This window comes from Paraburkholderia ultramafica (assembly GCF_902859915.1).
Classification (GTDB): domain Bacteria; phylum Pseudomonadota; class Gammaproteobacteria; order Burkholderiales; family Burkholderiaceae; genus Paraburkholderia; species Paraburkholderia ultramafica.
Genome location: NZ_CADIKK010000008.1, coordinates 115,343 through 221,040, shown reverse-complemented (window position 1 = coordinate 221,040; position 105,698 = coordinate 115,343). Strand labels below are relative to the sequence as shown.

Below are 105,698 nucleotides of genomic sequence, written 5' to 3'. Positions count from 1 at the left end.
GCTAGCGGAGCGGTTTCGCTCAAAGAATTTTTAGCGAAGCGGGCGCGGATTTCGTGCCGTGCCTGCGATCACCCCGGTGCGCCGCTTCCGCTTCGCTAAAAATCCTCTGCCTTATCACACATAAAAATCGGATCCATCCCTAGATCCCTATCAATGCAAGAAATCTAATAAATAACTTTCATGCAAGAAATCTATTTGATTTTTTGCATCGATGGTCCACAATTCACTCACGCCAACAACGACCACCAATGTTGGCTACGACCAGCGCGCCGCAATGCGCCATCCTTAATCGGCGTCAGATGACGCCATCTGCCTGGAGAAAAACAAATGAGCTTCCTGAATTCGCTGGAAAACATCGCCAAGGGCGCCGCCGCGGGTGTGTTGGTGGTGACCGCATTACCCATCTTCGGCCCGGTGGGCACGATTACGGCGCTCGGTGTGGCAGTTGCCTCGTCGCTCGGTGCGACGGCCGCGCTGGCCGACGAGATGAACAAGGACGAATGACGTGGCCGACCAGTAAGCAGCCGGTATCCTGCCGGCTGCCTGGCAACAGACCGGCTCAAGACTCGCTGCAAACGGAGAGACAAGACTATGTATGACGAGCTCTCAACGATCCGACGAATCATCGACGGGTTGACCATTAACACGGACACGGCGCACCGCTTCCACATCGACGCGAAGGTGGTAAGCGAGCTGGTCGACGGTAATGTGGTCCATCGGCGCATGTGCCAAGGCTTGTACCAGGTGCTACCAGATGGTCCCTACTTCCTTGCGTTCTGGAACAAGCCTTATTGGGATGACGCTGCGCTGCGGTTTACCTACTCCGATGATCTGTGCGTAATCGATGCCGAGCAGGCCAAGCAGTGGATGCGGACGTATTGCCCTGCGCAATTTGACACGTTCGTGAGCAACATGGGGCAGCCGGATAAGGCGCCCAGCGTGGTCGCGATCAACTTGCGCATACCTGTCGAGTTGCGTGCGCATTTGACGACGTCCGCGGAACTGACGAACACCTCCTTCAACAAAATTTGCCTCAATCTGATCTATGCGGGCATGTCGTCTTTGGCGGCGAGACCGAGACTTGGCGCACCCGCGTCTTATGTCACCTTGCGGCTGCCGGATGGAGATCCTGCCGTGGACCAGTTTGAGCGAGCGATGACGTTTAAGGACGAGAGAGATCAGGAGCTGGCAGGTTGCGCAGAGCAGCTCTACTGGCTTGCCAGGAACGACGAGCCGAAGTTTCTAGAGTTTGTGCTTTGGACGCTGTACCGGCTCTTCCATGTCGAACGCGACGAGAAGCGCGCGACATGCTTTGCCCTGTGGCTGACGCATTTCCGTCGTGCGGGACCCGAGGTCGGCGAGGAGTTTCGCCGGCGCCGTCCCGGGCCTATGGAATACGGTGAATGGCGCTGGGTGAAGACCGGCGAGGAGACGGATCTGGCTTCACGGTTTTCATACAAAATGCGCGATCAGTGAGCCGCAGGTATGGCGGCTGCCGTTCTCGCGGTGAATACGGGGGTGCATGCTAATTCAACAACCGCACGGCGTCCAAGGGGCCTAACTTGCGCTGCGCATCTCCTCAATTTTTTGCAATCAAAAGCCGTTATTACGGCGGGCTCCAGATCGTCAGGAGCCAGCGCTATATGTATTTTTTATCTGAACGACCAGCCGGACGGAATCGGATGACGAGCGCGACTTGCCGCGAGCATGCCCATCATCAGCCGGCACGTACCCGCTTGCTGTCGCGCGCCCCATGAGCATTGACTTTACCGACCAGAAAAATGAAAAAGCTTGAAGCAATCAATCGCGTTACCCAACCGGCATGGGCCATCGACAACCCGTACCTACACATACTTAAAGGCCGTTTTTTCAGTCACGCCAATCAAGCCGACTGGAGTGAACTGCCACAGAGAGTCCAACGCCTGTTCCTGGGCGTGGAACGTCTTCATGCACCTGAGGCTGAGGCACAAAGAACCTCGACGCAAATATTGGCGCTCGTTCAGGATGGCGCCTTCCTGCCCAATAGCCCGGTCATGATGAACAGCGAACGGGAAGACCAGGTCAACCTGTTCGCTTGCCATGTTCTAGCTCCGCCAGTGGGAATCGATGAACTGGAAGTCGCAAAAATCATCCACGACGGTTGCGGCGGTATTGGATACGATCTGACCGCTTTGCCAGACCCGGTCGCATTGACGCAAACGATCGAACAGCAAACTGCCTTGCTCAATCCAACCCGCAAGCGCAAAGCCCATAGCGCTGTTACCTTGAGTGCCGATCACCCACAGTTCAAATCTTTCATTGAGCTGGGCGACCGGTTATCTATCACTCACACCAATGTGGAACTGGACGAGTCATTCTTTCAGAAGCTTGAAGCCAGCGACCCGCATACTATCGAGCGCTGGGACTTGATCTGCCACTCCATCACCGAGACTGGGAAGCCAGCGATTGCCTTTGGCGAACATAAGGCCAGACGCTCACCCAATGGAGAGAGGCTCATTCTGAACGTCTGCGGGGAATCCCTACTCCGCGAGAACGAGTCTTCCCTAATTGGTTCCCTCAATCTTTCCCGGTTCGTCAGCGCCAAGACCTTCGACACGGGTCGATTCGTCACTGCAGTGCACCTCGGCGTCCGCTGCCTGGATAACTTTCACGACCTGCAGCGCCATGCATCGCCCCTCGTAGCCAAGCGGTGTGCCCAAAGCAGGAAAATCGGCTTAGGTGTCATGGGCTATGCCGATGCGTTGCTGCTCCTGGGCCTGCGTTATGGTTCACCAGAAGCCTTGGCGTTCGCTCGGACTGTCATGACGCTGCTCAGCGAAAACGCGCGTGCGGCGAGTGAAGGGCTGGCGGCTGAGCGAGGCACCTGTGATCCGCAGCTGCAACCTCGTGATGGCAGTCGACCCCGTCGCAATGCGTCGCTGATGGCCGTCGCCGCGAATGGCACTCTAAGCCTGCTAGCCAATGCGACGGGGGGAATAGAGCCGGTGTTCAGTTACCTTATTCGCCAGGAGGTGGAAGGGGTGGTGGTACATCAACTACAACCTACCTTGCGGCGTCTGCTATGTGAACAAGGTTTTGACGAGACGGCCTTGGCCGAGGTGGTAGAAGCGCTTTTGCATGGCGCGCAGGCTCACAGCCTGGACGTCATTCCTCGGCACATTCGGGGCACCCTAGTGCGTGCTCACGATTTGACTACGGCTGAGCATATTCAGACGCAGGCTACCTTTCAGGCCTTTATCGATGGTGGGATTTCTAAGACCATCAATCTGCCCTCCAGCAGTACGCGGCGCGATGTCGCAAACGCCATCCTGAAGGCTCGCGCCAGCGGCTGTGTCGGTGTTTCCCTTTACCGTGACGGAAGCATCGCGGGACAACCTTCCCAGCGGCCGCAGATGCTGCCCGCCAAGGCAGCGATGGCATGATCGAACAAGAAATCCGTGTCGGACAGCCGTTGTTCATCAGTTTCGACGGCCCTAAAGGTACCGGCAAGACTACGATCCTTGAGGGCGTGAGGGACGAGTTAAGGGCATTGGGACGAGAAGTTGTGGCGCTGTGCGAGAAGGAGTTGGATCCTTACCGTGCGGACACCATCGTGTTGCTTGAACAATTATCGACAGCATCAAGCCCGGCCCTTGAGACCCGTATCTGCCAACAATTGGCTGCGGGGAGAGCGTGGATTACGACGCATATTTTAGAAGCACTCGATTCAGGAAAAATCGCGCTCATCGACCGGTGGTACCCCTCAGATGCGGCGTTTCGACGCTCCATCCCGTTCGAACAAGTGTTGGACATCAACAGGACGAGCGCCGTACGCGATCCGGACATCGCGGTGGCAGTTACGTGCGCGGCGCCGCTGTCTTGGGATCGAGCGTGGAGCCGCTCTCGTGGATTAAACAGCCATGTTATTCAATCATTCGAACAGCATAAGAAATGCACGGAAGTTTTCAACGATGCCGTCGAGAAGTATGGTTGGTATGCGTGTATCAATGATCGAACGGTATCGGCGGCGGTAGCCGCGGTGGTGTCGCGCGTACAGGCTGAGCGCGGCTGACCAGCCTTCCGCCTAGATCCCAAGCAGACGAACCGCGCCGTCGTCGCTGGGTTGCAGTGTTGTGCGGGGTCTTTGCCGCCTTAGACGCTTGAAAAAGATGCCACATCGAAAGGCCACTTTTGACATAACACCTGATGTGCACAACAAAATGCAGTACTCGGATACGACGAGCGCGCGAGGCGAAAAAAAAGTCACCGCTCCCCGTTCTATGGCTTGGCTAGGTGCTGATCGTAGGTCAGGACCAGTCGCTTTATGCATTGATTAATTCACGGTTGCGACACATTGAAAGATTGACGGGAAAACTTGCACGAAGGTCATCAATCCACACTCTCTTGGAACGTAAATTTCTATCTGTTCATAAATCGACCCTCAAGTTGACGCTCGGCGGGCCGTTATTTTGCGGATATGCGGGATTCGCTTACTTATGGATCCGAGCGCAACTCTGCGACTAGACTGGACATACAAAGGATGGCGAGGGGGCAAACGATGGACAGCAAGAAGCTCGAACAATATTTCCATGACGCAGGCTGGACAGTGGTGCACCGGGATCATCGGAAAGCAAGGGATGGTGTGTTTTATCCATTCGATGACTTGGGGCTCGAGGCACCGTCGCTTGCCGCATTGCGTGGCTTCCATCGCGGTATCTACCGACATCAGCGAGAGGCGATCGAGCGCTACCTCGAAGGACACAACTTGGCCGTAACCACGCCGACGGCCTCAGGCAAGACGATGATCTTCAACGTGTGCGCACTGGAGGAACTGTCTGTCGATCCCAAGGCGCGCATCGCTGCCGTGTATCCGCTCAAAGCGCTCGCGGCAGAGCAGACCGAGCGCTGGCAGAAGCTTGTCGCGGACAGTGGCATCAATGTCAAGGTCGGCCGAATCGACGGCGGTGTGCAGTCTCACGAACGGCTTAGCGTTCTGAAAGAAAGCCGGGTTGTCGTGATGACGCCCGACATCATTCACGCTTGGCTACTCTCGTCGATTGATATGCCCGCGGTGCGGGAATTCCTTGCGAATCTCACGCTGCTCATTGCGGACGAAGCGCATACCTATTCGGGTGTGTTCGGCAGCAACTCGGCTTTCCTGTTCAGGCGTTTGCTCCATGCAACGCGCAAGCTCGGCGGCGATTTCAATTTTATAGCATCGTCCGCAACAATGGAGGACCCACAGGCGCACCTTCACAAACTGACGGGAGAGCATTTTGACGTAATCGGCGCGGATATGGACAGTTCCGCGCGCTCAGAGTCGCAGCTTCTAATGGTGAATCCACCCCGGGCGAAGGATCTGCTGTCCTCCGTGTCCGATCTGATTACCTTTGCCGCGACGCAGACATCGCACCAGTCGATTACCTTCGTCGACAGCAGGAAACAGACTGAATACCTTGCGTCCATCGTCGAGCGCCGGGTGAGCGAGGAGGCAGAGAGCGACGAGGTCAACCTCGGGAAACTGGAGGAACTTCAGGTCTATCCGTATCGCTCTGGCTATGAAGAAGACGACCGGACCCGAATCCAGAAAAAGCTCGCATTGGGCTCGCTGAAGGGTGTGGTCAGTACGAGTGCGCTGGAGATGGGCATCGATTTACCTTATCTCACACTCGGCATTCTCTTCGGCATTCCACGATCAGCGACAAGTCTGTTTCAGCGCATAGGGCGCGTGGGGCGCAAGCAGCCGGGTGTAGTCATCATTGTCAACAACGGGTCGGTCGTTTCCGAGAGCGTATTTCGCGATCCCGCACGACTGGAGAGCCTGCCGTTGTTGCGCAGCGCGCTGTATCTTCACAACCAGCGCATCCAGTACATCCATGCCATGTGCCTAGCGCAACAGGGCGGTGAGGACCAGGCGGTTTCAGGTAACAAGACTGAAAACGACGGGAAATTCACTTCGCCGCTTCCGTTGCCCGACGACTTCGCGATGCTGTGCGAAGCCGAAAGGGTAGGTGAAGTCTCCACCGAGCTGCAGTCAATGAAAGCGCAGGCGGGAGACGACCCGCATCATACTTTCCCGCTTCGCAATCTCGACGCGCAATTCAAGGTACAGCATCAGCAGGGCCCGAATGTGTTCAACCTGGGTTCGCTGTCGATGTCGCAACTGCTTCGGGAAGCCTACCCGGGAGCAGTCTACTACTACCAGACGAAACCATACAGGATCGTACGCATCCGCAAGCAGCAGAGGATCGTAGAGGCACGTCCGGAAAAGCGCTATTTCACCGCGCCCCTCATGCTTCAGCCCCTGATCCTGCCAAATCTTAGCGGCGATAACGTGCATCAGGGGCATCGCTATGGAAGCTTGCTAGTCATTGAGTGTGCATTGCAAGTTCGCGAGGCGGTGTGCGGATTCACGGAGCGCAGGGGCAACAACCAGCTTGAATTCAAGTATCCGCTAGATCCTGCGCATGGCCTGTTCCAAGATGCGGCGACGTTCCCGAATTACTCCTTTACATCCGGGGTAATCTTCACGCATCCCGCACTGAGCAGGGAGGGCGTCAGGCGAAGCGTCCTCGCGGAGATCATCCAAGAAGCATTTCTGATGTCGCTGCCTTTCGAGCGGCAGGACATCAGTGCGGGCGCGGACAAACATCGCGCCACGCGGGATCCCGTAACGGAAGGCGACAAATTTATCTGCGTCTACGACCAGACGTATGGAAGCCTGAGGCTCACGAGTCATCTTATGAAAAAGGAGGTGTTGCGTGATGTCTTCACTCGAGCACGCGATATCGCCCTGAATGATGCGAACCTCGAACTTAACGAGGAAACCGTGCGCGTCATCACGGAGCTCGCCGAATGCGTCGAACAGGAGCCGTCGGAGCTCGGCGACGCCGCAACGTCCGGGAATCAGGCGGAGCAATTCGTACCCATTGTGTCGCCGGGATCGATCGGCATAAATGTGCATCGGGACAACGAGGAGTTCGAGGTCGACGGCGTGTTCTTCAGTCCGCAGATGCAGGGTCTAGCCTATCGCGGTAGGCCCGTAAGCGGAAGGATGAAGGTAGAGGCCGCAAATCGCCGCCACTCGGCGACGACGATCCAAGTCCCTATCGATCACATCCGCCCGCTCAATGGCGAGAGCAAGATCGGCTACTACAGCATGGAAACCGGCGAGATGTTCGATCAGATTCCGTTCGACGGAGAGTTTTGATGTTAGTCACATCGTCGGAAGAACAGGTTTTGCATGTTAAGCGGCTTGACCTGCACGGTGCGATCGACACCGCACGTGGACTGGAAGCCTTGCCGGAAGCACCGGTCTACGTGATCGACTTCAGCGCGCTCGAATGGACAGAACCGTTTGGGCTGCTTTTCTTCGCACGCAAGCTCAGAAAGTTTGCCGACAGCCGAAAACCAAGCCGATGCCGCGCCATCAACTACCAAGAGCATGGGTACGCGGCGCACATGGGCTTTTTCCAATCGTTCGGTCTCGGCTTCGGCAAGGATCCCGGCGAGGCGCTCGGAAGTACGCGCTATGTGCCAATCACGAGCATGCGCATCGAAGACCTCGAACGCGAAGCGGCGAGTGACTATGTTGACGTTCGGGACACGATCGAGGCGCGCTGCGCCTCTCTCGCGACGGTGCTCACTCATAGCGAAGGCGGCGATCTGCAGCACACGCTCGGCTACTCGCTGCGCGAGATCTTCCGTAACGTGCTCGAACACAGTCAGGCCGATACCATCTGGTATGCAGCACAGTACTGGCCGACCAAGGGACTCGTCGAGCTGTCGATTCTGGATGAAGGCATCGGCGTCCGCCAATCGCTGTCACGCAATCCTCATTTGAACATTCACGATGATGAAGATGCGTTGCGCTACGCGCTATTGCCGGGCGTCTCGGGCGTAGCATTTCGTGGCGGGCCGCGTCAACGGCGCGACGAATGGGCCAACTCGGGATACGGCTTATTCATGACGAGTCAGATATGCGCTCGCGGTGGGAATTTCGTGATCTGTAGTGGCACGAGCGGCATCATGCTCGAAAACGGCGAGCAGAAAAGCCTTGCGGTCGATATCGCGGGAACGGCGCTCCGATTGCAGATTCACGTACCTGAAATTCGTGCGCTCAATGAAGCACTCGAAGATTTGCGCAAGCGCGGCACGTCCATCGCAGGCGAATTAAGGCATACCGTGAATCTCACGGCCTCGATGTCGTCGCGCATGCTTTCGAAGGATTTCTCGCAAAAAGGGTGATCGCGCGATTGCTGAATCGGGCGCTGCTGTTGGCATGCTGCAGTGAACCGGTTAGAGGCCGCCCAAGTGGCGCCTATATAACTTCACGCGAATATTTTCTTGAAATCGCTAAAGCAACAATCCGGGAAATAACGATGTCGATTACAGTTGCCGAGCAAATTAAGCGCAGTGCTTGGGCCAAATTCCGTCGCCAGACCGCAAGCTTCTTTGCTGGCTTCATTTCAGCAGTGGCTCTGCTGTGTCTGGCTGTGAGTAGCGTTCCGAAATGGTCGCAGGCATTGGGGGGGCCATTTGTTGTAATGAGCGCGTCGGATCGTGATTCATTGAAGACCGAAGTTCAGCGACTGCAAGTGCGTTCCGACAGCCTTCAGAAAGATCGGGACGACCTATTCACAAAACGGGGGGTGTCCGGAATTTTGTGTAAACGGGTTGAGGTTTAACCCGGCACCAGCCGCTCTTCGAACTGGATCGTGAAGCGGTTCAGTGCGGCCTTCCAGTCGCGGATCGGCATCGTCCACTTCTTGCTGATGTTGTTCAGGGCCAGGTAAAACAGCTTGGTGACGGCCTCATCGGTCGGGAACGAGCTGCGGGTCTTGATCACCTTGCGCAGGCTCATGTTGATCGATTCTATGGCATTCGTGGTGTAAATCACCTTCCTGATCTCCGGTGGGTAATCGAAGAACGGAATCACGCGTGCCCAGTTGCGTCGCCAGCTCTGCCCGATGGACGGATAGTCCTTGTTCCACCTGGCCTCGAAGGCGCCCAGCATCTGTTCGGCCATCTCGACGGTCGATGAAGTGTAAATCGTCTTCAGGTCGGCGGCGACTTCCCGCTGCATTTTCCACGGCACGAAGTTCAGGCTGTTGCGCACCATATGCACGATGCACAGTTGCACGGCCGCTTTTGGGTAGACCGCTTCAATGGCTTCAGGGAAGCCTTTAAGCCCGTCGACACAGGCGATAAAGATGTCCTGCACGCCGCGCGTCTTCAGCTCAGTGACCACCTGCAGCCAGAACTTGGCCCCCTCGGTCTGGGCGATCCACAGTCCCAGGACTTCCTTGTGGCCGGCCATGTTCACGCCGATGGCCAGGTACACCGCCTTGGTCCGCACCGCGCCGCTGTCGCGCACTTTGACGTGAATGCAGTCGAGATAGACAATCGGATAAAGCGCGTCGAGCGCACGGGCCTGCCAGACCTTCACCTCATCACTGACGGCGTCGGTGACCGCCGAGATCAGCGTCGGCGAGACTTCCGTGCCGTACATTTCTTCCAGGTGCCCCTGGATCTCGCGCACGCTCAGGCCACGCGCATACAGCGAAATGATCCTGTCGTCGAAGCCCGTCCAGCGCGTCTGATGGCGCTCCACCAGCTTCGGCTCGAACTTCCCCTGACGGTCGCGCGGGATATTGAGCGGCAACTCGCCAAACTCCCCCTGCAGCGTCTTGGCACTATGACCATTACGGGTGTTGCCCGTGGCATTGGTCACCGTTTCGCTCTTGCCATGGCCCAGGTGTTCGGACATCTCCGTCTCTAACGCACGCTCCACCAGCATCTTGGTAAGCTGCTTGAGCAGGCCGTTCTCGCCTATCAGGTCTTCCGGCTTCTGGTAATTCGCCAGCAGGCTGTCTGCCAGCTTGACGAGTTCAGGATCGGGTTTCTCTTTTTTATTGCGTCTCGCTACGGTCATCTATGCTCCTGTTGCTGGCAGTCTCCTGCCAAATGACCGTTTACACAAAACTTTTTACACCCTCAAAAAACTCGGCGCTCGCAGCGCAACTTGGTGGTCGCGAAGAGCAGCAAAAAATCTGTCTGCAGCTGCGCCAAGATCTTTCGAGTAAAGAGTCGCATCTGACCGCGCTGGGGAAACAGCGCGAGCAAGCACTCATTTACTCAGCGCCAATTCAAGCCTTTCCAAATCAGCGGGAGCCAGTGCAAGTCGCACAGAGCCCCGAAGTGGAGCGCGATGACGCCGAGATCAAAGCCCTCGAAACCTCGCTCCAAACGTTGCGTCAGCAAGTTCTAACAAGCTGCGACTTCCGACCATCGGCTGCCCAATCAGCCGAGTGAGAAGATCTCTTCTGAGAGGAGAGGTTTCAGCCACTGCCAGCGTGCAGCGACCAGCCCTTGTAACATAACACCTGATGCGCAGCAGGCCAGTACTCGCATACGACGAACCAATGGTGAAAAAACGTCCCGCACTCCGTTGCAATGCCGCTTGAATAGCAGCAACGAGGTGGCGGATTTATGCCTTCCGCATGACACGCGCGCCGACGACGCTTATCTCAGACACTCTTCGAGCCGGGCTGCGCTTTCCGTAGCTTGCGATCCAAACGCCTCACCTGATTCTCTTGTGCTTCGATCTCAGCAAGATACGGCCGCAGCGCATCCATAATACGAGCCTCCCGCTCCTGTAGTTGCTTGACCGCGAACGCGCATTCCCGTTCGTACCTCTGCCTCGCAACCCGCGTATCGGACCACGCACGGTTAAGCGGTTCGCTTTCTTTTCGGAGCTTGCGCAATTCGCGTATGGCGCTCTTTAGCCGCGCCTCGTCAGCTAATTCGGCTGCCAGTTCGGAATTCATCACAGGACTTTCGCGCTCACGGGCTGGTTACTTGGATGAAGGGAAGCCGAACCCTTGGCCTCCGTGTTGCGACGCAGCGCTCTCCAAACAAGCGATCCACTCAATTATTGACCTTTCCACAAATCGTGGCATCACCACAACGCGACCGGAAATTTGCACACCGCACGTCTCGAGTGCAGTCCCACCGCTTTCGGCCGATATGGTTAGCCGGGGAGCCGTACACTGTCGAAGCACTTCAGCTCATTTTCGGGAAGGCCGCCGATCGCCTCCTTTTCGTCGGTACCGCGCCTCAGTAGCATCATGGAACCGGGAAAAATCGAGGACAGTAGGCATCGTGTGCGTACGAACTGAAGTTCGGTCATACACTACAGGATGACTCCGGGCCAAGCCCTGACCCCGCTGCACGCGTGCACCACACAAACGGAGGCTTACCGGGAAAATGACGAAAGCCGTTCAGTGTGAACTCCCGCCGCCCCTCTTATCCCACAAGCGCGACCTGATAAGCCTGTGTTGCGCCTGCCGACGACGATGTATCCGGTGTCAAGAAATAGCAGCAGGGCTATCGAAACGCGAAGGCATTCGCGCGGGCATCATGCAGCGCGTGGTGTTCTCCACCGTGCTCTTCGATGTACTCAGTGAGACGTCGTGCGTCGATCCTCTGAGCCACGTTTTCATTCTTCCATCCACGCGGCAGCGCCCGGTCAAGCAGATGGCCGAGAAGTTCGAAGTCGCCTTGAAAGTCGTAGCACAGCACAGGCTTGGGCTTGACTGGCACGGCCAACAGCCACGCCTGCAGTTCGTCGCGCAGTTGTGCGGACGGCATCGCTCGACCCGGAAACTGGCCGAGCTGGGGCAGCACGATCTCACGTACAAAGTCACTGCACAGCGGGCGTTCAAAGTCTAGGGATTCGCCGTAGAACTCGCGCCCGTCCTCGCCCACAATCGCCACGCTGATAAGCTGGAAGGCATTGAAGTCAGTGAACTCAGTATCAAGGAAATAGCGGGTTTTCCACGGACTACGTGGTCCTCTGCTCCTAACCATTGCCGGTACAGTCATCGATTTTGTCCAAGTGCGTTCAGTATGCAGATACCCTTCAGCTCGCCCAGATCTCCCAGTTGCTCGCATAGTAGCGTCGGTTACACTCCGCGCAGAGCCGTTTGACCTCGCCGGTCAGGTTCACCCTGATTGCCGGCATCGCCCCGCACTGCTCGCAGGGCATCACTACGTCTCCCGGTTTCCGGGCTGCATCAAACAGCCCATTCACGTGGTCATCGGTCAGTCTAGGCGGCAATGTCATATAGAACTCCTAATTTTTTTAGGCCAAAAATCAACTCCCTTTCTTTGCGAAAGAAGAGCTAGAAAAGTGCCGGTTGCCGCTCCGATGCAACCGGCACGACATTCAGTTCGGCGAGCCGTCTGCGCGCTTGCGCAAGGTCATGCAGCAGTTGCCGCTGAAGCCAAGTTTCTGCACCGCCACCGAATGCTAGATCGAGCCGTAGTGCCATTTCAGGTGAAATGCCAGCCTTGCCGGTGATCAAGTTCGTCAGCGCCTGCCGGCTGACACCCAGCACGCGTGCGCCATCGGTAACGCTCAGCTCGAAGCGCTGCAGACACTGCTGGCGAACCAGTTCGCCAGGATGAGAAAAATCGGGATCGGCCATCAGCAAACAATAATATTAACCGTCTCTTCTGGCAAGTGACAAGCGACACTTACTCCAATCGTGCGTCGCGGGTCATGCGGACTTCTCGGGGCAGCTGAAGTATTTGAATTCAGGTCATCGCCTCCTTATCCAAGTTGCTTGAATGATGCGGTAGATCGGCCATCTGAAAAGGCGATCCGGATCGTACGAGGCACGTGGCCTGACCTATAAGACTTTTCCGACATTTCCAGCCGCATCTCTCTGAGCGGTCTCAAACACAACTCAAAGTCGCAAAAGCCCACAAGCCGTCGATTGATGGTGCCAGAAACGGCTCGCGCGCTTTTCGTGCCCCCGCGCCTCTGACGAACCTGCAAGGGCTCCGTCGGGTATATCCGATGATTACCCTCGACGCCCTCGTCCTTTTTGGACAGTTTTGATCGGTGTCGCTCCGGACAATGCCGCCGGGCCAGTTTCGACGGGGGCAGATCCCGGACCCACGACCAGGGTTTGCAGGTCGGCCGGTGCGAACCCGACCACTTCGCCCCCCCCAGAAGCCGCGTTGCGCATGACAGGCTTTTTTCCGTTCCGCGCCTGCAGGGCGATGTAACGGGCCTGCACCGGCTGCAGCTCAGGGTTCCGAACGGTCATGCCAGCACTGACGGCCGCCTTGACCATGCGCTCCGCGAAAATTGCATCGCCTCCCGTCAACACAATCGAGCTTCCCCACTTCTCGCGCGCATGCAGCATCGTCAACGCCAGATCCTGGTCGGTGACTGCCTGGCGATCGAACGTTAGCCTTGTGCCTTTATCGACAAATACGGGCTCCCCCGTGGCGCGGCGATATTCGATATTGCCGTTATTCGTCACCCGCCACGTCAACCCACGGATCCGGTGCAGCAGCGCATCGGCTTGCTCTACGCGTGTGCGTTCAGATTGAGCCGACCGGATCGACGCTTCTTCCTTTTCGTGCGCAAGCAAACTCGCCAGAACCGCATTGACGTCTCCCCCCTCTTGCAAGGAAATGATGGCGTTCAAGTCTACGTACGACCCGACCCGCGTCTGTTTGCGGCTCTTGCGTCCCACGTCATAAACAAGGCCCCGCAGCGCTTTGAGCGCGGCGGGATCGCCCGCTTGTGCTTCTGCCTCAAGCCACGTTCTCCACGCAATCGGAGCCGGACGTGATGCGCGTATGGACTCGCATCGTGCCTCGGCCTCCGCCTTGACAATTAATCGGTCTAAACGGGCCTCAATGGTCAAATCCCTGCGGCGGAGTTTTCGTTCGTGCGAGTCCGGCTCGCCCTGGAACAGCGCTTCTTTTGCGACAGCCGTTTGCACACGAAGCGCATCAATCTTCGCCTTGCACCATACAGACACCTCCGCTAACTGCTCATCGGTGGCGAACCGGGCGGACTTTGCTACCTCCTGCGCTGCCCGGTAACGTTCGATCAACGCAGAACGTTCCGCGGCCCGCTCCAGCCGCCTCGCCTCGCGTTTAAACGGATCGCGTTTCGGCGGAGTTTTGCCTTCCGGGCGGCTCTCGTCTGACATCGATTGTTTCACGACCGCCGTGAGCGCCGTGCGATCTGGTGTAAAGGGGCCGATCACATGCTCAGCCTCCCCCAGTTTGACGCCCCGCAGCGCCTGGCTGATGGGCAAGCGGATCGTGCCGCCGGCATCGTTGATAGCCTCAAGCTGAAAGGCTCCTCCCCCCGTTTTGTGGACACGCATGCCGTGTTCCCTGAGCAATTGATGCACGGCGTCCCATCCGGTCGCAGAGTCGAGCAGACGCGCCAACCCGTCTCTGACTGTCTCCCGGCAATATTCGACCAGACTTGGCTTGTCCGACCAGGCCGCCATACGCTGCGCCTTCTCTCCGCGAAGCGCACGGTCGATGTCCGGCGTGTCCCGATAGGAAGTGTTGGGAACCACGACTTTTCGCCCATCCGGCAAGGTCCGCACGACAAACAGACCGTCATCATGAAACCACCCGTTTTTTATCTCGATCTCGCGCGCGGCCCGATGCAGCGTCCGATGCATCCACGGCAGATGCTGCGATTTATAGGTGTCGGGATGGACGCGGCTGACCTCGATATGACAATGAAGATTGTCGGTGTCGTTGTGGATCGCCATCAGCGACTGGTGCTCATGCAGGTTCAGCGCTTTCAGCACATCGCGGCCGGCGGCAAGGATCGCGTCGTACAACGGCCGTTCATGCTCGGGCCAGCTCACGATGAGGTGTACCACCGGATTTTCCACATTGGGATTACGCATCGCAACGCTGTGAAACTGCGCTGCGGCGGTCGCAACCGAACGGATCCGGTGTAACGACACGGCCACGCATTTGTCCTGCCCCGCCTGACCGTGAGCCTGTGCAACGTATTCCGTGAGCGGCCCAAACCCGGGACGCTCGCGCACCGCCCGCGCATGTTCGTCGGCACTGATTCCGCCCGTGATATACCGCGCGAGTTCTCCGAAATCGGATTTTCCGTAATGTCGATTTGGAACCTGTTTGACAATCATCGTCAAATGGCCCGCTGCATCGTTTCGATGCATTCGTTGACAAACGCCCTGAAAACCTCGTCTTTCAACGCCGCGCCCGGATTTTCCTGAATCAGCTCTCGCAATGCATCAACACTGTCGGCAATACGCGTTAGCTCCAGAATGACATCGGCGTCGTATTGAACATCAATACGACGCCCGAGCGCGCAGCGGCGAACATATTCTGAAAACGTTAATCCTGACTTCGATGCCCGGTCTTCGATTCTTGCTGAATCTACTGGTGTAACCCGGAATTTTTTTGTAATGGTCGCGTTATCGGCAGCGAGGGTTGAGGTCGGCCTGGTTTTCATCTGTGATCGGCGCAATATGCGCTAGTTTGTTTTGAGGTGCGGGTCTCGGGGCGCAGCCCTGAGGATCCCCGAGAGGGACGGTGGCGACGGGCGCGCAGCGATCTAGTCATCGGGCCGGTGAGGCCGCAAATGAAATTTGTGGCCACGCCCGGCATCCTGTCCTGTGTTTCAGCTTTCCGATTGTAGATTAAATGAAGGCGAAATGAAGATGGGTTTTAGATTAAAAAAAGGCGGAACGGTGATGAGTTCGCCATAGTATCTCAATTTCTTTTTTGGCCAATTGGATATCGATACGCGACTCAACTCAGACAAGGCGATAGACAATTGCAGGTTATTTATGCATCGATTATGAATTAACAAACGTTGTTTATGCACATCTTATTCACTAGCAATTCACAGGTAGCCTTTAACAACAGATCGACCTTATCGAGCTACACACCACTTGCGACAGGCTCGACGCAGGAAGACCATGCAGGCAAGTGCGACACCAATCTACTCCAGGGGACACCACGACAGCACTCAACACCCCGGCCAACAAATCGCCCTGATCGACAAACACGCGATCGGCATGAGCCTGGAAGTGGCGGCGGTGGCCGTTGAGCCTGACGAGTACAGCTATCGAACAGTGTTCAGGGAAACGATGCCCAAACTGTATTTCATGCGGCAGCGGGGCATGGGCAGAACAAGCGGTGACTTTGTTGCACTCGACACAACGATCATTGGACGACGACGCAAGACCCCGCCGAGACGTCATCCGTGGCAAGCAAAGGTGATGGTTGCGGGCCGGCCAACGACTCATCGGAGCGTGGGCGATACGCCCATTCAGACAGTCTGGCGCAATATCGCGGCGCTTGCCTTCCAGTACAGCGGCTACCGCCGCGCGCTGTGAACACGGTATTGGCCGCCCGCACTTCCAGCGGTGCAGGTCTGGGCAACGTTAAAGTAGGCTGCCCTGAACCGTTCGTTTTCGTCCTCAGTCGGGGCCTCGTCAGGGTTTGCCCAAATCCAGCAACAATTCCTCCAGACAGCGTGAGTTTCGGAAAAGTTGAAAGTCGCCGGGGGCCGGGCGCTCCGCGCCCGGCAAACCAATCCGTCGGGTAGTATTCCGTCGTGAGGCAACACGGACGTAGTCATTGTCGCCGCCCAAGTCGGCTCGATTTTCACCAGTGAAAATCGAAGCGTCATGATCATCGATGCCGACCGGTTTATTTTCACCAGTGAAAATCTGAGGCATCGCGAGACGGGATGTCGTCGGGTGCCAGAGAAAGTAAAAACCGCGCCAAGTAAGTGAAAAATCGCTGCCACAGATAGTGAAGAAATCTGGCTGTTCATGATGGAAACAAACACCCGGCATGACCGGGCGTTACCTGAGATTCGGCCGCTCTACGGCGCTGGGACACGCTCAGTCGACGGCTTAGTCGGGTGGCTAGCAACCCTGAGCGGTCCGTCGGCGAAGCCGGCTGAATGTCTGGTATTCGGTGGAGTTTGCGAACAGGCCGCATTCCCTCACCGTACCAGCCTTCAACCACTACTATTTATCGGATGGCCAAATAACGGGTCACAGCAGCAGCTCGCTCCGCGCCGCATATCTCGTCAATCGCCTGCCGGGCTTGTGGATCGAAGATCGAGCAGACATGCTGAAGAGAATCAACCCGTTCTTTCGAATGAACGAACACAGTTCCATCGTGGTGAACAATCGGGTACGTCAGGCGTCGGCTATCTTTGTCGGAGACTTCAATGAGCGACTCATTCTGGGAGCCCAACTTCTCCCTCAAACGACTGATCGCCGAATGGAACTCTGCTAACTCCAACGAGTGTACCGTTGATACACGAGCACCCGGGCCTAGAGACATGTACTGGTAAATGCTCCAGCGCCAGGGCGCGAGATCACGCACGTGCATGGCCAGTTCCGCGAGCGAGTCGACGTTGCGCCGAGAAACTACCGTATTGATCTTGAATTGGGCACCGATGCTGTTGAGCCAACGGAGGCGCCTCATCACGATGTCGAAATGCCCAGACGAGCTCCTCATGTCGTCGTGCACATTCGAGTTAGGGCCGTCGAGTGGCAGGCCGATCAGATCGATGGTCTTGCTGACTAGCTGTCTGTTTGCCAGCGACTGCGTCAGTGATTTACCGTGGGTGTCGATATGAACGATCAGCCCTGCTGCCTTTGCCCGTTCAGCCAGGTCTCTGATGTATGGATACTGGAAGGGGTCGCCGCCACCGAACGTAATTGTTTGGAATCGCAGCGATGCAATCCGATCTACGATCCCTGTGACCACGTGCCGCTGAGCTCGGGTGGTTTCGAATGGCACGTAGCACCATTCGCAATTGAGCGCGCAGCGATGAGAGAAGTTCAGTACGACCCGAGTCGCACGTGCGTTGAAATCAGCCGTCACAAGAGATCAACCTAGACCGTGTACTGGCGGGGCTTAAGCGCAGGTATGTTCTCCGGAAGTAGCTTCAGTTTCCTTGACTCCTCAACCCACTCTTCGAAGGATGCTCCGGATCGCCAAAGGGTATCCAGATGACCTTTAAACAGACGATATAGCCCCACCCCTTCGGCAGGGGTTGCGGGCTTGACCTGTAAGCAAATGCTTCGGTTTTCGATGCGGTTGTCGACGACGCCTACGTGATATGGGTCGATGAACATGGTCGCCGCAGTAGCGAAGACTGTGGCGTGCATGCCGTAGCGAACAAACCGTACATCAAGCGTTGGATAAGTGTTGTACAGCTTGATCAGCCCTGGCACGTTCAATTTGGAATCGAACCGCTCGCCGTCGACATTGAGCCTATTTCGAAAACCCTTCTCAGCCGAGAATGGATCAAGAAGCACGACACGAAATTCCACGCCGTCCTTGAGACGCCGTTCCACCCCCGGCCAATGCCGATAGACGCCCGGGTCGAGATAGGATGCTCCCGAGTTCGCGCACAACCACATACCAGTGGCGGCAGCAACCTCATTTTGGGTCGTGCGGTTACGGCGATCCTGGTCGGCTGACTTCTGCATATCAAAGTAATCAACTACACCCTGTGGGATGGCCGATGCCGCGATCTTGGCTGCAAGATCTTCGCGCAATAAAATTTCCATCAATGCGGGGCGAGCTCCGAGCAGCTTTATGCCCGCAAAAAGCACGAAGGCGAGAGCCGAGAGCGTAAAGAACATCGGCCACTGGCTGTTCTGACTCAGATAGGCGGTCCCCACCGCGATGATGAAAATGATAAGTTCGCAAGCAACAAGGGTGCGGTGAAGAAATACTCGATTGGAATGCGCCATGGATGTTGGGGATGGGGCCGTGTCCGCCCTTGCTCATATCTGTAATGGCGCAGAGGGTACACCAACGCCAAGCCGCTAGGTACTCTCCGCGTCATTTCAATGTCTCACAGAAACCGTGGAACAATAGCGCGTGTGCCCCGCGACGGCGCAGATGCACGCTTCGTCGGAGTCGGTTCGATTTTCACCAGTGAAAATCGAAGTGTCACAACCTTCGGTGCCGACCGATTCATTTTCACCAGTGAAAATCCGAGGCATCGCCAAGCAGGATGTTGTTGGACGTCACAGAAAGTGAATACCGTGCCGAGTAAGTGAAAAATTGCTGCCACAGGTCATGAAGCTGCTGGAAATCAAACGCTAGGGACACCCGGGCATTGTCTTTTGAAAGCAGTTTGGAGGCGCCTCCACCCTTCGCACAACGCCTTCGGTATTCAGATTACCTCGAACCGCTTTCTCCTGCCGGGATACATAACCTTGCGCACTCGCGGCAAACGCTTCGGCTCGCCTCCATCTTCACTGGGAGGCAGTACAGGAGATTGCACAGCAAGCACCACCGTCTTCTTTCCTTCGATTGCCGCCTTGAGATAAGGCACAATCAGATCAGTTTGCATGCACGTGGTACCGATCCATCCACGCCCGACCATGTCGATAAAATGGGTCGGCGTAAAGTAGCGACGCTGGAACGTCTCAGGGTATACGACGGTGCCTCTGTTCCTCCCTTTTGCTGCCGGCGACTTGATTAGTCGCTTCCAGAAACTAAGGGGCACATACATGCCAGGCACATGACCTGAGTCCTGGTGCGTGAGAAGCTTTTTGCAAAACTTCATGAAAAACGGGTCCGAGCCGAATCGGTAACCGTCGCACGACTCATCATGCCCTGCCGTGGCGAGGCTCGCGGCAAGCGCGTCCATCCGATCGATCTCACGGGCCAGGTTCTTCTCGGGGCGATACCCATCCTCCCCGTCTACGCCTCGAAACATCTTGTACTGAACGAACACGGCCGCCTTGAGTGTCTCATTCACGTAAATAAGGTCAACGCCGAGTTGATGCTCAATCGGCATCTTGTTCGCAAGAATTACTGTCAACTTGGTCTCGTTGTAGACGAAGAGCTTCGCCGGGTAACGTTGACGCTTGATGTATTCCCAACCCTCGCCACCTGCATCAAGATCCTGGAGAATCGCGAGGTCCTCGATAGTGGTCATTTGTTCTTCGCTGTCGAAGATTGAGCGCACACCTTCAACTGAGTCATCCGTGACTTGAGGCGCAATGTGCAGGTGGTTTTTTGGAATACCAGCGATTTCGAGAGACGTCACTACGGCGTCGCGCTGATATGCCCAGTTCATCCTGCCCGACGTCAGGGTGGGATCGGGTGAGCCCGTTGTGCGATCAACCAGGCTATTGGCAACTGCAAAAGCATTTTGGTCTATATCGCGCAATGCGTTCATGACGGCTTCGAAGGCGGACGCAGAGATGTGCCCACCGTCGAGCGCCTTGCGTGCACGCCATGCCTGTTTCCCCTTGAGTCTTTTCTTGATGGCCGAGATCGAAACTGGCTCAGGAAGGGCTTCTAGATTCCAGATATCAAGCCTGTCTTTTCCAGATTCGGAAGAGTAACGTACAACGCTACGCGCTACGTATGCAATCTGACCGCGCCGCGTGCAAATGAAACACAGCATCCCCTTGCGGAGCAAAGCACGGGGAATCTCCCGGATGCCTTGACTACAGCCTCCAGTTGGAAATCGATCATTCTCAAGCTCCTCAAATCGCTCGGGTGTGACTGTCAGCACATATCCGTGCTCGGGAATCCACGGTTCTCGGCCGCCAAAGTAATCATCGCTCACGTTAATCAAGTCTCCCAAGTCATACCGTATTATCGCCAGTCACACCCCGCAGGCATTTCGTTGCAGTCCCTTTTCGCCCCGTGCCGGACGCACGCCCTCTAGCTGGACCGGACCGTCGCCGCATCCTGATCTTGTCCCGAGCCATACCGTCTTTTCCGGACTCATGCATCCTAAAAACCTAATGAAGTTTGCGGATCAGCAGGCAGAGAAAGGCCGTGATCTGCTAACTGGGCATGTCAGTACGTGTCCATAGCTTCCAGGCAACGTTTGACGGCGCGCCTACCGTCTGGCAAACGCCAGCGTGCGCTGGGCGAAGTTGACGAGCGCCTGGTCATTGATGACTTGCGTTGCCCATGCCGGGTTGCTGTCGTGGTGGAACAGGTTGGCATAGTCCAGCAGCGCCCGAAGCTCCGCGATGTCGGTCTGTCCCAAGATCTGATCCGGCGTGTTTACCCGTTGCTCGCAGATGCCGATGAAGGGTCCAAGCAGGCCGCCTGGCTGGAATGTGGTGGGATATGCAACGCGCGCAAACGCCTCGAGGATCGGGCGCAAGGCAGCAGCTACCTGGCGTTCGACAGCCGGATCGGCGGCTTGCAGATAGTCAGTCACGAGCTCGTGACGCCGATCATGCTCCGTGATGCAGTCTTGACGGACATCCCAAGGGGCGAATGTCGAGCCCGCTGCCGCGCGAACAAGCCTGATGGCAGTGCGGTCGGCTATGCTCGCGCCCTCCCACAGGTTGCATAGAAAGGGCTTCGAATGCGAAAGCACGATCACTTGTGCAACGCGCGGAAGCAGCCGACGCAACTCCTGCACGGTGGTCAACGAACGATGCTCATCGAGGCTTGTCATGGGGTCATCGATGACAACGATCTTCCGCGCGAGCTGCTGGTCCTGCTCTAGTGAAGCGAAGAAGAACGCAAGCGCAAGTGCATTACGATCCCCGGCGCTGAGCGTGTTGCGAAACGAAGGACCCGCATCGGCCGTCTGGGGCACCGCTGCGTTGTTGATCAAGACGCTGTACGAGCAGGCCGAACCCCCGCGTGTATTTACTGAGTCGACTTGGTCAAGGCGAAACCCGGCATTGAAGCGACCAAGGTACTGGTTGATCACCCCCTGGTAAGCCGGAAAGATGTTCCGTCGGTAATTGTTGAGCGCGTCGCGCGCCTGCTCTCTCAGACCTTCGGTTTGGGTCTTCGCCCCCTTCTCTGCAAGGTACGCCGCGCAGTGCGGCGCCACAGCCGCTGAATGACGCGCTCGGGTGCTTCTAAGCCTCGTCAGATCGGAGATCAGTGCTGCCACGTTGGCCGTGGCCGCGCGCTCTTTGACGAGTGCGATCTGGGCATTGCAGGCCAACAGGGAGTCCGAGCAAACGGTGATGTCCACCTTGGCCGCCTCATAGGCCGCGATGGCGGCCAGCGCGACTTCGGGCAGCATGCTGACTTCCAGAGGCGCGGCTTGCTTTGCAGTGAGCGCATCTGCGACCGCGTCGCGTGCCTCAGCCCAAGCACTTGTCAGCACTGCGGTGTCGACAATGATCTCCGGCGCCTGCAGGAAGGCGCCCCAAAAGGTGCGGCGCTGCTCCGCTTCACGCACAGACCGTTCAAAGGTGAGAGCTGCAAGTCCACCATGAGTGTTGTTCAACGTCTCGATCTGCTGCGCTACATTGCGCTTCAACCCGTCGTAGGCCGCACTGAAATACGCTTGGTAGTGGCGCAATAGCGGCGAGCCGGCCAGGTCCTGAGCGCAGAACGGGCAGATCTCGTGGTCTAGGCCGGCGGAAACGCCAGAGACGCTCCGAACGCCATCACTGACCCACGTGGCGCCTTCTTGACCGAGCTTAGTCAGATGGGCATGGACGCCGGCGGCGGCGGCGGCCTCAAGATCAGGCAGCGTGCGGGCGAGAAGTGCGTCGATACTCTGGGTGTCGAAGGCAGGCAAACTGAACGCGCTAAACGTCTCGGCCTGCCGCACGGCATCGGCCGACTGGGCCGCTGCCAAGTTGCGCTCCGCCTCCTGGATCTCGCCGTCGATGTCGGCCCGTGCGGCTAAAGCGCAAAACGCATCCACTGTCATGGCGCCACGCGCTTCCGCCGGAATCGCATCGCTGAGCGCGCGCAAAGTCCGGTTGTGCTCCTCGATACGAGCCACGTGGACTTGTAAGGCGGCGTTCAACGCAACGCCCTGCGCGCCCAGAATCAGCTCATGCAGGTTCTGCCGGTGTGAGGTTCCGATCTCGACTCCTGCGCAGACGTTCTGCGCGACAAAGTGATCATCGAAGACTGCGATATCGGGCAGCGTGGTTGACCATGCACCGTTCTGGAAGACGAGCGGCGGGCCCGCCCGAGGAGCCAGGACCAGGTGCGGAGGACGCTGCGCCCCAAGACGATGGCGCTCGGTTATAAGCTGAGCGTTGCCTGTGCCTGCCGATCGCAGGATGGAGGCGAGGGTTGTCTTTCCACGGCCGTTTTCGGCGTAGATCAGCGCCAAGCGAGTGAGCGGGAGTTGAGCCCCCTCATTCACCGAGTCGAATTGCCCGACGTTCCGAAGCAGCTGGATGCGATCGAGGCTCATGCACGGCCCCCCGAGCGCCGAATCTTGTAGGTCATTTCTGGTTCCCTCGCTTTTTGTTGTGCTTTCCATCATTGACGATTTTGCTCGTGGCCTATGCCGAGCGCATCTTCGATTCGCCGGTGCGCTACTGACTGCTTTCGGCATCAGCAACGACCGACTGCTTATGGCCGCTCGCGTACTCGCAATTCTTCGGCAGCCCTTCGGGATATCGTCTCGCTCTCACATACCCAAGGGCGGTCGTGCGAAGTCGAAATTTGCTTGCTTCGCGGGGGCAGCACCGATCGTCGTCAAGCGTCGGTATGCGTAGGATTATATGGGCCTGTTGCGCCGCATGCGCCTCCCTCTGGCTTTCGCGCTCGCGAAAACGACACAACTCCGCGGGTGTTGCCCCCGCACCGCATCGGGCACGCTCGGGGGCATTGAAAAAAACCTACTTCCTACAGCTACGCTGCAAGGCTGAACCACCCTTCCAGAATAAAGAATTCGCCCCTCTTGGCCTGTGTCCTCGCTACGTTGCGGGCAGCGCCAGCGAAACGGGCCGCTGCGCGCCCTTGACCGGTCATCCGCTCACAACAGCGCGCCAATGCCGTAGGTGGTCAGCAGGGAGGTCCGTATGCAGGTCCTTGTGTTGTTCTTCTCGGTCCGATTAGAAAGAGATTAAAGACAGATTAGAGCAAGCTGGGTTCGGCCAAAAATCTTCAAAATTTCAATGGGTTGTGACGATTTCTCCTGTGGATAGTTCGGGGTCCATGCCCCCTTTCCGCGTGGTCTATACCCCGTGTTCTCGGGTTCTGTACTCCCGGCGTCGGACTCTATACCCCCCCGCCTTCGGGTTCTGTACCTCTCGGCGCCACGGATCAAAACAGAGCTTTAATCGCTGTATTGGGAAGCTCTATTGCGCCGCCGCGGCCAGATACGATCTCGCTTCGCCGTTCTGGGTAGGCGTCTGGCTGCCACGGCCGCAAAGGTCTTCCGGGAATCTCACAAGAGTCCGCGGCTGATCGACGAACAGCTGAAGCGACAGGCACCCGCGCTGCTGTGGCACGGTTGCCTCGTCTTCATTCACCTCGAGCGTTTCCGGTCCCACGCCCGCTATTCGGTGGCGGTGCGGTGAACAATTGACTGCCGCTTATCCGTCGCCGTCAGGGAAGTCGGATTTAGATCGCCATTGAAAGCACCTAAGATACGCATCGCGGAGCCGCGTCTCAGCGCCGTTTGGTTCGATGCGCTCGAGAACTAACATATCCGGTCCACCTTTCTTTGTCGGCCGGCAGCCTTTGAGCGCACGTGCTTAAGTTGAGATGCCGATGGGGTCCGGCTCACGAACACCAGACCATCGCCGCTAATCTCCCATGAAAACGGCTGCCCAGCCTCATCGCTGCGGTGCTTCAGTGCGCTAAAGGCTGGAACGAGGCTATCGCCCATCCAATCAAGCAAGGCTTTGTGCCGCTCCGCACTGGTTTGTGCGTTCTTTCCCGCCTCGCTTCCGCACAGGAAATGCAATGTCTCCGCTTTGTATGGCACCGGCACGGCGTGTGTCGAGTAGAACCCGTGCAGCCATTGTGCGAGCGGATGCCCAATTAACGCGTGGCGAATATTCCAGTCGACGCTTGTCCAGCCTCCGTGGTTGAAGATCACTTTGATGCGCGGGTTCAGGATCAACACATAGCGACCGTTAGAACTGTCGCGGAAATACTCATCGATCAATGACCCGCAGTAGGTGTAGGGCCCCTGAGTGATTTCGATGGCGGTCGCTGTCAATCTCGCAAGCACCTTTCTCAGCCATACGCGATTACTTTTGCCGATGTTGTGGCCGTTTGATCCCCCCCTCCCTATAAGGCGAAGAAACCCCTTCTCCGTAAACTCAACGCGGTTGCCAAGCTTAACCGAGCGCGCCAAGTGCAGCGCGCCCTCCCATACATCAAGATCGGATTGGTCGAGCCGTGGGCCGGTGTAAGTGACGGACACACCCTTGACGGAAGCGATGGGTTCGCGCTCCATATACCGGCGCTTACCGCGCTTGATCGCCCCAAACAATGCCGTGCGGAGAACGCCGTTGGGTACGCCTCGCATCAGCTCCGGCCAAGGCGGCAAATGCGCGTCGGCCAGCGCGCATTCGATATGTCGGCGATGAATCTTCGCAAGCAGGTCAGTGGATGCCGAGGTCTGGCACGGCTCTGCCACGTCCAATGCCAATGTTGGTGCCCCCATCGCTCAAGCCTCGCTGGATGCATCAACATGACTCGCGCCTGTTTCTCGGGAGCGCTGGCGTTGCCGTGCAATCTGCTCGGCCTTGGTGGGCCTTCCGCGCTTCGGCATGGCGTCACTGTCACTCGACGGAACTGGTGCCGCCGCAGAGTCGCCGTAGACGTGTCGGGCAATCCAAACTTCGACGTCCTCGATGCGCCAGAGAAGCCGTTTCGTTCCTGGCAGCCGACAAATCGGTGGCAGCGAAGACGGGTTACGCGTGGCATCGCTTCGGATGCTGGCGACAGACTTGTGGAGATATGTGGAGAGTTCTTCTACCGTGAGCAGAGCTTTCATGGGGCGTGAGTCGTCCGTGCCAGCCCGGTAAAAACCGAACAGGCCCGGATGAGTCCGCGGCAGCCATGGGGTTTCGATATTTCACCGGCTCTGCCAAGCGGTGAAAGACCCAGCATGACGGGGTTGTGCCCCTAAGTGGTTGTCACTCTCCCCGGAGCGCGGCACATTGGACCCGGCCTCATCCTGACCGGTGGCTCGCTCGCAAAGGCAATTGCCTATCGGCATCCTTTCTCGCACTCAGCTACATCCGCTTTTGCTTCGTGGTTACTGGACGGTGCGCGCCCTCGGCTATGGTGGTCTAATCCGGTTGCCACCGAACTTGGCCGTTTATTATGGTGCCGAGGATCTTCTTACGTTTCCCCAGTGTGATTGCCCGCAAGGATACACGCAAAAAGCTGCATTGTGGCGCAGATGCCGGCTATTATCGCCGCCACACTCGCCACAAATTTGCCACACACAGTGTGCAAAAGTCTGCGCCAGAATGCAAAACAACGCACTACATCGCAAGACGTAGTGCGTTGTTTTTATTGAGATTTTTGGTGGAGAGGAGGAGGATCGAACTCCCGACCTTCGCATTGCGAACGCGACGCTCTCCCAGCTGAGCTACCCCCCCCAACGTCCAATCAATTCTAGCACACGCATTTTCCCTTTTGCCAAGCCCCGAGGGGTGGCAAAACATCACTTCGACGGCGCGCCCGCCAGCACCCAATCCACCACTGCGCGGATGTCCGCATCGCTCATCGATTGATGGGCTGGCATGGGAATCATGCCCCACACGCCGGAGCCGCCCTCCTTCACCTTGCGCGCCAAATTCACTGGCGCTTGCGCATCGCCCTTGTACTTCGCGGCGATCTGCTGAAACGATGGGCCAACCAGTTTGCGGTCCACCGCATGACATCCCATACACGCATTCGCATTGGCGACCATCCGGCCGCGCGGCGCGTCGGCGGCGCCCGCCGCCGTCGCAAAACCACCCGCCACCGCACCGAGCATCAGCGCAGTGACAACGACAGCAACGCCACGCTTCATGGCGTCGCCTTCGGATTACCCGGACGCACCGAGCTCGAATTGCTGACCGGCGCGGGCGCCTGCTGTTCCAGCGGCCGCGCGCTCACCGACGAGTCGGGAATCGCGCCGACCGTCGGCTCGCCAGCCTGCGGCTGCGAAGCGGCGACCGGCGCCGTGGCCGCTGCGGTGGCTGCCGCCGGGGCTTCCTGCGGCTGAATGTACTGGAATACCTTTACGACCTGCGTCACGCCCGGCACGCGGCTCGCGACGTCGGCGCCGCGATTGCCTTCGTCCATCGTGACGAGGCCCATCAGATACACCGAGCCCCGCTCGGCCACCACCTTGAAGTTGTTCGCCGAAATGTTCTTCTCGGCGATCAGCGCGGTCTTCACGCGCGTTTCAAGATAGGTGTCGTTGGTGCGCGACGAGAACGAGCTGGCCGGCATGATCGTCAGTTCGTTGACGATCGTATTGACGTTGTTCAAGCCACGCACGATGCTCTCGGCGCGCTGCCTCGACGCCTCCCCCGCCACCTCGCCGGTCAGCAATACGCGGCGGTTGAACACCGCCACGTTGACGTGCGCGGAGTCCGGCAGATTCTGGCTGATCTGCGACAGCGCCTTCACCTGCAACTCGCGATCTTCGGTCTGTGCGCCGAGCGTGCGCCGGTCGGTCGCCACCAGCGCGCCGCCGCCCGCCGCGCCGGCGACAGCGAGAAAGCATCCCTGCAACGTTGCGGACAGCCCCGCCGCGAACCCAACCACCAGCACGGTTCTCACCAGTGTCGTCTTGATGCGGAATACGCTCATCAACTAGCTCTCCTTCGGAATCAGTCTCAGTCTTCGCCCAGCAACATGGCATCGATGCCGTCGCATAGACAATGGATAGTCAGCAAATGCACTTCCTGGATACGCGCAGTGCGGTCCGACGGCACGCACACGTGAATGTCGGTATCGCTCAACATTTCCTGCATGCGTCCGCCGCCCTTGCCGCTCAGCGCGACCACGATCATTTCGCGCTCGTGCGCGGCGTCGATCGCGGCAAGCACATTGGCGGAGTTGCCGGACGTGGTGATCGCCAGCAGCACGTCGCCCGGCTGGCCGAGCGCCCATACCTGCTTCGAGTAAATCTGCTCGAACGAATAGTCGTTGGCGATGGCGGTGAGCACGGACGTGTCGGTACTCAGCGCGATGGCCGGCAAGCCAGGCCGCTCGCGTTCGAAGCGGCCGATCAGTTCGGCGGCGAAATGTTGCGCGTCGGCCGCCGAGCCGCCGTTGCCGCACGCGAGAATGCGATTGCCGTTGGCCAGCGCGGTGAACATCGTGTCGATCGCAGCGGCGATCGGCATCGACAGGGTTTCGAGGGCTTCGAGTTTGACCGCCGCGCTGTCGCGGAAGTGTTGTTGAATGCGTTCGACTGACATCGAGTCTCTATCTTCTACCGCGAATGGACCGCACTGCGCGGCCGTGTTGTGAAGTCGTATTGCGAAGTCGCGCCACGCCGATGAACGCCACCCGCAACACAGTGCGTCAGCGCAAAACCATCGCGAAATGCGCTGATTACTGTGTTGTCGGCGTTGCCCCACGGCCCGCACGCGAGCGCAAGTTTATCGCACTCACACGCGTTCTCCGCGCATGGCGTCAGACTTCGTCGGCGCGAAACGCATCGCGCAACCAGACGAGCTTGCCGCCGTCGAAGGCAATCACGTCGAAACGGCACGCGGGCTGATCCCGCGAACCGTGGCTGCGAGTTGCCAGGTAGTACTGCGCCGCACGCACGATGCGCTGCTTCTTTTGCCAGCCGATGCTCGCCGCCGCGCCGCCGTAGTGACGCTGCGCACGTGCGCGGACTTCAACGAACACCAGCGCGCCGTCACGATCGCGCATGACGAGATCGATCTCGCCGCCCCGGCACGACACATTGTGCGCGACGAATCGCAATCGCTGGCGCTGCAAAAATTCACGCGCACGCGCCTCGAACGCCGCGCCGACGAGTTTGGACCCGCCGGGCCCGGAAAAGTTGTGCGGCGCTGCGTGGCACAATGGCGGCCTCATTCCGTCTGTTTGCGTCTTCTGTCTCATGACTCCTCTCTCCGAACTCGCGCAAGGGCAGCAGTACCCCACCGCCGCGCTGTATGTGGTGGCCACGCCGATCGGCAACATCGCCGACGTCACGCTGCGCGCGCTGCATGTGCTCGGACTGGCGGACCGCATCGCTGCCGAAGACACTCGCAACACGGGTCAATTGCTTGCGCGCTATGGCATCTCGAAACCGCTCGTCGCCGTCCATCAACACAACGAGCGAGCCGCAGCGCTACGCCTGATCGAGCATCTGCAAGCGGGCGAACGCGTAGCCTACGTGTCCGATGCGGGCACGCCCGGCATCTCGGACCCCGGCGCGAAACTCGTTGACGCCGTCCGCGACGCTGGCTTTCCGGTCATCCCGTTACCCGGCGCAAGCGCGCTCGCGACCGCGTTGAGCGCGGCCGGCGACTGGGTCGCGACGTTCTCGTTCCTCGGCTTCCTGCCGCCGAAGGCAAAGGCCCGCGCCGCGACGTTGCAGTCGCTCGCGCAACATCCGCACGCGATGGTGTTCTACGAAGCGCCGCACCGGATCGTCGAAACGGTGCAGGCACTGGCCGACGCGTTCGGCGGCGAGCGCAAACTGCTGATTGCGCGGGAACTGACGAAGTTACATGAAGCGCTGCATCGCGGCACCCTGGCCGAAGGGCCAACGTGGCTCGCCGCCGATCCAAACCGGCAACGCGGTGAATTCGTGCTGGTGGTGCAAGGCGCGGCGCCGGAAGCCGCCGGCGAACACGACCACGACGCGTTGCTGGGCATCCTGCTGGAGGAGTTGCCGGTAAGCAGCGCGGCGAAAGTAGCCGCGGCCATCACCGGCGTATCGCGCAACGCGCTGTACGCGCGCGCGTTGGCGCTGAAGGCGGACGATGCGTAGAACAGAGGGATAAAAGCAAAAAGGGCCGCGCAGTTCAAACTGCCGCGGCCCTTCGTTTTTCTGCGGACCCGGCGCGCATGGCCGCCGTAGTGCGCAGCGCCACGAGCGCGCCTGATGCGCACTCGCCGCCGTTACATCACTTGTCGGCGCTCGAACCCGAGTTCGACGCCAGCGTTTCGTTCATCTCGGCGCGTGCTTGCTGCTGCGTCAAACCGTCGATCTGGACCCGCGCCGTCCCGAGATGGCGCATGTCGAGCGCAGATGCGGCCGCCGCCGACAGATCGATCACGCGACCGCGTGCGTACGGACCACGGTCGTTGATACGCACGACGACCGAGCGCGAGGTGGCCGGATTGGTCACGCGCACATACGAGCCGAGCGGCAACGTACGATGCGCGGCCGTCAGCGCATGCATGTCATAACGTTCGCCATTAGCGGTACGGCGGCCATGAAAGAAGCGGCCGTACCACGATGCGCGACCCGTCTGATGAAAGTCAGACACATCCGCGCCGTCGTCCGTCAGAGGCTTGGCGTCGGCCAGCGGAGTGCCTTGGGTGGTCGGGCCGGTGGACGGCGCGCTACCGAAGGATTGCGGTCCGAAAGCCTTTGTTTGCGCACTTTTCGTGCTGCGCGGCACGTCGTTCGCGGACGTGTCGCTGGCGCCCGGCGGCGTGGCACAGCCGGCCAGCACAAAAAAGGCAAAAAGAGTCCCCAGACCACGGGTTAACCGAGTTTTCATAAGACGTAGCAAATTGTCGAGCCGCATCACGCGAAAGTTGAGCGTGTTGCCTGCGACTCCGGCGGCAATGGACGACAACGCGCCGCGCAGACGAGCGCAGAACGTCAAAGCCCGGATGCGGCTCAATCAGCCGCTACCGCACGGTTAATTTTCACGTCTGGCGCAACCTGTCCCCGGCAGCCTGACCAGACCCCACATGCCGCCATCGAACGTGGCAAACACGTTCTTGCGCGCGCAACTCAGCGCACAGGAACGGCGGCGTAGGCCCCACCCAGCGTCACGGCAGTTAAGTCCGTTGCAGGCGCGTGGCGCCTGGCTGGGCAAGACGTGTGCATCGAACGCATCGACACTTGATGGCCGTCGACAAACGCGACAGCCCATACTTGAATAGCAATCCGCGTTCCCATTTTTGATGGGGACGCATCGCCGTGTGGCATGCACAGTTCCCTGTGCATGGAGCGCATTATACCCAAAAGAAAATTTCGAGATGACAAGCGCCTGAAAACCTTGACGAATTTTCACGTTTGCCGCAAAAGTGAGCACCCAAAAGCCTGCTGCAGCGGGGCTTCAGCGCCCTCGGCGAGCTCGGGCGAGACGCCGGTACAATCAATGTTTTTCTAGCGGCGCCGTCATCCATGAAAGTCACCTTGATCCCCGTCACGCCGTTCCAGCAGAACAGCTCGCTGCTCGTTTGCGAGGCGACCGGACGCGCGGCCGTCGTCGATCCGGGCGGCGATCTCGATATCATCCAGGGCGAAATCGCGCGTCAGAACGTGACGGTTGAGAAGGTTTTCCTGACCCACGGCCACATCGATCATTGCGCCGGCGCGAAGACGCTGGCCACGCATTACGGCGTGCCGATCGAAGGCCCGCATCCCGACGAGCGTTTCTGGCTCGACACGTTGCCGGGTCAAAGCACGCGCTTCGGCTTTCCGGCCGCCGAGGCATTCGAACCGGACCGCTGGCTGCAAAACGGCGACACCGTGCAGTTCGGCGACGAAATACTCGAGGTCTATCACTGCCCGGGGCATACGCCCGGCCATGTGGTGTTTTTCAGCCGCGCGCATCGGCTCGCGCTGGTGGGCGACGTGCTGTTCGCCGGTTCGATCGGCCGCACGGATTTTCCGCGCGGCAATCACGCGGACCTGGTGCGCTCGATCCGCGAAAGACTCTGGCCGCTCGGCGACGACGTCACCTTCGTGCCCGGCCACGGTCCCACCTCGACGTTCGGCGCGGAACGCCGCACCAACCCGTACGTTGCCGACGGGGTGGAAGCATGAGCGGCGAAATCTATGTCAGCACCGATGTGGAAGCGGACGGCCCGATTCCCGGCCCGCATTCCATGCTCAGTTTCGCGTCCGCCGCGTACACGGAGGACAAGCGCCTGATCGCCACCTTCTCGGCGAATCTCGAATTGCTCGAAGGGGCCAAGCCGCATCCCGTGCAGGAAGCGTGGTGGAAGACCCAGCCGGACGCCTGGGCAGCCTGCCGCAAGGACTTGCAGACTCCCGAAGCCGCGCTGACAGCCTATGTCGAGTGGGTAGAGGCGCTGCCCGGCAAGCCGGTGTTCGTCGCGATGCCGGCCGGCTTCGATTTCACCTATATGTTCTGGTACATGATGCGGTTTGTCGGCCGCTGCCCGTTTTCCTGGTCGGCGCTCGACATCAAGACGCTGGCCTTCGCGATGACCGGCCTGCCGTACCGCAGGAACATCAAGCCACGCTTTCCGAAACACTGGTTCGACGATCATCCGCATACGCATGTCGCGCTGGACGACGCGATCGAACAAGGCGCGCTTTTCTGCAACATGCTGAAGGAGCTGCGCGCGAGCCAGGCGGCCCTGCTCGCGGCCGCTAAAGATAGGGACGACTCAGGACAAAACGCCGCTGAGGAACCAGCAAATTAGGCAATCTCCCTCGCCCAAGCCGTTTTACATTGCGTTTCGTTTTCGCGCCCTCTACCATGCGTTGATACGGCGACGCAAACGGAGGCGCAGTTGACACTCGATACGTTCTCACAAAAAATCCTGCGCCTGCTGCAGCTCGACGCGCGCCGCTCCGTGCAAGAGATTTCCGACCAGGTCGGCCTGTCGAGCACGCCATGCTGGCGGCGCATCAAGGACATGGAACAATCGGGGGTCATACAGCGCTACACGGCGCTGCTCGATCGGGAAAAGCTCGGACTGCACGTATGCGCGCTCGCGCATATTCACCTGACGCGCCACACCGAGGGTGGCGTCGAACAGTTCGAGCGGGAAATCGCCACCTGCCCCGAAGTCACCGAGTGCTACAGCACGACTGGCGAATCCGATTACATCCTCAAGATCGTTGCGCCCGACATCAAGGCGTACGATAGTTTTCTGCACGAACGTATCTTCAAGATTCCGGCGGTCGCGCAAGTGCGCACGAGCGTCGTGCTGCGCGAGATCAAATTCGATACGCAATTGCCGCTGTGACAGGTTGATGCGGTGAAGCTGCAGCTCAAGTGGGCGGCGTGGTTCCTGTTTTATCGATGCAGCAATCAGGCGGTGCCGTATGGTTCCGCGGCTTTGACCTGATCGACCGCCGCGCCGGTTCTTGCCTCCGTTATCGCACCGGTTTCGGCCGGAGACGCATCCAATTCCTGCAGCACATCGACCTTGCGCGCGCCCAGGCGGCGCTTGAGCGCTCCCAGATCGACACGGCCCAACGCCGACGCACCGCGCTCGCTGCCCAAAGTACGGGAAAACACGGCCGGCAACACCACCTCCACGTCAAGCCCCGCGCTCAGGTAGTGAATGTTGACCGCCGCTGCCTTCATACCGCCTGCCGCCAACGACGCGTTGACCTCCGCGACGACCCGCTCCCGGGCAGGCAGATCGACGGGCGGATGCGCCACCGCATCGTTCTCCGGATCGACATGGATCAGCGCGTCGATCACGCGGTTGTCGCTCAATACGCGCAGGCGCGCCGATTCGGCGATGTAATGCCCCTCCGACACCGAGATCAGCGGATCGACCAGGATATGCGCATCGACGAGCGCGAAGTCGCCCATCTTGCGCGTGCGCATTTCGTGCACATCCCGCACGCCGGGTGTCGCAAGCAGCAGCGCGCGCACATCGGCGGAGGCGGCTTCGTCGAGCGCGCGGTCGGACAGATCTTGCAGCGCGTCCCAGCCGAACATCCAGCCCATGCGCGCCACCATAAAGCCGACGATCGCCGCAGCGATCGGATCCAGCAGGCGCACACCGGCGAGACTGCCGACAATGCCGATCGCGACCACCAATGACGACGCCGCATCAGACCGCGCGTGCCACGCGTTCGCAATCAACATGGCTGAGCGCACGCGCTGCGCTTCGCGCAGCATGTAGCGAAACAGACTCTCTTTGGAAATCAGTACCAGCACCGCGATTACGAGCGCACTCGCATGGACGGCGGGAATGCTCTGCAAATCGGCGAGGCGCGTCCCGGCGCGCCACAACATGCCTACGCCGACCGCAATCAGCAATGCTCCCAAAAATAGTGAAGCCACCGTTTCATAACGGCTATGCCCGTAATTGTGATCCGCATCGGGCTTCACGCCGCTGTGCCGATTGGCAATCAGCACGACAAAATCGGAAATCAGATCGGCAAGGGAATGGATACCGTCGGCGACCAGTGCCTGCGAATGGGCAAACACCCCGACGACGATTTGCAGTGTCATCAACACCGTATTGAGCGCAATACTCACAAACGTACTTTTGCGCGCAACACGATGTTTCTCTGCGGATTGGGCAGCGGCGGCGGAAGGCATCTTAGAAACGGGGTGAAAAGTTCAATCCCCACATTCTACCCGCGCACTTCAAAGCGCGCTGAAAAAGGCTTAAAAAATCCTTTTAAATCAGCCGCTTATCTAAACGAAAAGCATTCGCGTTTCAAGTGCGCGAAGTGCGTGCGACAAACAATCACACTTATGCGCGGCGCAACAAAAAACCGCGCCCTGAACGGTACGCGGTTTTCGTTGGCTACGACAGCGCGCCCTAAGCGCAGCTGATTGAAGCAATTCGTATTACCTGCGGCCAGAAGCATCGCTTCCTGCCCGCCTGCATTACTTCTGGATCAGAAATTTCTCGCGATCCAGCCCTGCGATCCAACGCGGCGGCTTGCCACGGCCCGACCACGTGCTGCCGCTGTCCGGGTCGCGATACTTCGGCGCGACGCCTGCGCGCGGACGGGCGGCTTTCACGCCCTTGGCTGCGCGGCCACCGCCGAGTTCGGTCAGCGAAATGCCGTAGTCGGCCATTTTCTGCTTGATTTCATTCAATACTTCTGCGTATTCGCGCGACTTCGCTTCTTCGATCTGTTGTTCAAGCTTCTCGCGTTGGGCGAGTAGTTCCTTGTAGGAAGACATAGGTTCCCTTGTGGTTTGGATAAATGACTGCCAGTCTTAAGCCGGCTTGCCCTTTGAAGGTGTTCATGCCTCGGAATTTGATGGCGAGATTAACACAGAATAGAAAAACCTCAAAAGCGCTCGCAAAAAATTAATTCAAATTCGTTTCAAAAAATTTCGGCGCGGCACTGCATTGCACCACACCCTTTCAAATACCTGATTTCGCACTTCGCTGAAAACCGCAGTTGGCCCGCGCATTTACGAGATTAATTCTCAAAAAATGAAATTTGAGATACTGATTTAGCATAAACATTTCATGCCATGAGAGCTTTAGCATGAACGGCCAGCGCATATTGTGATGGGTGCGCCGCGCTGCTTTTGGCCAATGAGTGTTTTCCCCGAAATGACGATAAAGCTAATTAGCATGGCGTTGGATGCAATCTTTGAGCGCCGCGTGCAAGGTTTCGGTATTGAGCTTGGCGTCGTCGAAGGCGAACCGGCTGCGCATACCCGCCAGTTTCAGATCCGCGCCATATCGATCGATGCCGAGCAATTGAAATCCGCGGCCGCCGCTGCTCCCCGAAAAGCGGCTGAATTCTTCGATCAGCGCATTCTCTTCATCGAAGCCGAGTGGCGGCAATGGATCGAGTTCGGCGCCGCCCAGCCAGCCCATCGCGCCAAAGCCGCCGATATACCGCAACCGCTCGAGCCTCATTGCCCAGAAAGTGAAGTCGCCAAGCACGAGGTAGCGTTCCGCGTCCGGGTGATAGCGCAAATAGCGCTGCACGACTTCGGGCGTCGAGTCGACCGGTTCAAAGGTGCCCAGCAGCGTGACACGCTGGCCGCTCAGCACGTCACCCTCGGGGGCGTCGACTACCAGAAAGCCGGCGCGCGGGTCGGCGTGCAGGTTGTGGGTATGTTCGGCAAGCCGGCTCACCAGGATCGTCGGGCGATGCTGCGAGTCCGGCGCGAACGGCAGCACCGACGGATAGGGAAAGCCTTCTGGCTGGCGCGCGTGCGTCGCGAGCGTGCCGACCGCGGTCGTGTGCAGCAGATGCAGTGGAGCATGAGCTGGAATGTTCAAGAGCGTGTACCTCGGTAGATGGACGGCGAACGGCAAAAAGACGAACACGAATGGCGAACTGCCCGCTGCCTGTCACGTTCAGGCCGAACAATCGCCAGTATCCGGCGTCTGCCTTCCAAGCATAAGACAGCACGCTTCGATAGAATCGAAAATCCGCTTTGAATGCGCTTTCTCACGCGGTATTCCTCCACGAGACCTCAGTGCCCGACAACCAAACCTCCGAGTTCGCCGTCCTTCCCGCCGCTTACCGCGACCTGTCCGACACCGCGCGGCAACGGGCCCGTTTCGCCACGATGGCGGTGTTTTTCATCGCGGGCATGATGTACGCGTCGTGGGGAGTACACGTGCCGACGGTGCGCGACCGCTTCCATCTGAATGCCGCGATGCTCTCCTTCGCGCTGCTGGCCGTGGCCGGCGGCTCGATCGGCGCGATGGTGACGAATGCTTCGTGGATCGCGCGGGTCGGCACGCGTCGCGCCTGCCTGACGGGCGGCCTCGTGATGGCGGTGTGCGCGGCACTGATTCTGGTCGTGCCGGCGTACTGGATGTTGCTGGTCGTGCTGGCCATCTTCGGCGCGGGCATGGCCACGCTCGATGTCGCGATGAATGCCGAAGCCAGCGCCGTCGAGAAGGCGCTGGGCAAGCCGATCATGTCGTCGTTGCACGGCATGTTCAGTGTCGGCGGGATGTTCGGCGCGGCGGCCGGTGGCGCGTTGCTGTCGCGTGGCATGGCGCCGGCGCTGCATCTTGCGCTAGCCGCGACGGTCAGCGCGCTGGTCCTTGTCATATCCTGCCCGTCCGTCTTGCCGCACGTGCCGCACGCCGAGCATCCGGACTCCGCCACGCCGCGCGCGAGCCGCTGGCGTTCGCCGGCCTTGTGGGCACTCGGCGCAATGGCGCTGGTCGCGCTCATCGCGGAAGGTGCGATGTACGACTGGGCCACCGTCTATATGCGCGACGTCGTGCTGGCCACGCCCGCGCTCGCCAGCGCGGCTTACGCGGCCTTTTCGGGCGGCATGGCGGCGGCGCGCTTTGCCGGCGACGCGGTGCGCGCCCGCTTCGGCGCGCCGCAACTGGTGATGTTGAGCGCCACGCTCGCCTGCGCGGGCATGGTCGACGCGTTGCTGCTGCCTAATTCGGTCGCGGCGCTCATCGGCTTCGCGCTGATCGGTCTTGGCCTCGCGAACATGATGCCGGTGCTGTTCGCGGCGGCTGCGAACGTGAAGGGCGTCCATGCGGCCGAAGGGCTCGCGCACGTCGCAGGGCTCGCGTACTTCGGGCTGCTGCTCGGGCCGGTCATCATCGGTGCGGTGACGCAGTTGACCAATCTGACGATCGGGTTGTCGGTCGTCGCCGTCTGTTCCGCCTTGATCGCCATCGCCGGTCCGAAGGTTCTGCGGCGTTTGAAGATCTAATACTGGAGCGCGCGGCAGGATTGCCGAAAATCTGTTGCTCGATGCTGCCTTGCCTTTTTTTAACGACGCTTCCACCGCGGCTCGCCATAACGAGCGAATGCTTAAACAACCCCGCCTTCACTACGCGTCATAGTTCGTGATACGTATCGTAGTGACGCGAAAAATCGTTACTCCGCAGAAAATTGGTGAACGTCATCGTCACCGAGGCGTCGAGTCCTTCCACGTAATGCCACCAGCCAATCGGCAAAAACAGCAACTCGCCGGGCGCGAGCGTGCATTCGATCAGATGCGCATGACGCATCGACGGGAAGCGTTCATAGTCGATCGCGCTGCCGTCCACTTGCGAATAGCAATGCAGATGGTTAGCCATATACGGCGTATCGGACAACGGCACCAGTTTGATCCGTTTGCGGCCAATCACCTGCGCCATGAAGTTATTGGTCAGATCATGGTGAAACGGCGTTTTGGTTCCCGCCGGCCCCATCCAGAAAAAACCCGTATCGGGCGATTCACCGTCGAGATATTCGCCGATTACCGGCACATCCGCCCATAACGCCGCGAGCGCCGCGCGATTATGCGACGTGTTATTCGCGGTCATGTAGAAATCGTTAGTCGGACCGCTGCGCTCGACGAGATCGACATAATCGGCGAAGCGCATCATCCGCTTGAGCTTCGGCTGATTGACCTCGTAATCGGCATCCGAGTCGCGGCCGAACTGCACTTCGACTTCGCAATCGCCGCAACGCTCGCGCAAGTAATCGAAATTCCATTGCGTGCGCGCGGGCCAGCAATCGAACGCGCCCGTGATAATGACAGGGCGGTTCTGAAAGTAGTACTGCTCAAAGAACTCATCGCGCGACAAACGCTCGCGCCGCCCTATCACTCCGCTTGCCGCGCGCATCCGCTCGAGCGCGCCATATACCGACAAAATCCACTCGCGTTTGCGCAAACGATTGCGCAAACGCGCGGCCCCGTGAAAATAAGGACTCGCGAGCGCTGCGTCGATTTCCCGCGCGGCGTCGTCCGGCGCGAAACCATGGTCGACCAGCGCGTCATGCAGCGCGGACGGCGCCGCGTCGAGCAGCAGATTTTCGGCAATCCAGCGGCGCCAGTCGTCGTCGATTGAACGGGTCACGATGGTCACGGCATTTCCTCATACGGTGTGCTTGACCGACAGTCTCTTATGCCGACGCCCAAAAGAAAAGGCACGCGAGCCTTGCGGCGTGCGTGCCTTCTAACCAGTTGATCGAAGACAGACAACTAGCTGTCTTCGATCGCGCGGATTTACATCTTCACTACGTCGAGCAGCGTCTTCTTGCCCGACTTGTAGTTGTACAGCGAGATCACGCCGTGCTGAAGGTCGCCCTTCGAGTCGAACGTGGTTTCACCGATCACACCCTTGTAGTCGGTGGCCGGCATCGCTGCGAGGATCTTCGCCGGATCGGTCGAGTTCGCACGCTTCATTGCGTCGACGACGATGTACACAGCGTCATACGTGAACGGAGCATAGATCTGGATCGGCTGACCGAAACGCTTCTGATACTTGGCGAGGAACGCTGCGCCGCCCGACATCTTTTCGAGTGCCATGCCGGCTTCCGAGCAGACGATGTTGTCGGTTGCGTCGCCGGCCAGATCCGACAGCTTGTCGGTACAGACGCCGTCACCTGCCAGCACCTTCGCGCGCAGGCCGAGCTGCTTGGCTTGCTTGGCGAACGGGCCGCCGGTGGCGTCCATGCCGCCGTACATGATCGCATCCGGGTTTTCACCCTTGATCTTCGTCAGAATCGCGCGGAAGTCGACAGCCTTGTCGTTGGTCGCGTCGTGCGACATCACGTTCAGGCCCAGCGACTTGGCGGTCTTTTCGAATTCGTTTGCCAGACCCTGGCCGTAAGCGGTCGAGTCGTCGACGATCGCGACGCTCTTCACTTTCATGTCCTTGGCAGCGTAGTTAGCCAGCGCCGGACCTTGTTGCGCATCGGTCGCGACGACGCGGTACGTCGTCTTGAAACCTTGTTGCGTGTAGGCCGGGTTGGTGGCCGACGGCGAGATCTGCACGATGCCCGCATCGCTATAGATCTTCGAAGCCGGAATCGACGTGCCCGAGTTCAAGTGCCCAACCACTGCGACGACCTTATCGTCGACCAGTTTCTGCGCGACTTGAGTTGCGGTACGCGGGTCGGCTGCGTCGTCTTGTGCGTCGAGTTGCAGCGTGATTTTCTGGCCACCGATCGTCAGGCCCTTGGCGTTGATTTCCTCAACTGCCAGGCGCGCGCCGTTTTCGTTGTCTTTCCCCAGGTGAGCGATACCGCCAGTCAAAGGCGCGACGTGACCGATCTTGACGACCGTCTCGGCCGCGGCCGATGTTGCCAACGTTGCGAACAGCATCGCCGCAGCGCTGATCGGCAACAGCTTTTGAATCTTGATGTTCATGTAAGTCTCCAGTTTCGGTCCCAAAAACAACGTAATCGCCCTGTGCCCCCGCTTCCCCAACACGTGTCGCTCAGTCCCGTGGACGATCACGCCGGTTGCATCGTTCATGCACTTGGCCAGTAGGCTTCCCGGACTGTTTGTGGCAGGCGGCAAACCGTACTTGCGCGCAAGTGTAGGCGATCAAATTAATTTGTGGGGCTTTTTTGAGAAAGTGGGATGAACACCAATAGCGTTTATCCCACGTGGGCCGGTCCCGGCTGGACTGACTGGCTGGAAAGCGCCGACCGATGCGGGTTTCCGCTAGGTGAGGTTTTCTTCTAAACAGCGCGGTTCGACACTTTCGCGGGTTAAACCGTGAGTGATCCGAACCGGCTTCGTGCCGAAAAAAGAGGCGCGTCGCGAGGCGTTGCGACGCGCGCGTGGGTCATCCCGAATCAGCGCTCGAGCGCGGCGATCCGTGCCGTTGCGGCACGCCATTCCTGCTCGAGTTGCGCCATCAGTTCGGCGGCGCCGAGACCTTCACGACGCGCACGGCCCAAGGGTGCACCTTGGCCTGACCACAGGGAAAGATAGTCGCCGTTCTGCGCGCGGCCCGCGCTCTGACGCAGTTCCTGCGTCAGAGCATTTTGCACGGGGTACGGCGCGATCCTGTCCATCGTTTCGCTCAAGCGCTGCATCAACGGATTGCGTATGCCGCGCGCATGGCGGCCGGTGATGGCGCGCGTGACCGACGTCGACGTGTCGGACGCGGTGCGTACGCGGGTTTTCCATGCCTGCGGTATCGCGCTTTCATGACAGGTGAGAAACGCGCTGCCCATCATCGCGGCTTGCGCGCCGAGCGCGAGTGCGGCGACGATGCCGCGTCCGTCCATGATGCCGCCGGCGGCCAGCACCGGCAGTCCGGTCGCGTCGACGAGTTGCGGCACGAGCGCCATGGTGCCGATCAGCGCGTCTTCGAATGCGCCGGTGAAGGTGCCGCGATGACCGCCCGCCTCCGCGCCTTGCGCGGCGATTGCGTCGGCGCCGGCGTCGCGCCAGGCCACGCCTTCGGCAACGTGTGTCGCAGTGCCTATTACATATAGGCCATTCGCATGCAGTCGGGCGACGTCGTCGGCCGGAAGCAGTCCGAATGTGAAACTCGCCACCGGCACGCGCAATTCGATCAGCGTGTCCAGTTGCACGCGGAAATCCGGCGCATAGCGTTCGAGCGGCTGGCCCGGCGGCAAACCGAGATCGGCGCGCAACGGGTCGATCGCTTCGAGCGCGCGACGCACGACGGCATGGTCCGGCGCGGCCGGTTCGAGCACGAACAGATTCACACCGAACGGACGGTCCGTCAGCGCGCGAATCGCCGCAACTTCACTCGCGAGTTTCTCCGGCGACAACGCGGCGCCCGCCAGAAAACCGAGTCCGCCCGCATTCGACGCGGCCGCCACCATCGCAGGCGTGGTCGCGCCGCCGGCCATCGGCGCCTGCACCACCGGCACCCGCATTTCAAAACGCTGCGCAAACGGCGTCACAAAACTGCCTTCACTCATGATCGATTCCTTTTCCGGCAATGCGCTCGCGACAGGGGCGAGCCGATACGCCTAGCCGATACGCCTGACTGTACCGACGCGGGCCCGCGCAGAAAAATGAATTATCGAGAATGTTTCAATCGCCTTACGAGAACGGCAGCCGCGCGGCGCACCTCGCCAACCCGCTTCCAGCCTCGCTGCAAGGCGGTTCTTTTGATGGCAAACTAACCGCCGCTTCAGCCATTCCGGCCTCTGGCATTTCGTTAAGACCGACCTCGCGCGGCATCGCGCGGGTCAATGGAGAACCCCATGAGCACGACTTCCCGATGGATCGACATCCCCGCCGGCAACGACAGTTTCGGCGGCTACCTGGCATTGCCCAAAGGCGGCAAGGGTCCGGCCGTCATCATCATTCAGGAAATCTTCGGCGTGAACGGCCACATCCGCTCGGTCGCGGATCAGTACGCGCAAGACGGCTACGTCGCGCTCGCACCGGACGTGTTCTGGCGCGTGCAGCCGCGCGTCGAATTGACGTATGACGGCGCGGATCGCGAAAAGGGCATCGAACTGATGCAGAAAACCAACCTCGATCAGGCGGTGGCCGATATCGGCGCGGCCGCAGCGGCGTTGCGCGCGATGCCCGAAGTCACCGGCAAGATTGCGGCCATCGGCTACTGCTTCGGCGGCCGGCTCGCGTATCTGGCCGCGGCGCAGGGCTCGCTCGACGGCGCGGTCGCTTATTACGGCGGCGGCATCCAGAACCAGCTCGATCAGGCCGCGAAGATCAAGGTGCCGATGCAGTTCCACTACGGCGAACTCGACGCGCACATCCCGGTGTCGGACGTCGGTCAGATTCAGGAACGCTTCGCCGGCCGCACCGACGTCGAGTTCAATATTTACCCGAACGCCGATCACGGCTTCAACTGCTCGGAGCGCGCGTCGTATAACCAGCGCGCAGCCGCGTTGGCGCATGGCCGCACGCTGACCTTCCTCGGCGAGCGTCTGTGACTCACGCCTGTGACGCGCGCTTGTGACTCATGTCTGCAACGCGCGTTTTCAATTCGCGCGTTTAATTTGCGCTTTCGAATCCGCGTGAGCAACGCTCGCGTGTAACTCGGTTACTCTCTCAAAGACGGCGTGTCGGCGACACGCCGTCTTTTTCCGTGCGCGACGATCAACCCCGGCGACGGGAAGCCCAGCAGAGCGGGTTCCTTGCACGCATAGGCAACCGGCAGAACCCACACTCGATAGCGAGGACCCATCCGCCGTGCAATCAGACTATCTCGCCCATGACGCCATCGGCCTCGCCGAGCTTGTGCGCACCCGCCAGGCCAGCGCGCGCGAATTGCTCGACGTCGCGATCTCGCGCACCGAGGCCGTCAATCCCGCGATCAATGCGATTGTCCTGAAGGACTACGATGCAGCCCGGCAACGCGCGTCGCGCGACGACGCGAACCGGACCAAGGGCGCAGGCAGTTCAGATGGCACGAGCGCGCAAGCAGCACTGGCTGGGGTGCCCTATCTGATCAAGGACCTCGGCGCCCCGGTCGCCGGATTGCGCATGGCGATGGGCAGCCGCCACTACCGCCACTTCATTCCTGAGCAGGATGCGCCGGTGGTCGCGCTCGCGAAAGCGGCCGGTCTCAACATCTTCGCGAAGACCAGCACCTCCGAACTCGGCCAGATGCCTTATACGGAGCCCGAACTATTCGGCGCGTGCCGCAATCCATGGAATCTCGACCACACGCCGGGTGGTTCGAGCGGCGGTGCGGCCGCAGCCGTCGCCGCGGGCATCGTGCCGCTCGCGCACGCGTCGGACGGCGGCGGCTCGATCCGCATTCCGGCTTCGTGCTGCGGACTGTTCGGCCTCAAACCTTCGCGCGGACGCGTGCCGCGCGCGGCGTCCCCCAGCGCCGGTGAACTCGGCATCGATCACGCGGTATCGCGCAGCGTGCGCGACAGTGCGTTGCTGCTCGATCTGCTGGCGGGCAATGCGGACCGGCCGCTCGGTGCGCCAGGCACGTTTCTGGGCGCGAGCCGCGAGCCGTGCAAGCCGTTGAACATCGCCTATGTCACCGAACCGATGCTGGCGCCGACGCTTTCCCCTGACTCACGTGCCGCACTCGAAGACGCCGCGCAACTCGCCAATTCGCTCGGCCATAACATCGAACCGGTTTCGCTCGGCATCGATTTCGCGGCGGTCCGCCATGCGTTTCTCACGTTGTGGTCCGTGACCGCGGAAGACATGGTGCTGAACGCCGAGCGCATCAGCGGGCACAAGCCTCAGCGCGCCGAGTTCGAAATTTCGACGTGGGCCATGGCGCATGTCGGCCGCAAACTCGGTGAACGCGGCCTGCCTGCCGCGCTCGACGAGCAGCGCCGCATCACCGGGCGTCTCACCGATTTGCTGCATCGCTACGACGCGATCCTGTGCGCGACGCTGGCCGCGGCGCCGATCAAGATCGGCGAGATGCGGCCCACCTCGGCGGAACGCATGCAGATGCGCGCCGTCACCGCGATGCCGCTCGAACCGCTGATGAAAAAGCTGCTGCTCGAAGCATCGAACAAAGCGTTCGCATGGGCGGGATGCACGGAGCTGTTCAATCTGAGCGGCCAGCCGGCGATGTCGGTGCCGCTTTACTGGAATGCGCGCGGGCTGCCGGTCGGTGTGCAATTCGCTGCGCGTGCCGGCGGCGAAGCGACGCTGCTGCGACTGGCGGCTCAACTCGAAGCGGCGCGGCCGTGGTTCGGCAGGCGACCGCCGTTGATCAAGGCGCGGAGTTAGATAGAGCGGCAACGGGGCGCCGGAAATGGTTTCGATGCGCGGGGTGCGTGGTAATCGGTCGGCAAGATGGCGGCGGATATCAAAGCCGATTGGCCCGACGAGGCGTCTGCCGCGCATGGCGGAAGACGCCTCGATGATCGAACCTCGCTCGCGCGCCGCCATGCTGCGGCGCATCTCGCGCGACACTGAAGACGCGCCGCGCTAAAAGCGTAGTTATGCCTTCTTGTTATAAGCGCTGCACCAACCCTTGACCGACACCTGCTTGCCCGCGAACATCGGGCAGGGGGCATAGGCGTCGGTGGCCTTGCCCTGGTAGAAGCTGCAGTTGCCGCAGTCCTGGCCCGCCGCGTATTTGGCGAACTTCGCCTTGTCGACTTTGCTCGCGTCCTCCTTATAGCCAAGCGCTTGCGCGGTCGGATCGGATTCGGTGACCTTCGGGGCATCGGCGAAAGCCTGGCGCGACAAAGCGAACGTGGATGCCACACCGATGCTGGTGATCAAAAACGTACGACGGGAAGATTTCATGGGGAATCACTCCGTTTATATTGAACTGAGCGCCGTTCTAGTGACAGCGGTCCCCAAGCATAGCAATGAAGCCGTCGCGCGTAACGGCCCAAATGATAGAGATAACCGAATTGGTACGACTCCGCGCTCGACAGCCGGCCACGGAGTAAGGAGTACCGGTGCATCGCGCAAGCCCAGGCGGCATACGCGCCGCAACGCGTGACGGCGTTACGCGCGCCCGCTCAACTCGCAAACCCGCTGCGCGATCGCAAGCGACGCCGTCAAGCCCGGCGACTCGATACCGAACAGATTGACGAGCCCGCGCACGCCATGCGCGGCCGGCCCCTGAATCACGAAGTCCGCGGCGGGTTCGCCCGGACCCGAAAGCTTCGGACGAATGCCCGCATATGCGGGCTGCAACGCGTCGTCGGGAAGCGCGGGCCAGTACGCGCGAATCGCCGCATAAAACGATTCCGCGCGGCGTGGATCGACGTCGTAATTGATTGCATCGACCCATTCGACGTCGGGACCGAAGCGCGTCTGGCCGCCGAGATCGATCGTCAGATGCACGCCGAGGCCAGCCTCGTTCGGCATCGGATAAATCAGCCGGCTGAACGGTGCGCGCCCCGAGATGCTGAAGTAATTGCCGCGCGCCAGATAGAGCGGCGGCACGTGACGCGCGTCGAGTCCGCGGATCTTGCGGGCCAGCGTGTTCGCATGCAGGCCGGCGCTGTTGATCACGCAGGCGGCGCTGATCGTGGTCGGCGCATCGCCGCCCGCCGTGATGACGAAGCGTCCATTGTTCGCTTCGATTGCCGTCACCGGCGCATGAAACGCGCACACCGCACCGTCGCGTTCGGCGTCGCCCTGCAGCGCCAGCATCAACTGATGACTATCGACGATACCCGTCTGCGGCGAGAACACCGCCTCGACACATTCGAGCGCGGGTTCGAGCGCTTGCGCCTGGTCGCCGGTGATACGCAGCAGATCGAGCACGCCGTTGTCGCGCCCCTTGGCCATGATGCTTTCAAGCTGGGGAATCTGGTTGCGCGAGGTGGCGACCAGCAGCTTGCCGCAGCGCGAATGCGGGACGTTGCGCTCGACGCAGTAGTCGTAGAGCATCTCGCGGCCGCGCACGCAGAGCGTGGCTTTCAGCGAACCGCGCGGATAGTAGATGCCCGCGTGAATCACTTCGCTGTTGCGCGAACTGGTGCCCACGCCGATCGCTTCGGCCGCTTCCAGCACGATCACCTCGCGCCCGCGCGCCGCCAGAGCGCGCGCCACCGCAAGACCGATCACGCCTGCGCCGATCACTACACATTCAATTTGGTCCATGTCCCTTGACGCGGCCAACTTCGCCGCGCGCTGCCTCGTTCACCCGATAGAGAGGAAGACAGGATGCGGTTATCGCGTACCGCACACCGCTCGCTGTCGAACGCACTGCCCTTTCGCAACCGCCACGCAAAATTGTACGACGCCGTACAGACAGAAATGCCCGCAAGTCAGAGCGATTGCGGGCATTGGGTCTTGAGCGCGTTTCAAACGTAGCGGCCGGACTGATTCAGTGTACGCCGTCGAAGCTCATAACGCTCGCTTCTTCGCGCATCCGCTGAACTCGACGGACGTGCTGGGCGGGTTCGGGCCAACCGGAAACCGGACCGACGCCAGAGCTCAGTCCTGCGTGCTCATCGCGCGATGCGATGCCTCCACCAACTCGGTCTTCACTTGCGCGCGGGTCTGATCGCCCGGTTGCGTGTGCGTTGCGACTTCCGGACGATACGACGTCGCCGGACCATAGCCGCTGGCGAAAGCCGGTGCGGCAATAGCGGCGGAGAAGAGCAATGCGGAGGAGGCGGTTCTCATGATGGTTTCCATAGTGTTTGATATCGGGTTTTATGCTTTGCGCAGTGACGCCTGGCTTCGTCGCGCAGCAGTCACCTCGTTGGATCTCAGTGTAATACCCAGCTATCAAAAAACTAGATCGATTGAAATCAACTTAGCATCTCGAAAATAGCAACAATTGCTACGGCATTCACTGCGTTTCCTGTATGGATTCCCGGTTTTCGGCCGAAAAAAAGCCGCCCGGAGGCGGCTTTCGTACGAAAAAAGTGCAAATATGCTCAAAAACCGATCGGTTTTCGCCGATTTCCATAGTCGAGGCGAATATCGGCGGCTTCGATCCGATCGCGTCCGTCGATCCGCGCCGCGCCGAAGCCATTCAGAATCGCGCGGCGCATTTCACGCGGCGATGCCGGCTTCAGCGCGTCGAGCGCGGCATCGCCGAGCACTTCGGGAAAACGCAGCCCCCAGTTATGCGCCGAGCGGATCTCGTCGTAGATCGACTGCGCGATGCGCCGCGCACCGTCGCGATCCGGCGGCGGAATCTCATACACGTTCATCCGGTTCAGGATCGGCTCGGGAATCGAGCGCTCGTCGTTCGCCGTCGCGATCCAGATCACGTTGCCCGCATTGATCGGAATCTCGGCGAATTCGTCGATGAAGCTCTGCGCGGTGTCGTGTTCGAGCAGCGCGTACAGCGCCCCGAGCGGATCGTATTGCGAATCGCCGGTGGCCTTGTCGATTTCGTCGACGGCGATCACCGGGTTCGCGTAGCTGCCGTTGACGAGCGCATCGAACACCTTGCCGGGCTTCGCGTTTTTCCATTGCGACGACGCGCCCGACAGAATCCACCCCGCCGTCAGCGAACTCATCGCCACGTATTGGTAAGCGGTGCCGAGCAGGCGCGCCAACTGCTTCGCAAAGTGCGTCTTGCCGATGCCGGGGTCGCCGAGCAGCAGCATCGGCATCAACTCGAGCCGGTCTTCGGTTTCGAGACACAGCGCGACCTGCTTGCGGATGTCGTCGAGCGGCACCGAGAAATTGGGCAGCGCGTCGATCAGATCGTCGATTGACGGCATCCGGTTCGGCTTGACGCAGAAGCGCAGATTGCCGGTCTTCAACATCTTTTCGTACGTTGCGCGCAGCGCCTCGCTCGCGCCTTCGCCGAGATCGTTCAGCGCGGTCTCGACCTGATCGAGGTCGTACACCCGACTGAAAGACGCCACGGCGATTTCCTGTTTGACCATTGCTGTCGTCATCGCACACCCCGTCTGGCTGGTCCTGCTCTGGCGGCGCCTGGTGAGCGCCGTTTCAAGTCCAGTGTAACGACGACAGATTCGCGTGCAAGCCAGCAGTCGTGCGGCTCTGCTGCTAACAACGGAGCGCTTTCGACAAGGCCTTGATGGCAGTCCTCTTGGGGCATTGACCGCCTTATCCGCAATGTATTGTTGCTGAACCCGGCCCCGTTCGAAGTGTCAGAAAACGTTGCAGCCATCAGGGGTAAGATGGCCCTCTGACTACACGCGCCGACGCAGTGACCGGAGATTCCTGCTATGTGGAAAACCAGTATCGTGGCCGTGCTGCTTGGCACTTCGTTGCTTGCGAACGCACAACAACGGCCGGCGCAGCAGGTCGTGCAATGGCAGTTGCAGGTGATGCGCGACGGCCAGCAGATCGACGCGTTCGACGGCACCACCACGGTTGGCCAGGCGCGCACCGATACGCATCACCAGACGGTGCAGCATAACGTCGGCTGTAAGGACCAGCCCGCCGGCAGCCTCGATCTGTCGCGCACGCTGACCGTCTCGCCGCTGCGGGCGGATGCGCACGAGATCATGCTGTCGATCGACGCGCAGGAAACGCTCGAGGACGACACCGCGCGGCAAACCGACATCGGCTGCAAGCTGCCGCCGCAGCCGCGCCAGGTGAACGCGAGCCATCCGGGCCTGATGGTGACGCCCGGTCAATGGGCCAGCTGGACGATCGTCGACAAGAATCCGAACCTGGTCTACCGCGTGCGTGCGAGTCTCGCGGATGGCGCCAGCAATGCGAATTGATGCAAGCGACGCACGACGCACAGGCGAACAACGCGCGCACAACCTAAGCCTTCAAACAGAACACGTGGATAACGCGGCATGCGAAACCCAGAAGAATTGATCCGCGAGAGCTTCGCGCCGAACGATTTCGTCGCGGTGAGCTGGAACCTGCACAAAGGCCGCACACCGCTCGGCTTTCAGGCCTGGCAGGCAATGCAGCGCTGGGTCCAGTCGACTCACGCGGACGCCTATTTTTTGCAGGAAGCGATGGCGCGGCGCATGCCGTCGCCGGTGCTGGCGAGCAGTTTCGGCGCGCCTCTCGGCGATCCGCTGAACGATGTCTGGCACTGCCAGGCTACTGAAATCGCCCGCGCGCTGGAACTCGAAGTGGCGCTCGGGCCGAACGTGTTCAAGCCGTCGTGGCGGCACGGCAATGCGATTTTGTCGCCGCATCCGCTCGATCTCGGCGGACGCTGGGACATCTCCGCGCATCGCTTCGAAAAGCGTGGCTTGCTGGTCGCGCGGGCGACTTTCGGCGGTCACTCGGTCACGCTGTTGTGCGCGCACCTTGCGCTCACACGCCCGGCGCGCTTGCGGCAGATGAACTGGATCGCGCACTGGATCGAGAAGGAAGCGCCCGACGGTCCGCTGGTGCTGGCCGGCGATTTCAACGACTGGCGCAACGACTCGGTGCCGCTGTTTCGCGAGCACGGTCTGCATGAAGTGGCGACGCTGCTCGGCGAAGCGGGCCGCACGTTCCCGGCCTTCTCGCCGGCGCTGGCGCTCGACAAGATGTTCGTGCGCGGCATGCAGCCGATCGAATGGATCCAGCCAACGCAGGAAACCGCGTGGCTCTCGGATCACTTGCCGTATATGGCTCGCTTGCGGGTTGGATGAGTGAGGGGCGAGCTGGTGGTTGCCGACGCAATTACCCGCGTTGCGGCGTCCACTTCAGCGTTGCAGCGATCTCCTCGCCCGGCTGCAACACGCAGCCGCCCACCCGCTCACGCATGCCGACCGCGTTGAAGCAGTCGGTGGTGTTCGTCACCGGTTCCACGCACAGTTGAGCGTCGTTGGCCGGCGCGAACACCACCATGTGATCGAACGGCGCGTCGGCGGTCATCGTCAAGCGGCGGTGTTCGTCGGGCCAGGCGATGGTCGCCTCGCGCGTCCAGTTCGCGAAGTTGTTGTCAAGATCGAACGCATCGGGCGACATGCCTTCACGCAACGCTTCGACTGCGGGATGCGAACCGAGATGCGTCGGCAACACGTCGGCGTCGGCGTGCCACATCGGCATACACGCGGGTTTGCGCGGTGCGTGGATAGTACGGGTGATGCCCCATGCCGAACGGCATCGGCCGCCCGGACAGGTTTTGCGCGGACAGCGCGATGCACAGCGCACCGCCGCGCAACTCGATGCGCTGTTGTGCCCGATAGCGAAACGGCCAGTCGCCGGGCACCCGCGCATCGGGCTCATGTTCGAAGTGCAGTTCCACTGAGTTCCCGGTACGCGCCCCCACCTGCCATGGATGCCGCCACGCATTACCATGCAGCGCGTGCTCGAAGCGGACGTCATTGCCGAAGAGGTCGATGGTGCCGCCGTCGAACTCGAAACGCGCGTCGCGAATCCGGTTGCAGTACGGAAACAGCGGGAAACTCGCCATCCGCAGCGGATCGCGTTGCTCGAACGCTGCTTGCGCAGCCGGCCGCAGCCAGTGCAGCGGACCATCGGGCGTGACTTCGTAAAAAGCCGCGAGCGCGCCGCCCACGTCGGGCGCAATCACCGCCCGCAGCGCGCCGGCCGTCAGCGTGACGAGCGTGGCTGCTAGCGCGGGATCGTCGAGCCACGCGAGTTCCGTGGTGAGCGGTCGGATCGGATTCAAGGAAACGTCGCGCATGGTCAGAAGAGGCGAGGCTAGGCGGCACGCTGCTCACCGGCGGCGAAGGTTCGGTGGTGATGACGATTGCCGGCGTGCTGCTGCTCGGCCTGGTGTTCAACCTGCTGAACTTCGAAAACGGGCTGGGTTTTATCAGCTTGTCGGCGTACTGGCAGTCGGTGATTCGCGGCGTGTTCCTGCTGCTGGTGATCGTGTTGCAGGCGAGAGTGCTGAAGCAGCGCGGGAAAAAGCGGGTGGCGGCGCCGGCGTAATCGGCTCGATGAGTGGGCGAGTTCGCCGCGTTTGCCAGTTTTATCAGCAGGGTCAATGCTGCAGCGCACGCCGCGTTTCGGTATGATCCTGACCATGTTGCCCGCGCGACGCGCCTATGCGGCGTATGCCAGACAGCAGATGGCAGCCGCCCTGCGCGGTTTTCGCCCGTCGCCGTACCCTTGCTGAAGCGCGGCCGCATCCACCGCCAATGCAGTTCGCGGCGCCCGATTGTCTCGACAGCCGGCGCCGCCGCTTCCAGGTCCGGCAACCCGCTTCACCACGCTCAACCGCCGCGCCGCCGCCCTCTGGCGGCGGGCGCGGTAAAATAGCGGATTGCGCGTGACTCCCGACCACGGGTTAGCGCAGCATCGCCCTTGCCGTGCCGGCCGGCTCAAACGACTGGCCGCCTTTGTTTTCGCACTATCCAAGAAGCCATGAGCAACCTGAATTCACAAACCGTCCTGAGCGTCCATCACTGGACCGATACGCTTTTCAGCTTCACCTGCACGCGCGATCCGTCGTTCCGTTTCGAAAACGGCCAGTTCACGATGGTGGGCCTCGAAGTCGAAGGCAAGCCGCTGATCCGCGCATATAGCCTCGCGAGTGCAAACTACGAGGAACACCTCGAATTCCTGAGCATCAAGGTGCAGGACGGTCCGCTCACGTCGCGTTTGCAGCATCTGAAAGTCGGCGACGAAGTCCTGATCGGCAAAAAGCCGGTCGGCACGCTGATGGCCGACAACCTGCTGCCGGGCAAGACGCTGTGGCTGCTGTCCACCGGCACGGGCCTCGCGCCGTTCATGTCGATCATCAAAGATCCGGACATTTACGACCGTTACGAGCGCGTCGTGCTCACGCACACCTGCCGTTTCGTCGACGAACTGGCGTACAAGGAATACATCACCGATCACCTGCCGGCGCACGAACACCTGGGCGAACTGGTGCAGGAAAAGCTGCTGTACTACCCGACCGTCACACGCGAAGCGTTCCAGAACCGCGGCCGTATCACCGAGTTGATCGAAACCGAAAAACTGTTCGCCGACCTCGGCGTGCCGGGCTTCTCGCTCGAAGACGACCGCGTGATGCTGTGCGGCAGCCCGCACATGCTGCGCGACACGCGCAAGCTGCTGGACGACCTGGGCTTCCAGGAAGGCAGCAACAACGCGCCGGGTCACTACGTGGTCGAGAAGGCGTTCGTCGGCTAAGCCGCGTTCGTTTTTTGCGGCCCAGGCCGCGGATTCAGCGAAAAGGAGCCTTCGGGCTCCTTTTTTGTTGCCGGTTACAACTCGACGCCGTACGTTTGACATTTGGCGTCGGTATTCTTCCTACATAGCGCCGGCCCTCAAACATCAACCATTGCATGAGGTGTAGACGCTAACCCTTGGTATGACTGCATTTTTTCTTTTTTTGAGATATGATCGCGCCGCACGATCAGTCGATTGAGAAGCTTTTCGCGGCCCCGCTCAATTGTTACTGAATGTAAATGTCGTTACTTCGCACCATAGCGTTTTGCCCGTTTCGCGCGACGCGTGACGGCTATACCTGGAGGCTAGAGACTCGCATGCGTTCTTTTGTCTTCGCGCCGTCGATGCGCACCCGTTTCGCTGTCCACATGGCTTCCTGAGAGGGAAACGCATGGAAACGTCGACTGTGGTCCCGTTCAACGCCCAGCTTCCTTCGTCAGTGGCCCGTGACGGATTCGACACGCCGTCAGCGTCCGCCGAGCGCGAACTTGCACAACTGCGCGCGCGGGTGCGCGAACTGTCGGCCGAACTCGTTCAGGCGCAGGAAACCGCCTGCCGCCATGTGGCGCGCGAACTGCACGACGGCGTCGGCGCCGAACTGACCGCCACGCGCTTCGCGCTGGCCAGCGTCGAAACCTGGCTGCCCGCCGATGCGCCGCCGCAGTGCGCCGCCGCGCTTGCTGTCGCGAACCGTTCGCTCGACGCCGTGTGCGCGGCGAGCCGCCAGGCCGTCGCGGAACTGCACGCGCCGTCGCTCGAGGCGGGCATCGTCGGCGCACTGGCGCACTGGACCAGCGACTTCGCCACCCGCACGCAACTGCGCACGAGTTTCGTCTGCGCCGCCGACGTCCGTCTCACGCGCCTGCCCACCGACGCGGCGCTAGCCGTGTTCCGCGTCGCGCAGGAAGCGCTGAACAACATCGTCAAGCACGCGCGGGCCGAATCGGCCGACGTGCGGATCGAAACCAGCCGGCGTCACCTCACGCTGCTCGTCAGCGACGACGGCATCGGGCTCACGCGCAACGCCCGTGACCGCCGCGGCCACTTCGGCCTGAGCGGTATGCAGGCGCGCTGCGCCGCGTTCGACGGCACGCTGCGCATCAGCGCCCGGCGCGCCATCGGTTCGCAGCGCGACGCCAGCGGCAACGCGTCGCGCGGAACGCTGCTGCAGGCACGCTTCGCATGGGACGCGATGCTCGCGCACGCGCCTCGCGCCGAGCGGCGCGCGCTGCAATCGTGAGCGCACCGTCATGAGCCTGCGCATCCTGATCGCCGAAGACCACGCCGTGGTTCGCCAGGGCGTCCGCCAATTGCTGCTCGACCGCGGCGTGGCGCGCGAAGTCACCGAGGCGCAAAGCGGCGCCGAAGCCCTCAACGCCGTCGGTCTGCAGAGCTACGACGTCGTGCTGCTCGACATTTCGCTGCCCGACATGAACGGCGTCGAAGTGCTCAAACGTTTGAAGCGCAAGGCGCCGCGCGTGGCCGTGCTGATGTTCTCGATGTACCGCGAGGACCAGTACGCGGTGCGCGCGTTGAAGGCGGGAGCCGCCGGCTACCTGTCGAAAACGGTCGATGCCGCGCAGATGATCGGCGCGATCCAGCAGGTCGCGGCGGGCCGCAAATACGTGAGCCCGGCGATGGCCGAAGCGCTGGCCGACTATGTGTCGTTCGACGGCGAACAGTTGCCGCACGAGAAGCTCTCCGATCGCGAATATCAAACGCTCTGCATGCTCGCGTCGGGCAAACGGCTGACGGATATCGCCGCCACGCTGTCGCTATCGGTGAAAACGGTCAGCGTGTACCGCACGCGGCTGCTCGAGAAAATGAAGCTGCGCAATAACGCCGAACTGACGTTCTATGTGATGAGCAACCGCCTCGTCGATCTGAATCCGGCGATGGCGGGCTGACGCGCCCCGGGCTGATGCGCCCCGGGCTGACGCGCCCGCTTTGCCGTCGCTGCCCCCACGTCTAATGAATAGCTCGCCGTCGCCCCGGCGCGTTTGCAAGAGAGAGATTCCCTCCCCAATATTCGCGCATCGAGCGAAAGCTTTGCTGCCGGCATGCTTCCGGCGCACGAACGCAATGCCCGAAGCCCCTCCAGCCGGGAGTTTCCGCCCGCCCCGTATGCGGTAAACACTCCATCCGAAAATAGTGCGGCGGCGCGCATCCGTTAAAATTGAGGGTTTCCCCCGACATTCGGCGCGCAACACGCGTGCACTACTGGAGACCCACGCCAATGTCCCTGTTTCGCAAAAAGAGCGTCGAGCACATGATCGCGGCAAGCGCTCAGAACGCCGGCCTGAAAAAAGCGCTCGGTGCGCTTGATCTGACTTTCCTCGGTGTCGGCGCCATTATCGGCACCGGCATTTTCGTCCTGACCGGCACGGGTGCCGTCCAGGCCGGCCCGGCCCTGATGGTCTCGTTCCTGATCGCGGCGGTCGCATGCGGTTTTGCTGCGCTCGCCTACGCCGAATTCGCGTCGACGATTCCGGTCGCGGGTTCCATCTACACGTATTCGTATGCGACGCTCGGCGAGCTGGCCGCGTGGATCATCGGCTGGGATCTGATGCTCGAATATGGGCTGGCGACGTCGGCGGTATCGGTGGGCTGGTCGGGCTATCTGCAGTCTTTGCTGTCGGGCTTCGGCGTGTCGTTGCCGGTCGCGCTGACGGCGGCCCCGGGTGCGTTGCCCGGGCATGACACGCTGTTCAACCTGCCCGCGTTCCTCGTGATGATGGCGATCACCACGTTGTTGTCGGTCGGTGTGCGTGAATCCGCGCGGATCAACAACGTCATGGTGGCGATCAAGGTGACCGTGGTGCTGCTGGTGATCGCCGTGGGCGTCTTCCACGTGACGCCGGCCAACTGGCATCCGTTCATGCCGAACGGCTGGAACGGCGTATTCGGCGCGGCGGCGGTGATGTTCTTCGCGTTCATCGGATTCGATTCGGTGTCGTCCGCGGCGGAAGAGGTGAAGAACCCGAAGCGCGATCTGCCGATCGGCATCATTGCGTCGCTGGGCGTGTGTGCGGTGCTGTATGTGGCGGTGGCGGCGGTGGTCACGGGCATCGTGCCGTCGGCGACGTTCGCGAATATTTCGCACCCGGTGTCGTATGCGTTGCAGGAAGCGGGGCAGACGTGGGTCGCGGGCTTTATCGACCTCGGCGCCGTGCTCGGCATGCTGACCGTGATTCTGGTGATGGCTTATGGTCAGACCCGGGTGATCTTCGCCATGTCGCGCGATGGCCTGTTGCCGGCGCGGCTTTCGGGGCTGCATCCGCGCTTTGCGACGCCGTTCTTCACGACGTGGCTCGTGGGGATTTTCTTTGGCTTGATTGGTGCGCTGGTGCCGTTGAACGTGTTGGCTGAGCTGATCAATATCGGCACGTTGGCCGCGTTTTCGATGGTGTCGATTGCGGTGCTGGTTTTGCGCAAGACGCATCCTGAATTGCCGCGTGCGTTCCGGTGCCCGGGTGTGCCAGTCGTGCCGGTTCTTGCTGTGGCGTCCTGTCTGTTCCTGATGCTCAATCTTCAGGGGGTGACGTGGGCGGCGTTTGTGATCTGGCTGCTGATTGGCATGGTCATTTATTTTGGGTATTCGCGGCGGAATTCGAAGCTGGCGAAGTAGGTTTTTTTTGCCTGCGCGGCGCTTGGTTGGCTGTGTTCCTCGGGTGTTGGCCTTTCCTTGTTTTCATGGTGGTCTATTAGCGTTGCCCCTGTGCGGGGCGGCACCTACTTTCTTTGCATGCCGCAAAGAAAGTAGGCAAAGAAAGCGGCTTTAAACCGCTAATACTTAAGCGGGTCCCCTGGCTTGGAGGGGGCAGTGGTGCATCTGGAATCCGTGCATTCGCACATTCCACCTCCGTGACAAGGCAGTCATTCTTCCGGCGGCGCTTCGCGCGCCGACGCGGTACTTCATCAAACCGCCAGCCAATTCTCAGGCAAAAAGCGCCGCCTGGGCCATCAGCGATTTGGCGCCTCGCCGAGCGAAGCCGATCGCATTTCGTTGCGCAGAAATTCCCCCCGGTTTCCCTTGCATACCCATCCGCGACGCACGAAGTGCGGAGTGGGAGCGGATGACGGCTTTGTCACTAGCGCGGAATGTGCGAGCGCACAGATTCCAGATGCACCACTACCCCCTCCAAGCCTGGGGACCCACTTATGAGCTGGCGGTGTGAGCCCGCTTTCTTTGCTTACTTTCTTTGCGGCGGCAAAGAAAGTGAGTGCCGCCCCGCACAGGGGCAACGCTAATAGACCACCATGAAAACAAGGAAAGGCCAACACCCGAGGAACACAGCCAACCAAGCGCTCGCACACTTCCCCCCATAGCGCACCCGCCCGATTTGTGCTTTACTTTTCGGCAGCCTCATAAGAACCGAAGCACCCGTATCGGACCCCACGAACAGGCAGCTGAAGGCAAGAAAACCCAAGGTCCGGTCTCACCCACGAGCAACCACGTTGCATGGGACCAGAGTAAGCGCTAAAGCGCCAACTCTGGCCGACACAGGAGACACTTCATGGCGATCAGCATTAGTCTGACGGTGAACGGCGCGCCCATCAGCGCCTCAATCGACCCCGGCACCCTGCTTGTCCAGTTCCTACGCGATCAACTCCGCCTCACCGGCACGCACATCGGCTGCGATACAGCCCAATGCGGCGCATGCACGGTCCACCTGAACGGCCGCGCGATCAAATCCTGCAACATCCTCGCGGTGCAAGCCGAAGGCGCGGACATCACCACCATCGAAGGGCTCGCGCAGAACGGCGCGCTGCATCCGATGCAGGCCGCCTTCAAACACTGCCATGGTCTGCAGTGCGGCTTCTGCACGCCCGGCATGGTGATGTGCGCCGTCTCGCTCGTGCAGAGTCAGCCCGATCTCACCGGCGACGACGTGCGCGCCCAGCTCGACGGCAACCTGTGCCGCTGTACGGGCTATCACAACATCGTCAAAGCAGTGCTCGAAGGCGCCGAAGGCATGAAGTCCTCCGGCACGGCCAACGCCAATGCAAACGCAGCGGCCACCGCGCCCGCCACCGCCTGAGGAGCCGACGATGAACGCACCCGAAACCCACAGCCTCATCGGCACTTCCGTCGAACGTAAGGAAGACTACCGGTTTCTGACCGGCAACGGCCAGTACACCGACGACATCGTGCTGCCCCAGCAAACCTATGCAGTGTTCCTGCGCTCGCCGTACGCGCACGCGAAGATCACCAGCATCGACACCGCCGCGGCGAAACAATCGCCGGGCGTAGTCGCGATCTTCACCGGCGCGGACATGGCGGCGGACAACGTCGGCGGCCTGCCGTGCGGCTGGCTGATCCACAGCACCGACGGCAAGCCGATGAACGAGCCGCCGCATCCGATCATCGCGCATACGAAAGCGCGTCACGTCGGCGATCAGGTCGCGCTCGTGATCGCCGATTCGATCAAGGCCGCGAAAGACGCCGCCGAATTGATCGAGGTCGACTACGACGTGCTGCCCGCCGTGGTCGACACCGCGCATGCGGCCGACCCGGGCCAGCCCGCCGTTCACGACGAAGTGCCGGACAACGTCTGCTACAACTGGGGCCACGGCGACAAAGCCGCGACCGACGCCGCGTTCGCCAAAGCCGCGCACGTCACCACGCTCGACATCGTCAACAACCGGCTGATCCCGAACGCGATCGAACCGCGCGCGGTCAACGCGAGCTACTCGGTGCAGGACGACAGCTACACGCTCTATGTCGCGAATCAGAATCCGCACGTGGAGCGTCTGCTGATGGCCGCGTTCGTGCTGTCGCTGCCGGAGTCGAAGCTGCGCGTGATTGCGCCGGACGTCGGCGGCGGCTTCGGTTCGAAGATCTTCCTGTACGCCGAAGACGTCGCGCTGACGTGGGCTTCGAAGAAGATTCGCCGCCCGGTCAAATGGACCGCCGAGCGCTCGGAAGCGTTCGTCTCCGACGCGCATGGCCGCGATCACGTGACCAAGGCCGAACTCGCGATGGACGCGGACGGCAAGTTCCTCGCGATGCGCATCCACACGATCGCCAACATGGGCGCGTATCTGTCGACCTTTGCGTCGAGCGTGCCGACCATCCTGTACGCGACGCTGCTCGCCGGGCAGTACGCGACGCCCGCGATCTATGCCGAGGTGAAAGCCGTCTTCACCAACACCGTCCCCGTCGACGCTTATCGCGGCGCGGGCCGCCCCGAAGCGACGTATGTCGTCGAGCGTCTGGTTGAAACCGCGGCGCGCGAGATGAAGCTTGATCCGGCGGAAATCCGCCGCCGCAATTTCATCCGCCAGTTTCCGTACGCAACGCCGGTCGGCCTCACCTACGACATCGGCGACTACGACACGATCCTCGCGCGCTCGCTCGAACTCGCGGACGTCAAAGGCTTCGCCGCGCGTAGACAGGAATCCGAACAGAACGGCAAGCTGCGTGGTCTCGGCTACTCGTGCTACATCGAAGCCTGCGGCCTCGCGCCGTCGAACATCGCGGGCGCGTTGGGCGCGCGCGCCGGCCTCTTCGAAGTCGGCCAGATTCGCGTGCATCCGACCGGTTCGGTCACCGTGTTCACGGGCTCGCACAGCCATGGCCAGGGGCACGAGACAACCTTCGCGCAAGTGGTCGCCGACCGGCTCGGCATTGCGCTGGAAAGCGTCGAGATCGTCCACGGCGACACCGGCCGGATTGCGTTCGGCATGGGCACGTATGGCTCGCGCTCGATCGCGGTCGGCGGCTCGGCAATCATGAAGGCGCTCGACAAGATCGAAGCCAAGGCGAAGAGAATCGCCGCGCACCTGCTCGAAGCCGCAGTGGAAGACATCGAGTTCAAGGACGGCGTCTTCCGCGTCGCGGGCACCGATCGCACCAAGGCGTTCGCCGACATCTCGCTCGCCGCTTACGTGCCGCACAACTATCCGCTCGACGTGCTCGAACCGGGCCTCGAAGAAAGCGCGTTCTACGATCCGTCGAACTTCACCTACCCGGCCGGCGCGTACATCTGCGAGATCGAGGTGGATCCGGAGACCGGCGAGTGTCGTATTCAGCAGTTCACCGCGGTCGACGATTTCGGCAACGTGATCAATCCGATGATCGTCGAAGGCCAGGTGCATGGCGGCCTGGCTCAAGGCATCGGCCAGGCGATGCTGGAGCGCTGCGTGTACGACAACGACAGCGGCCAGTTGCTGTCCGGCTCGTACATGGACTACGCGATGCCGCATGCGTCCGATCTGCCGGACTTCACCGTCGAAACCGCGAAGGGCACGCCGTGCACGCATAATCCGCTCGGCGTCAAAGGCTGCGGCGAAGCGGGCGCGATCGGCTCACCGCCGGCGGTGATCAACGCGATCATCGACGCGCTCACGCCGCTCGGCGTGACCGACCTGCAAATGCCGGCCACGCCGCATCGCGTGTGGTCCGCGATTCAAGCGGCCAAGCAACCCCACTGAGATCCTGAGCGGAGCATTCGACATGTATTCATTCGAGTATCAACGCGCGACGGATCCGCAAGCGGCCGCCGCCATCCTCACCGCCGACAGTGAAGCGAAGTTTCTGGCCGGCGGCCAAAGCCTGCTGCCCACCATGCGGCTGCGTCTCGCGCAGCCGTCACAACTGGTCGACGTGACGCGCATTCCCGCGCTCAGGTCGATCACCGTCGACGCGAAAACGGTGACGATCGGCGCGGCCGTCTGTCATGCCGACGTCGCGGATCACGCAGAGCTGCGGCGCGTGTCGCCGGCGCTCGCGGATCTCGCTGCGCACATCGGCGATCGCCAGGTGCGCGCGCTCGGCACGATCGGCGGCTCGCTCGCCAACAACGACCCGGCCGCCTGCTATCCGGCGGCGGCCATGGCGTTGGACGCGACCATCGTCACCGACCGGCGGCGCATTACGTCGAGCGATTTCTTCGTCGGCATGTACGAGACCGCGTTGGCGCCCGATGAGCTGATCGTCGCCGTCGAGTTTCCGGTGCCCGAGCGTGCGGCTTACGAGAAGTTCAACCATCCGGCGTCGCACTTCGCGCTGGTCGGCGTGTTTGTCGCGAAGTTCGCGAGCGGCGTGCGCGTCGCGGTGACAGGCGCGGCGGCTTCGGTCTTTCGCGTGCCGGAACTGGAAAGCGCGCTGTCGGCGAATTTCACGCCGGAAGCTGCACGCGCGGTCAGCGTGCCGGCTGCCGATTTGAATACCGACATGCACGCGAGCGCCGAGTACCGGGCGCATTTGATCCCGGTGCTGGCCGCACGCGCGGTGACGAGGGCGAACGGTTAGCGATCCTCTCTATGGGCGGCTGACGTGTTGTGGCTTTTGCTTGAGCACGTCGGCCCCGTTCATTAATGCGCGCGGCGCAACACGCGCAGGCAAGTTGCGCGCTTTCCGCTTCACTGGCGTCGCGTTTCACCGAGCAGACAGCGCGCAGATTCAGGACCTCCATGCAGCCAGCTTCAATCGACGACACCCTCGCGCAACTCGCCGCTCAACGCTATTTCGCCAGCCGCGAGCTGGCGACCGCGCTGTATCTCGCGTTGCGGATGGAGCGGCCGTTGTTCGTCGAAGGCGAGCCGGGCGTCGGCAAGACCGAGCTCGCCAAAGCCGCCGCCGGCATGCTCGGCACCACGATGTTGCGGCTGCAATGCTACGAAGGCCTCGACACGGCCAGTGCGCTCTACGAATGGGACTATCCACGGCAGATCATGGCGCTGCGTCTGGCCGAAGCCGCTGGCGAGCGCCCTGACAACGACACCTTGTATCGCGGGGAATTCCTGCTGAAGCGGCCGTTGCTGCAAGCGCTGATGCCGGACGAACATCACCCCGCCGCGCAGCGCGTGCTGCTGATCGACGAGATCGACCGCGCCGATGAGCCGTTCGAAGCGTTCCTGCTGGAACTGCTTTCGGACTTCCAGGTATCGATTCCCGAATACGGCACCGTACGCGCGGCGCAGCCGCCGCTCGTCGTGATGACGTCGAACCGCACACGCGAAGTGCACGACGCGTTGAAGCGCCGCTGCCTGTATCAATGGATCGGCTATCCCGAGCGCGATCGCGAGCTGGAGATCGTCGCCGCGCGCGCGCCGCAAACGTCGGCGGAGTTGCAGCGGCGGGCGGTCGATTTCGTGCATCGGCTGCGCGGCATGGATCTGTTCAAGGCGCCCGGCATCGCCGAGACAATCGACTGGTGCCGCGCATTGGAAGCGCTGGCCGTGACGGAACTCGATCCGCAATCGGTGCAGAACACGCTGGGCGTGCTGCTCAAGTATCAGGACGATCTGGCGCGCGTGGACGCCACGCAAATCGCGCAGTGTCTAGCCGCACCGGGATAGTGAGCATGACGAACCGAACTGAAACAGGTGGTAGCGACGCCTCCGACTCATACCCGCAAGTGGGTTTGCCGGGCGCGCGAACAGTGAACGCGACCTCAAACGAGCCGATCACGCCGCTCGACGACACCCCCACGCTCGCTCGCAATGTCGTCCATTTCGTGCGCGTGCTGCGCGGCGCCGGCATGCCGATGTCGCCCGCGCAAGCCGTCGACGCACTCGCCGCCTTGCACTGGATCGATCTCGGCCGCCGCGACGACGTACGCGCCGCACTCGCCGCGCTGCTGGTCTCCGCACCCGACGAACGCGATCTGTTCAACGCCGCCTTCGAATTGTTCTGGCGCGACCCGGATTGGGAAGGCAAGCTGCGCGCGCTGCTGCTGCCGAAAGTCCGCGACGGGCTGCCGCCGCCCAAACGCAACAACCGTCTCGCCGATGCGCTGGCGGTACGCACGCCGCCAGCGCCGCACCGCAAAGCGCCGCTGGAAACCGAACAGCACGAACTGCACGCGCACGTCACTTTCAGCCCGGAAGAGCGGCTGCGTCATCGCGATTTCGACACGCTTTCCGCCGACGAATGGCGCACCTTGCGTCATCTGATCCGCGGCCAGCGTCTGCCGCTCGCCACCGAGCCGACACGCCGGCTGAAGGCCGCGTCGCATGGCACGCATGCGGACTTGCGCGCGAGCGCGCGGCACGCGGTGCGCGCGGGCGGCGACTGGACCGTGTGGAAGTATCGCGCGGTGGTCCAGCGCAAGCCGCCGCTCGTGTTGCTGCTCGACATCTCCGGCTCGATGAGCAATTATTCGCGCGCGGTGCTGTATTTCTGCCACGCGCTTTTGCAGTCGCGCGAACGCTTGCAGGTGTTCCTGTTCGGCACGCGGCTCACCAACGCGACGCGCGCGCTGCGCGAGCGCGATCCCGACGTGGCGATCGCGACGCTCACCGATCAGGTGGTCGACTGGTCGGGCGGCACGCGGATCGGCGCGGCGCTCGCTGAATTCAACCGCCGCTGGGCACGCCGCGTGCTGACCGGCAGAGCCACGGTGCTGCTCGTCACCGACGGCCTCGATCACGAAGCAATCGACGTGCTCGATACCGAGATGGCGCGCCTGCACCGCTTCGCACACCGTATCGTCTGGCTCAATCCGCTGCTGCGTTTCAGCGGCTTTTCTCCGAAGGCGCGCGGCGTGCAGGCGATCCTGCCGTATGTCGACGCGCATCGTCCGGTTCATAATCTAGACAGTCTGGCAGCGTTCGGCCGCGACTTTGCGCAACTCACGCGTGCGCCTCGTCCGAGCATCGCGGCCACAACCATCGCGGGAGCAACGTCATGGAATTGACCGAAACCCACACACTGCCGGTTGCGCAGCAGCGTACGTGGGACGCGCTGAACGACACCGGGATTCTGCGCGCCTGCATCCCCGGTTGCGAGAGTATCGACCCGGATGGTGAGAATGCGTATCTGGTGACGCTGAGCGCCGCCGTCGGTCCGGTCAAGGCGCGCTTCAAGGGACGCATGCAGCTCACCGACATCGACGCGCCGAACGCGTACAACATCGTGTTCGAAGGCCAGGGCGGCGCGGCGGGTTTCGCCAAGGGCAGCACGCATGTCACGCTCGAGCCCGATGGCGACGCCGCGACGAAGCTGACGTACACGGCGAGCGCGCAGGTCGGCGGCAAGCTCGCGCAGATCGGCTCGCGGCTGATCGACGGCGCAGCGCGTAAAATCGCTGGCGAGTTCTTCAAGCGCCTGGGTGCGCAGGTAGCGGGAGACGCTGACGGCGCAACGGCTGCGGACGGCGATGAAGCGGGATCCGCTGCAACCGCGCAGCAAGATACGGAATCGAACGGCGCCGCGGACACCGAGCCCGGCGCCGGCGCAACGAAGAGGAAGAAATCATGGACAGCGTGGATCTCGAAGTCCTGAAGTCCAGCGCACGCTGGCTGGGAGAGGGACATCGCGCACTACTGGTGACGGTGGTGAAGACGTGGGGCTCGTCGCCACGTCCCGAAGGCGCGATGCTCACGGTGCGCGACGACGGACTCGTGGTGGGTTCGGTATCGGGCGGCTGCATTGAAGACGATCTGATCGACCGCGTGCGGCAAAGCGGCATCGAGCAGACGCATCCGGAAGCGGTGAAGTACGGCATCACGGCGGAGGAAGCGCATCGCTTCGGCCTGCCTTGCGGCGGGACGATCCAGTTGGTGCTCGAGCCGTTGACGCCGCAAAGCGGCATCGCCGAACTGTGCAGCGCGGTGGAGAACGGCCGCCTCGTCGCGCGCGAAGTCGACATGACGACCGGTGTGGTGCGGCTCGGCGATGCGCAGGCGACAGACGGCGTGCACTTCGACGGCGAGCGTCTGTTGACCATACACGGCCCGCGTTACCGGATGCTCGTGATCGGCGCGGGGCAGTTGTCGCGCTATCTGTGTCACATCGCGGTGGGGCTCGATTATCAGGTGACGGTGTGCGATCCGCGCGAAGAGTACACAGAAGAGTGGAACATTCCCGGCACGAAGATCGTGCGAACGATGCCGGACGACACCGTGATCGACATGAAGCTCGACGAGCGCTGCGCGGTGATCGCGCTGACGCACGATCCGAAGCTCGACGATCTCGCGCTGATGGAAGCGCTGAAAACACCGGCGTTTTATGTCGGCGCGTTGGGTTCGAGAAGGAATAACCAGGCGCGGCGCGAGCGGCTCAAGGAGTTCGATCTGAACGAGACCGAGTTGGCCCGATTGCATGGGCCGGTCGGGATTTATATCGGCAGCCGGACGCCGCCTGAGATCGCCGTTTCGATTCTTGCCGAGGTGACGGCGGCCAAGAACGGCGTCTCGCTGCCGACGCTGCTTCAGGTTGAAGGCGCGAAAGCGGCACGGGAGATTGCAGCTTCCGGCGGCACGGCATGTAGCGTTTAGCCCAGGTTTTGCAGGCGCAGCGCGGTTGGCGCTTCGCGCGCCGCGCCCGCCTGCGCGGCGTGCAGAACGCAACGCAAAACGATCGCTTACATCAATCCGCACACCACAGCCGCGATCACCGACCCGCCGATCAACATAACCCCCACCACGCGGCGTTTATTCAGCTCGGTCCACAGCAGCACGCCGGTCAGCGACAGCAGGATGATGCTGCCGGCAATCGTGTCGATCAACAACACCCAGCCGACGCTCAAGCCCACACCTTTGTGCAGATTGTTCATCGTCGCGAGAAACGAGTTCTGTGTGCGCTTCACCGCAACGAAGCCATTGCCGACCCAATACTCGGCCTGCACGCTTTGCGTCGGCCCCATGATGCCGACCTGCCAGAACTCCGGCTGCATCGTGCTGCGATCGCCCCACGCCACCGGATGCGCAGGCTCGCGCTTGGTGCGCCCCGGCTTGCCGTCGATCTTCAACTCGCTCTTGAGCCACTTCGCCATGTCCATCGGCGAACGCAGCGGCTTTTGCGGCACGGGAATCTGCATTTCCTCGACCTGCGGCTCACCGGTCGGCACCTTCAGCAGGCCGCCCTGATGGTTCAGCAGAAAGCCGGTCGCGCCGAACATCAATCCGAGCACCGCGCCCCACAAGCCGACCCAGCCATGCACCTTGCGCAGCCACTTGATGAACGTCGCCCGCCGCGAACGTAGGCGCCGCGCCGCCTGCTCGGCGTCGTCCATCAGATGATGGCCGCGCTCCGGCGTGTGAGCGGTGCATTGCGTGCCGCCACCAGCAGCAGGCTTCATTTCGATCGAATCAGGCGCGTTCACATCCAGGCTCCGGGCGCAGCGGGTGAATCCGTCGCCGGCGCGCGGCGACGAAACGCGCGCTCACCCAGCTGCGGTTAAAAAAGTATTCAAGGGAAGGGCCGAACGATCCGGCTTGCGGTCCAGGCCGTCCGGCTGAGAGGCTGGCTGGCAGTCACAGAGGAGGAGGAAAGTGACAAATAGCTGGCGATGCCTTTCAATTGAGAATGGCTATCATTACATAATTAAGCGGTTTGCTCAATCTCAACGCGCGGCGGTGGAATCGCCGAGCGTGGTGTCGCAAGCGCCTTGAGGCGCCTGCTCGAACGCGGCAGACCCGCTAGCCGCACTCGCTGCCGCATCGCGCGGCAAGGCCATCGCTCAGACCGGCCAGAGCGGCCCTTCCTGCATCGCGCCGATCTGCTCGCGCATTTCGAGAATGCGATCTTCCCAATAGCGCTGCGTGTTGAACCACGGAAACGCCGCCGGAAACGCCGGGTCGTCCCAGCGACGCGCGAGCCACGCCTGATAGTGGATCAGCCGCAGCGTGCGCAACGCTTCGACCAGATACAGTTCGCGCGGCTCGAACTCGCAGAAGTCCTCGTAACCGGCGAGCAGATCCGCCAGCGCACGCGATGCCTCGATGCGCTCGCCCGGCAGCAACAGCCACAAATCCTGCACGGCCGGGCCCATGCGGCTGTCGTCGAAGTCGACGAAATGCGGGCCTGCGTCGGTCCACAACACATTGCTTGGATGGCAGTCGCCGTGCATTCGCAGCATGCGGATGTCACCAGCACGCTCGAACGCGCGCTCGACACCTTCGAGCGCGAGGTTCACCACGGTTTCCCACGCGGTGCGCACGTCGTCGGGCACAAAACGCTGAGCGAGCAGGAAGTCGCGCGGCTCATAGCCGAAGGTGTGGATGTCGAGCATGGGACGCTCCGCATAGTCCTGCGTCTGCCCGACCGCATGAATGCGGCCGATAAAACGCCCCAGCCATTCGAGTGTGTCGCGCCGGTCCAGGTCCGGCGCGCGGCCGCCACGGCGCTCGAAGATCGAGAAGCGGAAGCCGTCGAAGGTATGCAGCGTTCGGCCCTCCAACGCGCGCGCGGGCACCGCCGGAATCTCGCGCGCGGCGAGATCGGCGACGAACGCATGTTCTTCGAGGATGGCCGCGTCGCTCCAGCGCTCGGGGCGATAGAACTTCGCGACCACGGGCGGCCCGTCTTCGACGCCCACCTGGTACACGCGGTTCTCATAGCTGTTGAGCGGCAGCATGCGCCCGTCAGTACGCACACCGACCGTGCTGAGCACGCTGTCGATTGCGTCGAGCACGATTTCCGGCTTCAGCCGGGCGAAAGGCACGGCGCCGTTCGCGCCGTCCTGTGGATCGAGATTGTCGTCGTTCATGCCCGCATTGTGCGCCGTGCCGCCGTCAAAGACGAGGGCGCTGGTTCACGATACGGATCAAATCGCGGATTACAACGCGACTACAACCTGCATACGCGTTGAAATCAAAACACCTTCAATGCATCTGCGCGCTCGACGGGCGCACCTGCTCGCCCGTGTCGATCAGGTCTTCGAGGAAAAAGGGTTCAGTATTGAGGTGCGGCGATGCGCCGGGCTCACCGGCATACCACGCCACCATGGCCATGTCGCCGAGAATGCGCATGACGATCCCGCGTGCGCCTTGCGGCACGGCGATATGCACCGACCGGACAATGGAACCGATTTGCATGATGTTTCCCCGTTTCTCCCGTAGCCGGCTTGGTGATTTCATGCCGGTCAAGGTGATGATAAAAGCGTCGCTTCGCCGCTAACGTTGCGTACGCACCCAATCTGCTGCGCGTGATACGCGTGAGAGGTTCGAGTCATTGTTCCCGTTTTGCGGGGCTTTGGAAAGCGCGAATTAAAGGCTCTTCAACCGTCGTTTCGCCCTATTCCAATTACGGTGCGCGCGACCGATGATCTGGGCGTAAGACGTCGTAACGGGACCATCATAAACCCTGCTTGGGGTGAGAGACAAAAACGTGCACTGTCAGGACGATCCGCCCAATATGTGCGCCGCGCCCGCCCGCCGCCGCCCGCCGCCCGCACCATGCCCGCGACGTGCGCCACGTCCGCCCCGCGCGCGGCGTCGCGGTCTGCGGCTTTCAGCGCCTGCGCTAGTCATGTGGATCGTGCATCACGCGCCTGCGCAAACACGCAATCCGTTCATGCGCGTGCACTACGCTTTCGAACGCGGCTTTGCGCGCACGCGCGAGCGCTACCGCGTGTTTCTCGAAGCGCGCGTCGCGCGGCCGGGTCTGTTCGTGACGCTGTTTCTGCTCTGCTGTGGCGCGTCGATGCTGTTGATGCCGTTCCTTGGCCGCGACTTTTTCCCGGCTGTCGACGCGGGCACGATCGCGCTGCATCTGCGCGCGAAAACCGGAATGCGGGTCGAGGAAACCGCGGTGGTGACCGATCGCGTCGACACGCGGATTCGTCAACTGATACCGGCGGGCGAGCTGCATTCGATCATCGACAACATCGGCTTGCCGGTGTCGGGCATCAACCTCTCGTATAGCAACACCGGCACGATCGGCACCTCGGATGCCGACGTGCTGATCACGCTGACTCCCGATCATCACCCGAGCGCCGCATACGTGCGCAAGTTGCGGCGCACGCTCACCGACGAATTCCCCGGCGTGCAGTTCGCGTTCCTGAGTGATCGGATTCAGTCAGCGCTTTCAGTCAGCAGTTTTACTGCGACGAAAATGCGGCGCCGCGCGTGCTGCGCGCTCGCATGAGCGGCGGCACTGCGCTTGCGCGGACGCGAACGCGAACGCGCCAGCGCGTAATCCACGCGCCTATGACGCGCGACCCAGCGCGCATCGAATAGTGCCAACAAGAAAGGCCAGCGTAAGCAAACACTTCATTTTTTTCGCTCGGTTTGCTGCGCCGCGCCAATCGTCGCGAGCCTTGCAGCGCTGGGTTCAGCGCCTTGCGAAAAACCGCTGCGGCGCCGTGAAGCATTGCTACGTTGATCTAACCGTCTCCTATACTCGAATCGAGCGTGGGCGGTGCATGACTGAGCGATTCGAGCCGTCCCTTCGCCGGCAAATACTTGGCAACCGTGTTGCATGGGATCGGAGTATGCGCTAAAGCGCTAACTCCGATCGACAAAGGAGACGAATATGACGACCTACTTCACGATCGGCGATTTCATCCTGGTCATTCCGATGGCGCTGGCCGGCGCGCTGTTTGTCGGGGCGGTTCCCTGCAAGACGGAACTACGGCACAACGCACTGCGCGTGCTTGGCGCACTGCTTGGCGTGGTATTCGCGGTCGTGCTGGTCGAAGGTTTGCCGGCGCTGGTATAGCGAAAAAAAGCCGCCTCACAGGCGGCTTTTTCGCATCTTCTACTTCCGCGGGGTGCGGGTCACGGCGATCAGATCGCCTGATCCGTCGACGGCTTTTCCCACAGATTGATCCCACCTTCGGTCGCGTAGCGATCGATCTCGGCGAGTTCATCCTTCGAGAACGCGAGGTTCTTCAGCGCGCCGACGTTCTCGCGTACCTGCTCCGCGCGGCTCGCGCCGATCAACACGGAAGTCACGCGCGAATCGCGCAACGCCCACGCGAGCGCCATTTGCGCAAGACTCTGTCCGCGACGCTGCGCGATGTCGTTCAGCTTGCGCACGTGCTCGATGTTTTGCGGGCTCAAATGCTCCTGCTTCAACGAACCGCCGCCCGGCTTGTTGACGCGCGCATCGTCCGGCACACCGTTCAGGTACTTGCCGGTGAGCAGGCCTTGAGCGAGCGGCGTGAACGCGATCGTGCCCGCGCCGACCTTCTCCAGCGTATCCAGCAGTTCGTGCTCGATCCAGCGGTTGAGCATGTTGTACGCGGGCTGATGGATCAGCAGCGGCACCTTGTATTCGGCGAGCAGCTTCGTCATTTCGAGTGTCTTGGCCGCCGAGTACGACGAAATCCCGATGTACAGCGCCTTGCCTTGCTGCACGGCGCTCGCCAATGCACCGGCGGTTTCTTCGAGCGGCGTGTCCACATCGAAACGATGCGAATAGAAGATGTCGACGTAGTCGAGGCCCATGCGTTGCAGACTCTGATCGAGACTGGCGAGCACGTACTTGCGCGAGCCGCCGCCCTGGCCGTACGGACCCGGCCACATGTCCCAGCCGGCCTTCGACGAAATCAACAACTCGTCGCGATACGGTTTGAAATCGTCCTTGAACAGACGGCCGAAGTTCGTCTCCGCGCTGCCGTACGGCGGCCCGTAGTTGTTCGCGAGGTCGAAGTGCGTGATACCGAGATCGAAAGCCGCGCGCAGAATCTCGCGCTGCGTGGAGATCGGCGTGGTGTCGCCGAAGTTATGCCACAAGCCGAGCGACAGCGCCGGCAGTTTGAGACCCGACTTGCCGCAGACGCGGTACTGCATATCCGAATAGCGTTCTGAAGCTGCTTCGTAAGCCATTGCTAGTGTCCTTGTTGGTGAAGTCGCCCGGTCATTGCGGGCGTGAGGCGATCACACGTTGCGGGAGGCATGCCGCTTTTATTGGTTTAGGTCGATGTGCGGCTAGACCGCTATGGTAGCCAATCGACGCAATGCGTGCAGGCGCCCAGTATGCAGGATGGACGATGGCTTGCCGCTCCCCTACACTTTGGCCGGTCAAAGCTTATGGGAGGACTGCATGACGAAGGCTATTTCAATTGCGCTGATTGTCGGCGGTATCGTGTTGCTGTATTTCGGCGGGCAGGCGTTCAATTCGGTTAGCAGCGACGTCGCGCGCGTCTTCACCGGTTCGCCGAGCAACAAGGCGATCATGCTGATCGTGGCTGGCGTGGTGGCCACGATCGCCGGGCTGACGGGGGTCGCGTTGTCCGGGCGGAAACGGTAACCGCTCGCTAACTGCTGGTGTGCCGTTGCGGCGCTTTGCGTTCGTATTGTGTGTCCGCGTCTTGCATCGGTCACATGAACGCGGATAAGCGCCGCCGCCCGAGATGAAAATCTAGAAGGCCACTTCCGGCTTCGCGGCCGAACGGGTTCCCGGCAAAGGCACGTTGCTCGCGCCGTGATAGGTGTACACCAGAGAGAACTTCACCTGATCGCTGAGGTTCTTGCCGGCCGAATGCAGCGTATTGCAGTGGAAGAACACCACGTCCCCGGCATTCAGTTCGGGCGACACCGCGGTGCGGATCCAGGCCTGGTTCTCTTCCAGGTCGGAGCGGAAAAACTTGGCTTCGTCGAAGCGCTCGGACGTGAACGCTGCGCTGTGCGACTTCGGCACCAACCACAGCGCGCCGTTATCGACGGTTTCCGGGCCGACCGCGAGCCACACCGACACCAGATCGTCACGCTCGAACGACCAGTAGCGCACGTCGCGATGCCAGCCGGTCAAGCTGCCGTACGCGGGATGCTTGGTCATCATGCAGTTGTGATGGGCGCGCGACAGGCGCGGCTCCTCACCGAAATACAACTCCATCCAGCCGCGAATTTCCGGCGCGGTCGCCCACTGCGCGAAAGCCGGATGACGCGCATACGCATCCAGCAGCCGTCGCACCGTATGCCCGCCCGGCGCATGCCTGGACGACGGCGCGCCGGGGTACTGCAAATCCGCTTCGAACTCGATCGGCGCCGCCACTTCCTGCAACTGATGCTCCGCGATCTGCTTCAGTTCAGCGCAACGCTCGGGCGACACCAATCCCGGCACCACGACAAAGCCCTGCTCCCGCAACGTGCAAATCTGTTCTTTCTTCGAATGGAGTGACATGGTGTTCCGTTACTGTCGACTAGCTGGTGTTCGATTGTAAAACGGGCGCGATCGCGCTGCGCGTTGTTTCGCCTGTCGTGGCGCCCTGGCCTTACGCACTACTTTCAAGCGCAATGAGCCGTTGCGCGGCACATTCGATGGGCAAACACGCACGATAATCGACCGCAAAGGGCCCGACCGCGCAGGCGTGCGGCGCGGATTATCCCCGTAAAAACCCGTATTCGCAGGGTAAAAACCGACTTTCTGCCGTCACGAATCACGTGTAGCCTGCACGCATGTTGATCGCAACTCCCGCACTTTCGCGCCGCGCGCAGGCCACCAAGGACCACGCCGCCGACCTCCGTGCTTTTTCCCGTCGAATTCCAGGCTTTCGCGCCGTCCATCGCGACATCGCCATTGGCACATTTGGTGCTGCTATTGGCGGACATTCCGTCGCGCGACACGTTGCCTACTTGTGAAGCCATGCATACTCTTCTGAGCACCCGTCTTACCCGCGCCGCGCTGAAAGCGGCACGCCCCGCGCGCCGCCATGTCGTGCGCGCGCTGCGTCACCACGCCACCCGCACCCGCGCGTTGGGCGAACAATGGCGCGATGCCAAAGCGGTCGACGGCATTCGCACCTGGTTCCACACGTTCTTCTCCGCGCTGCGTCTGCAAGGCGGCTCGCGCCGCTTTTCGCTGCGCACGCTGCTGCGCAAACCGACGCCGCTGCGTCTCGCCGCACCGCCACGCGCAGCGGTCGTCGCGCCGCAGAATACGAGCCGCCGCCCGCGCCGCATGTCGACGAGCAGTAGCAGCGGCTGGTTTGTGTTCGCGTTTGCGAGCCGTTAAGGCGGTTATCGAACGCACTGCCGTGCTGACAGCACAGGTTTCAGAACGGCGCGCGCATCGCGGCTCTTGATGCCGCGGACCAACCGCGCGACACAACAGCGCACGAATAAGGCAATAAAAAAACCCCGCCCGGCTCCTGCCGGCGGGGTTTTTTACTGGAGCGGACGGTCAGCGCTTATTCTGCCAGCGCGGCAACCGGCTCCGTGCCGGCGGCTTCGGCGAGCGCCAGCGCCTTGTCCGTGGCTTCCCACGTGAATTCCGGCTCTTCGCGGCCGAAGTGACCATAAGCCGCGCTCTTCTCATAGACCGGGCGCAGCAGGTCGAGCATCTGGATGATGCCCTTCGGACGCAGGTCGAAATGCTCCTGCACCAGACGCGTGATCGTCGCATCCGACACGCGGCCCGTGCCGAACGTGTTGACCATCACCGAAGTCGGCTGAGCGACGCCGATCGCGTATGACACCTGAATCAGGCAGCGTGAAGCGAGGCCGGCGGCCACGATGTTCTTCGCGACATAACGGCCGGCGTACGCCGCCGAGCGGTCGACTTTTGACGGATCCTTGCCCGAGAACGCACCGCCGCCGTGCGGTGCCGCGCCGCCGTACGTATCGACGATGATCTTGCGGCCTGTCAGGCCGCAATCGCCTTGCGGGCCGCCAATCACGAAGCGGCCGGTCGGGTTCACGAGGAATTTGATGTCGCCCTTGATGAGCTCAGCCGGCAGCGTCGGCTTGATGACTTCTTCGATCACGGCTTCGCGCAGCGTCTCCAGATCGATGTCCGGCGAATGCTGGGTGGACAGCACGACGGTGTCGATCGCATGCGGCTTGCCGTCGACGTAACGCACGGTGACCTGCGACTTCGCGTCCGGACGCAGCCACGGCAGACGGCCGTCACGGCGCAGATTCGCCTGACGCTCGACGAGACGGTGCGACAGGTGAATCGGCAGCGGCATCAGTTCCGGCGTTTCTTCGCACGCGTAACCGAACATCAGGCCCTGGTCGCCGGCGCCTTGATCGAGGTTGTTGTCGTGCGCGCGGTCCACGCCCTGGGCGATGTCCGGCGATTGCTTGTCGTACGCGACGAGCACCGCGCAGCCACGGTAGTCGATACCGTAGTCGGTGTTGTCGTAGCCGATGCGCTTGATGGTGTTGCGCGCGACCTGGATGTAATCGACGTTCGCGGTGGTGGTGATTTCACCGGCCAGCACGACCAGACCCGTGTTGCACAGCGTTTCGGCTGCGACACGCGAGTATTTGTCCTGAGCCAGAATCGCGTCGAGAATGGCGTCCGAAATCTGATCCGCGACTTTGTCGGGATGGCCTTCGGAGACGGATTCGGAAGTGAAGAGATAGTCGTTTGCCACGTTGCAGACTCCTTTTTGGTGGTTACGGGTGAGTTTCACGTAGCCAGCTTCGGGGAGCCTTGAAGCGGCGACGCTTTAGCGGATTACCTTACCGGCCGGCGCATATCGCATGGATCGCGCCCGCCAGCTTCGCCCCGCAAGTTGTCTATTAACTCGGCGAAGCCCTTATTATAGCGACTTCCTTTGATTGTCACAGAGTGTCCACGAGTGCGGTATTACGCCAACTTTTCCGCTTTCCTGAAATTCGTTACGCGCCACGCCTCTTTTCCGGAGGCGGCATGCTGAGCCGCTATGGCGCGCAGCTCGCAATCGGGCTGTTGAAACTTTTTGCGCTGTTGCCCTATGGTTTCGTCGCCCGTCTCGGCGATGGGCTCGGCTGGTTGCTTTATCAGATTCCGAGCCGGCGCAGGCGCATCGTGCACACCAATCTGAAGCTGTGCTTCCCCGAATGGAGCGACGAGCGCCGCGAAGACGTCGCGCAGAAGCACTTCCGCCACGCGATCCGCAGCTACCTCGAACGCAGTGTGCAGTGGTTCGGCTCGGCGAAAAAGCTCGAAAAGCTGATCCAGCTCGACAGCGCGATCGATCTGACCGACCCGAACCTGCCGCCCACGCTGTTTCTCGGCTTTCACTTCGTCGGGATCGAGGCCGGCTCGATCTTCCTGAACTACTCGCTCAAGCGTCAGTGCGGCTCGCTGTATCAGCCGATGTCAAACCCGGAGCTCGAAGAAGTCGCCAAAGCGGCGCGCGCGCGTTTCGGCGCGGACATGGCGAGCCGCGCCGACAGCGCGCGCATCGTGCTGCGCTGGCTGCGCGACCGCAAGCCGGTGATGCTCGGCGCGGACATGGACTACGGCGCGCGCAATTCCACCTTCGTGCCGTTCTTCAGCGTGCCGACCTGCACGCTGACCGCGGTAGGGCGTCTCGCGAAGGTCGGGCACGCGCAGGTCGTGCCGTTCATCGGCGAGGTGCTGCCGAACTACAAGGGTTACCGGCTCAAGGTGTTCAAGCCGTGGGACAACTATCCGACCGGCGACGACGACGCGGACGCGCGGCGCATGAATGCCTTCCTCGAAGAGCAGATTCCGTTGATGCCCGAGCAGTACTACTGGGTGCATAAACGCTTCAAGACCCGACCGCCGGGCGACCCGAGCGTGTATTGAGCTGAACTTGAGCCGAACCTGAGTCAGTTGGCCGCCAGCGCGGCCAGAGAAAAAGCGCTCGAACGCGGAAATAACGCGCCGTTCGGCGCACCTGCTGGCGCGTCACTTACAATAGCGTGATGAAACTGAAATTCACCAAAATGCACGGTGCGGGCAACGACTTCGTCGTGCTCGACGGCTACACCCAACCGGTCAACCTGACGCCGGCGCAAGTGCGCGCGCTCGCGGACCGGCATTTCGGCATCGGCGCCGACCAGTTGCTGCTCGTCGAAAAGCCCACCGTGGACGGCGTCGATTTCAGATATCGCATCTTCAATTGCGACGGCGGCGAAGTCGAGCATTGCGGTAACGGCGCGCGCTGCTTCGTCAAGTTCGTGCGCGATAGCGGCCTGACCGATCAGCGCAGCGTGCGCGTACAGGTGCAGAAGGGCACGATCACGCTGACCATGCAGGGCAACGGCGAAGTCGTGGTCGACATGGGCACGCCGGTATTCGACCCGGAACGCGTGCCGTTCGCCACCAAAGGGCTCGAAGGCCGCCGCGACGGCGCGGACACGCTCTGGCCGCTCGACGTGAACGGCACGACGCGGTGGATTTCGGTGGTGTCGATGGGCAATCCGCACGCGGTGCAGATCGTCGATGACGTCGAAGCCTTCCCGGTGCTGGTCGAAGGCCCGGTGATCGAACGCCACGCCCGTTTCCCGCAACGAGTGAACGCCGGCTTCATGCAGATCGTCGGCCGTAGCGAGATCAAGCTGCGCGTCTACGAACGCGGCGCCGGCGAAACGCTGGCGTGCGGCACGGGTGCGTGCGCGGCGGTCGCGGCCGGGATCCGGCGCGGGCTGCTCGACGCGCCGGTGCTCGTGCACACGCACGGCGGCAAGCTGACGATCTCGTGGGACAGTACCCGCGAGGGCGAGCCGCTGCTGATGGCGGGCCCCGCGGCGACCGTCTTCGAAGGCGAGATCGAACTGGCCGACTCATCGGCCGCTTAAACTCTTTGACCGACGCGCCGCCCCAAGTGCGTCGCCCTGTAGTCCTTTAGCCGAAACCATGAACGATCGCGAAGTCGCCGACTACCTGCTCGCCAACCCCGAATTCTTCGCCGAACACGCGGAAATGCTCGCGACCATCCGGCTCGCGAACCCGCACGGCAAAGCCGCGGTGTCGCTGCAGGAGCGGCAGATGGAAATGCTGCGCGACAAGAACAAGCATCTTGAACGGCGCCTCGCCGAGTTGCTGCGCTACGGTCACGAGAACGACAGCATTGCGTCGAAATTCAACCGCTGGACCATCCGCGTGATGGCCGAGCGCGATCCGTACGCGCTGCCGCGCACGATCGCCACCGGTTTGCGCGATATTTTCGACGTGCCGCAAGCCGCGTTGCGCGTGTGGGATGTGGCCGAGCCTTACGCACAGGCCGACTTCGCCCGCCATGTCGGCGAGGAAGTGCGCATTTTCGCCGGCAGCCTGAGCACGCCGTACTGCGGCGCGAATACCGGCTTCGAGGCGGCGCAGTGGCTGGTGCCGGCAGTGAGCGCCGTGGCTGACGAAAGCGCGTCCGGCAACGCCACGTCCGAGTCGGCGCACATCACCGAATCGATCGCGTTGCTTGCGCTGCGCGACCCCGAAGGCAACGAAGAAGCGCCCACGTTCGGCCTGCTGGTGATGGGCTCGGCCGACGCGCGCCGCTTCCACGACGGCATGGCCACCGATTTCCTGACGCAGATCGGCGCGCTGGCCAGCGCCGCGCTGAGCCGCCTGCTGCCGCGCTGATCTCACGATCACTGCGCGCCAGCCGCCCCCAAGCCCATCGTGACCGCCGCCGACCCGATCGCCGCCTACCTGTCGAATCTCGAACATGAGCGGCGGTTGTCGGCGCATACGCTGCGCGGCTACGCCCACGAACTCGAAGAACTTCAGCAGCTGGCCAAGGGCCGGCCGCTCGAAAGCCTCACCGCCGTCGACATTCGCGGCGCCGTTTCGCGCGCGCATGCGGGCGGCCTGACGGCGCGCTCGATCGGCCACCGGCTGTCGGCGTGGCGCGCGTTTTACCGCTGGCTCGCCGGCCGCGTCGATCTGCCGGCCAACCCGGTCGCCACCGTGCGCGCGCCGAAGCAGGCCAAGCCGCTGCCTAAAGCCCTGTCCGTCGACGACGCCACGCGGCTGATGGAAAGCCCGCCCGCAGGATCGCCCGAAGGTTTGCGCGATCACGCGATGCTCGAACTGTTTTACTCGTCCGGGCTGCGTCTCGCGGAATTGGTCGGCCTCGACGCCCGTTTCGCCGATACCGACGGCTACCGCTCCGCCGGCTGGCTCAAGCTGGACTCCGCCGAGGTCGAAGTGCTCGGCAAGGGCAAGCGCCGCCGCGTCGTGCCGGTAGGCAGCAAGGCGGTGGCCGCGTTGAACGCGTGGCTCGCGGTGCGCGACCAGATGGTGAAGCACGATCCGCATCCGCTGTTTCTGTCGACGCGCGGCAATCGGCTGTCACCCAACGTGGTGCGTGAACGCGTGAAGCGCGCGGCGCTGATCGCCGGCATTCCCGCCAACGTGCATCCGCACGTGCTGCGACATTCGTTCGCCACACACGTGCTGCAGTCGAGCGGCGATCTGCGCGCGGTGCAGGAATTGCTCGGCCACGCCAGCATTACCGCCACGCAGGTCTACACTGCGCTCGATTTCCAGCATCTCGCCCACGTCTACGACCGGGCGCATCCGCGCGCCAAAAAACGCGGCTGACGCCGCTTTTCCGGCTTGCAGTCTTCGCTTCCGCTTCACTCGCCGTGTGTGTCCTGCCACCCGGCCCAATGCTCATTGCCCTGCTGACACCCTGATGAATACCGTTACGCTCAAACCGTCGAAAGAAAAATCGCTGCTGCGCCGCCATCCGTGGGTCTATGCCAACGCGATCGATCGCGTCGACGGCAATCCCGCGCCCGGCGCGACCGTGCTGGTGCGCGCACACGATGGCCGCTTTCTCGCACGCGCCGCCTACAGCCCGCATTCGCAGATCCGCGCCCGCGTGTGGAGCTTCGACGAAACCGAGCCGATCGATCACGCGTTCTTCAAGCGCCGCGTGCAGCGTGCGATCGCGCATCGCCAGACGATGGTGCATGACACCGGCGCGGTGCGGCTGATCTTCGGCGAGGCGGACGGGTTACCCGGCCTGGTCGTCGATCACTACATCGCCGAGGACGAAGGCCAGCGCAGCCAGCTGGTCTGCCAGTTCATGGCGGCGGGCGTCGAGGCGTGGAAGGAAGCGATCGTCGCGGCGCTGGTCGGCGCGACCGGCTGCCCGAATGTCTACGAACGCTCGGACGTATCGATTCGCCAGAAGGAAGGGCTCGAACAGATCACCGGCGTGCTGGCGGGCGAGCCGCCGTCGGAAGCGCTGATCGCGAGCGAAAACGGCGTGCGCTATCGCGTCGATGTGCGCAACGGCCACAAGACCGGCTTCTACGTCGACCAGCGCGACAACCGCCTGCTGGTGCAGCAGCTCGCGCAGGATCGCGACGTGCTGAACTGCTTCTGCTACACCGGCGGCTTCTCGCTGGCGGCGCTGAAGGGGGGCGCCAGGCGGGTGGTGTCGATCGATTCGTCGGGCGAAGCCTTGGCGCTCGCCCAGCAGAACGTGGCGGCCAACGGCTTCGACACGGAGCGCGCCACGTGGCTCGACGCCGACGCGTTCAAGACACTGCGCCGCCTGTATGACGACGGCGAGCGCTTCGACCTGATCGTGCTCGATCCGCCGAAATTCGCGCCGTCGCGCGAACACGTGGATCGCGCGTCGCGCGCGTACAAGGACATCAACCTGACCGGCCTGAAGCTGCTGCGCCCGGGCGGACTGCTGTTCACCTACTCGTGCTCGGGCGCGATCGACTCCGAGCTGTTCCAGAAGATCGTGTCCAGCGCGGCCGCCGACGCCCGGGTCGATGCACGGATTCTCAAGCGCCTCGGCGCCGGCGTGGATCATCCGCTGCTCACGGCTTTTCCGGAGGGCGAATACCTGAAGGGCCTGCTGTTGCAAATCGCCTGATCGCCCATAACTTTGGGGGCTATTTCGCGCGCCGGCAGCGCAGGTGGTGGCCGGCGCGAACCCCTCCCGCCAGCGCGGGCTTGACAGATATGTTTCAATAACCGGCTAGAAAGGGCTGCGCGCCATCCGGCTGCCGCGCCCGGCCTACGCTTTCGATTACGCACCGTTTCACGACCTACAGGCGACCAACATGATCCCAGTCACCATCCTGACCGGCTTTCTCGGCAGCGGCAAAACCACCCTGCTCAAGCGCATCCTGAATGAAAAACACGGCATGAAGATCGCCGTTATCGAGAACGAGTTCGGCGAAGAGAACATCGATAACGAGATCCTCGTGCAGGACACGAGCGAACAGATCATCCAGATGAGCAACGGCTGCATCTGCTGCACGATTCGCGGCGACCTGTCGCGCGTGCTGAACGATCTGGCGGCGAAGAAGCAGGCGGGCGAGTTGGACTTCGACCGCGTCGTGATCGAAACCACCGGTCTCGCGAATCCGGGCCCGGTCGCGCAGACGTTCTTCATGGACGACCAGATCGCCAGCGAATTCCTGCTTGACGCGATCATCACGCTGGTCGACGCGAAGCACGCGAACCACCAGTTGGACGAGCACGAAGTGGTGCAGCGCCAGGTCGGTTTCGCCGACCGCCTGTTCATCACCAAGGCGGATCTGGTCGACGAAGAACAAGTGGCCGATCTGCGCCACCGTCTGCTGCACATGAACCCGAAGGCGGCGATCAAGGTCGTCAATTTCGGCGAAGCGGAGATCAAGGAAATCTTCGATCTGCGCGGCTTCAACCTGAATTCGAAGCTGGAAATCGATCCGGACTTCCTCGCCGAAGACGAACACGCGCACAGCCACGCTCACGCGCATGACGAGCACGGCCATACCCACGATCACGCCAGCTGCGATCACGACCACGGCCATTGCGACCACGAAGGCCACGATCACGCGCACCACCACGCGCATCACGACGACAAGATCAAGTCGTTCGTGTACCGCAACGACCGTCCGTTCGATCCGAACAAGCTCGAAGACTTCCTCGGCGGCATCCTGCAGATTTATGGCGAGCGCCTGCTGCGCTATAAGGGCGTGCTGTACATGAAGGGCATCGATCGCAAGGTCGTGTTCCAGGGCGTGCATCAGATGATGGGCAGCGATCTGGCCGCGAAATGGCAGCCGGTCGAGAAGAAGACCAACAAGATGGTGTTCATCGGCATCGAACTGCCGCAAGACCTGATCACCGACGGTCTGGACGCCTGCCTCGCCTAAGCGCTCATCCCAGGCGCTTGCCTGACTGCCTGACTGCATGCCGTGCTGCGCCAGTGGCGCGGCATGCAGCGTGCTACCACGCTCGGCACAGGCGTTGCGGTACGCGCGCGGCGTTAATCATCTACTGAATACGCACGACAGCATCCGAAAGGCTGCTGAAAAGTCACGCGTGTGAAAAGCACGTGAAAACCCTGCTGTATTAATGCGTGCACGACCATCGCTTTTTGGTCGTGCGCGCGTTATATTTTCGGGATCTCAGTGCGCTGCAAGGAGATTTTCGCTAGTTGCGGTGCCGGATTGTGATTCAGTTACAATACGTGCCCACTGGAGAATGACTACGAATTGCCCGGTCAGCGCGTCTCCGGCGCCGGGCCTGAAGCGGCGCCGGAAAATCTTGTCCGGGAAACACGCCGAAAATGCCGGCTGGTACAGCCTGAAAAGGTACGCGGCCGGCAAGCAATACCTCAGGAGCATTTGAGAATCGGTTTCCAGAGGAGTTCGGCCCCGCATTGGCGTAGCGACGCCCGGCGTGTGGGCGCCAGGCGCTCCGGCGTCACGACAGCTCACCGTCCGTGCCCGCCTTGGCGCTTTCGCGTCCTCGACGCGCCTTTGCGGGCAATACGAAAGTGCGGGCACTATGTAAGAGTTTTGCCTCACATTGAAGAAGTAAGCCAGATGACGACGAAACGACTCTTGACCGAAGCCGAAATCCTGAAGATGAGCGACAAGGATTACATGAATGAGGATCAGCTCGCCTTCTTCAAGAACAAGCTCGAACAGCTGCAGGCGGAAATTCTCCGCAATGCCGGCCAGACGACCGAGAACCTGCGCGAAACCGTGATCGTGCCGGACCCGGCCGACCGCGCAACGATCGAGGAAGAGCATGCGCTCGAACTGCGCACGCGCGACCGCGAACGCAAGCTGCTGAAGAAGGTGCAGCAATCGCTCGCGCGCATCGATTCGGGCGACTATGGCTGGTGCGAAGAAACCGGTGAGCCGATCGGCATCCCGCGTCTGCTTGCGCGGCCCACGGCAACCCTGTCGCTCGAAGCGCAGGAACGCCGCGAACTGCGCCAGAAGCTGTTCGGCGACTGAACGCTTGCGGCGCGGCTTCGGCTCCGCGCCCTGAAACGCTGCTTCGTCGAGAGGCGCACGGTGATCTGTGCGCCTTTTTTCTTTTGTGCGGCGCTGTTTGGTGTCGCATGCGAACCTGCTTTCGCGCGGCCTGCGTGCGGATGTTCGTTGTTGTTCCAGGCCTGTCGTCCGTTTCTGCGCGGACAGCTTTTCGTCGGCCCGCCTCTGCGCTGCCCGTCTGCGCCCCATTCGCGCGCACGCACCAAATCCCCGGTTTTTTGTCTTATGCCATTTGGCAGCTCTTGATATGACCGCGCAAGCCCTAAAATAAATCGGACATGCGCTGCACGTGCGCGCGCCGTCCGATTGAACCTCAACGACGCGCGCCGTCCGTTTTCAGGATTTATGCGGTAGCGCGTCGCGCTGCCGCGTCCTACCCGTTTTGCAAAGAGGAACGCATATGGAGCAATTTCACGGCACGACGATCGTCTCCGTGCGCCGCGGCGACAAAGTCGCGCTCGGCGGCGACGGCCAGGTGACACTGGGCAACATCGTCATGAAAGGCGGTGCGAAGAAGGTCCGGCGCATCTACAACGGCAAGGTGCTGGTCGGCTTCGCCGGCGGCACGGCCGACGCCTTCTCGCTGCTCGACCGCTTCGAAGCGAAGCTGGAAAAACATCAGGGCAATCTCACGCGCGCGGCCGTCGAACTCGCGAAAGACTGGCGCACCGACCGCATGCTGCGTCGTCTGGAAGCGATGCTGATCGCCGCGGACGCGACCACCACCCTCGTCATCACCGGCAACGGCGATGTGCTCGATCCGGAAGGCGGCATCTGCGCGATCGGTTCGGGCGGCGCGTATGCACAAGCCGCCGCGAAAGCGCTGGCCGACAACACCGAGCTGTCGCCCCGCGAAATCGTCGAGAAGTCGCTGGAGATCGCCGGCGACATGTGCATCTACACGAACCACAACCGCGTCATTGAGACGATCGAGTAAGGACCCACGATGAGCACAATGACCCCTGCCGAGATCGTCTCCGAACTCGACAAACACATCATCGGCCAAGGCCGCGCGAAAAAAGCGGTGGCCGTCGCGCTGCGCAATCGCTGGCGCCGTCAGCAGGTCGAAGATCCGCTGCGCCAGGAAATCACGCCGAAGAACATTCTGATGATCGGACCGACCGGCGTCGGCAAGACCGAAATCGCGCGGCGTCTGGCGAAGCTCGCCGACGCGCCGTTCATCAAGATCGAAGCCACCAAGTTCACCGAAGTCGGCTATGTGGGCCGCGACGTCGACAGCATCGTGCGAGACCTGATCGAGATCTCGGTCAAGCAGACCCGCGAAACGGAAATGCGCAAAGTGCGGACCAAGGCCGGCGACCAGGCCGAAGACCGCATCCTCGACATCCTGCTACCTGGTGCACGCCCGATCGGCTTCGGCTCGAGTTCGAGCGCCACCGACACCGCCGACGAAAGCAGCAGCACGCGCCAGACGTTCCGCAAGCGTCTGCGTGAAGGCCTGCTCGACGACAAGGAAATCGAACTCGACGTCGAACAGCCGCAAGCGGGCATGGACATCATGGGGCCGCCGGGCATGGAAGACATGACCGAGCAGATCCGTTCGATGTTCGCGAACATCGGCGGCGGCAAGAAGACCCGCCGCAAGATGAAGGTGAAGGAAGCGCTGAAGGTTCTCACCGACGAAGAAGCCGGCAAGATGCTGAACGACGAAGAGGTGAAAGCCAAGGCGGTGCAGAACGTCGAGCAGAACGGCATCGTGTTCCTCGACGAGATCGACAAGATCGCGTCGCGCAACGAAGCCGGCGGCGGCGAAGTGTCCCGTCAGGGTGTGCAGCGCGATCTGCTGCCGCTCGTCGAAGGCACCACGATCAATACCAAGTACGGCATGGTGAAGACCGATCACATTCTGTTCATCGCGAGCGGCGCGTTCCATCTGGCCAAGCCGAGCGATCTGATTCCTGAACTGCAGGGCCGCTTTCCGATTCGCGTCGAACTCGACTCGCTGTCGGTGAACGACTTCGAATCGATCCTCGTGTCCACCGATGCGAGCCTCGTCAAGCAATACCAGGCACTGCTCGCCACCGAAGACGTGCATCTCGAATTCGCCGACGACGGGATTCGCCGTCTGGCCGAGATCGCTTACTCGGTGAACGAGAAGACCGAAAACATCGGCGCACGCCGTCTGTACACGGTGATCGAGAAGCTGCTCGAAGAGGTCTCGTTCGCGGCCGGCAATCACTCGGGCAGGACCGTGCAGATCGACGCGGCATATGTCGATCGCGCGCTGAACGAAGTGGCGGAAGACGAAGATCTGTCGCGTTACGTGCTGTAATGTCGCTGTAGATATGCAAGTCGCGTCAGGCTATCCACATTGCCTGACGCAGATCAAATGTGATGCACAAAAAACGGGCTGCCTTTGATTGGGCAGCCCGTTTTTTTACTGCATAAGCGCAAGCAAGACGCCGCGCTTACTGTTTGACCGGCCGCTTCGCCAGCTTGCGCTGCAGCGTTCGACGATGCATGTTCAACGCCCGCGCAGTGGCCGAAATATTGCCGCCGTGTTCGGCGAGCACGCGCTGAATATGCTCCCACTCCAGACGCGCAACCGACAACGGCATGGGGTGCTCGATCGCCTCATCAGCTTGCAGCGCGCTCGCTTCGCTTTGCAGCGCAGACAAAATCGTTTCGACGTTGGCGGGTTTCGCGAGGTAGTTGTCCGCGCCGTCTTTCACGGCCTGCACCGCGGTCGCGATGCTCGCATAGCCGGTCAGCACCAGCATCCGCGCATCAGGCTGCAGATCGCGCAACGGTGCGACGAGCGTGAGGCCGGAGTCGTTGCCGAGATGCAGGTCCACCGTGATCTGGCTGAACTTCTGCTGGTTCGCCAGCTTGATCGCCTCGTCCGCGTTGTGAGCTTCGCTCACCGTGTATCCGCGCCGGGTCAGACCGCGGGCGAGGATGCCGGAGAACACCTCATCGTCGTCGATTACCAGAAAATTCTTTTCGCTCATGCCTGTTTCTCCGTGTTGGATGGCGCGGCACCTTGACGGCCCGCGCCAGAAAATTTGCGCCCGCCGGCGAGCGGAAGCTTCAGCACCGCACGCGTGCCTCGCGGCTTGATCGCGCTGACGTCGGTCAGTTCGATCGATCCCTTCAGACGCGACGCCGCCGAGAACGCCAGATAGAGGCCCACGCCGTGTCCGCCCTGCGTGCTGTCCACCGGCATCGCGCCAAGAGAGCCGCGTAACGCGGCCGGAATACCAGGGCCCGCATCGCAGACTTCGAACACGATCTGGTCGCCGCGCGACGCGAGCGTGCACGACAGCGTGACGTGATCGCGGCTCGCACGCGCGGCGTTGTCGAGCAGAATCGTCAGAATCTGACTGACAGCCACCGTGTCGTCAAGACTGACCTCCGCGGGCGGCGCGCCGATCCGCTCGAACTTCACGTGAGGATGACGCAAGCGCCACTGATCGCCAAACGACTCGAGCCACTCGCCGACCGGTTGCCGATTGGTGGTGGTCGAAGCACGGCTGCGCAAGCGGGCAAGTGCCGACGTGCACAACGTCATCTGCTGCTCGAGTAATTCGAGATCGGCGCTGTACGGTGCGAGCCCTTGGTCGCTGCGTGCCGCGTCGCGTAATTCTTCGGACAACATCGCGATTGTAGACAGAGGCGTGCCGATTTCGTGAGCGACGGTGGCGGCCTGCACGCCGAGCGCGACCGCGCGTTCGTCGTGAAGCAAGCGCTGCTGTGCTTCTCCGAGCGCTGCGTCACGTAGCCGCAGAGCACGCGACATGCGCGCGACGAACCATGCAATCAGCCCGACGCTGACCATGAAGTTGACCCACATGCCGGCGCGATAGTAGTCGAACAGGTTCGCGGGATTATCGAGATTCAGCGGCACGGAATCGAAACCGAGCACGGCGTAGCAGGTCACGGCGAACGCCGCGAGCCATGCCATCAGATGCCACGGCAAAACCGCAGCGGCGATGGCCAGCGATGGGAGGTAGAGCGAAACGAATGGATTGGTCGTGCCGCCGGAGAGAAACAGCAATGCGGACAATGCGCCCAGATCGACCCAGATCTGGCCGAACAATTCCATGTTGGACTCGGGCCGCTGCTGCGAAACGCGCCACCACGTGAGTGCGTTGAACAGCACTTCGAGGCCGATCACGAGCAGCATCGCGGGCAATGGCAGGTCCACGCCGATGAAGATCTGCACGAATGCGATCGTCACCAGCTGACCGATGATGGCAAGGCTGCGCAGCCAGAACAGATGGCCAAGATTGACCCGGCCGGTGTTGGTTATACGATGCGTCACTTTAATCTACCTGTTCGGACTGATCCGACTTGCTTCCAGCTCTACCGCCGGTAACATGATGTTTTGCGACAGCGTCGCATGGGCCGGACTTTCGTCATCGGCTCTTCATCGCGCAACCATCCCATGCTGCCTATCTCCGATCGCGAAGCCGACGCCTCATCAGCTTTCCTGAATTTTTTGCGCGATGCCGCTGCGGCCCGGGAAAGCGGCATTGCGGCAACAGAAGTCCAATGTCTGAATGCCGCCGCGCAACTGCATCCGCTCGACGATGCTTCGCTCGAATCGCTCATCGCCACGTTGCTCGAACAGCATCGTCATGGCGATGCGATCGAACTCGCCGCCATTATTGCCCAACTCGATCCACATCGCGCTCTGACGCACTTTCGTGTCGGTTATACGCTGCAGATGACAAACCGGCATCGCGAAGCCATCGCTCCTTATCGCCGCGCGCTCGCCATCGATCCGACACTGCCGCAGTTGCGCAGCAATCTCGCCGGTGCGCTGATGCTCACCGGCGGGGACCTGAGCGAACAACTGGCGCTTCTGGAAAGTGCGGTCCGCGATGAACCCGGCAACGGTGATTGCTGGACCAATCTCACCAACGCATACCGCATGAGCATGGATCTGCCGCGTGCGCTCGAGGCGGGCGCACGCGCCGTGCAATGCGCGCCGCTGAGCCCGCTGACGCACAACAACTATGCGCTGGCGCTACGCGAAGCGCAACGCTGGGACGAAGCGGAGCAAGCCGCGACAACGGCCTACAGGCTGGCTCCGCATCACGCCAACATGCGCTCCAATCTCTCGATGCTGCAACTCATGCGCGGCGATTACGTGCACGGCTGGCTGTCGCATGAAGCGCGTTGGGACGGCTCGCAGGAACTCGGCGGCAAACGTCCGCTGTTTCCGGCGCCGACCTGGGCTGATGAACCGCTCGCCGGCAAGACGCTGCTGGTGTGGGGCGAACAGGGCATGGGCGACGTGTTGCAGTTCAGCCGCTATATCCCGATGCTGGCCGAGCGCGTGCATCGCGACGGCGGCCGTCTGATCTGGAATTCGTTCCCGCACATGGGCGCGCTGCTCGCGCGCAGCCTCGGCGCTCACGTGGACCACTACTGCGCCGGCGGCGGCGTCGAATCGCTGCCGCCGTTCGACTATGAAATTCCGCTGCTCAGCCTGCCTTTGATATTCAACACGCGTGCAGAAACGGTCCCGGCTGCGTCGCCTTATCTGCTTGCGGACGCGGCCGCGCGCGAGTCGTGGCGCAAGCGGCTCGCCGGAGAAGCGCGGCTCAAAGTCGGGCTGACATGGACCGGCAGCCACGGCCACCAACGCAATCCGTTCCGGCGTGTCGGCTGGGAGCGCTATGCCGCGCATTTCGGTGGCATGCAGGACGTGGCGTTCTATTCGCTGCAACCGGGCGCGGACGCCGACGTTGCCGCCGCACGTGCGGCCGGCCTGCCAATGACCGACCACACCGTCGAATTCGCGACCTTCGACGACACCGCCGCGTTTGTCAGCGCGCTCGATCTGGTCATCACGGTTTGCACGTCCGCGGCGCATCTGAGCGGCGCGCTCGGCCAGCGCACGTGGGTACTGCTCGACGTCAATCCGCACTGGGTCTGGCTGCTCGAACGCAGCGACAGCCCGTGGTATCCGAGCGCGACGCTGTACCGGCAGCCGCGATTCGGCGCATGGGAGCCGGCGCTGGAAGCCGTCGCCCGCGACCTGAGCGTGCTAGCCGCCCAGCATCGCGCAGCATAGGCTACCGGCGTTCCGCCAGAGAAGCGCCGCTGCCCGCGGACGGCGGACTGTGGACGGCGCAATGCTCAGGACAAGTCAGCGCCGGACCCCGCGTAAGTCGCCCGCGCAATCTCCGCGGCCAGACATTCCGGACACAGGCAGCGTCTGGCCGGATCGAGTCTGTCCGCCGGCAACGACGGCATTGCGCGGCACCAGCACTCGAGCGGCTGCGCGTGCATGCCACAGTCGAACGAGTTACCGCAGCGCGGGCAGCGCGCACTGCTTTTCGAGCGGGAAGCGGACGGTTTCATGACGGGCCGGAGGGTGTCGCCAAGGCATTGATCAGGAAATAATGCCACGTCTGGCGAGCCTGCGTGAGTCGTCCATTCGGCCAATTCACAAGCGTCACGCAGGCACGTTACGCTTGCTCGTCGAGCCGGGCCTGCGGCCTGCCATTGCGCGGTGCGCAAAGCCCGCGCCGCCTGCCGCCCGCGCCAGTATCGAAAACCCTGTTGCAGCGCGCCAGTCCTGTACAATTCGCCCTGTTTTAACTGTTCCGTGCCTGAGCCTGCCGCCATGTCCGAGATTCCCGACCTTTCGCAGATCGCGCCCACCCTGAAGGCTGAAATCCTGGCCGAGGCGCTGCCCTACATTCGCCAGTATCACGGTAAGACCGTGGTCATCAAATACGGCGGCAACGCCATGACCGAGGAGCGCCTGAAGCAGGGCTTCGCGCGCGACGTGATCCTGCTGAAGCTGGTCGGCATCAATCCGGTCATCGTGCACGGCGGCGGTCCGCAAATCGACCAGGCGCTCAAGAAGATCGGCAAACAGGGCACGTTCATTCAGGGCATGCGCGTCACCGACGAAGAGACGATGGAAGTCGTCGAATGGGTGCTCGGCGGCGAAGTGCAGCAGGACATCGTCACGCTGATCAATCATTTCGGCGGCCACGCGGTCGGCCTGACCGGCAAGGACGGCGGCCTGATCCACGCGCGCAAGATGCTGATGCCGGACCGCGACAATCCGGGCCAGTACGTCGACATCGGCCAGGTGGGCGAAGTCGAGGCGATCAACCCGGCGGTCGTGAAGGCGCTGCAGGACGACGCGTTCATTCCGGTGATCTCGCCGATCGGCTTCGGCGAAGACGGCCTCTCGTACAACATCAACGCGGACCTGGTCGCGGGCAAGCTGGCGGTCGTGCTGAACGCCGAAAAGCTCGTGATGATGACCAACATCCCCGGCGTGATGGACAAAGAAGGCAATCTGCTGACCGATCTGTCGGCCCGCGAAATCGACGGTCTGTTCGCCGACGGCACGATCTCCGGCGGCATGCTGCCGAAAATTTCGTCGGCGCTCGACGCGGCCAAGAGCGGCGTGCGCTCGGTGCACATCATCGACGGCCGCATCGAGCACTCGGTGCTGCTGGAGATTCTCACCGAACAGCCGTTCGGCACGATGATCCGCTCGCATTGATTCCTGCCGCAAACCCGGCCCACGCGGCGCGTCGTAACGGCGCCCCATGTGTGCCGGGTTTGCCGTGCGGCAAGGCTGCCAGGCCGTACCGCTACAGCGCGTACCGCACATACGGCGGCCCGCCACGCGCCAGCACCGCGCGCGCACCCGCTCTCCCCTCTTCTCCCGCCGCGCGCATCGCGAACCACCCGCGTTCGCCGCGTGAAGCGACTGTTCGCGCCTGAACGGCGTTCTCCACCATGCGCACCCCCACTTCCCGGCGCCGTCGTCCGCATATCGCAGGCGGCAGTCCGGTCTGGCTGTTCGATCTCGACAACACGCTGCATCACGCATCGCACGCGATCTTTCCGGCGATCAACCGCGGGATGACGCAGTACATCATCGACGCGCTGCAAGTGGACATCGACGAGGCCAACCGTCTGCGCACCGGTTACACACAGCGCTACGGCGCGACGCTGCTCGGCCTTACGCGCCACCATCCGCTCGATCCGAACGATTTCCTGAAGGTCGTGCACACCTTCCCCGACCTCGGCTCGATGATCCGTCACGAGCGCGGCATCGCGCGCCTCGTCGCGGCGCTGCCGGGCCGCAAGATCGTGCTGACCAACGCGCCTGAAGCGTATGCTCGCGCGGTGCTCGCCGAGCTGCGCATCGAGCGTCTGTTCGAGCAGGTGATCGCGATCGAGCACATGCGCGATCGCCGCCGCTGGCGCGCCAAGCCGGACCACGCGATGTTGCGTAAGGCCATGCGCGACGCGCACGTCTCGCTCAAGGACGCGATCCTGGTCGAAGACACGCGCTCGCACCTGAAGAACTACCGGCGCCTCGGCATCCGCACGGTGTGGATCACCGGTCATCTGCCGCGCAAGCCGCACGCGGACGGCGTGCCGGCGCGTTTGCCGGGCACCGGCCGGCCGCACTATGTCGACCGGAGCATTCGTTCGTTAAAATCGCTACGACTGGGCACCCGCTCGGTTCGATTGAAGGGACAGCAGCCGGGACGACAGCCATGCAGCCGATCGACAAGCCTGACGAAGCCTTAGCCGAACACCAACCCACCGCGCCGGCCGCCCCGCGCGCGCAGCGCCTGAAGCCGGGCGAGCGTCGCGTGCATATCCTGCAGACGCTCGCCGCGATGCTGGAGGCGCCGAAAGGCGAAAAGATCACCACGGCGGCGCTCGCCGCCCGGCTCGGCGTGTCGGAAGCCGCGCTGTATCGCCATTTCGCCAGCAAGGCGCAAATGTTCGAAGGGCTCATCGAGTTCATCGAGCAGACGCTGTTTGGCCTCATCAACCAGATCGCCGACAAGGAAAGCAACGGCGTGCTGCAAGCGCGTGCGATCGCGTTGATGCTGCTCAGCTTCCCCGCCAGGAATCCCGGTATGACGCGCGTTCTGACCTGCGAGGCGCTGGCCGGCGAACATGAGCGGCTGACCGAGCGCGTCAACCAGATGCTGGAGCGCGTCGAGGCGTCGCTGAAGCAGTGTTTGCGGCTGGCGCAGATGGAGGCGAGCGCGAGTGCAAGTGCGAACGAAAGCGAAAGCGCATGCTCCGCCGAACGCGCCGCCGTCCCGCTGCCTGCCGGCTACGATCCCGCGATCCGTGCGAGCCTGCTCCTGAGCTACATCATCGGCCGCTGGCACCGCTATGTGCGCAGCGGTTTCGCGCGGCTGCCCGCCGAACACGCCGACGCGCAACTGCTGCTGATCCTTCAGTAGTCCGCTTGGCACGGCAGCGTCGCGGGTGCGCCCGCGACGCTGCCGTGCGAGATTTTCCGCTATACTTTGCGCCTGACTGCGGCCTCTTGAACCATCCAGGACCGCAATCCACTGCACCCTGAACACCTATCACGCGCCGATTTGCTGACTCGATTGCGGGCGCGCGAACCACTGGGAATACTCCCGCGGTTCACTATAAATGCGGCTAAAGAGGTCGTCAGCCGCGCACACAGTCTCTCCTCCGTGTTTCGCCGACGCCATCTAGCCGCCCTGTTTTGTTAAATGGCGGAATGAATGGAATCGATCGGTATCGTCGCTCCCCAAAAAATGCATTTCACCGAGCCGCTGCAGTTGCAGAACGGCAGCTCGCTGGCCGGTTACGACCTGATGGTCGAGACCTACGGCACGCTTAACGCCGCGCGCAGCAATGCTGTGCTGGTGTGCCATGCGCTCAACGCGTCACACCATGTGGCCGGCGTGTACGCCGACAATGCGAAGGACGTCGGCTGGTGGGACAACATGGTCGGCCCGGGCAAGCCGCTCGACACCGACAGGTTCTTCGTGATCGGCGTGAACAACCTCGGCTCGTGCTTCGGCTCGACCGGGCCGATGAGTATCGACCCGGCCACTGGCGTCCCGTTTGGCGCAACGTTTCCGGTCGTGACGGTGGAAGACTGGGTCAACGCCCAGGCGCGCGTCGCCGATCAATTCGGCATCACGCGCTTCGCCGCCGTGATGGGCGGCAGCCTCGGCGGCATGCAGGCGCTCGCGTGGAGCATGATGTATCCGGAGCGCGTCGCGCACTGCATCGTGGTCGCGTCCACGCCCAAGCTGTCGGCGCAAAACATCGCGTTCAACGAGGTTGCGCGCTCGGCGATCCTGTCGGACCCGGACTTCCACGGCGGCAACTACTACGCGCACAACGTGAAGCCGAAGCGCGGCTTGCGCGTCGCGCGGATGATCGGCCACATCACGTATCTGTCGGACGACGACATGGCCGAGAAATTCGGCCGTTCGCTGCGCCGCGCGGAAGGCGCGCTGGACGCGTACAACTTCAACTTCGACGTCGAGTTCGAAGTGGAGTCGTACCTGCGCTACCAGGGCGACAAGTTCGCCGATTACTTCGACGCGAACACCTACCTGCTGATCACCCGTGCGCTCGACTATTTCGATCCGGCCAAGGCCTTCGACGGCGATTTGACGGCGGCGGTCGCGCACACCACCGCGAAATATCTGATCGCCAGCTTCACGACCGACTGGCGTTTCGCGCCGGCCCGCTCGCGCGAACTGGTGAAGGCGCTGCTCGACCACAAGCGCACCGTCACCTACGCGGAGATCGACGCGCCGCACGGCCACGACGCCTTCCTGCTCGACGACGCGCGCTATCACAACCTGATGCGCGCCTACTACGAACGTATTGCGAACGAGGTGAACGCATGAACCAGCGAGCACTCGACTACCTGGCGCTGCGCCCGGACTTCCGCGCGATCGCGCGCTGGGTCGAACCGCGCGCCACCGTGCTGGATCTGGGTTGCGGCGACGGCTCGCTGCTGTCGCTATTGACCGAAGAACTGGATGTGCAGGGCTACGGCATCGAGATCAACGACGCGGGCGTGCTCGCGTCGACGCAAAACGGCGTCAACGTGATCCAGCAGAATCTGGAAGACGGCCTGCGCCTGTTCGAAGACGGCAGCTTCGATTTCGCGATTCTGTCGCAGACGCTGCAGACCATCCATCAGACCGCGGCGATCCTGCGCGAGACGGTGCGGGTGGGCAAGGAGTGCATCGTGTCGTTTCCGAACTTCGGCTACTGGGCGCACCGGCTGTCGGTGCTGCAAGGGCGCATGCCGGTGTCGAAGTCGCTGCCTTTTCAGTGGCACAACACGCCGAACGTGCGGGTGCTGACGATCGAGGACTTCGAAGCGCTCGCGCCGGAAGTCGGCATCGAAATTCTTGACCGCGTCGTGCTGCACGACGGACAGGTGGTGCGATGGGGCGTGAACTGGCGTGGTAGTCTTGCGGTCTATCGCGTCAAGAAAAGCTAACGCAAGTTATCCACATGTCGAACCCGCCGCACGAGGCGCCTGCACTTACCGCTCACGAAGAACATCCCGGCTGGCGCGCGTTCCTGAATACGCGCATGCTGATCTGCGTCTTTCTCGGCTTTACGTCGGGATTGCCGCTGTTCACGCTCGTCTATCTGGTGCAGGCGTGGCTACGCTCCGAAGGCGTCAACCTGAAGGAAATCGGCCTGTTTGCGCTGATCCAGTTCCCGTACACGTGGAAATTCATCTGGGCGCCGCTGATGGACCGCTACGTGCCGCGCTTGCCGGCCTGGCGTCCGGGCAGACGGCGCGGCTGGATGCTGGTCACGCAAATTCTGGTGGCCGGCGCGATTGCGACTTTAGGTTTCGTCTCGCCGCGCGATTCGATCTGGACGGTGGCGGCGTTGACAGCGCTGGTCGCGTTTTTCGGCGCGAGCCAGGACATCGTGATCGACGCGTACCGGCGTGAATTGCTGAGCGATACGCAGCAGGGTCTCGGCAACGCGGTGCATGTGAACGCCTACAAGATCGCGGCGCTGGTGCCCGGCTCGCTCGCGTTGATTCTGTCCGACCATATGCCGTGGACCACGGTGTTCATCGTTACGGCTGCGTTCATGCTGCCGGGTATGGTGATGACGCTGGTGATCAGCGAGCCCAAAGTGCACGGCACGCCGCCGAAGAATCTGCGCGAAGCGATCGTGCAGCCGTTCAAGGAATTCATTCAGCGCGACGGCTGGCGCGGCGCGCTGTTCGTGCTCGCCTTCATCTTTCTGTACAAGCTCGGCGATACGATGGCGACCACGCTGTCCACGTCGTTCTTCCTCGACATCGGTTTTTCGCGCACGCAGATCGGCGTGATCGCGAAGACCACCGCGTTCGGCGCGAGTCTCGCGGGCGGCATTGTCGGGGGGATCTGGCTGATGAAGATCGGCATCGGCCGGGGCTTGTGGATCTTCGGCATCCTGCAGATGGTGTCGACGCTCGGCTTTGCGTGGCTCGCGCATCTCGGCCCGGCGTCGCCCGGTCTTGTGGCGATTTACGACATCGCCGTCTGGCTGAGCCAGGGTACGACGAAGCTGCTCGCGTTAGTGGGCGTGGACTGGGCCGTGCAGCTCGAGCCCCGCTCGGTCGCGCTGGCGCTTGTCTACGGCTTCGAAACTTTCACCACCGGCCTGACGATGGCGGCGTTCACCGCGTACATCGCGAGCACCACCGATCCGCGCTACACGGCCACGCAGTTCGCGCTCTTCACGAGCCTGGCTTCGGTGCCGCGCACGTTGGCATCGGCGGCGAGCGGCTATGTGGTCGCGCAGATCGGCTGGTTCGACTACTTCATCATGTGCACGGTGCTGGCGCTGCCCGGCATGCTGCTTCTGGTGCGTATCGCGCCGTGGAGAACCGCGTCGTGAAGACCCCGTTTTCAACGCGCACGCGGCGCTTGTGCACGACCTGGGTTCCGTCGCTCAAGGCGAGCCGTGCGGCGCTGCACGCTGCATGGGCACTCGGCTGCGCGAGCAGCCTGGCGTGGATCATGCCGGCGAGCGCGTACGCGGCAGCCATGCCGGCCGCGCCGACGGCAAAGCCGGCGACGGTCGCAGCCACCGCTGAAAGCGCGACATCGGCGACGCCGGGCGCGAACAGCGCGACAAGCACCCCGAACACCACCGGCACGGCCAGCGCCGGCAGCGCGCCGGCGGCCGCCACGCCGACCTCTGCGGCAGCGCCGGCCCAGGCACCCGTCACCGCGAAAACACCCGCTGCGACACCCGCACTGCCTGCGTCTGCGCCGCCCTACACTCCGAACACGCAATTGCGCTACGGCGGCTACCTGGTGTTCCGCAACCTGATCCCATCGCCGATGCTCGAGGCGCAAGCCACCGAAGAGTTCAACCAGATCGCGTACGGCGCGGAACACGCGAACCGCCTGTACGGCGACACCGACGCGCACGTCACGCGCGTGCGGTCGATCGTCGACAGGATGATCCCGTACTCGCTGAAATGGAACGAGCGGGCCAAAGGCTGGAAGTGGGATGTGGCTGTCGTGCGTTCGACCGATATCCGCATGTACTGCCTGCCGGGCGGCAAGATCGTCGTCTATGGCGGGCTGCTCGACCGCACGCGTCTGAATGACAACGAGCTCGGCATGCTGATCGGACACGAGATCGCGCACGCGTTGCGCGAGCATGCACGCGAGCGGCTCGGCCAACTCCAGGCCAGCCAGCTCGATTCGACCGGAACGATCCCGCAGCTCTTCGGGCTTGCCGATCTCGGCGCCGCACCGCTCGGCATCGGCTCGCGCCTGCTGGAAATGAAGTATGAGAGCACCGACGAAACCGAAGCCGACGTGATCGGCAGCGACATCGCGTCACGCGCCGGCTTCGATCCGCGTGCGGCGGTCACGCTGTGGGACAAGCTCGCGCAAGCGACGCGCAGCGATCGCGAGCGGGGCTTCATCTACGTGCATCCGTACACGCCGGCGCGGCGTCAGGACATCATCAAGCGCCTGCCGGACATGCTGCCGCTCTATGCGAAGGCGATCGGCAAGACGGTGGATGCCCTGCCGGATTACGCCGGCATGGGCCGCCCGCGCGGCAAGCTGGCCCGCGATTGAGCTTGAGTCGCGCGGGCCGGGGAGTGCTTACTTCCTGACCTTGTGATCGTAGTCGACCGTCAGCGGCGCATGGTCGCTGAACTTGATATCGCGGAACACGTCGGTGCGTTTCGCCTTGCCCGCAATGCCCGACGTCGCGATCTGATAGTCGATCCGCCACCCTACGTTCTTCGCGTACGCCTGACCGCGATTGCTCCACCACGTGTACTGTTCCGGCCGCTGGTCGAGCGTGCGGAATACATCGACGTAACCCACTTCGTCGAACAGCCTGGTCAGCCACGCGCGCTCTTGCGGCAGGCAGCCCGAGTTCTTCTGGTTGCTCTTCCAGTTCTTGATGTCGATCTCCTTGTGGACGATGTTCACGTCGCCGCACACGATCACTTCGCGTTCCTGAGCCAGTTCGGCGAGATGCGGCATGAACTCGTCCATGAAACGGTACTTGGCCTGCTGGCGGTCTTCTCCGCTCGAACCCGACGGCACGTACACGGAAATCACCGACAGCTTGCCGAAACGCAGCTCGACATAGCGCCCTTCCGGATCGAACTCCTCGCTGCCGAAGCCGATCACCACTTCGTCCGGTTCGTGACGCGTGTAGACGCCCGCGCCGCTATAACCCTTCTTCACCGCGTGCTGAAAATAGCCGGTGAAATCGTGCGGCGCCATGAATTCCGGCGTCATGTCGTCCTGCGAGCATTTGATTTCCTGCACGCACAGCACGTCGGCGTTCTGTTCGCCGAACCATTCGAAAAAGCCTTTTTTCGCCGCCGAGCGGATCCCGTTCAGGTTAGCGGTAATCACACGCAACATGTCGTTCCTTTTATGTTCGATTCGTTTCTGGAGCCAACGGGCCAGGTCACTCGACCTTGATGCCCTTCAGCGATTCTTTGGGAGGCGGATATTCGAGCTTCAGCGCTTGCAACGCACGCAACAGCAGTTCGCCGACCATCACGTTGCGATGGGTCTTCGAGTCGGCCGGAATCACGTACCACGGCGCGTATTCGGTCGACGTCCCGGCCAACGCGTCGCGATAGACCGATTGATAGGCGTCCCACTGTTTGCGCGCCTCGAGATCGGACACGTCGAATTTCCAGTGCTTGCTCGGGTCGTCGATACGCGCTTGCAGGCGCGCACGCTGCTCGTCTTTCGAAATGTGCAGCATGCACTTGACGATGGTCGTGCCGCTATAGGCAAGCATCTCTTCGAACTGGCGAATGTGGCAGCAGCGTCGCTCGAACGCTTGCGCGTCCAGTTCGCCGCGCACGGTGGGCACCAGCAGATCTTCGTAGTGACTGCGGTTGAAGATCGTCAGCTCGCCGGCGGCGGGCGCCTGCGAATGCACGCGCCACAGAAAATCGTGCGCGAGTTCGACGGGCGTGGGCGCCTTGAACGGCACGATGCGCAAACCGAGCGGATCGACTTCGTGAAACACCGCGCGGATCGTGCCGTCCTTGCCGCTCGTGTCCATGCCTTGCAGCACCAGCAACACGCGACGCTTCTGCTGCGCGTGCAGACACTCCTGCAGGATCTCGAGCTGCCCACCGATCACCGACAGACGCACGCGGTCCGAGTCTTTCGACCCGGTTGAAAATGGCTTCGCGACCGGGTTGTAATTGTCGAGCGAGAATTTGGGGGGGTTCTTGCCGTCGTCGAAATAAGGCACGCGGAAATCGTCGAGTTCGGGTTGCCTGGCCATCCACACACTCCGTAATCTGCGTTCAGGGGTTCGCAAAAGCGGGCCCGCAAAATAAAACGGGCCGTTGCCCCAGTTTCGTTTCCGGCAACAGCCCGCGATGGCTCAGGTGTCAACACCCGAGCCGTGCTTGTTCAACTCAGGACAGCTTCTTCTTCAGCAGTTCATTCACCTGCGCCGGATTGGCCTTGCCCTTGGTCGCTTTCATCGCCTGACCGATCAGCGCGTTGAACGCCTTGTCCTTGCCGGCGCGGAATTCCTCGACCGACTTCTGGTTCGCCGCGAGCACTTCGTCGATGATCGCTTCCAGTGCGCCGGTATCCGAGATCTGCTTCAGGCCCTTCGCTTCGATGATGCGATCGGCGGCGGCTTCGTCGGTGGCTTTCTCTTCCCAGATCGCGAGGAAGATTTCCTTGGCGATCTTGTTCGAGATCGTGCCGTCGGCAATGCGTTGCAGAAGCAGTGCGAGTTGCGCGGACGACACCGGCGAAGCGTCGATCTCCAGCCCTTCGCGATTCAGTTGCGACGACACTTCGCCCATCAACCAGTTCGCCGCGACCTTCGCGTGAGCCGGGCCGACCTTGACGACCACCGCTTCATAGTACGCGGCCATCGCCTTGCTCGACGTCAGCACGTTGGCGTCGTACGGCGTCAGGCCGTATTGCGACACGAAGCGCTGCTGGATCGCTTCCGGCAGTTCCGGCATCTCGCTCTTCACGCGCTCGACCCACGCCGCGTCGATCACGAGCGGCATCAGATCGGGGTCGGGGAAATAGCGGTAGTCGTGCGCGTCTTCCTTGCTGCGCATCGAGCGTGTTTCGCGCTTGTCCGGATCGTACAGACGCGTTTCCTGCACCACCGTGCCGCCGTCTTCGATCAATTCGATCTGCCGGCGCACTTCGTACTGGATTGCTTCTTCGAGGAAGCGGAACGAGTTCAGGTTCTTGATCTCGGCACGCGTACCGAATTCCGCCTGACCGAGCGGGCGCACCGACACGTTTGCGTCACAACGGAAGGAGCCTTCCTGCATGTTGCCGTCGCAGATACCGAGCCACGTGACGAGCGTGTGCAGCGTCCTGGCGTAAGCAACCGCTTCGGCCGCGCTGCGCATTTCCGGCTCGGTGACGATTTCGAGCAGCGGCGTGCCGGCGCGATTCAGGTCGATGCCGGTCATGTCCGCGAAGTCTTCGTGCAGCGACTTGCCCGCGTCTTCTTCGAGGTGAGCGCGCGTGAGGTTGACGACCTTCTCGTATGCTTCCTTGCCCGCCTTTTCATTGGCCGGCACCTGAATCGTCACCTGGCCGCCCTGCACGACGGGGATTTCGTACTGGCTGATCTGATAGCCCTTCGGCAGATCAGGGTAGAAATAATTCTTGCGCGCGAAGATGCTGCGCGGCGCCACCGTCGCGCCGATTGCGAGACCGAACTGGATCGCGCGCTCGACCGCGCCGCGGTTCATCACCGGCAAGGTGCCCGGCAACGCCAGGTCGACGGGACAAGCCTGCGTGTTCGGCGCGGCGCCGAATTGCGTGGCGGCGCCCGAGAAAATCTTCGATTGGGTCGACAGTTGCGCGTGGGTCTCCAGACCGATCACGACTTCCCATTGTTTGGCCATGGTGCTCACACTCCTGCCGGTGCTTTGCGGTGCCAGTCGGTCGCGCGCTGGAACGCGTCGGCCACTTGCAGCATCCGGGCTTCATTGAAATAGTTGCCGATGATCTGCAGACCCACCGGACGCTGCGCATTCGCGCCCGCGCCGAAGCCGCACGGCACGCTCATGCCCGGCAAACCGGCGAGGCTCACCGACAGCGTGTAGATGTCGGCCAGATACATCTGCACCGGATCGTCGCCCTTAGCGCCGAGATCCCACGCCACCGACGGCGCGACCGGTCCCATGATCACGTCGCAGTGATTGAACGCTTCCTGGAAGTCCTGCGCGATGATGCGGCGAATCTTTTGCGCTTGCAGGTAGTACGCGTCGTAGTAGCCGTGCGACAGCACATAGGCGCCGACCATGATGCGGCGCTTCACTTCCGGACCGAAACCTTCGGCGCGCGACTTCTTGTACATGTCGAGCAGATCGCGGTATTCAGCGGCGCGATGGCCGAAGCGCACGCCGTCGAAACGCGACAGGTTCGACGAAGCCTCGGCCGGCGCGATCACGTAGTACACCGGAATCGACAGTTCGGTTTTCGGCAGCGAGACGTCGACCAGCGTGGCGCCAAGCGCTTCGTACTGCTTCAGCGCGGCGTCGATCGACGCGCGCACGTCGTCGGCCAGACCCGCGCCGAAATATTCTTTCGGCAGGCCGATGCGCAAGCCGGTGAGCGGCTTGTCCGCGGCATCTTCTTTCCACGGCTTGCCGAGGTAACGCGTGTAGTCTTCGTCGTCGCGCACGAGGCTGGTCGAATCGCGCTCGTCGAAGCCGGCCATCGCGTTGAGCAGCGTCGCGCAGTCCGCGGCGCTCTTCGCCATCGGGCCGCCCTGATCCAGCGACGACGCGAACGCGATCATCCCGTAACGCGACACGCGGCCGTAGGTCGGCTTGATGCCGGTGATGCCGGAGAACGACGCAGGCTGACGGATCGAGCCGCCCGTGTCCGTGCCGGTTGCGGCGGGCGCGAGACGCGCGGCCACCGCCGCCGCCGAGCCGCCCGACGAACCGCCCGGCACCGACTTGCGGTCCCACGGATTCTGCACGGGGCCGAAGTACGAGTTCTCGTTGGACGAGCCCATCGCGAACTCGTCCATGTTGGTCTTGCCCACGCACACCATGCCGGCGTTCTGCAAACGCGCGACCACGGTGGCGTCGAACGGACTTTCGTAGTTCGACAGCATCTTCGAGCCGGCGGTGGAGCGCCAGCCCTTAGTGACGAACACGTCCTTGTGCGCGATCGGCAGGCCGACCAGCGGGCCGGCATGGCCGGTGTGGAGCAGCGCGTCGGCGGCCTGCGCCTGCGCGAGCGTCAGATCGTGATCGACCTGGATGAACGCGTTCAGGCTTTTGGCCGCGTCGATCCGTTTCAGGTACAGCTGCGCCAGTTCGACTGCGGAGCATTCCTTGGCCGTCAGTGCGGCGCGCAGTTCGGTCAGACTTTTTTCATACATTGCGTTTTATCCTGGAAAGCGCGGCAGCGTAGTCGCGCTGCCGTGGAGGCGTTCGGCTGCCCGCCGGCAAGCCGGGCCGAGGAAGCCGGCGACGGCGCACACGCGCGCGCCCATCGCGCGGGGCGGCATGCCGTGTTGGCTCGCGAGCCGCGCCGGGCTTGCTGCGCGGGTCTTATTCGATCACCTTCGGCACGAGGTACAGGCCGTCCTGCACGGCCGGTGCCGGGCGCTGGAAAGCTTCGCGCTCGACCGTTTCGGTTACGGCGTCGTTACGCAGACGCAGCGCGACGTCTTCGATCTGCTCGATCGGGTGGGCAAGCGGCGCGATGCCGGTGGTATCGACCGCCTGCATTTGCTCGACGAGGCCGAAAAAATCATTGAGCTGGGCACGCGTGTGCTCAGCGTCGGCGTCGGCCAGTTCGAGCCGCGCGAGATGCGCGATGCGCTTAACATCGGTCAGGGTCAGAGCCATGCAGTCACCGGAAAATGTGGTGGACCGCCGCAGCACGAAGAAAACGACGCTGCGACAGCAGGTTACGACGCAATAGGACGACCTCGAAAAAGGGGTCGGCGGCGGCAAAAAGTGCCAACCGTTTCCTTCAAAACATCCAAAATTATAAGGTATCATTACGCGTTCGACCCAAACCCGGACCGACTTACCAAGGCCTTTCTGAACTATTCCCAAAGATAAATTCGGATTTGTCCAATTGGCTTTGCAACGGCCTCCGGTAGACTCCCTCGCAGCTTCAAGCCCCTGCGGCGCCGCTTCCGCCCGGTTGAAGCTGTTATTTTTCCGCTGCCGCCCTACGCATACGTTGCGAGGCCCGGCCCCAAGCGAGACAGGATTTTGAATGTTCGGTTTTCTTCGCAGCTACTTCTCCAACGATCTGGCGATTGACCTTGGCACTGCCAACACGCTCATCTACATGCGTGGCAAGGGAATCGTCCTTGACGAACCGTCGGTGGTCTCGATCCGCCAGGAAGGCGGTCCCAACGGCAAGAAAACCATTCAGGCAGTCGGCAAGGAAGCCAAGCAGATGCTTGGCAAGGTGCCGGGCAACATCGAGGCGATCCGCCCGATGAAAGATGGCGTGATCGCCGACTTCACCGTCACCGAACAGATGATCAAGCAGTTCATCAAGACGGCTCACGAATCGCGTATGTTCTCGCCGTCGCCGCGCATCATCATCTGCGTGCCGTGCGGTTCGACCCAGGTCGAGCGCCGCGCGATCAAGGAAGCCGCGCACGGCGCGGGCGCCTCGCAGGTGTACCTGATCGAAGAACCGATGGCCGCCGCGATCGGCGCCGGCCTGCCGGTGTCGGAAGCCACCGGCTCGATGGTCGTCGACATCGGCGGCGGCACGACGGAAGTCGGCGTGATCTCGCTCGGCGGCATCGTGTACAAGGGTTCGGTGCGCGTGGGCGGCGACAAGTTCGACGAAGCGATCGTCAACTACATCCGCCGTAACTACGGCATGCTGATCGGCGAGCAAACCGCCGAGGCAATCAAGAAGGAAATTGGCTCCGCGTTCCCGGGTTCCGAAGTCAAGGAAATGGAAGTGAAGGGCCGCAATCTGTCGGAAGGCATTCCGCGCAGCTTCACGATCTCCAGCAACGAAATTCTCGAAGCCCTCACCGATCCGCTGAACCAGATCGTGTCGTCGGTGAAGATCGCGCTGGAACAGACGCCGCCGGAACTGGGCGCCGACATCGCCGAACGCGGCATGATGCTCACGGGCGGTGGCGCACTGCTGCGCGATCTGGACCGCCTGCTCGCCGAAGAAACCGGCCTGCCGGTGCTCGTCGCCGAAGACCCGCTGACCTGTGTTGTGCGCGGCTCGGGCATGGCGCTCGAACGTATGGACAAGCTGGGCAGCATCTTCTCGTACGAGTAAGCGAGCCCCTCTCCATGTCAGTAGCGCGGATCTGGCACACGGCCCCTTGCGGGCCGGTTTGCCATTGGCTGGGCCAACCAGCCTCCGCGCGCTGAACGCGCGTCCGTCGCGCGCCGCCGTCTCATCCAACTGCTCACGCCCCCGGCGCCGACCATGGAATACAGTCCGCCGCCCCTGTTCAAGCAAGGCCCGTCGGCGCTCGCACGACTGGTGTTTTTCGTCGTGCTGGCGCTGGCCCTGCTGATCTCCGATGCACGCTTCCAGACGCTCGAAATCGTCCGCGGGGTGCTCGGCGCGGGTCTTTATCCGTTTCAACGCGCGGCGCTCGTGCCGCGCGACATCTTCATGGGCGCCGCCGATCTGGCCGTGACCAGCGCCACATTGCGCCAGGAAAACGAGAAGCTGCACACCAAAGACCTGCAGCTCTCGCAGCAGGCCAATACGGCCGCCGAGCTTGCCGCCGAAAACGGCCATTTGCGCGCACTGCTGCAACTGTCGCAGCGCTCGACCACCCAATCGCTGCCCGCCGAAATCCAGTACGACACGCGCGACCCGTTCACGCAGAAGGTGGTTATCGGTCGCGGTGCGCAGCAGGGCATCCAGAACGGTTCGCCGGTCGTCAACGAAGACGGCGTGATCGGCCAGGTGACGCGCGTATTCCCGCTGCAAGCCGAGGTCACGCTGCTCACGGACAAGGATCAGGCGGTGCCTGTGCAGATCGTGCGCACCGGCTTGCGCAGCGTGATCTACGGCACGCCGAAGGGCGACACGCTCGATCTGCGCTTCGTGCCGATCAGCGCCGACGTTCAAACCGGCGACGAACTCGTGACCAGCGGACTCGACGGCGTGTATCCGCCGGGACTGCCGGTCGCCAAGGTGGTGCGGGTCGACAAGCAGGCTGACACGGCGTTCGCGCGCGTGGTTTGCCTGCCGGTCGCGCCGGTGCGCGGCGCGCGTCAGTTGCTGGTGCTGCACTACGTGAACGACGTGCCGCCGCGTCCTGCCGAACAACCCGACGCGGCCACGGCTGCAAAGGAAGCGAAGGCGAAAAAGGGCGGCAAACCGGCGGACGGCAAGGCCGCGGCGGACAAATCCACCGCCAGGCCGGGTGAAAAAGCCGCAGCTGAAAAACCCACCACCAAGGCAAGCGAAAAAGCCCCGCCTGAAAAACCCGCCGCCGCCAAGCCCGCCGAAAAAGCCCCGGCCAAACCGGCCGCCGCTGAGAAGAAGCCCGCCACCGACAAGAAACCGGCCGCCGAGAAGAACGCGAAGCCGCAAGCTATGCCGGGGGCCCAGCCATGAACCGTCCGCAATACATTCTGCAGCCGGTCAATCCGTACTTCATCACGTTCAGCCTCGCCGCCGCGTTCCTGCTGAACCTGATGCCGTGGGGGCGTCTCGTCGGCGTGCCGGATTTCGTCGCGCTCGTGCTGCTGTTCTGGAACGTGCACCAGCCGCGCAAAGTCGGCATGGGCATCGCGTTTTTCCTCGGCTTGCTGATGGATGTCCACAACGCCAGCCTGCTCGGCGAGCACGCGCTGGCGTACACGCTGCTGTCGTATGGCGCGATCACGATCCACCGGCGCGTGCTGTGGATGTCGCTCGGCGTGCAGACCTTCGCGGTGATGCCGCTGCTGGTCGTCGCGCAACTGGTGCCGTTCGTGATCCGTCTGCTGACGGGCGCGGCGTTTCCGGGCTGGGGTTACCTGATCGACGGTTTCGTCGAAGCCGCGCTGTGGCCGATCGCCAGCGTGCTGTTGTTGATGCCGCAACGCCGCCCGGCCGATCCGGACGATACGCGGCCCATTTGATTCCGCATCGGGCTCGCCGGCCGTTCCGTTCTGACGGAACTCATCCGCCCGGCCCGCCCGACGCGCATCGCTGTTCATGCCTCCCGGTTCCGGCCGGATTGGGCGCACACTCATGATGGCCGTCATCCGGCCTTTTGCAGAATCGCATGACCGAATTCAAGGACACTCAGCAACAGCTCTCGAAATTCCGCCTGCGCGTCGCGGCGGCGGGCCTGTTTGTGTTCGTCTGCTTCGGGCTGATTGGCTTCCGCTTCCTGTTCCTGCAGGTCTGGCACTACAGCAAATACTCGCTGCAGGCCGATGAAAACCGCATCTCCGTCGCGCCGATCGTGCCGAACCGCGGCATCATCACCGATCGCAACGGGGTCGTGCTGGCCAAGAACTACTCGGCCTACACGCTCGAAATCACGCCGTCGAAGCTGAACGACTCGCTCGAAAACGTGATCGACAACCTGGCCACGGTCGTGTCGGTCGACGCGCGCGACCGCCGCCGCTTCAAGAAGCTGCAGGAAGATTCGAAGAACTTCGAAAGTCTGCCGATCCGCACCCGCCTGACCGACGACGAAGTGGCGCGTTTCACCGCGCAGCGCTTCCGTTTCCCCGGCGTGGAAGTGCGCGCCCGGCTGTTCCGCCAGTACCCGCTCGGGCCCACCGCGGCGCACGTGATCGGCTACATCGGGCGGATTTCGCAGCGCGATCAGGAGCGTATCGACGACGCCAGCGACCAGAATGACAGCGATCCGGACCACTACGATCCGCGTCTGGACGCGAACAACTACAAGGGCACCGACTACATCGGCAAGATCGGCGTCGAGCAGAGCTACGAGACCGAGCTGCACGGCCAGACCGGTTTCGAGGAAGTGGAAGTGACGGCCGGCGGCCGGCCGGTGCGCACGTTGTCGCGCACTCAGGCGACGCCCGGCAACAACCTCGTGCTATCGCTCGATATCGGCTTGCAGCAGGTCGCCGAGCAGGCCTTCGCCGGACGCCGCGGCGCGCTGGTCGCGATCGAACCGGCTACCGGCGACGTGCTCGCGTTCGTGTCGGCGCCGAGCTTCGATCCGAACTCCTTCGTCGACGGCATCGACCAGCAGACCTGGGACGAGCTCAACAACTCGCCGGACCATCCGCTGCTGAACCGGCCGCTGCACGGCACCTATCCGCCGGGTTCGACCTACAAGCCGTTCATGGCGCTAGCCGCGCTGACGCTGCATAAGCGCACGCCGGGCTGGGGCTTCCAGGATCCGGGCTCGTACACGTTCGGCGGCCACACGTTCCGCAACGACGTGCGCTCGGGCCAGGGCTGGGTCGACATGAACCGCGCGATCGTGGTGTCGAACGACACGTATTTCTACATGCTCGCGCACGATCTCGGCGTCAACAACATCGCCAACTTCATGAAGCCGTGGGGCTTCGGCCAGATCACCGGCATCGACATCTCGGGCGAAGCGCGCGGCATCCTGCCGTCGACCGATTGGAAGCGCAAGGCGTACCGCAGGCCCGAGCAGCAACGCTGGTATGAAGGCGAGACCATCAGCCTCGGCATCGGCCAGGGCTACAACTCGTTCACCATTCTGCAGCTCGCTCACGCCACCGCGACGCTCGCGAACAACGGCGTCGTGATGAAGCCGCACCTCGTGCGCGACATCGAAAATCCGATCACCAAGGACACCCGTGCGGTCGTGCGCGATCCGAGCGACAAGATCGCGGTGAAGCAGTCGGACATCGACATCATCAAGCACGCGATGGAAGCGGTCGTGACCAACGGTACGGCATCCAAACTGTTCATCGGCGCACAGTATCAGGCGGCCGCCAAGACCGGGACGGCGCAGGTCTACTCGCTGCAAGGCGCGAACTACAAGGGTCACGCGACCGCCGAACATCTGCGCGACCACGCGCTGTTCATCGCGTTCGCTCCGGCCGAGCAGCCGAAGATCGCGCTCGCGCTGATCGTCGAAAACGGCGGCTGGGGGGCGGAGTCGGCCGGCCCGATTGCGCGCAAGGTGCTCGACTACTACCTCGTCGGCAAGAACAAGCCAGGCGCTCAGACGGCGGCCGTCGCGGCCGCGGCGTCGGCGACCCAGGACGCGTCCGCGCCTCAGGTCGGCGACGCGCCGGCAACGCCGGAAGCGGCGCAACCGGTCAAGGTTGCGGCGGGCTTCACCGCGTTGCCGATCCCTGGCGCGGCTTCGGCGGCGGCGGCAGCTTCGGCGGCTTCGGCTGCGAATGCCGCCTCCGCGCCGGCAGCGGCTTCCGCCGCAGTGGCGGCAAGTGCGTCGGCGGCTGTGCCCGCCTCCGCGTCCGCCACTGCAAAAAAATCGGCGCCGCGTAAATCCGGCGCTCCGCATATACCCCGCCCGGCTAGCGAAGCGGCGCCGACCGCCGCTGCTCCATCGCGGGACGACGCCATTCAGGCCACGTCGCCACGCCAGCCGGTTGGCGGCGGCATCGACGAGTAAGGAGAAAGGCATGCAATTCGACAAGCGCGCCTGGATCGACCGCATCAAGCGGATGTTCGCGGGCTTCGACCGTCCGCTTGCACTGATCGTGTTTCTGCTGTTGTGCGTCGGCATCGTCACGCTGTACAGCGCAAGTCTGGACGTCCCCGGCCGCGTGGAAGACCAGTTGCGCAACATCCTGCTGACCTTCGTGCTGATGTGGGGACTCGCCAATGTGCCGCCCACCACGCTGATGCGCTTCGCGGTCCCGCTCTATACGTTCGGGATCGCGTTACTGGTCGCGGTGGCGATGTTCGGCCTCACGCGCAAGGGCGCCAAGCGCTGGATCAATGTCGGCGTGGTGATCCAGCCGTCGGAGATTCTGAAGATCGCCACACCGCTGATGCTCGCCTGGTACTACCAGCGCCGCGAAGGCGTGATGCGATGGTATGACTTTCTGGTCGGTCTGCTGATCCTCGCGGTGCCGGTCGGTTTGATCGCCAAGCAGCCCGACCTGGGCACGGCCGTGCTGGTGTTCGCGGCCGGCCTCTTCGTGATTTACTTCGCGGGCCTGAGTTTCAAGCTGATCGTGCCGGTGCTGATCGCGGGCGTGATCGCGGTCGCGGCGATCGCGACGTTCCAGGACAAGATCTGTCAGCCCGAAGTGCAATGGCCGCTGATGCATGACTA

Annotated in this window: 95 protein-coding genes, 1 tRNA gene and 3 pseudogenes (1 of these 99 cut by a window edge); 56 read left to right on the top strand and 43 right to left on the bottom strand. The window is 62.0% G+C overall.

Going from position 1 to position 105,698, the window contains the following annotated elements:
- Positions 1-327 precede the first annotated feature (327 nt).
- From HV744_RS11270 to HV744_RS11240, 7 genes are all read left to right on the top strand, one after another.
- Positions 328-504: a hypothetical protein gene (locus tag HV744_RS11270; protein ID WP_175149567.1), complete on the top strand. Its 177-nt coding sequence runs from the start codon at positions 328-330 to the stop codon at positions 502-504.
- A gap of 87 nt (positions 505-591) precedes the next feature.
- Positions 592-1,476, top strand: coding sequence for a hypothetical protein (locus tag HV744_RS11265; protein ID WP_175149566.1), 885 nt, complete (start codon positions 592-594; stop codon positions 1,474-1,476).
- 305 nt (positions 1,477-1,781) lie between these two features.
- Positions 1,782-3,422 (top strand): vitamin B12-dependent ribonucleotide reductase, encoded by a 1,641-nt coding sequence (locus HV744_RS11260; RefSeq protein ID WP_175149565.1) that lies wholly within the window; start codon positions 1,782-1,784, stop codon positions 3,420-3,422.
- Positions 3,419-4,051: a nucleoside/nucleotide kinase family protein gene (locus HV744_RS11255; protein ID WP_175149564.1), complete on the top strand. Its 633-nt coding sequence runs from the start codon at positions 3,419-3,421 to the stop codon at positions 4,049-4,051. Before HV744_RS11260 ends, HV744_RS11255 begins: the two co-directional genes overlap by 4 nt.
- Before the next feature lie 486 nt (positions 4,052-4,537).
- Entirely contained in the window at positions 4,538-7,189 is a 2,652-nt protein-coding gene (locus HV744_RS11250) for a DEAD/DEAH box helicase (RefSeq protein ID WP_175149563.1), read from the top strand.
- A complete protein-coding gene (locus HV744_RS11245) occupies positions 7,189-8,226 on the top strand; it encodes an ATP-binding protein (protein WP_175149562.1) in 1,038 nt (345 codons plus the stop codon). Before HV744_RS11250 ends, HV744_RS11245 begins: the two co-directional genes overlap by 1 nt.
- A gap of 134 nt (positions 8,227-8,360) precedes the next feature.
- Complete coding sequence (locus tag HV744_RS11240; RefSeq protein WP_175149561.1) at positions 8,361-8,666, top strand: hypothetical protein; 306 nt, start codon at positions 8,361-8,363, stop codon at positions 8,664-8,666.
- Here HV744_RS11240 and HV744_RS11235 read toward each other — a convergent pair.
- Complete coding sequence (locus HV744_RS11235; protein WP_175149560.1) at positions 8,663-9,913, bottom strand: IS256 family transposase; 1,251 nt, start codon at positions 9,911-9,913, stop codon at positions 8,663-8,665. The two genes, HV744_RS11240 and HV744_RS11235, sit on opposite strands and share 4 nt — an antisense overlap.
- A gap of 2 nt (positions 9,914-9,915) precedes the next feature.
- On the opposite strand from HV744_RS11235, the gene HV744_RS11230 reads away from it, so the two are divergent.
- Positions 9,916-10,293: a hypothetical protein gene (locus HV744_RS11230; protein ID WP_175149559.1), complete on the top strand. Its 378-nt coding sequence runs from the start codon at positions 9,916-9,918 to the stop codon at positions 10,291-10,293.
- 215 nt (positions 10,294-10,508) lie between these two features.
- On the opposite strand, the gene HV744_RS11225 is transcribed toward HV744_RS11230, so the two are convergent.
- The 5 genes from HV744_RS11225 to HV744_RS11205 form a co-directional block, all read right to left on the bottom strand.
- The gene (locus tag HV744_RS11225; protein WP_175149558.1) at positions 10,509-10,808 is read right to left on the bottom strand and encodes a hypothetical protein; all 300 of its coding nucleotides are present in this window, start codon (positions 10,806-10,808) and stop codon (positions 10,509-10,511) included.
- A gap of 559 nt (positions 10,809-11,367) precedes the next feature.
- Positions 11,368-11,865, bottom strand: coding sequence for a 3'-5' exonuclease family protein (locus HV744_RS11220; protein ID WP_175149557.1), 498 nt, complete (start codon positions 11,863-11,865; stop codon positions 11,368-11,370).
- Between the two features lie 299 nt (positions 11,866-12,164).
- A complete protein-coding gene (locus tag HV744_RS11215; protein WP_175149556.1) occupies positions 12,165-12,470 on the bottom strand; it encodes a HigA family addiction module antitoxin in 306 nt (101 codons plus the stop codon).
- Positions 12,471-12,848: 378 nt separating this feature from the next.
- Positions 12,849-14,969 (bottom strand): TraI/MobA(P) family conjugative relaxase, encoded by a 2,121-nt coding sequence (gene traI, locus HV744_RS11210; protein WP_246279007.1) that lies wholly within the window; start codon positions 14,967-14,969, stop codon positions 12,849-12,851.
- A gap of 2 nt (positions 14,970-14,971) precedes the next feature.
- Complete coding sequence (locus tag HV744_RS11205; protein ID WP_175149554.1) at positions 14,972-15,298, bottom strand: plasmid mobilization protein; 327 nt, start codon at positions 15,296-15,298, stop codon at positions 14,972-14,974.
- A gap of 469 nt (positions 15,299-15,767) precedes the next feature.
- Between HV744_RS11205 and HV744_RS11200 the strand changes: the two genes are divergently transcribed.
- The gene (locus tag HV744_RS11200) at positions 15,768-16,187 is read left to right on the top strand and encodes a hypothetical protein (protein ID WP_175149553.1); all 420 of its coding nucleotides are present in this window, start codon (positions 15,768-15,770) and stop codon (positions 16,185-16,187) included.
- Positions 16,188-16,286: 99 nt separating this feature from the next.
- Here HV744_RS11200 and HV744_RS11195 read toward each other — a convergent pair whose 3' ends face one another.
- The 11 genes from HV744_RS11195 to HV744_RS11145 all read right to left on the bottom strand — a co-directional run bounded on the left by HV744_RS11195 (position 16,287) and on the right by HV744_RS11145 (position 28,620).
- On the bottom strand, positions 16,287-16,652 hold the full coding sequence (locus tag HV744_RS11195) for a hypothetical protein (RefSeq protein ID WP_175149552.1): 366 nt from the start codon (positions 16,650-16,652) through the stop codon (positions 16,287-16,289).
- 181 nt (positions 16,653-16,833) lie between these two features.
- Positions 16,834-17,697 (bottom strand): radical SAM protein, encoded by an 864-nt coding sequence (locus tag HV744_RS11190; protein ID WP_175149551.1) that lies wholly within the window; start codon positions 17,695-17,697, stop codon positions 16,834-16,836.
- 11 nt (positions 17,698-17,708) lie between these two features.
- A complete protein-coding gene (locus tag HV744_RS11185; RefSeq protein ID WP_175149550.1) occupies positions 17,709-18,575 on the bottom strand; it encodes a hypothetical protein in 867 nt (288 codons plus the stop codon).
- 428 nt (positions 18,576-19,003) lie between these two features.
- Positions 19,004-20,413, bottom strand: a complete 1,410-nt coding sequence (locus tag HV744_RS11180) for a hypothetical protein (RefSeq protein WP_175149549.1) — start codon at positions 20,411-20,413, stop codon at positions 19,004-19,006.
- A 279-nt stretch (positions 20,414-20,692) separates the two neighbouring features.
- Positions 20,693-22,987 (bottom strand): AAA family ATPase, encoded by a 2,295-nt coding sequence (locus tag HV744_RS11175; protein ID WP_175149548.1) that lies wholly within the window; start codon positions 22,985-22,987, stop codon positions 20,693-20,695.
- Positions 22,988-24,223: 1,236 nt separating this feature from the next.
- Complete coding sequence (gene trfA, locus HV744_RS11170; protein ID WP_175149547.1) at positions 24,224-25,198, bottom strand: plasmid replication initiator TrfA; 975 nt, start codon at positions 25,196-25,198, stop codon at positions 24,224-24,226.
- An 870-nt stretch (positions 25,199-26,068) separates the two neighbouring features.
- Positions 26,069-26,144, bottom strand: a tRNA-Ala gene (locus tag HV744_RS11165).
- 65 nt (positions 26,145-26,209) lie between these two features.
- Complete coding sequence (locus HV744_RS11160) at positions 26,210-26,560, bottom strand: c-type cytochrome (RefSeq protein ID WP_175149546.1); 351 nt, start codon at positions 26,558-26,560, stop codon at positions 26,210-26,212.
- Entirely contained in the window at positions 26,557-27,348 is a 792-nt protein-coding gene (locus tag HV744_RS11155; protein WP_175149545.1) for a BON domain-containing protein, read from the bottom strand. The genes HV744_RS11160 and HV744_RS11155 overlap by 4 nt, the downstream gene beginning before the upstream one ends.
- Before the next feature lie 26 nt (positions 27,349-27,374).
- Entirely contained in the window at positions 27,375-27,962 is a 588-nt protein-coding gene (locus HV744_RS11150) for a phosphoheptose isomerase (protein ID WP_175149544.1), read from the bottom strand.
- Positions 27,963-28,179: 217 nt separating this feature from the next.
- Positions 28,180-28,620: a YraN family protein gene (locus HV744_RS11145; RefSeq protein ID WP_175149543.1), complete on the bottom strand. Its 441-nt coding sequence runs from the start codon at positions 28,618-28,620 to the stop codon at positions 28,180-28,182.
- On the opposite strand from HV744_RS11145, the gene rsmI reads away from it, so the two are divergent.
- The gene (rsmI, locus tag HV744_RS11140; RefSeq protein ID WP_175149542.1) at positions 28,619-29,497 is read left to right on the top strand and encodes a 16S rRNA (cytidine(1402)-2'-O)-methyltransferase; all 879 of its coding nucleotides are present in this window, start codon (positions 28,619-28,621) and stop codon (positions 29,495-29,497) included. The two genes, HV744_RS11145 and rsmI, sit on opposite strands and share 2 nt — an antisense overlap.
- 136 nt (positions 29,498-29,633) lie before the next feature.
- Here the strand turns inward: rsmI and HV744_RS11135 are convergent, their stop codons facing one another.
- Positions 29,634-30,236: a septal ring lytic transglycosylase RlpA family protein gene (locus HV744_RS11135; RefSeq protein WP_246279003.1), complete on the bottom strand. Its 603-nt coding sequence runs from the start codon at positions 30,234-30,236 to the stop codon at positions 29,634-29,636.
- 635 nt (positions 30,237-30,871) lie between these two features.
- Here HV744_RS11135 and HV744_RS11130 point away from each other — a divergent pair.
- From HV744_RS11130 to HV744_RS11120, 3 genes are all read left to right on the top strand, one after another.
- The gene (locus tag HV744_RS11130) at positions 30,872-31,516 is read left to right on the top strand and encodes an MBL fold metallo-hydrolase (protein WP_175149541.1); all 645 of its coding nucleotides are present in this window, start codon (positions 30,872-30,874) and stop codon (positions 31,514-31,516) included.
- Positions 31,513-32,142 (top strand): 3'-5' exonuclease family protein, encoded by a 630-nt coding sequence (locus HV744_RS11125; protein ID WP_175149540.1) that lies wholly within the window; start codon positions 31,513-31,515, stop codon positions 32,140-32,142. Before HV744_RS11130 ends, HV744_RS11125 begins: the two co-directional genes overlap by 4 nt.
- A 90-nt stretch (positions 32,143-32,232) precedes the next feature.
- Positions 32,233-32,691, top strand: a complete 459-nt coding sequence (locus HV744_RS11120; RefSeq protein ID WP_012431468.1) for an Lrp/AsnC family transcriptional regulator — start codon at positions 32,233-32,235, stop codon at positions 32,689-32,691.
- A gap of 65 nt (positions 32,692-32,756) precedes the next feature.
- Here HV744_RS11120 and HV744_RS11115 read toward each other — a convergent pair whose 3' ends face one another.
- The 3 genes from HV744_RS11115 to HV744_RS11105 all read right to left on the bottom strand — a co-directional run bounded on the left by HV744_RS11115 (position 32,757) and on the right by HV744_RS11105 (position 35,667).
- Positions 32,757-34,007: a cation diffusion facilitator family transporter gene (locus HV744_RS11115; protein WP_175149539.1), complete on the bottom strand. Its 1,251-nt coding sequence runs from the start codon at positions 34,005-34,007 to the stop codon at positions 32,757-32,759.
- Positions 34,008-34,301: 294 nt separating this feature from the next.
- The gene (locus HV744_RS11110; RefSeq protein WP_175149538.1) at positions 34,302-34,604 is read right to left on the bottom strand and encodes an H-NS histone family protein; all 303 of its coding nucleotides are present in this window, start codon (positions 34,602-34,604) and stop codon (positions 34,302-34,304) included.
- A 394-nt stretch (positions 34,605-34,998) separates the two neighbouring features.
- Positions 34,999-35,667, bottom strand: a complete 669-nt coding sequence (locus HV744_RS11105; RefSeq protein ID WP_175149537.1) for a HugZ family pyridoxamine 5'-phosphate oxidase — start codon at positions 35,665-35,667, stop codon at positions 34,999-35,001.
- Between the two features lie 158 nt (positions 35,668-35,825).
- On the opposite strand from HV744_RS11105, the gene HV744_RS11100 reads away from it, so the two are divergent.
- Positions 35,826-37,082 (top strand): MFS transporter, encoded by a 1,257-nt coding sequence (locus HV744_RS11100; protein WP_343056424.1) that lies wholly within the window; start codon positions 35,826-35,828, stop codon positions 37,080-37,082.
- A gap of 127 nt (positions 37,083-37,209) precedes the next feature.
- Here HV744_RS11100 and HV744_RS11095 read toward each other — a convergent pair whose 3' ends face one another.
- The 3 genes from HV744_RS11095 to HV744_RS11085 form a co-directional block, all read right to left on the bottom strand.
- The gene (locus HV744_RS11095; RefSeq protein WP_175149535.1) at positions 37,210-38,226 is read right to left on the bottom strand and encodes a cupin-like domain-containing protein; all 1,017 of its coding nucleotides are present in this window, start codon (positions 38,224-38,226) and stop codon (positions 37,210-37,212) included.
- Positions 38,227-38,366: 140 nt separating this feature from the next.
- Positions 38,367-39,512, bottom strand: coding sequence for a branched-chain amino acid ABC transporter substrate-binding protein (locus HV744_RS11090; RefSeq protein ID WP_175149534.1), 1,146 nt, complete (start codon positions 39,510-39,512; stop codon positions 38,367-38,369).
- A 434-nt stretch (positions 39,513-39,946) separates the two neighbouring features.
- On the bottom strand, positions 39,947-41,050 hold the full coding sequence (locus tag HV744_RS11085) for an NAD(P)H-dependent flavin oxidoreductase (protein ID WP_175149533.1): 1,104 nt from the start codon (positions 41,048-41,050) through the stop codon (positions 39,947-39,949).
- 288 nt (positions 41,051-41,338) lie between these two features.
- Here HV744_RS11085 and HV744_RS11080 point away from each other — a divergent pair, with 288 nt between their 5' ends.
- On the top strand, positions 41,339-42,037 hold the full coding sequence (locus HV744_RS11080; RefSeq protein WP_175149532.1) for a dienelactone hydrolase family protein: 699 nt from the start codon (positions 41,339-41,341) through the stop codon (positions 42,035-42,037).
- A gap of 259 nt (positions 42,038-42,296) precedes the next feature.
- The gene (locus HV744_RS11075) at positions 42,297-43,814 is read left to right on the top strand and encodes an amidase (RefSeq protein WP_175149531.1); all 1,518 of its coding nucleotides are present in this window, start codon (positions 42,297-42,299) and stop codon (positions 43,812-43,814) included.
- A gap of 213 nt (positions 43,815-44,027) precedes the next feature.
- Here the strand turns inward: HV744_RS11075 and HV744_RS11070 are convergent, their stop codons facing one another.
- The 4 genes from HV744_RS11070 to HV744_RS11055 form a co-directional block, all read right to left on the bottom strand.
- Positions 44,028-44,339: a high-potential iron-sulfur protein gene (locus HV744_RS11070; protein WP_175149530.1), complete on the bottom strand. Its 312-nt coding sequence runs from the start codon at positions 44,337-44,339 to the stop codon at positions 44,028-44,030.
- A 207-nt stretch (positions 44,340-44,546) separates the two neighbouring features.
- Entirely contained in the window at positions 44,547-45,653 is a 1,107-nt protein-coding gene (locus HV744_RS11065) for an NAD(P)/FAD-dependent oxidoreductase (protein ID WP_175149529.1), read from the bottom strand.
- A gap of 336 nt (positions 45,654-45,989) precedes the next feature.
- The gene (locus tag HV744_RS11060; protein ID WP_175149528.1) at positions 45,990-46,181 is read right to left on the bottom strand and encodes a DUF4148 domain-containing protein; all 192 of its coding nucleotides are present in this window, start codon (positions 46,179-46,181) and stop codon (positions 45,990-45,992) included.
- Between the two features lie 257 nt (positions 46,182-46,438).
- A complete protein-coding gene (locus HV744_RS11055) occupies positions 46,439-47,416 on the bottom strand; it encodes an AAA family ATPase (RefSeq protein ID WP_175149527.1) in 978 nt (325 codons plus the stop codon).
- A gap of 294 nt (positions 47,417-47,710) precedes the next feature.
- On the opposite strand from HV744_RS11055, the gene HV744_RS11050 reads away from it, so the two are divergent.
- Positions 47,711-48,214 carry a hypothetical protein gene (locus HV744_RS11050; protein ID WP_175149526.1) on the top strand — a complete coding sequence of 168 codons (504 nt, stop codon included), beginning with the start codon at positions 47,711-47,713 and terminating at the stop codon, positions 48,212-48,214.
- Positions 48,215-48,292: 78 nt separating this feature from the next.
- The gene (locus HV744_RS11045; protein WP_175149525.1) at positions 48,293-49,090 is read left to right on the top strand and encodes an endonuclease/exonuclease/phosphatase family protein; all 798 of its coding nucleotides are present in this window, start codon (positions 48,293-48,295) and stop codon (positions 49,088-49,090) included.
- A gap of 31 nt (positions 49,091-49,121) precedes the next feature.
- Here HV744_RS11045 and HV744_RS11040 read toward each other — a convergent pair.
- Positions 49,122-50,091, bottom strand: a pseudogene (locus tag HV744_RS11040) (aldose 1-epimerase).
- 17 nt (positions 50,092-50,108) lie between these two features.
- Here HV744_RS11040 and HV744_RS11035 point away from each other — a divergent pair.
- The 12 genes and pseudogenes from HV744_RS11035 to HV744_RS10980 form a co-directional block, all read left to right on the top strand.
- Positions 50,109-50,342, top strand: a pseudogene (locus HV744_RS11035) (ABC transporter permease); the annotation flags it as partial.
- Positions 50,343-50,777: 435 nt separating this feature from the next.
- The gene (locus HV744_RS11030) at positions 50,778-51,548 is read left to right on the top strand and encodes a ferredoxin--NADP reductase (RefSeq protein WP_153134273.1); all 771 of its coding nucleotides are present in this window, start codon (positions 50,778-50,780) and stop codon (positions 51,546-51,548) included.
- Positions 51,549-51,978: 430 nt separating this feature from the next.
- Positions 51,979-52,827, top strand: coding sequence for a sensor histidine kinase (locus HV744_RS11025; protein ID WP_175149524.1), 849 nt, complete (start codon positions 51,979-51,981; stop codon positions 52,825-52,827).
- 10 nt (positions 52,828-52,837) lie between these two features.
- Entirely contained in the window at positions 52,838-53,494 is a 657-nt protein-coding gene (gene rqpR / locus HV744_RS11020) for a response regulator transcription factor RqpR (RefSeq protein ID WP_175149523.1), read from the top strand.
- Positions 53,495-53,823: 329 nt separating this feature from the next.
- Entirely contained in the window at positions 53,824-55,215 is a 1,392-nt protein-coding gene (gene bcaP, locus HV744_RS11015; RefSeq protein WP_175149522.1) for a branched-chain amino acid transporter BcaP, read from the top strand.
- Between the two features lie 889 nt (positions 55,216-56,104).
- Positions 56,105-56,629: a (2Fe-2S)-binding protein gene (locus tag HV744_RS11010; protein WP_175149521.1), complete on the top strand. Its 525-nt coding sequence runs from the start codon at positions 56,105-56,107 to the stop codon at positions 56,627-56,629.
- 10 nt (positions 56,630-56,639) lie between these two features.
- Entirely contained in the window at positions 56,640-59,024 is a 2,385-nt protein-coding gene (locus HV744_RS11005) for a xanthine dehydrogenase family protein molybdopterin-binding subunit (RefSeq protein WP_175149520.1), read from the top strand.
- 22 nt (positions 59,025-59,046) lie between these two features.
- Positions 59,047-59,844 carry an FAD binding domain-containing protein gene (locus tag HV744_RS11000; protein ID WP_175149519.1) on the top strand — a complete coding sequence of 266 codons (798 nt, stop codon included), beginning with the start codon at positions 59,047-59,049 and terminating at the stop codon, positions 59,842-59,844.
- A 161-nt stretch (positions 59,845-60,005) separates the two neighbouring features.
- A complete protein-coding gene (locus tag HV744_RS10995) occupies positions 60,006-60,893 on the top strand; it encodes an AAA family ATPase (RefSeq protein ID WP_175149518.1) in 888 nt (295 codons plus the stop codon).
- Positions 60,894-60,898: 5 nt separating this feature from the next.
- Positions 60,899-62,233 (top strand): vWA domain-containing protein, encoded by a 1,335-nt coding sequence (locus HV744_RS10990; protein WP_246279002.1) that lies wholly within the window; start codon positions 60,899-60,901, stop codon positions 62,231-62,233.
- Positions 62,224-62,820, top strand: coding sequence for an SRPBCC family protein (locus HV744_RS10985; RefSeq protein WP_175149517.1), 597 nt, complete (start codon positions 62,224-62,226; stop codon positions 62,818-62,820). Before HV744_RS10990 ends, HV744_RS10985 begins: the two co-directional genes overlap by 10 nt.
- Entirely contained in the window at positions 62,793-63,815 is a 1,023-nt protein-coding gene (locus HV744_RS10980) for an XdhC family protein (RefSeq protein ID WP_175149516.1), read from the top strand. The genes HV744_RS10985 and HV744_RS10980 overlap by 28 nt, the downstream gene beginning before the upstream one ends.
- 86 nt (positions 63,816-63,901) lie before the next feature.
- Here HV744_RS10980 and HV744_RS10975 read toward each other — a convergent pair whose 3' ends face one another.
- The 3 genes from HV744_RS10975 to HV744_RS10965 form a co-directional block, all read right to left on the bottom strand.
- Positions 63,902-64,642, bottom strand: coding sequence for a PepSY-associated TM helix domain-containing protein (locus tag HV744_RS10975; protein ID WP_175149515.1), 741 nt, complete (start codon positions 64,640-64,642; stop codon positions 63,902-63,904).
- A gap of 357 nt (positions 64,643-64,999) precedes the next feature.
- On the bottom strand, positions 65,000-66,028 hold the full coding sequence (locus HV744_RS10970; protein ID WP_175149514.1) for a serine/threonine protein kinase: 1,029 nt from the start codon (positions 66,026-66,028) through the stop codon (positions 65,000-65,002).
- Between the two features lie 115 nt (positions 66,029-66,143).
- On the bottom strand, positions 66,144-66,356 hold the full coding sequence (locus HV744_RS10965; RefSeq protein WP_042327325.1) for a hypothetical protein: 213 nt from the start codon (positions 66,354-66,356) through the stop codon (positions 66,144-66,146).
- A 409-nt stretch (positions 66,357-66,765) separates the two neighbouring features.
- On the opposite strand from HV744_RS10965, the pseudogene HV744_RS10960 reads away from it, so the two are divergent.
- Positions 66,766-67,341, top strand: a pseudogene (locus HV744_RS10960) (efflux RND transporter permease subunit); the annotation flags it as partial.
- A gap of 453 nt (positions 67,342-67,794) precedes the next feature.
- Positions 67,795-67,980, top strand: a complete 186-nt coding sequence (locus HV744_RS10955) for a hypothetical protein (protein WP_175149513.1) — start codon at positions 67,795-67,797, stop codon at positions 67,978-67,980.
- 68 nt (positions 67,981-68,048) lie between these two features.
- Here HV744_RS10955 and mgrA read toward each other — a convergent pair whose 3' ends face one another.
- Positions 68,049-69,092 carry an L-glyceraldehyde 3-phosphate reductase gene (gene mgrA, locus HV744_RS10950; RefSeq protein ID WP_175149512.1) on the bottom strand — a complete coding sequence of 348 codons (1,044 nt, stop codon included), beginning with the start codon at positions 69,090-69,092 and terminating at the stop codon, positions 68,049-68,051.
- Positions 69,093-69,309: 217 nt separating this feature from the next.
- Between mgrA and HV744_RS10945 the strand changes: the two genes are divergently transcribed.
- Positions 69,310-69,516, top strand: a complete 207-nt coding sequence (locus HV744_RS10945) for a DUF3185 family protein (RefSeq protein ID WP_175149511.1) — start codon at positions 69,310-69,312, stop codon at positions 69,514-69,516.
- Between the two features lie 111 nt (positions 69,517-69,627).
- On the opposite strand, the gene HV744_RS10940 is transcribed toward HV744_RS10945, so the two are convergent.
- Positions 69,628-70,389, bottom strand: coding sequence for a phytanoyl-CoA dioxygenase family protein (locus HV744_RS10940; protein ID WP_175149510.1), 762 nt, complete (start codon positions 70,387-70,389; stop codon positions 69,628-69,630).
- A gap of 462 nt (positions 70,390-70,851) precedes the next feature.
- Here HV744_RS10940 and HV744_RS10935 point away from each other — a divergent pair, with 462 nt between their 5' ends.
- Positions 70,852-71,220, top strand: a complete 369-nt coding sequence (locus tag HV744_RS10935; RefSeq protein WP_175149509.1) for a hypothetical protein — start codon at positions 70,852-70,854, stop codon at positions 71,218-71,220.
- 175 nt (positions 71,221-71,395) lie between these two features.
- Here HV744_RS10935 and metK read toward each other — a convergent pair whose 3' ends face one another.
- On the bottom strand, positions 71,396-72,586 hold the full coding sequence (metK, locus tag HV744_RS10930) for a methionine adenosyltransferase (RefSeq protein ID WP_175149508.1): 1,191 nt from the start codon (positions 72,584-72,586) through the stop codon (positions 71,396-71,398).
- A 278-nt stretch (positions 72,587-72,864) separates the two neighbouring features.
- Between metK and HV744_RS10925 the strand changes: the two genes are divergently transcribed.
- From HV744_RS10925 to hslU, 9 genes are all read left to right on the top strand, one after another.
- Positions 72,865-73,749, top strand: coding sequence for a lipid A biosynthesis lauroyl acyltransferase (locus HV744_RS10925; protein ID WP_175149507.1), 885 nt, complete (start codon positions 72,865-72,867; stop codon positions 73,747-73,749).
- A 119-nt stretch (positions 73,750-73,868) separates the two neighbouring features.
- Positions 73,869-74,744 (top strand): diaminopimelate epimerase, encoded by an 876-nt coding sequence (gene dapF, locus HV744_RS10920; protein ID WP_175149506.1) that lies wholly within the window; start codon positions 73,869-73,871, stop codon positions 74,742-74,744.
- Between the two features lie 58 nt (positions 74,745-74,802).
- Positions 74,803-75,525: a DUF484 family protein gene (locus HV744_RS10915; RefSeq protein WP_175149505.1), complete on the top strand. Its 723-nt coding sequence runs from the start codon at positions 74,803-74,805 to the stop codon at positions 75,523-75,525.
- A gap of 39 nt (positions 75,526-75,564) precedes the next feature.
- Positions 75,565-76,488: a tyrosine recombinase XerC gene (xerC, locus tag HV744_RS10910; protein ID WP_175149504.1), complete on the top strand. Its 924-nt coding sequence runs from the start codon at positions 75,565-75,567 to the stop codon at positions 76,486-76,488.
- A 94-nt stretch (positions 76,489-76,582) separates the two neighbouring features.
- The gene (locus HV744_RS10905; RefSeq protein ID WP_175149503.1) at positions 76,583-77,785 is read left to right on the top strand and encodes a class I SAM-dependent rRNA methyltransferase; all 1,203 of its coding nucleotides are present in this window, start codon (positions 76,583-76,585) and stop codon (positions 77,783-77,785) included.
- Positions 77,786-77,975: 190 nt separating this feature from the next.
- A complete protein-coding gene (locus tag HV744_RS10900; RefSeq protein ID WP_175149502.1) occupies positions 77,976-79,058 on the top strand; it encodes a CobW family GTP-binding protein in 1,083 nt (360 codons plus the stop codon).
- Between the two features lie 675 nt (positions 79,059-79,733).
- A complete protein-coding gene (gene dksA / locus HV744_RS10895; protein WP_006050516.1) occupies positions 79,734-80,153 on the top strand; it encodes an RNA polymerase-binding protein DksA in 420 nt (139 codons plus the stop codon).
- Between the two features lie 439 nt (positions 80,154-80,592).
- Complete coding sequence (gene hslV, locus HV744_RS10890) at positions 80,593-81,129, top strand: ATP-dependent protease subunit HslV (protein ID WP_006050517.1); 537 nt, start codon at positions 80,593-80,595, stop codon at positions 81,127-81,129.
- Between the two features lie 9 nt (positions 81,130-81,138).
- Positions 81,139-82,485 (top strand): ATP-dependent protease ATPase subunit HslU, encoded by a 1,347-nt coding sequence (hslU, locus tag HV744_RS10885; RefSeq protein WP_175149501.1) that lies wholly within the window; start codon positions 81,139-81,141, stop codon positions 82,483-82,485.
- 136 nt (positions 82,486-82,621) lie between these two features.
- Here the strand turns inward: hslU and HV744_RS10880 are convergent, their stop codons facing one another.
- Complete coding sequence (locus tag HV744_RS10880; protein WP_175149500.1) at positions 82,622-83,164, bottom strand: response regulator transcription factor; 543 nt, start codon at positions 83,162-83,164, stop codon at positions 82,622-82,624.
- The gene (locus HV744_RS10875) at positions 83,161-84,477 is read right to left on the bottom strand and encodes an ATP-binding protein (protein WP_175149499.1); all 1,317 of its coding nucleotides are present in this window, start codon (positions 84,475-84,477) and stop codon (positions 83,161-83,163) included. Before HV744_RS10875 ends, HV744_RS10880 begins: the two co-directional genes overlap by 4 nt.
- Positions 84,478-84,600: 123 nt before the next feature.
- On the opposite strand from HV744_RS10875, the gene HV744_RS10870 reads away from it, so the two are divergent.
- Entirely contained in the window at positions 84,601-86,238 is a 1,638-nt protein-coding gene (locus HV744_RS10870) for a tetratricopeptide repeat protein (RefSeq protein ID WP_175149498.1), read from the top strand.
- A 65-nt stretch (positions 86,239-86,303) separates the two neighbouring features.
- Here the strand turns inward: HV744_RS10870 and HV744_RS10865 are convergent, their stop codons facing one another.
- Positions 86,304-86,528, bottom strand: coding sequence for a cysteine-rich CWC family protein (locus HV744_RS10865; protein WP_175149497.1), 225 nt, complete (start codon positions 86,526-86,528; stop codon positions 86,304-86,306).
- 265 nt (positions 86,529-86,793) lie between these two features.
- On the opposite strand from HV744_RS10865, the gene argB reads away from it, so the two are divergent.
- The 7 genes from argB (at position 86,794) to HV744_RS10830 (ending at position 94,066) form a co-directional block, all read left to right on the top strand.
- Positions 86,794-87,693 (top strand): acetylglutamate kinase, encoded by a 900-nt coding sequence (argB, locus tag HV744_RS10860; RefSeq protein WP_064266865.1) that lies wholly within the window; start codon positions 86,794-86,796, stop codon positions 87,691-87,693.
- Positions 87,694-87,932: 239 nt separating this feature from the next.
- Positions 87,933-88,736 (top strand): pyrimidine 5'-nucleotidase, encoded by an 804-nt coding sequence (locus tag HV744_RS10855; protein WP_175149496.1) that lies wholly within the window; start codon positions 87,933-87,935, stop codon positions 88,734-88,736.
- On the top strand, positions 88,703-89,410 hold the full coding sequence (slmA, locus tag HV744_RS10850; RefSeq protein ID WP_175149495.1) for a nucleoid occlusion factor SlmA: 708 nt from the start codon (positions 88,703-88,705) through the stop codon (positions 89,408-89,410). Before HV744_RS10855 ends, slmA begins: the two co-directional genes overlap by 34 nt.
- A gap of 294 nt (positions 89,411-89,704) precedes the next feature.
- Positions 89,705-90,850 (top strand): homoserine O-succinyltransferase MetX, encoded by a 1,146-nt coding sequence (gene metX, locus HV744_RS10845; protein WP_175149494.1) that lies wholly within the window; start codon positions 89,705-89,707, stop codon positions 90,848-90,850.
- Positions 90,847-91,455 carry a methionine biosynthesis protein MetW gene (gene metW, locus HV744_RS10840; protein WP_074762692.1) on the top strand — a complete coding sequence of 203 codons (609 nt, stop codon included), beginning with the start codon at positions 90,847-90,849 and terminating at the stop codon, positions 91,453-91,455. Before metX ends, metW begins: the two co-directional genes overlap by 4 nt.
- Positions 91,456-91,469: 14 nt before the next feature.
- The gene (locus tag HV744_RS10835) at positions 91,470-92,864 is read left to right on the top strand and encodes an AmpG family muropeptide MFS transporter (RefSeq protein ID WP_175149493.1); all 1,395 of its coding nucleotides are present in this window, start codon (positions 91,470-91,472) and stop codon (positions 92,862-92,864) included.
- Positions 92,861-94,066 carry a M48 family metallopeptidase gene (locus HV744_RS10830; RefSeq protein WP_425497684.1) on the top strand — a complete coding sequence of 402 codons (1,206 nt, stop codon included), beginning with the start codon at positions 92,861-92,863 and terminating at the stop codon, positions 94,064-94,066. The genes HV744_RS10835 and HV744_RS10830 overlap by 4 nt, the downstream gene beginning before the upstream one ends.
- Positions 94,067-94,093: 27 nt before the next feature.
- On the opposite strand, the gene HV744_RS10825 is transcribed toward HV744_RS10830, so the two are convergent.
- The 5 genes from HV744_RS10825 to gatC form a co-directional block, all read right to left on the bottom strand.
- A complete protein-coding gene (locus HV744_RS10825; RefSeq protein WP_175149492.1) occupies positions 94,094-94,873 on the bottom strand; it encodes an exodeoxyribonuclease III in 780 nt (259 codons plus the stop codon).
- A gap of 46 nt (positions 94,874-94,919) precedes the next feature.
- On the bottom strand, positions 94,920-95,759 hold the full coding sequence (locus HV744_RS10820; protein WP_175149491.1) for a PPK2 family polyphosphate kinase: 840 nt from the start codon (positions 95,757-95,759) through the stop codon (positions 94,920-94,922).
- A 136-nt stretch (positions 95,760-95,895) separates the two neighbouring features.
- Complete coding sequence (gene gatB, locus HV744_RS10815) at positions 95,896-97,371, bottom strand: Asp-tRNA(Asn)/Glu-tRNA(Gln) amidotransferase subunit GatB (protein ID WP_175149490.1); 1,476 nt, start codon at positions 97,369-97,371, stop codon at positions 95,896-95,898.
- A 5-nt stretch (positions 97,372-97,376) separates the two neighbouring features.
- Positions 97,377-98,864: an Asp-tRNA(Asn)/Glu-tRNA(Gln) amidotransferase subunit GatA gene (gene gatA / locus HV744_RS10810; RefSeq protein WP_175149489.1), complete on the bottom strand. Its 1,488-nt coding sequence runs from the start codon at positions 98,862-98,864 to the stop codon at positions 97,377-97,379.
- A 172-nt stretch (positions 98,865-99,036) separates the two neighbouring features.
- On the bottom strand, positions 99,037-99,336 hold the full coding sequence (gene gatC / locus HV744_RS10805; RefSeq protein WP_074762686.1) for an Asp-tRNA(Asn)/Glu-tRNA(Gln) amidotransferase subunit GatC: 300 nt from the start codon (positions 99,334-99,336) through the stop codon (positions 99,037-99,039).
- Positions 99,337-99,715: 379 nt separating this feature from the next.
- Here gatC and HV744_RS10800 point away from each other — a divergent pair, with 379 nt between their 5' ends.
- From HV744_RS10800 to rodA, 5 genes are all read left to right on the top strand, one after another.
- Positions 99,716-100,759 carry a rod shape-determining protein gene (locus HV744_RS10800; protein ID WP_004189550.1) on the top strand — a complete coding sequence of 348 codons (1,044 nt, stop codon included), beginning with the start codon at positions 99,716-99,718 and terminating at the stop codon, positions 100,757-100,759.
- Between the two features lie 153 nt (positions 100,760-100,912).
- Positions 100,913-102,061: a rod shape-determining protein MreC gene (mreC, locus tag HV744_RS10795; protein ID WP_175149488.1), complete on the top strand. Its 1,149-nt coding sequence runs from the start codon at positions 100,913-100,915 to the stop codon at positions 102,059-102,061.
- The gene (mreD, locus tag HV744_RS10790) at positions 102,058-102,570 is read left to right on the top strand and encodes a rod shape-determining protein MreD (protein WP_175149487.1); all 513 of its coding nucleotides are present in this window, start codon (positions 102,058-102,060) and stop codon (positions 102,568-102,570) included. Before mreC ends, mreD begins: the two co-directional genes overlap by 4 nt.
- 146 nt (positions 102,571-102,716) lie before the next feature.
- Positions 102,717-105,029, top strand: coding sequence for a penicillin-binding protein 2 (gene mrdA / locus HV744_RS10785; RefSeq protein WP_175149486.1), 2,313 nt, complete (start codon positions 102,717-102,719; stop codon positions 105,027-105,029).
- A 10-nt stretch (positions 105,030-105,039) separates the two neighbouring features.
- Positions 105,040-105,698: the 5' portion of a rod shape-determining protein RodA gene (gene rodA / locus HV744_RS10780; RefSeq protein ID WP_175149485.1), read on the top strand. The gene runs 490 nt beyond the window's last position; the window shows 659 of its 1,149 coding nt (coding positions 1-659); it begins with the start codon at positions 105,040-105,042; the stop codon falls past the right edge of the window.

Bases quoted from the DNA above. Each gene is read 5' to 3' on its own strand.
- HV744_RS11270 (WP_175149567.1), top strand. From the start codon at position 328: ATGAGCTTCCTGAATTCGCTGGAAAACATCGCCAAGGGCGCCGCCGCG.
- HV744_RS11265 (WP_175149566.1), top strand. From the start codon at position 592: ATGTATGACGAGCTCTCAACGATCCGACGAATCATCGACGGGTTGACC.
- HV744_RS11260 (WP_175149565.1), top strand. From the start codon at position 1,782: ATGAAAAAGCTTGAAGCAATCAATCGCGTTACCCAACCGGCATGGGCC.
- HV744_RS11255 (WP_175149564.1), top strand. From the start codon at position 3,419: ATGATCGAACAAGAAATCCGTGTCGGACAGCCGTTGTTCATCAGTTTC.
- HV744_RS11250 (WP_175149563.1), top strand. From the start codon at position 4,538: ATGGACAGCAAGAAGCTCGAACAATATTTCCATGACGCAGGCTGGACA.
- HV744_RS11245 (WP_175149562.1), top strand. From the start codon at position 7,189: ATGTTAGTCACATCGTCGGAAGAACAGGTTTTGCATGTTAAGCGGCTT.
- HV744_RS11240 (WP_175149561.1), top strand. From the start codon at position 8,361: ATGTCGATTACAGTTGCCGAGCAAATTAAGCGCAGTGCTTGGGCCAAA.
- HV744_RS11235 (WP_175149560.1), bottom strand. From the start codon at position 9,913: ATGACCGTAGCGAGACGCAATAAAAAAGAGAAACCCGATCCTGAACTC.
- HV744_RS11230 (WP_175149559.1), top strand. From the start codon at position 9,916: ATGCTCCTGTTGCTGGCAGTCTCCTGCCAAATGACCGTTTACACAAAA.
- HV744_RS11225 (WP_175149558.1), bottom strand. From the start codon at position 10,808: ATGAATTCCGAACTGGCAGCCGAATTAGCTGACGAGGCGCGGCTAAAG.
- HV744_RS11220 (WP_175149557.1), bottom strand. From the start codon at position 11,865: ATGACTGTACCGGCAATGGTTAGGAGCAGAGGACCACGTAGTCCGTGG.
- HV744_RS11215 (WP_175149556.1), bottom strand. From the start codon at position 12,470: ATGGCCGATCCCGATTTTTCTCATCCTGGCGAACTGGTTCGCCAGCAG.
- traI (WP_246279007.1), bottom strand. From the start codon at position 14,969: ATGATTGTCAAACAGGTTCCAAATCGACATTACGGAAAATCCGATTTC.
- HV744_RS11205 (WP_175149554.1), bottom strand. From the start codon at position 15,298: ATGAAAACCAGGCCGACCTCAACCCTCGCTGCCGATAACGCGACCATT.
- HV744_RS11200 (WP_175149553.1), top strand. From the start codon at position 15,768: ATGCAGGCAAGTGCGACACCAATCTACTCCAGGGGACACCACGACAGC.
- HV744_RS11195 (WP_175149552.1), bottom strand. From the start codon at position 16,652: ATGCCGGGTGTTTGTTTCCATCATGAACAGCCAGATTTCTTCACTATC.
- HV744_RS11185 (WP_175149550.1), bottom strand. From the start codon at position 18,575: ATGGCGCATTCCAATCGAGTATTTCTTCACCGCACCCTTGTTGCTTGC.
- HV744_RS11175 (WP_175149548.1), bottom strand. From the start codon at position 22,987: ATGAGCCTCGATCGCATCCAGCTGCTTCGGAACGTCGGGCAATTCGAC.
- trfA (WP_175149547.1), bottom strand. From the start codon at position 25,198: ATGGGGGCACCAACATTGGCATTGGACGTGGCAGAGCCGTGCCAGACC.
- HV744_RS11160 (WP_175149546.1), bottom strand. From the start codon at position 26,560: ATGAAGCGTGGCGTTGCTGTCGTTGTCACTGCGCTGATGCTCGGTGCG.
- HV744_RS11155 (WP_175149545.1), bottom strand. From the start codon at position 27,348: ATGAGCGTATTCCGCATCAAGACGACACTGGTGAGAACCGTGCTGGTG.
- HV744_RS11150 (WP_175149544.1), bottom strand. From the start codon at position 27,962: ATGTCAGTCGAACGCATTCAACAACACTTCCGCGACAGCGCGGCGGTC.
- rsmI (WP_175149542.1), top strand. From the start codon at position 28,619: ATGACTCCTCTCTCCGAACTCGCGCAAGGGCAGCAGTACCCCACCGCC.
- HV744_RS11145 (WP_175149543.1), bottom strand. From the start codon at position 28,620: ATGAGACAGAAGACGCAAACAGACGGAATGAGGCCGCCATTGTGCCAC.
- HV744_RS11135 (WP_246279003.1), bottom strand. From the start codon at position 30,236: ATGAAAACTCGGTTAACCCGTGGTCTGGGGACTCTTTTTGCCTTTTTT.
- HV744_RS11130 (WP_175149541.1), top strand. From the start codon at position 30,872: ATGAAAGTCACCTTGATCCCCGTCACGCCGTTCCAGCAGAACAGCTCG.
- HV744_RS11125 (WP_175149540.1), top strand. From the start codon at position 31,513: ATGAGCGGCGAAATCTATGTCAGCACCGATGTGGAAGCGGACGGCCCG.
- HV744_RS11115 (WP_175149539.1), bottom strand. From the start codon at position 34,007: ATGCCTTCCGCCGCCGCTGCCCAATCCGCAGAGAAACATCGTGTTGCG.
- HV744_RS11110 (WP_175149538.1), bottom strand. From the start codon at position 34,604: ATGTCTTCCTACAAGGAACTACTCGCCCAACGCGAGAAGCTTGAACAA.
- HV744_RS11090 (WP_175149534.1), bottom strand. From the start codon at position 39,512: ATGAACATCAAGATTCAAAAGCTGTTGCCGATCAGCGCTGCGGCGATG.
- HV744_RS11085 (WP_175149533.1), bottom strand. From the start codon at position 41,050: ATGAGTGAAGGCAGTTTTGTGACGCCGTTTGCGCAGCGTTTTGAAATG.
- HV744_RS11080 (WP_175149532.1), top strand. From the start codon at position 41,339: ATGAGCACGACTTCCCGATGGATCGACATCCCCGCCGGCAACGACAGT.
- HV744_RS11070 (WP_175149530.1), bottom strand. From the start codon at position 44,339: ATGAAATCTTCCCGTCGTACGTTTTTGATCACCAGCATCGGTGTGGCA.
- HV744_RS11065 (WP_175149529.1), bottom strand. From the start codon at position 45,653: ATGGACCAAATTGAATGTGTAGTGATCGGCGCAGGCGTGATCGGTCTT.
- HV744_RS11060 (WP_175149528.1), bottom strand. From the start codon at position 46,181: ATGAGAACCGCCTCCTCCGCATTGCTCTTCTCCGCCGCTATTGCCGCA.
- HV744_RS11055 (WP_175149527.1), bottom strand. From the start codon at position 47,416: ATGACGACAGCAATGGTCAAACAGGAAATCGCCGTGGCGTCTTTCAGT.
- HV744_RS11050 (WP_175149526.1), top strand. From the start codon at position 47,711: ATGTGGAAAACCAGTATCGTGGCCGTGCTGCTTGGCACTTCGTTGCTT.
- HV744_RS11045 (WP_175149525.1), top strand. From the start codon at position 48,293: ATGCGAAACCCAGAAGAATTGATCCGCGAGAGCTTCGCGCCGAACGAT.
- HV744_RS11030 (WP_153134273.1), top strand. From the start codon at position 50,778: ATGAGCAACCTGAATTCACAAACCGTCCTGAGCGTCCATCACTGGACC.
- HV744_RS11025 (WP_175149524.1), top strand. From the start codon at position 51,979: ATGGAAACGTCGACTGTGGTCCCGTTCAACGCCCAGCTTCCTTCGTCA.
- rqpR (WP_175149523.1), top strand. From the start codon at position 52,838: ATGAGCCTGCGCATCCTGATCGCCGAAGACCACGCCGTGGTTCGCCAG.
- bcaP (WP_175149522.1), top strand. From the start codon at position 53,824: ATGTCCCTGTTTCGCAAAAAGAGCGTCGAGCACATGATCGCGGCAAGC.
- HV744_RS11010 (WP_175149521.1), top strand. From the start codon at position 56,105: ATGGCGATCAGCATTAGTCTGACGGTGAACGGCGCGCCCATCAGCGCC.
- HV744_RS11005 (WP_175149520.1), top strand. From the start codon at position 56,640: ATGAACGCACCCGAAACCCACAGCCTCATCGGCACTTCCGTCGAACGT.
- HV744_RS11000 (WP_175149519.1), top strand. From the start codon at position 59,047: ATGTATTCATTCGAGTATCAACGCGCGACGGATCCGCAAGCGGCCGCC.
- HV744_RS10995 (WP_175149518.1), top strand. From the start codon at position 60,006: ATGCAGCCAGCTTCAATCGACGACACCCTCGCGCAACTCGCCGCTCAA.
- HV744_RS10990 (WP_246279002.1), top strand. From the start codon at position 60,899: ATGACGAACCGAACTGAAACAGGTGGTAGCGACGCCTCCGACTCATAC.
- HV744_RS10985 (WP_175149517.1), top strand. From the start codon at position 62,224: ATGGAATTGACCGAAACCCACACACTGCCGGTTGCGCAGCAGCGTACG.
- HV744_RS10980 (WP_175149516.1), top strand. From the start codon at position 62,793: ATGGACAGCGTGGATCTCGAAGTCCTGAAGTCCAGCGCACGCTGGCTG.
- HV744_RS10970 (WP_175149514.1), bottom strand. From the start codon at position 66,028: ATGAACGACGACAATCTCGATCCACAGGACGGCGCGAACGGCGCCGTG.
- HV744_RS10965 (WP_042327325.1), bottom strand. From the start codon at position 66,356: ATGCAAATCGGTTCCATTGTCCGGTCGGTGCATATCGCCGTGCCGCAA.
- HV744_RS10955 (WP_175149513.1), top strand. From the start codon at position 67,795: ATGACGACCTACTTCACGATCGGCGATTTCATCCTGGTCATTCCGATG.
- mgrA (WP_175149512.1), bottom strand. From the start codon at position 69,092: ATGGCTTACGAAGCAGCTTCAGAACGCTATTCGGATATGCAGTACCGC.
- HV744_RS10945 (WP_175149511.1), top strand. From the start codon at position 69,310: ATGACGAAGGCTATTTCAATTGCGCTGATTGTCGGCGGTATCGTGTTG.
- HV744_RS10940 (WP_175149510.1), bottom strand. From the start codon at position 70,389: ATGTCACTCCATTCGAAGAAAGAACAGATTTGCACGTTGCGGGAGCAG.
- HV744_RS10935 (WP_175149509.1), top strand. From the start codon at position 70,852: ATGCATACTCTTCTGAGCACCCGTCTTACCCGCGCCGCGCTGAAAGCG.
- HV744_RS10925 (WP_175149507.1), top strand. From the start codon at position 72,865: ATGCTGAGCCGCTATGGCGCGCAGCTCGCAATCGGGCTGTTGAAACTT.
- dapF (WP_175149506.1), top strand. From the start codon at position 73,869: ATGAAACTGAAATTCACCAAAATGCACGGTGCGGGCAACGACTTCGTC.
- HV744_RS10915 (WP_175149505.1), top strand. From the start codon at position 74,803: ATGAACGATCGCGAAGTCGCCGACTACCTGCTCGCCAACCCCGAATTC.
- HV744_RS10905 (WP_175149503.1), top strand. From the start codon at position 76,583: ATGAATACCGTTACGCTCAAACCGTCGAAAGAAAAATCGCTGCTGCGC.
- HV744_RS10900 (WP_175149502.1), top strand. From the start codon at position 77,976: ATGATCCCAGTCACCATCCTGACCGGCTTTCTCGGCAGCGGCAAAACC.
- dksA (WP_006050516.1), top strand. From the start codon at position 79,734: ATGACGACGAAACGACTCTTGACCGAAGCCGAAATCCTGAAGATGAGC.
- hslV (WP_006050517.1), top strand. From the start codon at position 80,593: ATGGAGCAATTTCACGGCACGACGATCGTCTCCGTGCGCCGCGGCGAC.
- hslU (WP_175149501.1), top strand. From the start codon at position 81,139: ATGAGCACAATGACCCCTGCCGAGATCGTCTCCGAACTCGACAAACAC.
- HV744_RS10880 (WP_175149500.1), bottom strand. From the start codon at position 83,164: ATGAGCGAAAAGAATTTTCTGGTAATCGACGACGATGAGGTGTTCTCC.
- HV744_RS10870 (WP_175149498.1), top strand. From the start codon at position 84,601: ATGCTGCCTATCTCCGATCGCGAAGCCGACGCCTCATCAGCTTTCCTG.
- HV744_RS10865 (WP_175149497.1), bottom strand. From the start codon at position 86,528: ATGAAACCGTCCGCTTCCCGCTCGAAAAGCAGTGCGCGCTGCCCGCGC.
- argB (WP_064266865.1), top strand. From the start codon at position 86,794: ATGTCCGAGATTCCCGACCTTTCGCAGATCGCGCCCACCCTGAAGGCT.
- HV744_RS10855 (WP_175149496.1), top strand. From the start codon at position 87,933: ATGCGCACCCCCACTTCCCGGCGCCGTCGTCCGCATATCGCAGGCGGC.
- slmA (WP_175149495.1), top strand. From the start codon at position 88,703: ATGCAGCCGATCGACAAGCCTGACGAAGCCTTAGCCGAACACCAACCC.
- metX (WP_175149494.1), top strand. From the start codon at position 89,705: ATGGAATCGATCGGTATCGTCGCTCCCCAAAAAATGCATTTCACCGAG.
- metW (WP_074762692.1), top strand. From the start codon at position 90,847: ATGAACCAGCGAGCACTCGACTACCTGGCGCTGCGCCCGGACTTCCGC.
- HV744_RS10835 (WP_175149493.1), top strand. From the start codon at position 91,470: ATGTCGAACCCGCCGCACGAGGCGCCTGCACTTACCGCTCACGAAGAA.
- HV744_RS10825 (WP_175149492.1), bottom strand. From the start codon at position 94,873: ATGTTGCGTGTGATTACCGCTAACCTGAACGGGATCCGCTCGGCGGCG.
- HV744_RS10820 (WP_175149491.1), bottom strand. From the start codon at position 95,759: ATGGCCAGGCAACCCGAACTCGACGATTTCCGCGTGCCTTATTTCGAC.
- gatB (WP_175149490.1), bottom strand. From the start codon at position 97,371: ATGGCCAAACAATGGGAAGTCGTGATCGGTCTGGAGACCCACGCGCAA.
- gatA (WP_175149489.1), bottom strand. From the start codon at position 98,864: ATGTATGAAAAAAGTCTGACCGAACTGCGCGCCGCACTGACGGCCAAG.
- gatC (WP_074762686.1), bottom strand. From the start codon at position 99,336: ATGGCTCTGACCCTGACCGATGTTAAGCGCATCGCGCATCTCGCGCGG.
- HV744_RS10800 (WP_004189550.1), top strand. From the start codon at position 99,716: ATGTTCGGTTTTCTTCGCAGCTACTTCTCCAACGATCTGGCGATTGAC.
- mreC (WP_175149488.1), top strand. From the start codon at position 100,913: ATGGAATACAGTCCGCCGCCCCTGTTCAAGCAAGGCCCGTCGGCGCTC.
- mreD (WP_175149487.1), top strand. From the start codon at position 102,058: ATGAACCGTCCGCAATACATTCTGCAGCCGGTCAATCCGTACTTCATC.
- mrdA (WP_175149486.1), top strand. From the start codon at position 102,717: ATGACCGAATTCAAGGACACTCAGCAACAGCTCTCGAAATTCCGCCTG.